This window comes from Actinoplanes sp. NPDC051343, assembly GCF_044455125.1.
GTDB lineage: Bacteria > Actinomycetota > Actinomycetes > Mycobacteriales > Micromonosporaceae > Actinoplanes.
In genome coordinates this window covers 1-111,510 of record NZ_JBITEL010000011.1, presented here as the reverse complement: position 1 = coordinate 111,510, position 111,510 = coordinate 1, and the positions used below count along the sequence as shown (strand labels likewise).

The window sequence follows — 111,510 nt, the reverse complement described above, 5'->3', positions numbered from 1 at the left end:
CTGCGCCGGAAACTGCCGTGGCGTCTGATGCGCTTCCTGGACGACGCCCACCGCCTCGGAGTCCTCCGGCAGAGCGGGGCGGTCTATCAGTTCCGCCACATCGAGCTGCAAAAGCATCTGGCCGGACGACGCATATCGAGCGCGCCGGTGCCGCGCAGGAGAAACTCGACGCCGTCAACGGCCGGCTCGCCACGGCCACCTACGACCCGGGCTTCGCAGCCGAAGCCCGGCAACTGATCACCGCACTCGGCGAACGTGACCTCGATGGCGATGTCGCCATAGCCGGCCGGTAGAAGTGGTTGGTTTCGCTGCGCACCTCGCTCGATGTTGTCAGCGCGCAACGTCGGCCGACGGTGCAGGTCGGCGGACAGGGCGTTCATGCGTTCGACTCGGTGAGAGCTGATGGGTCGCGAACTGATCGACAACCGAGGATCGAACGTCGAGTCTACGCGCACCCGGCGCCGGAAAGTCCGCAGCGAGCGCGGCGCGCGTTGGACGCGCTGCTCAGCGGACTCCCCGGCGTCGACGGGCCGTCGTCGTTATTGATGCGTGTCGGCTTAGTGTTCTAGCTGGTCATCGCGAAACTGGGGTGCGGCGGCTGGTTGTACGCCGTGTTCTGCCAGGCGACCGCCTCGCGGTACATGCGGTCCTGCATCAGCGACACGTGGGAGATGCTGGTTGCGTCCGTGGTGGAGTAGATGCGCAGGGCCTTGTTGTCGGTCGTCGGCCAGATGACCTCCTCGCGCCAGTCGCCGAGGATGTCGGCGGACAGCGACGGGGTGGACTTCGTGCCGTTGTTGGCGTGGACGCCGCTCGCCGTCAGCAAGCGGGTGTCGGCCGAGGTGCCGTACTTGTCGATGTGTGTGCCGTCGAGCAGTTCGCGCTGCGCGTCGCCGTCCCACCAGACCACGAAGTTGGTGCTGGACGGTTTGCGGCCGATGTTCTGGCCGGACGTGTTGAAGAGCCCGGACACCGCCGACGACCACGATTCGGCGCCAGGGCTACCGGCGTAGATGTCGTCGGAGACGCCGCGGCCGTTGTCGCAGCCGCAGGACGGGTTCGACCAGATGATCTGACCGGTGCGCGCGTCGGCCATCCAGGCGGCGAGGCTGCCGGTATTCTCGTCGACCTTGAACTCCTCGAGGCCGGCCCGGGACGGGATGAGATCGCCGACGTGCATGGCGTCGCCGTGGCCCTGGCCGTTGACCCACAGGCCGGCCCCGTTGTCGTCGACCGCCATCGCCCCGTAGATGATCTCGTCGCGGCCGTCGCCGTCGACGTCGGCGATGGACAGCTGGTGGTCGCCCTGGCCGGTCCACTTGGAGCCGTTGGACGAGGAGTTGCTGTCGAAGGTCCAGCGACGGGTAAGCGCGCCGTTGCGGAAGTCCCAGGCCGTGATGACCGTACGCGTGTAGTAGCCGCGGGCTTCGATGATGCTCGGGTACGACCCGTTGATGTACGCGGTTCCGGCCAGGAACCGGTCGACCCGGTTGCCGTACGAGTCGCCCCACGACGAGACCGTCCCGCGTGCCGGCACGTAGTCGGTGGTGGTGACCGCCTTGCCGGTCTGCCCGTTGAAGACGGTCAGATATTCGGGACCGGTCAGGATGTAGCCGGACGAGTTCCGGTAGTCGGCGCTCGAACTTCCGATCACCGTGCCGGTGCCGTCGCGGGTGCCGTCGGCCGTCTTCATGACGACCTCGGCCTTGCCGTCGCCGTCGTAGTCGAAGACCTGGAACTGCGTGTAGTGGGCGCCGGCCCGGATGTTGCGGCCGAGGTCGATCCGCCAGAGGCGGGTGCCGTTCAGCTTGTACGCATCGACGTACACGTCGCCGGTGTAGCCGGACTGCGAGTTGTCCTTGCTGTTGGACGGGTCCCATTTGAGGACGATCTCGTACTGGCCGTCCCCGTCGAGGTCACCGACCGATGCGTCGTTGGCCGAGTAGGTGTAGGCGACCCCGTCCGGTGTGGTCCCGCCGGGCGGGATCTGGATCGGCACGTCCATGTACGTGCTGGCCAGCGTCGTCGTGGGCGCCGACGCGGCCAGGGTGGTCACCCCGGCCGGCCGGACCGTGTAGGTGGAGCCGGCGGGTGCGCCGGCATCGGTGTAGTCGGTTCCTCCGCGGATCGGCGCCGAGTTGACCTTCGTCGTCCCGCGGTAGACGTCGAACCCGGCACCGGCCGGGTCCGAGGTCAGCAGGCGCCAGGAGAGGAAGTTGGAGTTCCCGGACCGCATGCTGATCAGGCCGCGGTCGAGATGGTCGGTGTCGGCAGCGGAGGTGTCGGCAGCGGAGGTGAGGGCAGCGGAGGTGAGGGCGGCGGACGCGGCGGGGCCGGTGGAGACCCCGACGGCCACGAGACCCCCGGCGACGAGGAGGGCGGACAGCACCACGCGGGGGAGCGGTGGTCGGTTGATACGTTTCATGCGTGGTTCCCATGCTCGGAGGACAGAAGCAGAGGCGCGCCGTGGACCGACGGTAGGCCACGCAATCGACGTGTGTCTATGTTTTCACGCGATGAACTTAACCGGATCAGCCCTGGTCCTTCGGGCACCACCAGGTCGTACGCCCGCCGACCTTGCCCTGCACCAGGCCGGCGCCGTCCCTCGGACAGCGACCACCCGCGTGCCGATGAGCGACGATCGTCAGCGTGTGCACCCCGCCGCCCGCGATCGCGGCGTCGACCGCGGCATGCGTCGCCTGGAAAAGGCGCGTCGTCTCCCGGGAGGTGATCTCGTCGACCGGCCGGCCCGGGTTGACGCGAGCCTGCCAGAGGATCTCGTCGGCCAGCAGGTTGCCGATGCCGGCGATCCGGTGCTGCTCCATCAGCCGGGCCTTGACCGGCGCGCTCCGACCCGCCACGACCGAGCGGAACTGAAGCGACGTGATCGTCGTCGCGTCCGGCCCCAGCAGCTCCACCGGCGGATCGAGCCGTACCCGGCCCAGCCGCCGCGGATCGACGAGCATCAGCCGCCCGCCGTCCTCGAAGGTCAGCGCGAACCGCGACCACCGATAGTCGCCCGGCCGGCGGCGCCCCTCCCAGTAGTCCCCGCCGTCGATCTCGCCGCCGTCCGGCGAGGCGATCACGATCTTCCCGGACATGCCCAGGTGGATGCCGAGCGTCGGCCCGTTCCCGCTCACGTCGCACCACATGCTCTTGCCGCGCCGATGGGCGGCTTCCAGCCGCCGGCCGATCAGGGCGTCGCGGATCTCTCCGGGCCGGTGCGGCCGGCAGACGTACGCGTCGGAATCGTCGACGTCCGCGATCACCCGGCCGAGCCCGGCCCGTTCGATGACCGACCGGGCCGACTCGACTTCGGGAAGCTCAGGCATGCGCGTCAGCCTAGATGCTCGTTGATCGACCGGAGCGCGTCGCCGAGCGCGTCCAACTGCGCCGGCGTCAGCGCGTCGGCGAAGTGCTGCTTGATCGCCCGCATGTGCGGCCGGGTCGCCGCGGTGAACGCGGCCGCACCGACCTCGGTCATCAGCACCTCGGCGCCCCGGTTGTCGGTCGCGCAGTCCTCCCGCGTGATCAGCCCGCGCTTCTCCATCCGTCCGAGGTGGTGCGACAGGCGGCTGCGTTCCCAGTCCATGCTCGCCGCCAGCTCGGACGACCGGAGTCGTCCCCCGGCCTCGCTGAGGGCCAGCAGCACGGCGTAGTCGCCGGGGGAGAGTTGCGAATCCTCGGCGAGCTGGGTCGCGAGGCGCCGGCGCAACTCGGTGGTGGTGTCGAGCAGGGACCGCCAGACCGCGAGCTCGCCGGAGTTCATCGAGCGCCGCTGGGCGGCCGGAACACGAGCCATGCTGTCGATCGTAGCTCGGCGATTGACGTATCAATTACCTTTGTCGCGCGCCGGAACCTGGTCGTCGTACGCGCCCGACCGCCCGGTGTGGAAGTGTTTCCGATCCGGATAGGGCCACGGGTTCACCGTGCACCCGTGCATGCCCAGGGTCTGCTGCTGCATCACCGGGGCCGGCTGACCGTGGCCCGGGCAGAGCATGTGACCCTGCCCGAGCCGATGCCCGACCTCGTGGTTGACCATGTACTGCCGGTAGGTCGCCGTCGGCGCCTTGAACGGGGGCGCACCCTTGACCCACCGCGCCACGTTCAGCACCACGTTGTCCTTGTTGCGGCACGACGTGTAGCCGTCCGCGCCACCCGCGCAGAGCGAATCGCGCGTGTCCGGCGTAGCCAGGTAGATCGTGAAGTCGTAGTCGTCGCGCGGGCCGACGCGCTGCAGACGGTACTGCCCGCCCGCCGTCCAGCTGCGGGGATCGGCCAGGGTCGTGGTGACCGTGTCGGCGAAGCCGGCCGGTGCCAGCCCTTTGATGTCCTGCTCGACCAGCACCCGGTAGCGCAGCAGCCGCCCGGAATGCCCGGCCGGCTTGCCGGTCTGGGCCGGCGCGGTAGTCCACTTCCGGTGCCCGTGCGCGGGATAAGTGATCTTGGGCGGCGCCGTCTCGGCCGGCGGGGCGTGGGTCGTCGGCGCGGGCCTTTCCGGGGCCGGGGATGCCGCGGGCGCCCCGGAACCGCAGCCGGCGAGGACCACCGCGGCAGCGACGAGCAGGTGACGGGGACGGAACGGCATGTCGATCTCCTAGCGCAGGGGGCTGCGCGTGGGATGACGATTGCCGCCGCGGCCGGGTTGCCTGCCGAGTCGAACATCTCGCACGGCTTGTCGGCGCTATGGCAACTTGCAATAATGCGTGATGCCATGAAGAAAGCCGACCGCGACGTCAACGCCCTCACCGTGCTCGGGCTGCTCATGACCGGCCCGCGGCACACGTACGAAATGCACCTGATGATCGAGCGCACCCACAAAGACTTCGTGACCGGCTTGCCGCGCAGCATCTACCACGCCGCCGAGCGTCTTCTCGCGGCCGGCCACATCCGGATAGCGGCCACGACTCGCGACGGCGGCCGCCCCGAACGCACGGTCTACGAACTCACCGACGCCGGCCGCCGGCACCTGCGCGAGTGGGTGCGCCGGCTGCTGGCCCAGCCCGACCCCAACTCGACACTGCTGGTGCCGGCCCTCAACTTCGCCGGTTGCCTCACGCCGGCCGAGGTCGCGTCGGCCCTACGGGACCGCCGCGCCTCACTCGTACGCCGTACCGAAGTCAGCCTCCCGCCCGGCCTCCCGCGGCTGCTCACCCTCGAGGTGGAGTACGAGACGAACCGCCTGTCCGCCGAGGCCACCTGGCTGGCCGGCGTGATCGAAGACCTCGACGCGGGCCGGCTCACCTGGCCCGCCGACCTGACCGAACTGGCCGACATCGAGGAGCTGATCCGAGAGAACTGACCGGTTCGGGGAGCCACCACCGTCAAGCGGGCGCGGCCTCGGCAACTGCAGCCCGGGCCTAACGCCTCCCGCACCCACCAGCAGGGAGCGCACGCAGCATGCCCACCGCCCTCCAGAACACCCGCCGGACGCCGCGATGAAACTCCTGTTCGAGGCGTCCGCCCCGGTCCGCGCCACACTCGCCCAGGTCCAGCCGCTGATCGACAGCGAGTGGGTCCTGGGCCCGATGCTGGGCGAGAGGGGCCGCGCCTACGTCGACATAGATCACCGCCCCGGCCTCGTAGGCTTCCAGGGCCACTGGTGGTACCGAGGCGAAATCACCGCAACCGAGTCGGCCGCCCACACCGCCGTGACCTACCGCGTCTACAACATCGCCGGCCGCTCGGCCTGGGCCGTCCCCCTGGCCAACCGCCTGTTCATCGGCTACGCCCGCACCGTCCGCGAAGCAGCCGCCCGACTGGCGCAAGCCATAGACGACCACCTGGCCACTTAACCTCCGTCTTTCATTAAGCCCGCTTGATGGCTCGGTGTGGTGGTCGGGCGAGGTGGCGGCGGCCGTTCTGGTGGTGGGTATGGGGTATCGCCCGGAGCACCGTCCAGGAGCAGGTGCTGGGTCCGGATGCGGTCCTCGACCCGGGCGTGGGTACGGTGGCGGACCTCCAGAAATTGAATCGGGTTGCCGGCGACCGGTGTGTCGGTGGCGAAGACCTGGTGCCGCCGGCCGTTGATGGTGTCGAACAAGGACCGCTGTGCACCCCGGGTGCGGCCGTTCCCGACGGCAGATCAGCCGGGTGCCGGCCGGGAAATCGGCCAGCAGCACGGATCGACGAGGTCGGTCAGCTCGGCAAGTTCTGCCCCGTCCCGCAGGCTGCCGTCACCGTTGAGAGCAGCAACCCAGTCGGTGGCGCCGGTGATCGCGGCCCGCACCGGCGCACCGATCGCGACGCCGACGGAGAACTGCGTGTCCAGGCCCTGTTCCCGCAGCCCGCGGATGTGGGCGAGGAACGCGTGGCTGCTGCCCGCCGAGTCACTACGGATAAGGATCGGATTGCCGTAACGGTGTGGTTCAGGGATCTGCTGCGGGGCTTGGTCGAGCACGGTGCTGTGGTCGGCGGCGGTGTTCGATCCGGCGTTACCGGCACGCAGGAGCCCGGCCAGGGCTTCAGCGGTGCCGTCCAGGAAGCACAGCAATGGGTGGAACCCGAACGTGTGTTTCCAGGTCGCCGCCGCCGATTCCTTCTCCGAGTGACAGAGCACGATCGTCGCGTCGATGTCCAGGACGAAGCCCGGCAGTACCCTGCCGAGCACGGTCGTGGCCGGCACCCGGTCACGGGTCTCGGCCAACTGCAACCACGCCAGCTTCCGGGGCGGCAGCGCGAGCAGCCCGCAACCGGGCCAACCCTGGCTCGTCGATCGTGGCCAGGACCCGCCACGCCGTCGCGTCCGAGGCCACCTGCGCGAACAGATCCGGTTGCTGGCGCAGCACGCTCATTCCAGATCAGGAGGCACTTTCGCGTTCCCGACCTCGCCACCGCTCACCCTTACTGAAGGCGCGAGGTTAAAATATGGCCGGCATCCGGAATTGGCATGATCGAGTGCTTACGGCCGGAGACAATTGCTCGGGATAATAAGGCATGCGGCAGTTGCAGTTGTTCACCGGGACGCAAGTCGCCACAATGCGTGACCGCACCAGACGCCGCAACTATTCACCCGAAGCCGAGGCATTCCGCCGGGATCACGAACGGCGTCGCGAGTTCGGTCTGAAACGGCGTCATGCCGAGCGCGAACGCCGCCTGCGCAGCGGCGAACTCGTAACGCAAAATGGTTTCCTGGTGCACCGCCACTCGGCCTCACCCATCACCGAAACGAGCGAACGCCCACCCGCCGAGGCGGTCCCGACCGCGCCGGCAGTGCAATCGGCTCATCCCGCGGCGCCCGTTGACGTCCCGAGAACTGACAAGCCCCTGCCGCTGGAGGGAGGGGTCACGCTGCCTGCAGAAGAGGTCAAGTCCGCGGCGAGCCCGGGGGAAGTGCCGGCGGACGTGGTCATCTCGGCAAGGGGTGCTTGCGGAGTGGCGGTAGACAAAGCGGAGTCTGCTCCCGGCGCCGGTCGGTCGACGAATATTCTGCCGCATGCCGGCCGAAGGTCGAGCCCGCTCGCACGCCGGAGTCGGAGGCCTGCGCGGCGAGCGAGGCCAGCTCGCCGCAAATCGACCGCGCCGCAAGCCCGGATCCGAATACCTCGGCGCGACCCGGGCAGCCCTCCCGGCCAAAGCCCCGGGTTCCGCCTGCCCCGCGGTCTGCCGGAGTTGGTTAAGCCCAAATCAGTATTTCGTTGGCATCTTCCGCGCGGTGGTCGCCGGAAGCATTTCAATGACTACCGTTGTCATCAGCCGGCGAGGCGTCAGGCCGACAATTCTCGATCGCTTCAGAGTGTGTTGTCCGCGGAGCATCTATGGCGTAGACGGCTCACGATTCACCGAGGCCGTCTGACCGCAAGGGCGGCCGAGGACATATTTCTGACGGTCCATCTTCCACCGCGTGTGGCGCCGCCGCCTGCTCAGGTCAGGCGGCCACTTCGAGTGAGGGGAGGCCTATCACGCGGTTGCGGCCCGCGTTCTTGGCCTGGTAGAGCCGCAAGTCGGCCAGCGCGAGCAGGTCGGCCCCCGAGGCCACGCCGATGCTCACCGTGACCCGCAAGCCTGCCGCGATCGTGTCCCATGGGTGGTTTTCGACCATGCGCCGGATTCGTTCCGCCGCCTCGACGGCTTCGGCGTCGTCCGCCGAGCGGAACAGCACCGCGAACTCCTCGCCGCCGTAGCGGGCCGCGATGTCGCCGTTGCGGCAGCCCGCGCGTAGCAGCGCCGCCAGTTCGCGCAGTACCTCGTCGCCGATCTGGTGCGAGTGCTGGTCGTTGACCCGTTTGAAGTGGTCCACGTCGATCAGGGCGATCGCGTGCCCGTCCTTTCCGGCGGTCAGCTCGTCGTCGAGGCGGCGGCGGTTGGCCAGGCCGGTCAGCGGGTCTTCGAGGCTGATCCGCAGCAGGCCGTCCGCGCGCAGGCGTTCCTGCTCGGCGGTTGCCTTGGCCAGCTCGGTCTCCATGCGCACGGCCGCCACCCGGGCGTTGCGCTGCGCCCTCTCCGACGCTACCTGGCAGTAGAGCTGGTGGAACCTTTTGTGGGCGGCCAGCGCGGCGCCCAGGTCGCCGCTTTTTTCGTACGCCTCGGCCAGGTGCTCGGCCGCAGTCAGCGCCGCGCTTTTGCTTTCGGCCAGTTCCAGCGCCCGCGCGAACACCGCGACCGCCTCGTCGTAGCGGGCGAGCGCGAGATGGATCTGGCCGCGGGTGTCGAGGTGGTGGGTGATCGTGTAGGTGGAGTCCAGCGCCGGGTCGAGTTCCCACGAGTCGAGCAGTCGCAGGCCCTCGTCGGCGCGCCCGGCGAAGGCGAGTTCCTCGGCCAGGTTGGCCACCGCGGCGGCCTCGTTGCGCCGGTGCCCGAGCCGGCGGCCGATGAGCATCGCGGCCCGGGATCGTTCGGCGGCGTCCATGGCGATCGCGAGGGCGGCCTCTTCGTCGCCGTTCGCGCGGGCGGCCCAGGCCAGCGCGGTCACCGCGCACGCCCCGGTGTCGAGCATGACGCCCTGGGCCAGTTCGTCGCCGACCAGCCGGGCCATCTCGGCGCCGCGCTCGCACAGTTGGACGACCAGGTCGAACTGCTGCATCACCAGGTAGACGTTGGCCACGGTGGCCAGCACCGGGATGACCGCCTCCAGGTCACCGCTCGCTTCGGCCAGGGTCAACGCGGCCGTGCTCTCTTCCAGCGCCTCGGATGTCTCACCGGTGGACAGCAGTACCCGGGCCACCTCGCTGCGGGCGCGCCCTTCGGTCGCCGGGTCGGCGCCGGCCCGGGCGAGTTCGGCGGCCTCCTGGGCGGCGGCCAGCGCGCCGGGGTATTCGTCGCGGAGGCGCCGGCACATTGCGATGATCGAGAGGGCTTCGGCGCGCGCGCCCGGATCGTCGGCCGCGGCGGTGGCCAGTTCGCGGGCGCCCTCGGGGTCGGACACCGCGAGCCGTTCCCGGGCCAGCCGGAGGAGCTGCGGGGGCGGGGCGCCCCCGGCAAGTGCTGCGTCGAAACCGCTCGACATGCGCTACTCCGGCTCGTCGGCTGATGCGACCTGACAGTGTGAATCATCGGCCGACACGCACCCGTCTTGAGCATCCGATCCTAGGTGAACGTGTCGGCGAGGAACGAGGCCGCCGCCGAGAAGGAGCGTTGGTCGGCCACTTCGTCGTACGCCACCCCCGGCGTGGCCCCGGGCCGGGCGCTGGTGTGGGTGAATCCGTGTTGCGCACCGCCGTACATGATGAGCTGCCAGTCCGCTCCGGCCGTCTCCATCTCCTCCGAGAAGTCACTCACCTGCGTGAACGGGACATGAGGGTCGGAAGCGCCGTGGCACACCAGCAGGCGGGCGGAGACGGCGCCGGGCTGGGCGGGCGCCACGGTGCTCAGGGTGCCGTGGATGCTCACGGCGGCGGCGATCGGCGAACCCTGGCGAGCCAGCGTGAGGGCGGCCAGACCGCCGAAGCAGTAGCCCACGGCGGCCAGCGGGGCATGCGGCCCGGCGTGGGAGCGCAACACGGCCAGGCCGGCCTCGGCGCGCCGGGTCAGCCGGCCGGGGTCGTCGCGCAGGGCGGTGAGCTCGGCCATGACGCGTGTACGGTCGCCGGCCACCCCGTCGCCGTACATGTCGCAGGCGTGCACCGCGTAGCCGAGCGTGGCCCACCGCCGTGCCTGCGCGCGGGCGTGGTCATCGAGGCCGGCGCCGCCGTGGATGACCAGAATGCCGGCCGGGGCGGGGGAGGGGCCGTACTGATCGGATGTCATGCCATCAGGCTACGTCGTAATGTAGGGACCATATCACTGCAAGATAACTTTCACAAGACTGGCGCGGGGTCGTTATTTTGACGGTCGTGCTCGCCCTCGTGACGGTGCTGCTCTGCCTCGGCGTCCTGCTCATCGCGGGTGCGCTGCTCTTCCTCGTCGTCCGGTTCTCCAACCAGTGGGCGCTGCTCACGCTGCGCCGGCATCCACCCACGCCGGGCTAGCGGTGTCATGTCGGCGTACTGGGGGAGCACGTCACCGCGTTCGGCGGCATCTGGAGTGACATCGCGCCGTCGGGAGGTAACGGCAGGCCCTCCCGGTGCGGCGGCGGGCCGACGTAGCGTCGGGACCATGGACCACCGCAGCGAGATCCGGGACTTCCTGACCACCCGCCGGGCCCGGATCACGCCGGAGCAGGCCGGGCTGCCGGCGTTCGGGGGCAGTCGCCGCGTGCCGGGGCTGCGCCGTGAGGAGGCGGCGATGCTGGCCGGGGTCAGCGTCGACTACTACATCCGGCTCGAGCGCGGCAACCTCTCCGGGGTCTCCGACAGCGTCCTCGAGTCGCTGGCCCGGGCCCTGCGGCTCGACGACGCCGAGCGTGACCACCTGCACGACCTGGCCCGCCAGGCCAATCGCGGCCGGCGCCCGCGCAAGGGCAGCACCGCGCAACTCCGTCCCCGCGTGCAGCAACTGCTCGACGCGATGACCGGCTCACCGTCCTATGTGCGCAACGGCCGGCTCGACGTGCTCGCCGCCAACCACCTCGGCCGGGCGGTGTTCGCCCCGCTGTGGGAGGGCGCGACCGGGCGCCCCAACCTGGCCCGCTTCCTCTTTCTCGACCCGGCGTCCCAGGATTTCTACGTCGAGTGGGAACGCATCGCGGAGGAGGCCGTCGCGCTGCTTCGGAGCGAGGCCGGCCGCAACCCGTACGATCGGCAGCTCACCGACCTGGTCGGTGAGCTTTCCACCCGGAGCAACCGATTCCGCACCTGGTGGGCCGCGCACAATGTGCTCGAGCACGTCGCCGGGCTGAAGCGCCTGCACCACCCGCTGGTCGGCGACCTCGCCCTGGCCTACGAGTCGCTCGAGCTGACCGCCGACCGCGGGTTGCGGCTCAACGCCTACAGCGCCGAGCCGGGCTCGCCCGACCAGGACGCGCTCAACCTCATCGCGAGCTGGGCCGGGACCGAAGTCAGCCCAGGAGCGTGACCGCAGAAGCGGGCGCGGAGCGTGACCGCAAAGTGAGCCCAGGAGCGTGACCACAGAAGCGGGCCCGGAGCGTGACCGCAAAGTGAGCCCAGGAGCGTGACCGCAGAAGCGGGCCCGGCAGCGTGACCGCAGGAGTCAGGCCGGGAGCGTGACCGTCGCCTCGGTCTGGCCGCGGCGGACGGTGAACGGCTCGCCGTCGGCCACGTAGTCGCCGAAGAAGCCGAGTACGGTGACCGTGCCCGCGGAACCGGTCCGCATCTCGGTCGGTGGCAGCCACCATTCGCCTTTGATCAGGTTGCTCAACGCCGCGTACGACGGCTTGCGCGAGCCATCGGCTCGCAGGAAGCCGACCGGGGCGCCCAGCCATGCACCGTCGTCGGTTAGGCCCCAGTAGTTGATCGATTGGACCGCGGGGTGGCCGACCAGCGACCGGTAGTGCCGCACCATCTCCGACGCCTGCCGCTCCTCGCCCTCGGGCGTCGACGGCCAGGACGGGATCTGGTAGTCGTTGAGGTCCGTGATCTCGGCCGGCATGAGGTGGCCGGAGAGCAGCGTGGTCTCGGTCATGTGCAGCGGCAGTCCGTAGCGGGCGAAGCGGTCGAGCATCTTCTGCATGTATTCCTCGCCGCGGTAGCCCTGGTGCATGTGGGTCTGCAAGCCGATCGCGTCGATCTGGATGCCGGCTTCGAGCACGCCCTCGATCAGGCACTCGTAGGCCGAGCTCAGGTCGAAGTCGTTGAGCACAAGCGTGGCCGCCGGGTTGGCCTCGCGGGCCTCCTCGAACGCCATCCGGACCATCTCGATGCGGCCGCGGTCCCAGGCCAGGGGCGTGATCGCGTTGTCGCCGTTGGCGAACACCGGCATGATCACGGCTTCGTTGATCGCGTCCCAGAGGTCGATCGTGCCGGCGAACCCGGTGACCAGGTCGCGGATGCGCTCGCGGATCAGGCGTTCCACCTCGTCGAGTTCCAGGCCGAGCAGCCAGTCCGGTTGCACCGTGTGCCAGAGCAGCGGGTGGCCCTTGACGGTCACGCCCTGCGCGGCGAACCACTTCGCCGCCGCCTTGAGACGTGCCTCGTCCGGTTTGCCGCGTTCCCGTTCGTAATCACCCCAGTAGAAGGGGAGTGTCGCGGTGTTGAACAGGCCGAGCCAGGCTTCCGCGAGTTCGTCCCGCCGGCCGCTCGAGGCGCCACCGAAGACACCGGCGGCCCCGACGAAGTCGAAGCCGATGTTGCCGAACGCGAAGTCGTGCCGCTGCTGGGCAACGGTGATCACTCGGTCGGTGAGCGGTCGCCGGTCGGGTCCGACCGCGGTCAGCGTGATCTCGCCGATCCGATGCTGCATGTCAGCCATGGCGTCATCCTCGCACGCTCTCGGAGAGAAACTTTTCGCTCTCAATTGCGAAAGTGTCGTAAGAAACGGCAGCATAGGTCTGCCCGCGCGGGGCGGTCAACAGGGACCGGACGCCCGCGGTAGCACAGATAGGGTGATGCGCATGCCCACCGAGGACGCCTCCCGCTCCCGCGCGACCTTGTCCGAGGTCGCCTCCCAGGCCGACGTCTCGGTGTCGACCGTCTCCAAGGTGCTCAACGGCCGGGCCGGCGTCTCGGACGAGACGCGGGCGCGCATCGAGGCACTCCTGCAGGACAAGCGCTACCAGCAGCGCAACCCGAAGCGCCAGGTCGCGCCCCTTCTCGACGTGCTCTGCTACGAGGTCGACAGCCCGTTCGGCAGCGAGGTGCTGGCCAGCATCGAGCAGTCGGCCCGGCAGCGGCGCCTCGGCATGGTGCTGACCGGGGCGACCGAGCGCAGCACGCCCTACCCGCACTGGGTCGACGACGTGCTGCGCCGTCAGCCGGTCGGGGTGGTGCTGATCGCCTGCCGCCTCTCGGCCGAGGACAAGCAGCGGCTGCGCTCGCGCAATATCCCACTGGTCGTGATCGACCCGGCCGGCACCCCGGCGCCCGACGTGCCCTCGATCGGCTCGGCCGACTGGAACGGCGGCTACCAGGCGACCCGTCATCTGATCGACCTCGGCCACACCCGCATCGGCATCATCACCGGCCCGACCGACATGCTGGCCTCGACCGCGCGCCTCTCCGGCTACCGGGCCGCGCTCGAGTCGGCCGGCCTGGGCAATGACCCGGCGCTGATCCGCCCGGGCCGCTTCCACCACGCCGACGGCCTCGAGCAGGGCCGGACCCTGCTCGCGCTGCCCGACCGGCCGACCGCGATCTTCGCTTCCAGCGACCTCTATGCGCTGGGGGTCTACGAGGCGGCCCGCTCGTTCGGCCTGACCATCCCCGGCGACCTGTCCGTGGTCGGCTATGACGACCTGCGCATCGCCCAGTGGGCCGGCCCGCCGCTGACCACCGTGCACGTTCCCCTGGTCGCCATGGCCGAGCAGGCCGTGCACCTGGTAATGCGGCTCAACGACGAGCCCGAGCTGGCGTTCAGCCGCATCGATCTCGACACGACGCTGGTCGTGCGGGGCAGCAGCGCCAAGCCCGTCTAGCGAAATATTTCTTCGCAATCACGAAACCTTGACGCGCAAGTTACGCGAGTCCTAGTGTCGTCGGCACAGGTTTCACCGGCCGCTTCGGCGGTCGTCGAAGAAGGCAGGGCTGGTCGCTCCGGCATCGGACGGCGGCGCTGTCCCGATCGGCGATCGTCGGCGGCGCGTGCACGCGTGCACGCCGCACACCACGCGACCTCATCGACCCCGGGCCCCCGCTCAAAGCGGTCGGTCCTCATCTCGCCGCGCCCGAAATAGCGCGAAATACCTCCCTGTTTGTTTCCCTCGAGAGTGGAGAGGGTTCCATGTTGTTCCGCCTGAAGCCGTTGAAGTCGCTCGCCGCCGTCGCGGCCGCCACCCTGGCCGTCACCGGCCTCGCCGCCTGCGGGGGAGGATCCAGCAGCAAGAAGGACGCGTCGAGCGCGACTTCCGGCACCGTCAACTGGTGGGGCTGGACGCCGACCGACACGGCGACCGCCAACGGGTACATCGCCGCGTTCAACAAGCAGTATCCGAACATCAAGGTCAACTACAAGCTGGTCAACATCTCGGACTGGGTCGCCGCGCTGCGCCCGGCGCTCGCCTCGGGCAAGGGCCCGGACATCTTCGACATGCAGCCCGGCGCGTACGTCACCCAGTTCAAGTCGTTCGCCGAGGACCAGACCCAGCTCGCTTCGTCCGCCCTGGGCGCCGACTGGAAGACCAAGATCGCCCCGATCGGGATCAGCGGCCTGAGCGCCGACGGCAAGCTCACCGCGATGTCGGTCGGCTCGGTCTACGCCGGCATGCTCTGGATCAACGGCGACATCTTCAAGAAGTACAACCTGCAGCCGCCGGCCAACCTCACCGAGTGGCAGCACGTCTGCTCGGTGCTCAAGCAGAACAAGGTCGGCTGCTTCGTGCAGGGCGCGGCCCAGGAGGGCTTCGACCAGGACACGCTCCAGTCGATTGCCAACTCGGTGCAGCCCGGCCTGTGGACCAAGGTCTCGCAGGGTGAGGCCAAGTGGACCGACCCGGCCATCGTGAAGACGTTCTCGATCTGGAAGCAGTTGTTCGACAGCGGCATCATGCAGTCCGGCGCGGTCGGCTACCAGCAGTACCCGGACGCCAACAACGACTTCCTGACCGGCAAGTACGGCATGGTCATGATGGGCACCTGGTACACCCAGTACGCCACCGACAAGGCGATGACCGCGGCGCTCTCGGCGGCCGGGGTCAGCGGTGCCAAGCCGTTCCCGATCATCCCGATCGCCTTCCCCGACGTGGCGGGTGCCGGCAACACCAGCGAGATGTACGGCGACGCCGACTTCGGCCTCGCCATCTCGACCAAGACGCAGGCCAAGGCGGCGGCGGAGACGTTCGTGAAGTGGATGGCCACCTCCAAAGAGGGCCAGCAGGCGATCGCGGACCAGCTCAACGACCTGCCCTCGCTGCAGGGCGTGACGCCGAACTTCGACCAGATCTCGCTGGTCGACGCGGCCACCCAGAAGGACCCGGTGCAGCAGCTGATCACCAAGGCGGGCACGATCACCGAGCCCCGTGAGGCGCTGCTCAGCTCGGACGTCCAGGACGCCATCCTTGCGGCAGCAACGAGCGTGGCGACCGGCAAGGCCAGCCCGGACGACGCGACCAAGACGCTTCAGCAGGCCGCGGAGGCGGCGGGAGTGACCTTCAAATGACGACGACGCTGACCCGGGTGCCGGCGCGGGCTTCCCGCGCCACGGCCCGGAAGGGCCCTCGCCGGCCCCCGGGTCTGCCCTGGATCCTCCCGGCACTGGTCCTCACCGTCGGGCTGATCTACTACGGCATCGGGTACACCGGGTACATCTCGACGCTCAACTGGGACGGCATCAGCCCCGGCCCGGAGAGCGTCGGAGCCCACAACTACACGCGGATCTTCCACGACCCCATCTTCTGGGAAGCGGTCCGGCACACGGTGATCTTCTTCGTGGTCACGTTCGTGATCCAGACGATCCTCGGCCTGGTGTTCGCGGTGATCCTGCACGCGAAGCTGCGGCTGGCCGCGGTCTACAAGGTGATCGTGTTCGTGCCGGTGGTGCTGGCCCCGGCAATCATGGCCCCGGTCTTCCGGCACATGTTCGCCCCGGACGGTGAGCTCAACGCGGTGCTCCACCACATCGGGCTGGGCGGCCTCGCCCAGCCGTGGATCGGGCAGACCAGCACCGCGCTCCCGGTGATCATGTTCATCACGATCTGGGAGTGGACCGGCGTCACGTTCGTCCTCTACTACGCGGCGATGACCCAGATCGACCCGCCGGTGCTCGAGGCGGCCCGGATGGACGGGGCCGGCAACTTCCGCACCCTGGTCAGCATCATCTGGCCGGAGCTGCGGGGCACCACGGTCGCGCTGGCCATGCTCGGCGCGATCGGCGCGCTCAAGACCTTCGACGTGCCCTACCTGGTGACGATCGGCGGCCCGAACTACGCCACCGAGTTCCTCGGCACCTACATCTACCGCATGACGATCCCGCTGAGCCACGTCGGCTACGGCGCCGCGCTGTCGATCATCCTGCTCGTGGTCGCGCTGGTCATGGCGCTGCTGCTCCAACTAGCGGGCCGGGAACGGAAGGGCCGCTGATGTTCGAGATCCGCACACGGTGGGGAAAGGCGCTGCTGCAACTGGGCGCCACCATCCTGATCATCCCGTACCTGTTCCCACTGATCGTGATGGTCAAGGGTGCGTTCGCCGGCGAGGGTGCGCACAACTTCGTCGCGGTGCTGCAGGTGCCCGGCTTCGGGCGGTTCTTCGTCAACAGCATCATCGTGTCGGCGGTCGTCATCGCGCTGGTCTACGTGGTCACGATGATGGCGGCGTTCGGCTTCGCCAAGCTGCACATCCGGTTCCGTGAGGTCTACTTCTGGCTGCTGCTGGCCTGCCTCACGCTGCCCGAGGTGGTGCTGCTGGCCCCGCTGTTCGCGACCGACACCAAGCTCGGCCTCTACGACACGTACTGGGCGGTCATCCTGCCGCTGGCCGCGCTCCAGGTGCCGTTCGCGGTGCTGCTGACCCGCAACTTCATCAACAGCCTGCCGGACGAACTGTTCGAGGCGGCCCGGGTCGACGGGGCCAACTCGTACCGCGGGTTCGTCCACCTGGTCATCCCGCTGACCCGGCCGATCGCCGCCGCGGTGCTCATCTTCACCCTGGTGGCCTCCTGGAACGACTACCTGATGCCGCTGGTCTTCCTGCAGTCGCCGGAACTCCAGACGATCACGCTCGTCCCGCAGTTCTTCGTCGGCGAGTTCAGCAACGACCAGACCAAGATCCTGGCGTCGGCGGTCATCACGGCGATCCCCGAGATCGTCGCCTACCTCAGCCTGCAGCGCCTCTTCGAGCGCGGCCTCTCGGCCGGCGCGATCAAGTAACAGGAAGGTGGCATCGTGCCGCTCATTCAGGTCGACCTGGCCCGGGACACGTTCGACAAGCACCACGAGGCGATCGGCAACGCCATCCACGACGCGCAGATCGCGGCCCTGGGCATCCCGGCCGACGACCGGTTCCAGATCTTCTCGCCGCGCGACGCCGGCGAGCTCAAGTTCGATCCCGGCTACAACGGCGTCGATCGCCGGAACCTGCTGGTGATCCGGGTCGTCGCGGTCCACATGTATCCGGTGGCGACCAAGAAGGCGTTCTTCCAGGCCGTGGTCGAGCGCCTGGAACCGCTGGGGATACGGCCCGAGGACGTGCTGATCTCGTTGACCGAGAACGGTTTCGAAGACTGGTACGCCGGAAAGCTCTGAGGGGAAACTCCATGCTCCACGAAGACTCCGCGCCGCTGCGCGTGCTCTACCTCGGCGGCACGGGCACGATCAGCGCGTCCTGCGTACGCCTGACGGCCGCGACCGGCATGGCCACGACCGTACTCAATCGGGGCCGTAATGAAAGCGGCCGTGAGCTGCCCGCCGAGGTGGAATCTCTGGTCGCCGACGTCGCCGACCAGGCGCAGCTAGAGGCTGCTTTGCAGGACCGCGAATTCGACGCCGTCGTCAACTTCCTCTCCTTCGACGCGGCCGACGCCCGCCGGAAGTTCGCTTTCTTCGGTCCCCGCACGGGACAGTACGTGCACATCAGCTCCGGCTCGATCTATGCCAAGCCGGTGCGGCAGGTCCCGATCGTCGAGTCGACACCGACCGGCCCCAATGCGCCGCTGCCCTACGCGACGGCGAAATGGGAGGCCGAGGAGGCGCTGAGAAATACACCGGCGACCATCGTGCGGCCCTCGCACACGTACGACGACGCCAACCCGCCGCTGCCCGGCGGCTGGACCGTCATCGACCGGATGCTCCGCGGCGAGGAGATCCCGGTGCACGGCGACGGCACCTCGCTCTGGACCCTCACCCACGCCGAGGACTTCGCCCAGGGCCTGGTCGGCCTGCTCGGCAATCCGCGGGCGATCGGCGAGACCTTCAACATCACCGGTTCCGACGTCTATACGTGGGATCAGATCTACCGCATCGTGGCCGGCGCGCTCGGCGTCGAGGCGCGGCTCGTGCACGTCGCCTCGGAGATGTTCCCGCTGGTCGCGCCGGACTGGTTCTGGTCGGGGGAGACGGTCGGCGACATCGGCCACAGCGCGGTCTTCGACACCACCAAGATCCGTACGTTCGTGCCCGGATTCGCCCCTCGGCTGACCTTCCACCGGGCCGCGAGCCGGATGGTCGCGTGGCGGCGCGACCACTCTTCGCTGTGCCAGGCCGACCCGGCGACCGACGCCGTGCTCAGCCGGATCATGTCGGCCTACCACGCCGCCCGTGAGATCTTCACCGCTGCCGCCCCGGCGGATGTCAGGCTGGGGTCATGACCTCTCTCGGCCGCACCGATCTGGACGTCTCCCCGCTCTGCGTCGGCACCAGCCCGCTGGGCAGCATGCCCGGCCTCTACGGCTATGCGGTGGGCGAGCAGCGCGCGGTCGACACGGTCAACGCGGTGCTGGACAGCGGCACGATCAACTTCATCGACACCTCGAACGGCTACGGCACCGACGGCTCGTCCGAGAAGCGGATCGGGCTGGCGCTGCGCGGGCGGGGCGGGCTGCCCCGCGGGGGAGTGCTGGCGACGAAGGTCGACCCGGATCCCGGTACCGGCGACTTCTCGGGTGCGCGCGTGCGGAAGTCGCTCGAGGAGAGCCTCGAGCGGCTGGGCGTCTCGAAGATCCAGCTGCTGCATCTGCACGACCCCGAGCGGATCACCTTCGCCGACGCGATGGCGCCCGGCGGGCCGGTCGAGACGCTGGCCGCGCTTCGAGCGGAAGGGCTCGCGGAGCATCTCGGGGTGGCGGGCGGCCCGGTCGGGCTGATGCAGCAGTACCTCGACACGGGTGTCTTCGAGGTCGTGCTGACCCACAACCGCTACACGCTGCTCGACCGGTCGGCCACCGACCTTTTCACTACCGCCCACCAGAACGGGATCGGGGTGCTCAACGCCGCGCCGTACGGCGGCGGCATGCTGGTCAAGGGCCCGGAGACCCAGCAGAAGTACGCGTACGGCGAGCGCGACGACCGCATCGCCGCCGCGGCGGTCAAGATGCGCAACGCGTGCGCCCATGCCGGGGTGCCGCTGGCCGCCGCGGCCCTGCAGTTCTCGCTCAAGGCCCCGTTCGTCGACTCCACCGTCGTCGGTATCTCCTCGCCGGCCCGCGTGGCGGAGACCCTCGAGCTGGCGAGGCTGAAGATTCCGGCATCGCTCTGGGGCGAGCTGGAAGCCTTGGTACCGTCGCCGTCGCTGTGGCTCGACCCACCGAAGGGCTCAAAATGACCACCAGGATCGGCCTCCTCGGCGGGGCCGGCATCGCCGGCGCCGCCGTCCTCCTGCCGGTGCGGCGTCGCGACGACGTCGTGGTCGCGGCGGTTGCCTCACGTTCCGCTTCCGAGGAGTACGCGTCCCGGCACCGCATTCCGCGCGCCTACGACTCGTACGAGGAGCTGCTGGCCGACCCGGAACTCGACCTGATCTACAACGCGCTGCCGCCCTCGATGCACGCCGAATGGACGATCGCGGCCCTCCAAGCGGACAAGGACGTTCTCTGCGAGAAGCCGTTCACCATGAACGCGGCCGAGGCCCGGCGGGTGATCGCCGCGGCGCGGGCCACCGGCAAGCGGGTGATCGAGGCGTTCCACGACCACTACCACCCGCTGAGCGTGTGGATCCGCGAGGCGGTGGCCGGCGGGATCATCGGCCGGGTCCAGAGCGCTTCGGCGGTCTTCGACGGCTCCAACCCGTACGTCGAAGGCACCCTGCGGCACGAGCCGCACCTGGGCGGCGGAGCCCTGATGGACCTCGGGTGCTACCCGGTGCACTGGGTGCGGTCGCTGTTCCCGGGCATGCCGGCCGTGACCTCGGCATCCGCCGACCGCAACCCGTCCGGCGCCGACATCTCGATGCGGGCCGAGCTGGTGTTCGGGGGCGACGTGACCGCGGTGGTCTCGGCCAGCATGGTCGAGGGCGTGACCCTGAAGTCGGACCTGGTCCTGATCGGCGACGCCGGCACGCTGACCGTCGACAACATCGTCTTTCCGTCGGCCGGGCACAGCATCCGCGTCGAACTCGGCGGCGTGCCCTACGTGACGACGGTGGCGGGGCGCACCACCTACGATCACCAGCTGGCCGCGGTGCTGGACGGGCTGGCGAGCGGCACCGCGCTGCCGACCGAGGGTCAGGACTCGATCGACAACATGGCGGTCATCGACGCCATCTACGAGGCGGCCGGCTTCGACCGCTCGGCCTGGTCGTAGCGCGGCTTTCGGCGAGTGAGCGAGTACGCGATCAGGCGGCCGATGTAGCCGTTGGCGGCCCACAGGGCGAACGCCCAGTGGCTGCGGTAGGCGATCGGGATGGAGATCAGGAAGACGATCGCCATCGACAGCGACCGGGTGATGCCGCGGTTGAAGGTGCCGGGCGGCACCTCGGCCGCGACGAGGTGGTCGTGGCGGATGGTCAGGATGATGGCGACGAAGGTGAGCTGTGAGGTCGCCTGGATGCCGGCGTAGAGCGTGAACGCCATCGGGAACGCGGTGTCGTCGCCGACCAGGACCCGGGTGGCGAACGGGGTCACGATGATGGTGAGCAGCCAGATCATGTTGAGCCCGGCCACCCGGCGGTGCACCCGCCGGACGTAGCGGTAGAGCCAGTGGTGGCCGAACCAGGCGTTGGCGATGACGACGAAGCTGATCAGGAACGCCAGGTAGTCGTCGAAGTGGCCCCGGAAGCTGATCCACGACTCGGTCGTCGACCTCCCCTCGGGGATGGGCAGCTCCAGCGCCAGGAGGGTGATCGCGATGGCGATCACGGCGTCGGAGAAGAAGACAAGTCGCTCGGTGGCGATCTTGTTGCCCTCTTCCTCGACCTCGGCCGGGATGGCCGGCGTCTCGGCGCTCATCGTCACTCCTTGCTGTCTGACCCGGGAACCATACCGGTCAGGTAGTGCTGGAGCACCGGCGAGAGCCAGGCCGCCAGTTCGTCCGTCGTCAATGCCACCACCGGCGGTAACTCCAGCACGTAGCGGGTCAGGGCGAGGCCCAGCATCTGGGTCGCCAGGAGCCCGGCCCGGGTCGCCGCGGTCTTCTCGTCCGGCTCGATGCGGGCGACCAGCGGCGCGACCTGGCCCGCGAAGAGCGTGCGCATCCGTTCGGCGGCGAAGTCCTGGGTGGCCGCCACCCGCAGGAGCGCGACCAGGGTGTCGTTGCGTTCCCACCGGGCGACCAGGTGGCGGGCGAGCACATCTCCCCAGGAATCGGGCCGGATCGCGGTCAGGTCGGGCAGTTCCAGCTCGAAGGAGGCCGCCGCGGCCAGCAGCTTCTCCTTGGACCCGAAGTAGCGCATGACCATCGACGGGTCGATGTCGGCCTGGGCGGCGATCGCGCGGATGGTGGCCTTCGCGTACCCGTCGGCCGCGAAGCGCTCCCGCGCGGCGACGAGGATCGCCGCCTTGGTCCGATCCGACCTTTTCACCGATGGATCTTGTGCCATGTCAACAACTGTAGGCCAACACACGTTGACGTCAACGGGCCGCCCGGCCTAGCGTCAACAGGTGTTGGCCTACAACCGTTGGCAAAGGAGATCGACATGGACACCGACGTACTGATCGTCGGAGCCGGCCCGACCGGCCTCACCCTCGCGGGCGACCTCGCGCGGGCCGGCATCCGCTACCTGCTGCTGGAACGCCGCACCGACACGGCGAACGCGACGCGGGCGTTCGCGGTCCACGCCCGTACGTTGGAGGAACTCGACGCCCGAGGCGTCGCCGACCCGCTCATCGCCACCGGGCAGCGGGTCGACGGGGTGCGATTGTTCGGCCAGGCCCAACTCGACCTGTCCGGACTGCCGACCCGCTACCCCTACGTGCTGATCACTCCGCAATATCAGACCGAGCGGGTGCTGGCCTCCCGCGCCGGCGTCACGGTCACCGCGGGCGCCGAGATCACGAAGATCACCCAGGACGCCGACGGCGTGACCGCGTTCCTCACCGACGGCCGCACGCTGCGGGCCCGCTACCTGGTCGGCAGCGACGGCGTGCACAGCGCCGTCCGCGAATCGCTCGGCCTGCCCTTCCCGGGCCGGTCGGTGGTCCGTTCGATCATGCTGGCCGACGTCCGGTTCACGACCCCGCCGCCCTCGGTCCTGACCGTCAACGCGGCCGCCGGGGCGTTCGCGTTCATCGCCCCGTTCGGCGACGGCTGGTACCGCGTCTTCGCCTGGAACGGCGACGAACGCCCCGACTCCGACCCGATCTCGCTGGACGAGATCCGGGCGACGGTCCAGCGCGTGAACGGCACCGACTTCGGCATGCACGACCCGCGCTGGATGTCCCGTTTCCACTCCGACGAGCGGCAGGCGCCCCACTATCGGGTGGGCCGGGTCTTCCTGGCCGGCGACGCCGCGCACTGCCACTCGCCGGCCGGTGGCATGGGCATGAACACCGGCATCCAGGACGCGGCCAACCTGGGCTGGAAGCTGGCGCTGGCGGTGCACGGCCACACCTCGGTGCTGGACACCTACGAGTCGGAGCGCTGGCCGGTGGGTCGCATGGTGCTACGCACCTCGGGTGCGCTGGTGCGGCTGGCGGTGGTCCGCTCGGCGATGCAGCAGAGGCTGCGGACCACGGCGGCGCGGATCGCCCTCGCGGTGCCGGGAGTCCGTCATCGCGGCGCGCTGACCATCTCGGGGATCGGCATCGGCTACGGTCCGGTCACCCGGGTGCCCGACCGCACGCTGGCCGACGGCCGGCGCCTCTACGAGGTCCTCCGGGACGGCCGCTTCGTTCTGCTGGGCTCGCCCTCGCTCGACGTGGGCGCGTGGTCCGATCGGCTCACGCCGGTTGCCGCGGCTCCCGCTGTTCTTCTCGTACGCCCGGACGGGTACGCCGCGTGGTCCGGTGCCACCTCCGACGAATCGGGCCTGCGTGCGGCCCTGATCCGGTGGTGCGGGAGCCCGGTCGGCTCAGTTGCCTCGCGCTGAGTCCCTCCGCTCTTTTGTCGCCGGGCCGGTCTCCGCGGTGCGGGTGGGCCGCCAGCGGTCGGCTAGTTCGGCCGGGCTCGGCGGCGTGGCCGGCAGGGCGCCGGTCGCGGCGTCGGCGCGCACCCCGTCCAGCAGCAGCGCCAGGTAGCGGCCCCGCAGCGCGGCCGTGCGGGCGGGGTCGCCGAGCCGGATCGCCGTGATCTGCTCGAACAGCATCGGGACGTCGGTCGCCTCGAACCCGGGGCGCAGCGCACCGGCGTCCCTGGCCCGCCGGAAGACCTCGTCGCCCAGCGCGGTGGCGCGGGCGGCCAACGCGTGCAGCTCGGCGGTCGGCGTGAAGGTGCCGGCCAGGCGCACGGTCAGGGCGTGCACGTCGGACTCGACGACGCCGCGTACGAAATCGGCGAAAGCGACCCACGGGCCGCCCGTCCCGGCCAGCGCTGCCTCGGCGACCGCGATGAACCGCCCGAGCCCCTCGGCGCAGAGCGTCTGAAGCAGCTGCTCCTTGCCCGCGTAGCGCCGATAGAGCGCCCCGACCCCGACCCCGGCCTCGGTGGCGACCGCGGACATCGGCGCCTCGGGGGTGCGGATGAACACCGTCCGGGCCGCGTCGAGGATCACGCCGTCGTTGCGCGCCGCCTCGGCCTTCCGGCCGCTCAGACCTGCCATGGCTGCCACCCTACCTTGAACGGAACGAAGTATTCCGTTAGGGTGGGAGGCGGAACGGAACAAGGCGTTCCGTTTCGAAGAGGGGGAGTCATGCTGCAGGAGGCCCACGACATGCTGCGTACGGTCATAGCCGGCCTCGACGAGAGCGCATGGACGTCGCCCACCCCGTGCGACCAGTGGAACGTCGCCCAGGTCCTGCGCCACGCGGCCGGCGACCAGCTCGCCTACACCGCGGCGCTCACCGGCCACGGCGGGCCGGCCGAAAACCCGTTCACCCCGTCCGCCGGCCCTCCCGCCGGCCCCCGCGCCTTCCTCGAGTCCGCGCTGACCAGCACGGCGGCCGCATTCGCCGCGGTCGGCCCGGAGGTCAAGGAACTACCGTCGCCGCTGCCCCTGGGCCCGCTGCCGGCCGAGATCGTCGTCGGCGCGGCCGCCCTCGACGCCGCCGTCCACGCCTGGGACATCGCCGTCGCCACCGGCCGGCCGGCCCCGCTGACCGCCGACCTGGCCGGGCGCCTCATGCCCGCCGCCACCACGATCGCCGACCCGCTCCGCGGCTTCGCCTTCGCGGCCGCCCAGCCCGCCCGGCCCGGCGACGACGCGGCCGCCCGGCTGCTGCGCTACCTCGGCCGCGACCCCCGCTGGGCCCGGTCATGAAACCGCCGGTGTTCTACTTCGTCGACGTCTTCGCCGATCGGCCCCTCACCGGCAACCCCGTCGTGATCGTGCCCGACGCCGACGACCTCACCGAGGCGCAGATGGCGGCACTGGCCCGCGAGTTCAACCAGTCCGAGACCACGTTCCTGCTGCGCCCCGGCGTCCCCGGCGCGGACCGGCGGCTCCGCTCGTTCACGCCGATCGGGGCCGAAGTGTTCGGCGCCGGCCACAACGCGCTGGGGGCCTGGCTGTGGCTGGCGGCGTCCGGCCGGCTGCCCGCCGGCCGGACCGACTTCCGCCAGCAGATCGGCAACGACCTTCTTCCCGTACGCGTAGAAGGCGCCACCGTCTCGATGGACCAGTCACCCCCGCGGTTCGGCGCCCGTGTCACCAATCGCGCCGCACTTGCCGCCGCCCTGGCGCTCGAAGCGGACGATGTCGCCGACGCCCAGGTGGTCTCGACCGGTGCCGCCCACCTCCTGGTCCCGGTCGGCACCCGGGCCGCCGTCGACCGAGCCGCGCCCGACAGCCACCGCCTGACCCCGCTGCTGTCCGGTGCCGGCGCCGAGGGCTGCTACCTCTACAGCCTGGAAGCCGACCTCCCGTACGCCCGCTTCTTCAATCCCACCATGGGCATCCCGGAGGACCCGGCCACCGGCACCGCAGCCGGCCCCCTCGCCGCACTGCTGGTCCACCGCGGCCTCCGGCCGGCCGGCACCCTGGACATCGCCCAGGGCCACCGGCTCGGCCGCCCGAGCCGCATCCAGGTCACAGTCGACGGCTCCCACGTGACGGTCAGCGGCACCGGACTCGTGGTCGCCGAGGGCACGCTGCACCTGTGACGACGGCGCGTAGTCATCGTTTCTCGGCGACCGGGCGCTCACCACGGGCGCGCTGGCCGCGGAACTGACCGACGTGCCGCCGGCCACGCTCTACCGGCACGTCGCCCGGCTCGTCGACGCCGGGGTCCTGCAGGTCGTCCACCAGGAGTCGGTGCGGGGCGCGGTCGAGCGGACGTACGTGCTGCGTGCCGCCGCCGCGCTGATCACCGCCGACCAGGTCGCGGTCATGAGCGTCGACGACATGCGGCAGGCGTTCCTGGCGTTCGTCGCCGGTCTGCTCGACGACGTCGACCGCTACCTGGCCCGCGACGACGTCGACCCGATCCGCGACCGGGCGACCTTCCGGCTGGGTGCCCTGTGCCTCGACGACGACGAGTTCGCCACCCTGCTGGCCGACGTCATGCGCGTGCTCGGGCCGGCCGCCGCCAACCCGCCCCGAGCCGGCCGCAAACGCCGGATCCTGGCCACCGTGCTGCTACCCGGAGATGAGACATGATCGCGACGAAGCTGCTCGACCTGCTGCGGGACGGCCGCTGGGCCGACATTCGGGAGATGTTCGCGCCCAACCTGCGCACCCTGGTGACGCCCGAGGCGCTGCGGGCGGCCTGGGAGTCCGAGATCAGCCGGCACGGCGCGGTCATCGACGTGGGGGCCCCGGTCAGCGAGCCGGCCGGGGCGAACGACATGACGCTCGTACGGGTGCCGGTGACCTTCGAACGCGGCGCGGTGACCGTCCTCGCCGCGGTCGCCGGCGACACCTGGCTGACCAGCCTGCAGATCGCCGCCGCCGACGCCACGCAGCCGATGCAGCCGTGGCAGCCGCCCTCGTACGCCGACCCGGCCGCGCTCCGGGAAGAAGAAGTGACCCGCGGGTCGCGGCCGCCGAACCGGCGGTCGCCGGGCTCGTCGTCCTGGCCGGCGGCGCGCAGCCGCTGCAGTGGTCCGCGGTCCGTCAGATGCGCTACCTGGCATCGCTCGACCCGGCCACGGCCGCCGCCTCCGGGCAGATCCTCGACGCGGTCACGAGGCAGGCGGAAAACGTGGACAGGCCCAGGCTGTCCGCCGCCACCCCGGCTTCCGAACTCCCGTTCGGTGTGCCCGTCCTACTGGCTCGACCTGCGGACCTACGACCCGGCGGCCGAGGCCGCGAGGCTCGACCGGCCGATGCTCATCCTGCAGGGCGGCCGCGACTACCAGGTGACGGTTGCCGACGACCTGGCCCGCTGGCAGGCCGCGCTCGCCGGCCGCGCCGACGTCACGTTCCGCGTCCACGACGCCGACGACCATCTGTTCCACCCCGGCCGGATATGAACCGGCGCAGCACGTGGACCCGGCGGTGGTCGCCGACATCGCCGGCTGGATCACCGGTTGACGGCGGCCGCCGTGCGCCTCCGGAGGGCGAGCGCGGCCGCCGCCCCGAGCAGGGCCACGACGCCGGCGAACGTGAACGCCGGCACGGCCGACGAGTCGGCCCGCGGATACAACGGCAGCCAGATCAGTGGCGCGACCGCGCCGCCCGCGAAGCGGAACGCCGACACGACCGAGACCGCGCCGCCCCGGTTGCCCGGCACCTCCGTCGCGGCCAGGCTCTGCACGGCCACGGTGGCGAGGGCCAGCAGACCACCGGCCACCGTCCAGGTCGCGGTCAGCGCGATCACCGAGCCGGTCCACGGCACCAGCGCCACGAACACGCCGCACCCGGCCAGCCCGGCCGCGGCGGCGAGCGGGGGTCCGATGCGGCCGCTGACCACACCCCAGTAGGGCGCCAGCAGGATCGCGGCCACCCCGAAACCGACCAGGATCAGCCCGAGGACGGTGCTGGAAACCGCGAGGCGGCGCTCGGCGTAGAGCGAGACCAGGAACGGCAGGCCTGCTCCCGCGGCGTAGGTGGCGAAGCCGGCCGCGGAGATGACCGCCATCCGACGGGTGATCAGCGGCCGGAAGCGCGGCGCGTCGGCCTTCGGCCGAGCTTCGCCGGGCGGTGGGACGAGGGCGAGCGCGGCCGCGACGAGCGCCGGGAGGACGTACGCCCAACGCCAGCCGACCGGAAGCGAAAGCGCCCCGACCAGCGGGGCCAGCGACTGGCCGGCGGCCTGGCTGGCGGCGAAGACACCGAGCGTGCGGGAGAGCAGCACCGGACCGGCGGCCTCGGCCAGCCCGGCGACGAGCAGGGGAGTGGTGAACGCGTTCGCGACCCCTTGCAGAATCCGCCCGGTGAAGAACAGCGCGGCCCCCGGAGCAACCGCACACAGCACGCCGGCCACGGCGTACGTCAGAAAGGCGGCGCGCGTCGTGCGCCGCCGCCCCCACCGCTCGCCGAGCGTCCCCGACACGAGCTGAACCACCGCGAACGGCACGAAGTACGTGGTGATCGCCCACCCGGCGGCACCGAGCGACAGGTGCAGGGACTGCGCCAGCTGCGGCAGCATGGGCGCGGCGACACCACCCCCGAACGGGCCGAGCAGCCCCCCGACATGCAACGCCGCCCGCCGGATCTCCACAAACTCAATCCTGCCCCGGCGCCCCGGCATAATGCGCGACGGCCAGCAGCAGCCCGAGCGCCCCGGCAAACGCCCCGCCGCCGGTGAGAATCGCCCCGGGCACGTTGTTCCCGGCCGCATGCGACAGCAGCCCGGCGACACCGCTCACGGCCAGCGAGACGACGAACAGAAGTACGATCGATGGCCGCCGCCGGAGGCGTGCGGGCTCCTCGGTGGGCAGGCGCGGCGCGCTGTTGACCATGGGTATCACCTCGAGCGGTCCAGTTCAGACCGAGCATGTATTCACGTCGCGTGAATATCCAGCGTTATTCACGGGCTGTCAAAAGATCTTATGCGACAAGGAAAGCAACGAGGCTGCTCGTTGCTAGCATGCAGGGTGTCCGGTTCGCTGAGTTCCGAGTGGGAACCATGCGAAGGTGCACATTCGATCCGCTTGAATACGCCGAGGTAATGTAATGATGCAAAGCTCAGGGCCGGTCTCCAGCGAGAATGATTTACGGGCGCCCCTACGCGCGATTGCTGCCGCCTGCACCACGGGAACCTGTCCGACCGTATACATCAGTGGCCGCCAGACGCTCGTGGTGCAAGGCTACGCCGTGTCAGCGGAACAGGCCGGTGTCGCTCTGCCTGCGGGTGAGCTTCTGGTCGAGATTCCGGTAGGCCTTCTGGCCGAGGCTCTACGGAACCTTGACTGAGTCGTCCGCTCCGCCCGGTCCGAGTCAGCGCGGATGCGGTGAACGCGTGGCCTGGATCGGCGCCGCGTTCGCCGCTTGGTCGAATTGCTCCGGCCAGAGTTTTCTCGCGTACGCCAATTCATCGCCGACATAGAATATTCGTGTATTACCTGGTCACGGAAGTTCTCTGTTGTTACGCTCGACGCGTCACGATGCGATTCCGCGGCGCATGGCGGGGTCCTTGATACGCCGCGGGACCGGTGTCCATGCAGCAAGTGTGAATGTCATGAGGTGCAGCCGATGACGGGGACCGACGAACCGGTCGGGACGGCTCTGGCGCGGATGCGGCGGGCGCGCATGCTGACCGGTGCTGCGCTTGCCGCCCGAGTCGGCATGAGCCAGCCCAAGATTTCTCGCATCGAGCGCGGCAAGGGCACCGTCGATCCGGCGGATGTCCGGAAACTGGCCCGCGCGCTCGGCGCCTCCCGGGACGAGACGAGAAGGCTGGTGGAGCGGGCCGAGCTTTCCTATGAACGACTGACCGATTGGCGGCCCGGCTCAGCCAGCCTCGCGTCCCGGCAAACCACGGTCGGTGACTGGGAGCGCGCGGCTGAGGTCATCCGGGAGTTCCAACCCGTCGCGGTTCCCGGCCTCCTTCAGTCGAGCGGCTATGCGGAAGCGGTCCTCAACGGCATCCAGCAGCTGATCATGGACGACCCCGAGCCGACGCCGGTCGTCCTCGCCGCTGTTGCCGAACGCGTTCGCCGGCAGCAACTTCTTGGGGACAGGAGGAAGTCTTTCCGCTTCGTCGTAACCGAGAGCGCGCTAAGGAACGAAGTCTGCGATCCGGCAGAAATGCTGGCGCAGATGGGCCGCCTCCGTGAGGCCACCGCGCGTCCCAACGTGGACATCGGCGTCATCCCGGACGGGGTACCGCTGGCTCTCGCACCGATGCACGGATTCATGGTGGTAGACGACTCCTTGCTCATTGTCGACGTCTTCAACACCGGCCTTCTGAGTCGGAGCCGCACGGACATCGCGAGTTACCGCCGGATCTTCGACATCTTTGCGGGGCAGGCCGGCCCACCGGAGTCGTTACTCGACAAGTACGAGAGCTATTACATCGACCGGCTGAGAGCGCGGCGCCCCGCGCTATAGCGCCTCAGACCCAGCCTCGGCGTACGGCTTCCATGCCGGCCTGGAAGCGGGTCTGGGCGCCCACCCGGCGCATGATTTCGTGCAGGTGGCGTTGGACGGTGCGGATGCTCCAGCCGAACGTGCGGGCGATCACCTCGTCGGTTGCGCCCGTTGCCAGCAGGCCCAGCAGCTGGCGGTCGGTCTCGTCGATCGTGGCGTCGTTCCGGTCGGTTCGGTTGAGGGGCATGGCCCGGTCCCACGTCGCCTCGAACAGGCCGCCGGCCAGGTCGAGCAAGGATGACGGGTGCAGGACGTAGGCTAGGCCGCGTTCGAAGTCGGCCGGTGAGCTGATGATGGCCTCGGTGCGGTCGCTGATCACGAGTTTGACCGGCACGCCGGCGCCGACCCGGGCCCGTTCGCCGCGGCGGATGCCGTCCCAGACGTTTTCCAGACGGCCGGGCAGCGCCACCGACTGCTGGTCGTAGACGACGCGGTAGCCGACCCGGCCCTGTTGCAGCGACCGGCGTTCCTCCAGGTTGGGCCCGTCGTCGCCGTGTTCGCCCGGCGGCACGAAGTAGGGCGGCTTGTCGAAGGCGCGCACCTCGTGGCGGGCCGCCCGCTGGATGCGTACGAACGCCTGGTAGATGCGGGTCGCACCTTCGACAACCTCCAGCCGTTCGTCCGGTCCGCTGCGGAACGACTCCTCCAACCCGTTCAGGTACTGCTGGAGCTGACCGAGCTCGTATTCACGCTTGGCGATCAGCACCGAGCCGGCCAGCGAGGGCGCGAGTGCGGTGTAGCGGGCGGGCCGTCCCGGCGTCCTGGTGACCAGCCCGCGTCCGATCAGGTCGGTGAGGGCCCGGATGATCCGGGCCGGCTTGAGCAGGGTACGGCGGTGCAGGACGTCCACTGTCGACATGGCCTGCGGGATCAGCGCTTCGTAGACCTGTGCCTCGGTCGCCGGTATCCCCACTGTCTCCCACATCGAACACTCTCCATGTCATGTTCATGACAGGTGTCGGGAACACCCATCGATCAGAATCTTGTCCTGAGTGACACGAATATGACAGCGTCCGTTCGCATGATCTATCGATCGAAGGGCACGCGGCGCGGCCGCGCGGGCGCGGCGGTGGCCGCTGCCGCCGCGCTGGTCGCCGGCGTCCTCGCCGGGGCCACCCCCGCCCAGGCGGCGCCGACGCGCTACACGCCCGCACCCTGCAACTCGCTCACCGCACGTCAGGTGGCCGCCGACGTGCCCTACGCCCGCTGCTTCGCGGTCAGCCCGACCGACCCGTCGACCGGTAAGAAGGCGGCCGCCCGCGCCGCCGCGGCCGGGCCGCCCGACTACGCGCTGACCCCGTCCGACATCCAGAACGCGTACCGGCTGCCGGATGCCGGAGCCGGGATGACCGTGGCCATCGTGGACGCGTTCGGCTACGACAACGCCGAGTCCGACCTGGCGGTGTTCCGCTCGTTCTACGGCCTGTCGGCGTGCACCTCGGCCGACGGCTGCTTCACCAAGATCGACGAGCGGGGTGGCACCGACTACCCGGACCAGGACGGCGGCTGGTCGATCGAGACCGCGCTCGACCTCGACGCCGTCTCGTCGGCCTGCCCCCAGTGCAAGATCCTGCTGGTGCAGGCCGACAGCAACGACGCGGTCGACCTCGCACAGGCGGTCGGTACGGCCGCCGGCCGGAAGCCCGCGGCCATCTCCAACTCGTACGGCGTGGACGGCGAGTTCCCGGGCGAGCAGACCCTCGACACGTACTACGACCACCCGGGGATCGCGGTCACCGTGTCGACCGGCGACACCGGCAACGTGCAGTCGTACCCGGCGACCAGCCCGGTGGTGACCGCGGTCGGCGGCACCGAGCTGATCAAGGACGATTCGGCCCGCGGCTGGAACGAGGTCGCCTGGGACTCGGGCGGCTCCGGCTGCTCGGTCTACGAGCCGGCGCCGGACTTCCAGCGGAGCCTGAAGTCGGGCTGCGACAGCCGGGTCACCGCCGACATCTCGGCCGACGCGGCGACCCCGCTCGGCGTCTACAACACGCTCGGCCAGACCGGCTGGGCCCCGTGGGGCGGCACCTCGCTCGCCTCGCCCCTGACCGCGGCGATGTACGCGCTGGCCGGCGCGCCCACTCCCGGTACCTACCCGTCGACCTACCCCTACCTGAACGCCGGCTCGCTCTACGACGTCACGCAGGGCGCGAACAGCGACTGCGGCAACGTCCTCTGCCAGGCCGGCCCGGGCTGGGACGGCCCGACCGGACTCGGGACCCCGGTCGGGCTGTCCGCCCTCACGCTGGGCGACTCCGGCGCGGTCGATGGCAAGGTCACCAGCGGGGGCAGCGGGCTCGGCGGAGCAGCCGTGGTCGCGACCGGTGCCAAGGGTGACAGGTTCACCGCCACCACCGGCAGTGATGGCACCTACGACCTGCGCGCCCCGGTCGGCAGCTACGACCTCACGGTGTCCAAGTTCGGCTACCGCACGGGTCAGGCCACCGGTGTCACGATCGCCAAGGGCACCCCGGCCACCCAGAACTTCGACCTGCAGGCGCTGCCGACCCGCACGATCTCCGGGCACGTCACCGACGGCTCGGGCCACGGCTGGCCGATGCGGTCCAAGATCACCGTCGACGGGTACCCGGGCGGCGCGATCTATTCGGACGCGTTCACCGGGCACTACTCGGTGTCGTTGCCGATCGACCAGACCTACGAACTGCACGTCGCCTCGGCCGACCTGCCGGGCTACGTCGGGCAGGACCTCAGCGTGCCGCTGAGCGCCGACACCCGGCGCGACATCGCGCTGGCCGCCGACACCACCGCGTGCGACGCACCCGGCTACGCCTTCCAGGAGGAGGGCCGCACCCAGGCGTTCACCGGCTGGACCGGCGCCACGCCCAAGGACGGCTGGACCGTCACCGACGCGGCCGGCAACGGCCAGACCTGGCGCTTCGAGGACATGGGCGGCTACGGACCGCCGCCCGGTGGGGACGCCGACTTCGCCGACGTCGACTCCGACAAGTACGGCGAGGGCGGCAAGCAGGACACGTCGCTCGTCTCCCCGGTCGTCGACCTGAGCGGCCGCACCGACCCGGAGATCGGCTTCGACAGCACCTACATCGGGTTCCCCGACCAGACCGGCTACGTCGACCTCAGCCTGGACGGCGGCACCACCTGGTCGACCGTGCGGAGCCTGGACGGCGGCGTGGTCCAGCACCTCGACATCAAGATCCCGCAGGCCGCCGGGCACGACCAGGCGCGGGTGCGGTTCCGCTTCGTCGGCGACTGGGGCCGGCGCTGGGAGATCGACAACGTGGTCGTCGGCGCCCGCTACTGCGGCGCCCAGCCGGGCGGCCTGGTCGCCGGGCACGTCACCGACGCCAACACCGGCGGCAACCTCAGCGGCGCCACGGTCGCGGCCGACGACGACCCGGCCACGCTCGGGGCGACCGACGCCGACGGCTACTACTGGCTCTACAGCAGCCACCTCGGCAAGACCGCGTTCACCGTCACCGACGGCCGCTACGCCGCCGGCCACCCGACCGTGAACGTGCCCGCCGACTCGGTGCGCGAGGCCGACGTGGCCCTCGACGCCGGGCACGTGACCGTCTCCCCGTCCGCGCTCACGGCCAAGATGACCCTGGGCGCCTCGACCTCGCAGACGGTCACGTTCGGCAACGACGGCAAGGTGCCGCTCCACGTGCACCTGGGCGAGTCGGACGCCGGCGCCACCCCGGCCGTGGGCAAGGGCGCCCCGGCGATGCGGGTCAAGTCGTCGACCAGCATCGCGTCGATGCCTTCCGGAAAGGCCGCGTCTCCGGAGATGACCGCCCAGCCGAGCATCTCCCCGTGGACCGACATCGCCGGCTACGCACTGCCGGTGATGGACAACACGACGGCCGCCCACAACGGCACCGTCTACGTCGCGGGCGGCAACGACGGCGTGAACAAGCTGCAGGTCGCCGGCTACTACGACGCCGCGGCCGGCGGCTGGCACCGGCTGCCCGACCTGCCGGAGGCGCTCAGCGCGGCCGCGGGCGCCTTCATCGACGACACGTTCTACGTCGTCGGGGGCTGGAACGAGCAGGGTGACACCTCGGTCCGCGCGTACGCCCTCAAGGACGGAGCCACCGCCTGGCGCAAGGTGGCCGATCTCCCGTCCGGCGTCGCCGCCGCGGGAACCGCGGTGGTCGCCGGCAAGCTCTATGTGGTCGGCGGCTGCACCACCGGCGCCTGCCTGCCGGTCTCGGCCGGCGCCTACTCCTACGACCCGGGCGCCGACAAGTGGACCCGCGAACCCGACTATCCGGCCGCGGTCGGCTACCTCGCCTGCGGCTCGGCCGCCTCCGCGGTCATCTGCGCCGGTGGCAACTCCGGCGGCGGGTCACTCACCAGGACGTACGCGTACGTCCCCGGCAGCGGCTCGTGGAAGGCCCGGGCCGACCTGCCGGCCGACACGTGGGGTGCCGCGGCGGCCTCGGCGAACGGCCGGTTCGAGGTCATCGGCGGTGCCGTCGGCGGCGGCTCGGCGATCACCAACCAGGGCTGGGAGTACGACCCGGCCACCGACTCGTGGGCGGCCCTGCCGAACGCGAACAACGCCACCTACCGGGGCGGCGCGGCGTGCGGCATCTTCCAGGTCGGCGGCTCGACCGGCGGCTTCAACCCGACGTCGGCGGCGGCGCTGCTGCCCGGCTACGGCGACTGCGGCGGCGACGTGCCGTGGCTGTCGGAGAGCGCGACCGACCTGACGGTGGCACCGGGCGGGACGGTCAAGGTGCGGGTCGGCATCGACTCGTCCCAGGTCTCGCAGCCGGGCGTCTACGCGGGCCTGGTCACGGTGAGCACGGACACGCCGTACCCGACGGCCGCGCCGGTCTCGGTCTCGATGACCGCCACGCCGCCCGCGGCGTGGGGCAAGATCGAGGGCACGGTCGCGTCGGCCGGCAAGCCCCTCGCCGGAGCGACGGTCGCGGTCTGCACGATGTACGACACCAGGACCGGCGCCTGCGGCCCGACCACGTTCACGCTGAAGACGGACGCGGACGGGCACTACCAGCTGTGGCTCAACAAGGGCTACAACCCGCTGGAGGTGATCGCGGCCAAGGACGGCTACACGCCGCTCGTGAAGATCGTGAAGATCCAGAAGGGCGAGACCGTGACCACGGACTTCGCGCTCGCGGGTAACGCCTCCTTCTCGACCGCCAAGGTCAACCAGTACCTGGCCGGCGCGTTGAAGAAGCGCTGACCTTCCCTCCGGTCCGGCACGGGCCAGTTCTGCCCCTTGCGGGCCCGTGCCGGGCCACCCCTTTTTCTCCCGAGCCGCGGTCCGCGGCGTGGCGGGACGGCGAGGCCCGGCCGGTAGGTTTGTCGAATGGGCGAGCACAAGGCGCGGGATTGACCGGCCAGCGGATCGCCACGACGCCGTCCGGGATCGCGTACGCGGTGAGCGGGTCCGGGCCGCCGCTGGTCTACGTGTCGGGGTGGCTGAGCCACCTGGAGATGAGCTGGGCGCTACCGGCCGAGCGGTCCTTCTACGAGGCGCTCGCCGACGGGCGCACGCTGATCCGGTACGACAAGCCGGGCTGCGGGCTGTCGGTGGGCGCGCCCGGGCCGCACACGATGGCCCGCGAGTTGGCGGCCCTGCGCGACGTCGTCGTCGCGGCCGGGCTGGAGCGGTTCGACCTGATGGGCATCTCGCTCGGCGCCGCGGTGGCGGCCGCGTGGGCGGCGTCGGCACCGGTGAGCCGCCTGATCCTCTACGGCGGCTGGGCGCACGGGCCGAGCGTCGCCGAACCGCCGATCCAGCATCACGTGCTCGGGCTGGTCCGGGAGCACTGGGGGCTCGCCTCCGACCTGCTGGCCGGCATTTTCACGCCCGATGCCGACGCGCCGACCAGGGCCGCGTTCGCCCTCTATCAGCAGGAGTCGGCGAGTGCGGAGACGGCTTGCGCGATGCTGGCACTCGCGTACGAAATAGACATCGAACATCTGCTGCCGCGCATCGCGGCACCCACGCTGGTGTTGCACCGGGATCGCGATCGGGCCGTTCCGCTCGCCGAGGGCCGGCGCCTCGCCGACGGCATTCCGGGAGCCACGTGGTCGGTGATCCCCGGCCGTTCGCACCTGCCGTACATCGGCGACCGCGAATCGCTGACCCGGCCGATCCGGCGCTTTCTCGGACTGTCCGCGCGGCATCGCGGTGCCGCACCGACGCTGACCGCGCGGCAGCGTGAGGTGGCCGCGCTGATCGCCCAGGGGTGCACCAACCGCGAGATCGCCGCGCGGCTCGGCATCGCCGAGAAGTCGGCCGAGGCGCACGTCGAGCGCATCCGTTATCGAATGGATTTCCGGTCGCGGTCGCAGATCGCCGCCTGGTACGTGGCGTCCGCAGGCTGAGGTATTTTCCCGCCTGTTTCCCGGGCCGCGGCTCGTCACGATGGGCTCATGAGGCTCCTACTGCTCGGGTATTCCGCCCTGGCCTACACCGCATTTCTTCTGAGCACGGCCTGGGCGTTCCTGTTCCTGGCCGGTCATGGCATCGACGGCCCGGCGACAAATGATGCCTGGCGGTCGCTGGCGATCGACGGGGCGCTGCTGCTCGCCTTCGCGCTGCACCACTCGGTGATGGCCCGCGCCGGCCTCAAACGGTTTCTGCCGAAACTGGCCGAGCGCAGCACGTACGTGCTGGTCGCCAGCCTGTTGCTGATGGCGATCTTCCAGTGGTGGCAGCCGGTCCCGGCGTCGGTCTGGCACACCGGCCGCCCCTGGTCGCTGCTGATCTGGACGATCTACGGGCTCGGCTGGCTCATCCTCGTCGGCTCGACCTACATGATCGACCACGCCGACTTCTTCGGCCTCAAACGGGCCTGGCGCCACGCACGCCGGGAGGCCTACTCGCCGCCGGCGTTCCGCGAGCGTTTCTTGTACGCGTGGTTGCGTCACCCGATGATGCTCGGCCTGATCATCACGTTCTGGGCGACGCCGAAAATGAGCGCGGGGCACCTGTTCTTCGCCGTGAGCTCGACGGCGTACATCGCGGTGGGGATCCGCTTCGAGGAGCGCGACCTGCGCACCGAGCTGGGCCCGGCCTACGACGACTACGCGGCCCGGGTGCCGGCCATGCTGCCGCTCAAGCGCCGCCCGGTCCCGACTGCGGAACGGCCGGCGCTTCGGAGGGGGAGCGCCGGCCGTCGCCGGGTCAGGCGGTGAAGATCAGTGAGACGTTCTGGCCGCCGAAGCCGAACGAGTTGCAGACGGCGGCCCGCAGGTCGTGCTTGCGGGGTTCGCCCGCGACCACGTCGAGCGTGACCTCGGGTGCCTTCTGCTCGAGGTTGAGCGTGGGCGGGATGACGCCGTTGGCCACCGTGAGCACGGTCAGGATGCTCTCGACCGCGCCCGCCGCGCCGACCAGGTGGCCGATGCTCGACTTGGGAGCGGTCAGGATGACGTTCTCGCCGAGCGCCTTCTGGATCGCCACGGCCTCGCCGACGTCGCCGACCACGGTCGAGGTGGCGTGGCAGTTGACGTGGTCGATGTCGCCCGGGGTGAGGCCGGCGTCGGCGACCGCCCGCTGGATCGCCCGGATCTGGCCCGCGCCGGACGGGTCGGGCCCGGTGATGTGGTAGGCGTCCGACGTCACCGCGAAGCCGGCCACCCGCCCGAGCACCCGGGCACCGCGGGCGGCGGCGAAACCGGCCCGCTCCAGCACGAGGATCCCCGCGCCCTCGCCGAGCACGAACCCGTCCCGGTCGACGTCGAACGGCCGGGACGCCCGCTCCGGGTCGTCGTTGCGTTTGGAGAGCGTGCGGGCCTGGGCGAACCCGGCCACCGTCAGCGGTGCGATGGCCGCCTCGGCGCCGCCCGCCACCACCACGTCGGCCTCGCCGGCGCGGATCAGCCGGACCGCCATGCTGATCGCCTCGGCGCCCGAGGCACACGCCGAGACCGTGGTGTAGACGCCGGCCTTCGCGCCCAGCTCGAGGCTGACCCAGGCGGCCGGCCCGTTGGGCATCATCATGGGCACGACCAGCGGCGACACCCGGCCGGGGCCGCGTTCCTCGATCACGTCGTCCTGGTCGAGCAGGGTGTTGAGGCCGCCGATGCCGGTGCCGACGACGGCGGCCAGGCGTTCGGGGTCGACCTCGGGGGATCCGGCGTCGGCCCACGCCTGCTTGGCCGCGACCACGGCGGCCTGCTCGGCGCGGTCCATGCGCCGGGCCTGCACCCGGGTCAGCTGCGTCTCGGGGTCGACCGCCATCGGTGCGCCGATCAGGGTCGGCAGATCGGCGGCGTGCGCGAACCCGGCGAGCCGATCGTCGATGCGGCGCACCCCCGAGCGTCCGGCGAGCACGCCCTGCCACAGCGACTCGACGTCCGGGCCGAGCGGGGTGATCGCACCCATGCCGGTGATGACGATGTCTTCGTAGCTTGTCACCCAGTCTTTGTATCGCATACAAATATGTCGTGTCCACCGATGAGCCGGCCCGCGCCCGCGGGCGCCGCACCCGCGCCCGCATCCTCGACCAGGCAGCGGAACTGTTCGCCGGCCAGGACTACGCCGCGGTGAGTGTGGCCGAGATCGCCCGTTCGGCCGGCGCCCACCCGCATCAGGTCACCTACTATTTCGGTTCCAAGGACGCATTGTTCGTCCAGGCGGCGTTCCTCCTTCTCCTGCGCGAAGCCCGCGACCTCGAACCGATCGGCCTCCGGCAGCGCACGCCGGCCGCCTTCCGCGAGGCGGTCGCCCGCACCACGCTCACGCTGCCCGCGCTGCCGGTCGTCGTCCGCGCGATGTCGATCAGTCGCCTCCGGCCTGAGCTGCAGAAACTCGCCCAGCACCGCCTCGCGATCCTGTTCCGGCAGGCCGAGCACTACCTGGCCGGCGTGCTCGAGCGCCACGACTGGACCCTCGACCGGCCGATCGAGGTCGAGGTCCGCACGTTCTGGAGCGCGGTGCTGGGCGCCCGCCTGATCTCCGAGTCGGGCTACGGCGGCCACCCCTCGGACATCGACGTGGCGGGCGTCCTGACGGTCCACTCCAAAGCAGCCGCCTGAGCCCGCTACGGTTCCGGGTCTCTGCTCAGGCGCCCGACCCGGCCTGAGTCCTCGCCCCTGCCGGGCCAGGAGGCGACCGCTGACCGGGGCAGGACCATTCAGCACGGTGCGTTCGTAACGTGACCGCCGGCGTCCGTCGCCGGACCAACGATCGGGCTGATCGGCGGCGTCGCGGTGAGGCGATGTGTACGGCGGGCATCAGGTGTTGCTGCCCCGCCGCGCTCAGCCGGCCATCCTCGACGCCGCGCGGCTCGGGCAAGCCGCGACGCCACCCCGGAACGCTGAGGAATTGCCCGGAACTAATCGCGAGCGGCCGACGACCTTTGGACGACCGCTGAATCGAACGGAAGGTACTTCCCCCGATGAACCGCTCGCTGCTCGGCCGGATCGGCGTCGTGACCGCCGGTGCCGCCGCCCTCGTGCTCGCGATCGCCGGTCCGGCGTCGGCGCACGTGACCGTCAACCCGAACACGGCCGCCCAGGGTTCCTACTCCAAGGTGTCGTTCCGGGTGCCGACCGAGAGCGACACCGCCTCGACCACGAAACTTCAGGTCACCCTGCCCACCGATACCCCGATCGCCTCGGTCTCGACCAAGCCGGTGGTCGGCTGGACCGTGGCGACGGTGAAGTCGAAGCTGGCGACGCCGATCAAGTCGGACGACGGTGACATCACCGAGGCGGTCACCCAGATCACCTGGACCGCGTCCAAGGGCGCCGAGATCAAGCCCGGTCAGTTCCAGGAGTTCGACGTGTCGCTCGGCCCGCTGCCGACCACCGCCAATCAGATCATTTTCAAGGCGTTGCAGACCTATTCGGACGGCAACGTCGTCCGCTGGATCGATGAGCCGGCGACCGACGGCAGCGAGCCCGAACACCCCGCGCCCGTCCTCAAGCTGACGGCCGCGAACGCACCGGCCGCGGCGCCCGCCACGACTACGGTCGCGCAGACGTCGGCGGCCGCGCCGGCCAAGAGCAGCAACTCCGGCCTCGGCTGGGGCATCGCCGCGCTCGTCGTCGCGGTCCTCGCTCTGCTTCTCGGCTTCGCCGCCTTCCGGCGGGCGGGTTCCGGTTCCGGTCCGGCCGCCTGACGCGGCCTCCGAGCCCGTACGGGCGTGAGCAGCGCACCTGCTGCTCGCGCCCGTTTCAGATCATCGTGAGCACGGCCAGCCCCATGCTGACGCCCATGATCCCGTGGCAGAGCGCCGGCCAGTGCGTGTCGCACCGCGGTGTTTCCGGCGTTCCAGTTCCCGTTCGCAGGGCGCCGAGGCGCAGACCGCTGAGCAGCCAGCACAGCCCGGCCACCACCAGGTAGCCGCCGATGGCCCCGGCCGCCGGTGAGCTTTCCTTCATGCCCGGCATATCCATCTTCGTGGCGGGCATCGCGCTGCTCATCCAGACCATTGCCGCGGCCGCCGACGCGAAGTAGACCGGCACCACCCACCGCTTGCCCGCCCGCGACGCCTGGCCCGCGAACCAGCCGGTCGACCCGGCGAAGACGACCAGCCAGGCCGACGTGGGCACGACCCGGCCGAACGGCCACAGCATGGCGACCATGGCCAGGCCCATGACGGCGTGCAGGGACTCGGCGATGCGGTGCTCGTGCGTCAGGTGCGGCCGCAGGGCCCGGCCGACGTGGAACGCCGTGCCGGTGGCCAAGGCCAGCGTGAGCAGCCATCGGAGCGGTTCGGGTACGACCATCGAGAGCGACCTCCCGCCTCGGGAGCCCTCACGCTAGTGGCCCGATTCGGCGGCCGTTAAGGGTGAATCATCAGCTTTCACCCTCCTTGCGCGGGGGCGGTGGCCCGGTGGGCGAAGGCGGCCGCCTCCTGCCGGATCGACTTGCGCATCAGGCCGCCGAACAGGGCCGACAGCAGTCCGGCGCCCGGCCCGGCGGTCTCGAGCACCAGGGTGTTGCGGGTGCCGGTGCCGGACGGCTCGAGCAGGTGCCGGCCGGTCAGGCGGGTGCCCATGCGCCGAGTTTCCCAGGTGAACTCGCGCATCGGCTCGAGGCGGGTGACGGTCCAGACGGCGGCGGTCTGGCCGGGCTGCTTGACCCGGGCGGTGCTGCCGACGCGGATGGGTCCGTCGTCGAGCCGGTCGAGCTTCTGCACGGTCGGCATGAACGCCGGCCAGTCGTCGACGTCGGTGGTCAGGCGCCAGATCAGCTCGACCGGCGCGTCGATGAGGGTGCTTTCCTCGTAGTGCATGCGGCCACTGTACCATTTGGTACATGCCCGATTCCCGCGCCGATCTGCTCGCCCGCATCATGGACTTCGCCCAGCGTGAAGGTCTGGCCGACCGCAGCCTGCGCGAGATCGCCACCGGCGCCGGCACCAGCCACCGCATGCTGCTCTACCACTTCGGTTCCCGCGAGGGCCTGCTCGCCGCGGTGGTCGGTGCCATGGAGGCCCAGCAGCGGGCCGCGATGTCCGCCCTGGCCGAGACGGCGGCCGGCCCGGCCGAGCTGATGAACGGGATCTGGCAGCAGGTCTCCAGCCCCGAGGTGCGCCCGTTCGTCCGCCTGTTCTTCGAGGTGTTCGCCCTGGCCACCCGGGGCGAACCCGGCACCGCCGAGGTCCTGCCCGGCCTGACCTCGTCGTGGCTCGCCGACGCCACCGCGGTCGCCGAGCGCCTGGGCATCGAGCCCGATCCGGCCGCACTGCGCCTGGGTGTGGCCGTCTCCCGGGGCCTGCTGCTCGACCTCCTGGCGGGCGCCACCCTCGAGGAGACCACCGCGGCCCACGACCTCTTCGTCCAACTGGCCCACGACCACACCCCCTCCTGACCGTCTCAAACCCCCGGGGCGAGCAGGCGGTGGCGGGCGGTCGCGAGCTCTTCGCGTACGCGGGAAACCGTGAGCGAAGGCTCCTGCCCGGTGGTGTCGATGGCGTGCGAATCGCGAGGGAAGGCGCCGTGCAGCCCGGTGATCGGGCCCGGGTCGCGCAGGTGCGACACCGTCCGGGCGTTCGCACGGTCCAGCGTCGCCTCCAGGGACGGCAGCAGCACGAGGTAGTCGACGCGCAGGCCGGTCAAGCCGTGGAAGTGGGGCAGGAACCACGTGCCGATGATGCCTTCGACGATCACGTCGTAGCCGCCCTCGGCGAAGGCGGCGGCGCTGCGTACGACGGCCGTGAGGACCACCGCGTTCTGGGTTTCCGCTTCCGGCAGGTAGGGCCGGACGAAGCCGGTGCCGATCGATCGGAAGTAGTGGTCGGTCTCGAGGTGGACGGTGGGTCGCGGAGCGGAGGAGGCCAGCAAGCGGGCCACGGTGGTCTTTCCGGCCGCGGGCGGGCCGCCGAGGATCAGTACGTCGCCTGTCACGACCGCGAAGGTAGCCAGACAATTTTCGGAACAACAGTCTTGTCTTTGCCGGGCGGCGGGACGTTCCTAAGGACTGAAAGTTGACCGCCCAGGAGTGCACCGCAGGCCAGGCGCCTTGGCCGGTGCCATCCGGGCCGGGACTCTGAGCAGCATGAAGCGACGCCTGTGTGCCCTCGCCGCTGCTACTTTCGCCGTCGTCGCCCTCGGCGGCTGCGGCCTGCTCGACGCCGATGCCCGGCGGCCGGTCGCCGCCGACGCGGCCGGTCCGGATCCGAGCGGGTCCGCGGTCAGTGGACTGGGCAACGCCGACAAGACCGCCGAAAAAGCCGACCACCTTCCCGATCCCTGCGCCCTGCTGAGCCGTTCCGAGGTGGCCGGCCTGACCGGGCGCGCCATCACCGAAGTCGACGGGGACGACGCGAAACCGGACGACACCGACCGCTACTGCCAGTGGCAGCAGGACGGCGGCCAGCTGGCGCTGTTCCTGTCCAGGACGACCGTGGACGGGTTCGAGGCCGCCGTGTCCCAGGCCCAGCCGGTCGACGGGGTGGAGGGCTACGACGCGTTCGACCTGGCCGGGCACCTCTACGTACGGGACGACGACGTGCAGGTCGACGTCTACTCGCACGGCGGCACCGATGACCAGAACCTGGCCGAGGAGATCACCGTGATGAAGGCGGTGCTGCCCAGACTGGAGCATTGAATCGATCAGTATCGATAGCTACAGTATGCCAATGTTCACGTTAACAGGCATGTTGGCGGCCCTACTGGCCGTCCCGGCCCCGTTGGCGGCCGCCACGATCACGGTCGCCGCCGACGGCTCCGGCAACTACACGACGATCCAGGCCGCGGTCGCGGCGGCGGGCAGCGGCACGGTCATCAGCGTCAAGGCCGGCACCTATCGCGGCCAGGTCAGCATCCCGCCCGGCAGATCCGGCATCACCATCCAGGGCGCGACCGGCACCGCCACCGACGTGGTGATCACCGGGAACACGCCGCAGTCGACGGCCGGGGCGCAGGGCAGCGCGACCCTGCTCAACCTGGCCAAGGACACGACGATCAAGAACCTGACGGTCCAGAACACGTACGGCGAGGGCAGCCAGGCCCTGGCCGTCTACGCCGGCGCCGACCGGCAGGTCTACCGCAACGTCCGGATGCTCGGCTTCCAGGACACGTTCCTGTCCTGGGGCGGCACCGGCAGCAGCCAGGTCCGGCAGTACGTCTACAAGAGCCACATCGAGGGCGCGGTCGACTTCATCTACGGCAACGGCGATCTCGTCATCGACAGCACGTCGATCGTGTCGCTGAACCGCAACAGCAGCAACAACGGCTACCTCACGGCCGCGGCGACGAACGCCTCCAACAAGTACGGCATCCTGATCACCCGATCCACGCTGACCAGCAGCGCCGCCGCCCAGACGGTGGCGCTCGGCCGCTGCTGGCACGCCGGCAACGCGGCCGACGCGATCGGCCAGGTGCTGGTCCGCGATTCGAGCCTCGGCGGGCACATCCGGCAGGCCGGCGCCTGGCAGGACATGAGCGGCTTCTCGTGGAAGACGTGCCGGTTCACCGAGTACAACAACTCGGGCTCCGGCAAGACCCAGGGCACGTCCGACCGGCCGCAGATGAGCGCGAGCACGGCCGCCGACTACACCTCCCAGAAATATCTCGCCGGGAGTGACGGCTGGAATCCGGTGCAGCCCTAGATGTGAACGCTAACAGCTACCACCGCGCCACCCAGGGGCGGCCCGTTTCCGATCGAGACGGTGCCGCCGTGGGCGGCGACGATGGCTCGGACGATCGACAACCCCAGCCCCGCCCCGGACTCGGTACGCGCCGTGTCGCCCCGCGCGAAGCGCTCGAACGCCGCCGAAAGCATCGCCGAGGAAAATCCGAGCCCGTCGTCGGCCCATTCCACGAGGACGTCGCCGTGCGCGACACGTACCGCGGCCGAGACATGCGCCGCGCGAGCGGCCGCACTGTTGGCCGCCAGATTGGCGAACACCTGCCGCAGCCGGCTCGGATCGGCATCGATCACGACCGGATCGCCGGTGACCGAAATATCCAGCCCGAGCGCCGGCCCCAGCGAGGCGGCCTCCGACAACGTCAGATCGAGCAGATCCACCGGCTGCCGATTCAACGCCAGCGTGCCCTCCCGGTCCCGCGCCAGCATCAACAGGTCGTCGGCCAGCCGGGTGAGCCGCTCGGCCTGCGTCTTGGCCGCCCGCAACGACTGCTCCAGCTCGTCGGAGTCGTCGAGAGCCCCGAGCGCCAGCTCGATCTCGCCCCGCAGCACCGCCAGCGGCGTCCGCAGCTCATGACTGGCGTCGTCGACGAAGGCCCGCTCCCGCGCGAACGCCACCTGCAGCCGGCCCAGCATCTGATTGAGCGTCGCCGCCAGCCGCGCGATCTCGTCGTCGCCCCCCACGACCGGCAGCCGCCGCTCGGCGTCCAGCGACGAGATCGCCGCCGCCTCCCGGCTCAACAGGCCGACCGGCCGCAACGTCGCCCGGACGATCACCCAGCCGGCCGCCGCCAGCCCGGCTATCAGCAGCGGCGCGGCCAGCGCGAGCACCACCAGCTGGCGGCCGCCGGCGTTGTCGACCACGTCCGACCGGGCCGCCACCGCCAGCACGTAGCGATGCGTCGGGCCGGCCAGGATCTGCACGTCGGCCGCCGTGAAGTGGACGCCGGCCGGCAGCTCGGCCGAGATGGTCTGCTGCCGGGTGATCGCCTGCACCTGCTGCGGGGTCAGCAGCCGCCGGTCGCGGAAGCTGCGCGACCCGGTGACCAGCGCGCCGTCCGCCGTGTAGAGCTGGGCGAGCGGGTCGTCGGCCACCGCCCGCAGGTCGCGACCGCCGACCGCCGCCGACAGGTCGTCGTAGCGCCCCGACAGGTCGTTGGCGAGCGCGCCGTCGAGCTGCCGGTCGAGCGCCTCGTGCAGCACCAGCAGGCACACGAGCAGGACCAGCGCGGTGCCGACCGAGAAGAGCAGCACCAGCCGCGTCCGCACCGAGCGCGGCACCACGCGAACCATCCCGAACCCCGATTCTCATCGTGATGTCATCCGACGCGAGCGAAGCTGATCTCCACCGAAGCGAAACAGAAGCGGAGGAGGCCCGCATGCCGGTAACGCTGATCGTCGTCCCGGCCCTGCTCCTCGCGCTGGCCGGGGCCGGCGCCGACCTGTTCATTCTGATCGCCCGCCGGAACCGCGCCGCGCATTCCTGGCGGACCGTCGACACCCTGCTGCAGCGCCGGCACGCGCTGATCGGGATGCTGCTGGACGACGCACGCTCGCCCGAGGCGGTTCCGGTGCGGGTCGCGCGCCGGGCCGCGATCAGCGCCGGGGTACTCACCGATCCGGCCGGCACCTGCCGGGCCGAGGAGCATCTGATGACCACCCTCTCCCGACTGATCGACGTCGCGGGGCGGGACCCGGGCCTGCGCGCCGACGCCCGCACGCGCGCCCCGCTCGACCGGCTGCGCGCGCTCGACGGGCCGTTGCGGGCGGCCGTCGACGACTTCAACGGCCAGGTCGCCGGCTATCGCCGGATCGCATCGAGGTTCCCCGGGCCGTTGCTCACGTCCGCTTTCGACTTGCGCCCGCTTTCCGCGTACGCGGTGAGCGAGCCCGACCCCGCACCCCGCCGGACCCTTCTCGGCCCCGCGGGTGAACCGGCCTGACGGCCGGTTCTTAGGGTGAGTGTCATGCGACTTCTCGTGGTCGAGGACGACCCGGCGATGTCGGCCATGCTCAGCCGGGGCCTGCGCCGGGCCGGCTATGCCGTCGACACCGCCGCCACCGGCACCGACGCGGTCTGGACGATCGCCGAGACCGACTACGACGCGATCGTGCTCGACGCGATGATCCCGCCGCCGGACGGCTTCGAGGTGCTCCGCCAGATCCGCGAGAAGGGCCGCTGGGCGCCGGTGCTGATGCTGACCGCGCGCGACGCCGTCACCGACCGGGTACGCGGCCTCGACGCGGGCGCCGACGACTACCTGACCAAGCCGTTCGCCTTCGACGAACTGCTGGCCCGGGTGCGGGCACTGACCCGGCGGGAGACCGCCGAGCGGCCGTCCTCGCTGCAGGTCGGCGACCTCGTGCTCAACCCGGCCACCCGCGAGGTCCACCGCGGCGACACCCCGATCTCGCTGTCGGCCAAGGAGTTCGCGCTGCTGCACGAGCTGATGCGCCGGCACGGCGAGACGCTCAGCCGCACCTACCTGATCGACCACGTGTGGGACTTCGCGTACGACGGCGGCTCCAACGTGGTCGACGTCTACATCCGCTACCTGCGCGACAAGGTGGACCGGCCGTTCGGGCGCGGCACGATCCAGACGGTGCGCGGGGCGGGCTATCGGCTCGACCCGTCGTCCTGAGGCCGGGCCAGCCACGAGGAGAGCCAGTCGAACGACGGCGCCTCCATCGCCCGCCACGTCGACTGATTGTGGCCGCCGCCGTTCACGTACGCCGTGGTGACCGACATCGGTGCCCGCGCCGTCCGAGCCAGGGCCTGGGTCCCGCGCAGCGCGTTCTTGTCGGTCCGGGCACAGGTCAGATAGAGCGCGACCGCCGGGATCGGCAGGTGCGTCAGCCGCCACATCTCGTTGTAGCTGGTGTGCTCGGTGCCGTTGCCGACCCGGATGCCCGGATCGGCGTACCCGGAAAGGCTGGCCGCGGCCGCATATTCGGTCGGGTGCCGCAGCAGCAGGTCCGAGGCGCAGTAGGCCCCGGCCGAGTAGCCGGTCAGCCCCCAGCTGCCGTTGAGCCGCAGATGCGCCCGCGCATATCGGGGCACGTCCACGGTCAGGAACGTTTCGGTCTGCGGCCCGCCGACCAGGTTGGTGCACTCGGTGTCGAGCCGCGGGTTCGGCGTCTGGTAGGGGAACAGCACGATCGTCGGCGCCATCCGGCCCGCACCGATCTCGGTGTTGAGCACCTGCGTCACCCCCAGCTTCTTGATCCACTGCAGGGGCGATCCGGGATAGCCGTGCAGCGCCTCGATCACCGGGTAGCGGGTGCCGGTGTCGTTGCGGTAGCGCGGCGGCAGGTAGGCGTAGACCGGCATGCTGAGGTGGCTGACCGGCCCGGCCACGGTAAAGCTGACAACCTGCCCGTCGTCGGTCTGGGCGATCGGGGCGCCGGCCGCGTCGGCGGTCGACCCGAGCAGGCTGGCCCACGTCGGGTACTCGTCGATCTGCCGGTTCACCCAGACCAGCCCGGTCGCCGCGGTCGCGGCCACGCAGGCGACGACGGCCATCGAGCGGTTGAGCCAGCGCAGGCGCCCGTTCGAGTACGACCAGAGAACGCCGAGCCCGGCCGCGGTCAACAGGGTCAGGACGCCCGCCACGATTTCAAGCGCGAGGCTGTCGGGGGCCATGGTTCACCGCCTTCGAACTCGGTTTCGGTTTCACCCGGTGCGGGCGTTTCGGCTCGGGCGGGACGTAGGTCGGCTCCGCCGCGGAGGCGGCGAGCGGCGGCGGGGTCTCGGCGGCGGCCCAGTGCAGGGCCGCTTTGAGCGGCCCGGGTTTGGTGGGCACGCCGGGGAAGTACGCGGTCTGAATGCCGGCCGGAAGCACGCCCGGGGGGAGTGCGACGGCATGCGGCTGGGACCTGGGCGACGCTCCGGCGTGCGCCGGTGCGGAAACCCCGACGAACGCCAGCACCGGGAACCGTCCCCGCCCCACCGTCACGACCCGCCGGGCCAACGCCCCGTCGGCCGCCGACGTCACCAGCGCCCACCGGTGCGACGTCACCCGCAGATCCCGCCCGAGTGACCCCGGCAGAACCTCAGCCAGCGCCGCCGCCGGCGTCGCAGCGGTCGTCGTCACGTTCACCAGCACCGTCGGCCCGGTCAGAGCCGGCAACGCCCACGGTCGTGCCCCGAGCACCAGCACCGCCGAGTAGCGCCACGACGGGTGCGCCACATAGTCCGCCGGAACGGTCACGGTCGGCGCCGCGGCCAGATGCCACGACGTCCACCCCGACGGCCGCCAGGGGAACGACAGCAGGGACGGCTGGGCGGCCAGCCACGCGTCCAGCCGGCCCGCCGCCGTGTGATAGGAGGCCGGCGGAGGGTCGGAGGTGGTGAGCAGGGCCGCCCACGACGGATAGAACTCCTGGGAACGGTTGACGGCCAGGCCCACGGTGAAGACCAGGAGAGCCTCGGTCAGCAGCACGCCCAGAGGGCGGGCGAGGAAACGCCACCGGCCCCAGCGCCGCCAGACGAGCACGGTCCCGGCGAGCATCCCCGCGGTCAGAACGGCCGCCAGCACGGTGAGGCGCACACTCGTCAACGGCACCCGAGCAGGCTGTCAAGACGACCATGAGAGCAGGGTGAGACGCCTCTTCATAGTTCTCTCATGGCGGTTGCCCTAGGTTGCCGTTCATGTCAGAGCTCCACTGGCGGTCGAGGCCGCCCCTGTCGCGCACCGCGGTGGCGCGGATCGTCCAGTTCGTCGGCCTGTTCGACGTGCTGACCACCGTTCTGCCGCCGCGGCACGGGCGGATCGCCGATCTGAGCGAGTTCGTGCCGACCACCGGCATGCTCTCGGCGCGGGCGGCGACCGCCGTGGCCGGGGTCCTGCTGCTCTACGTCGGGGCCGGGTTGCGCCGGGGCAAGCACCGCGCGTGGCTGCTGGCCGTCGGCGCGTCCGCCGCCGGAACTCTGCTGCACGTCATCAAGGGCCTCGACCTCGATGCCGCGGCCGTCTCGGCGGCCCTCCTGGTGCTGCTCATCGTCGTGCGGAGCGAATTTCGCGCCCGGCCCGACCGCCGCAAGCGCTGGCGCGCACCCGCCGCACTGCTCGGGTTCGGCGGCGCCGGCTTCCTGCTGGGCTTCGCCGAGATCGCCGTCCGGGAGAACCGCCTGGTCGGCGCCCCCGGCGTCCGGGAGTGGGCCGAGCAGGCGCTGTTCGGCCTGGTCGGGGTGCCGGGCCCGCTGAAGTTCGTCTCGCCGATCGGGGCCGAGGCGGTCACCCTGACCACCGGCGCGTTCGGGCTGCTGGCCGCGGTCGCGGCGGTGATTCTCCTGCTGCGTCCGGGTGCACCCCGTCCGGCGCGCACCGACACCGACGAGACGAGACTGCGCGAGCTTCTGGCCCGGCACGGCAGGAACGATTCGCTCGGCTATTTCGCCCTCCGTGAGGACAAGTCGCTGATCTGGGCGTCCAACGGCACCGCGGCCGTCGCCTACCGGGTGATCAACGGCGTGAGCCTGGCCTCCGGCGACCCGATCGGCCCCGAGTCGGCCTGGCCCGACGTCGTCACGGCGTGGCTGGGCGAGTGCACCGCCTACGGCTGGACACCCGCGGTGCTGGGCTGCGGCAAGACGGGCGGCCGCGCGTTCCGTAAGCACGGGCTCGACGTGATCGAGATGGGTGACGAGGCGATCCTCGACGTGCCGGCGTTCTCGCTGCAGGGCCGCCCGATGCGCGGCGTACGGCAGGCGGTCAACCGCATGCAGCGGGCCGGCTACACCTGCGAGGTCACCCGCCAGGCGGACATGACACCCGCGGCACTGGCCGAGGCGATCCGGGCGGCGACCGACTTCCGCGACGGCTCGGTCGAGCGCGGCTTCTCGATGGCGCTGTCCCGGTTCGGGGATCCGCGCGACGGCGACTGCGTGCTGGTGGTGTGCCGCGACGAGGAGAAGCGGATCCGCGGCGTGCTGCAGTTCGTGCCGTGGGGCGCCGACGGCTGGTCGCTGGACCTCATGCGCTCCGACCGGACGGCCGAGAACGGCCTCACCGAGATGATGGTGGTCGCGGCGGCGGAGGCGGCTCCGGCCCTGGGCGTACGCCGTATGTCGCTGAACTTCGCCGTCCTGCGTTCGGTGTTCGCCCGGGCCGAGGAACTGGGTGCCGGTCCGGTGCTGCGGCTGTGGCACCGGCTGCTGATGTGGGCGTCCAAGCTGTGGCAGATCGAGTCGCTCTACCGGGCGAACGCTAAGTATCAGCCCGAGTGGGTGCCGCGCTACCTGTGCTTCCCGACCGCGCGCGACCTGCCCCGGATCGCGGTCGCCGCGCTGACCGCCGAAGCCTTCCTGCCGACCATAGGTCGCACGCAGGAGAAGACCGCCGCGCCCGAGAGGACACACGCGCTGGTGGGCTGATCCGTCACTCGGCTCACCAGTTGTGCATGGTCCCGTCCTCGAGGCGGGCGACGGGAAGGGAGGCCGCCCGGTAGGGATACCGGGCGGCCTCGTCCTCGTCGATGTCCACGCCCAGCCCGGGCTCCTCGGACGGATGCAGGTAGCCGCCCTCGTAGCGGTAGCCGTGCGGGAAGACGGCATCGGTCTCCGGCGCGTGCGCCATGTACTCCTGCAGTCCGAAGTTGGGGATGGCCAGGTCGAGGTGCAGGGCGGCCGACATGCTGACCGGCGACAGGTCGGTGGCGCCGTGCGAGCCGGTGCGTACGTGGTGCAGGGCGGCCAGGTCGAAGATGCGCCGCAAGTGGGTGAGGCCGCCCGCGTGCACGACGGTCGCCCGCACATAGTCGATGAGCTGCTCGCGAATCAGCTGCTCACAGTCCCAGATCGAGTTGAACACCTCGCCGACCGCGATCGGCGTGGTCGTGTGCTGCCGGATCAGCCGGAACCCGTCCTGCAGTTCGGCCGGGACCGGATCCTCCAGCCACGTCAGCGCGTACGGCTCGAGCGCGCGGCCCAGCCGCGCGGCCTCGATCGGGGTCAGCCGGTGGTGAACGTCGTGCAGAAGCCGCAGCGCCGGGCCGAATTCCGCCCGGACCGCGGCGAAGACCGACGGGATGTGGTGGAGGTAGGCGGGTGTCGACCAGACCGCCTCGGCCGGGATGGCCGAGGACGCGGGTTCGTAGATCGGCGCCGCCGAAACACCGTATGTATCGGATATCTCCGAAGCGGGTACGGCGGCCTGGATGCGGACGGCCCGGTAACCGCGCGCCACGAAACCGGCCACCGACTCGAGCAACTCCGGGACGGTAGCGCCGTTCGCGTGGCCGTAGACGGTGACCCCGTCCCGCGATCGCCCACCGAGCAACTGATAGACCGGCAGGCCGGCGACCTTGCCCTTGATGTCCCAGAGCGCGGTGTCCACCGCGGCGATCGCGCTCATCGTGACCGGGCCGCGCCGCCAGTAGGCGCCGCGATAGAGGTACTGCCAGGTGTCCTCGATGCGCGCCGGGTCACGCCCGATCAACGCCGGGAGCACGTGCTCGTTCAGGTAGGCGGCGACGGCGAGCTCGCGGCCGTTGAGCGTGGCGTCGCCGACCCCGGTCAGTCCCTCGTCGGTCTCGATCTTGAGCGTGACGAAGTTCCGGCCGGGGCACGTGACGATGACCCGCGCCGAGGAGATCCTCAATCGACGTCCTCCTTGACCCGGGCCACCAGCTGGGTCGGGTTGACGAACCGCAGGGCGATCACCAGGAGGACCAGCATCATCGCGGTGTACATGACGGCCATCGCGTCGACCGACTGCTGAGCGCGGATGCCGGCCGCCGACATCGTGTAGTAGAGCGCCACGACCAGCGTCTGCGAGTCGGGCCCGGCGGTCAGGAACGTCAGCTCGAACATGCCGACCGTGCGTACCAGCACCAGGATCGACGCGGCCAGGATGCCCGGCACCAGTAGCGGCGCCAGGATGCGCAGGAAGACCTGCCAGGTGCGGGCGCCGCACATCCGGGCCGCGCGCTCGATCGCCGGGTCGACCTGCTCGATGAACGGCGTCATCGTCAGGATCACGAACGGTATCGACGGCACCAGGTTGGCCAGCACGACGCCGCTCATATGCCCGGCGAAGCCGTACTTGTAGAGCACGGTGGCCAGCGGGATGCCGTAGGTGATCGGTGGCATCAGGATCGGCAGGAGGAAGAGCAGATAGAGGACGCGCCGGCCCGGGAAGGTCCGGCGCGCCAGGACGTACGACGCGGGGACCCCCACAAGCACCGAGATCACGACCACGAGCAGCGACACCTCGATGGTCACGATCAGCACCTGGAGCAGCGTGAACTCGTGCCAGGCCTGGCCGTACCACTGCGTGGTCCAGCTCTGCGGCAGCCACGTGTCGAACCAGCGGCTGCCGAACGAGCTCACCAGGACCGAGCCGATCAGCCCGGCCAGGTTGACGAAGAAGAAGATGACGACGCCCCAGACGATCCAGGCGCCGGGGGAGCCCACGATCTTGCGGCTTCTCATCCCTTTCCTCCCGTCGATCCGGTGTAGAACAGCGAGCGCACGCCCAGCACGGCCGCGACGACCAGGAGCTCGACGATGCCCATGACGACCGCGATGGCGCTGGCCAGCGCGTAGTCGTAGACCTCGTAGGCGGCGTGGTAGGCGGCGATCGAGATGACCCGGGTGCTTCCGGCCGGGTCGCCGACCAGCACCGCCGACGGGAAGACGCTGAACGCGAGGACGAAAGTCAGGCAGAACGTCGTGGCCAGGCCCGGTGCGAGCAGCGGCAGCGTGATCCGCAGGAACCGCTGCCCCCAGCCCGCCCCGAGCGTCGCCGCCGCCCGCTCCAGCGTCGGGTCGATGCCCGACAGGTAGGAGAGAATCAGCAGGAACGCGAACGGGAAGCCGGTGATGACCAGCGAGAAGAACACACCCCAGTAGTTGTTGGTCAGCCGGAGCGGATGATCGGTCAGCCCGATGCCCATGAGCACCCGGTTGAACCACCCGGTCGGCCCGAGGAAGTTGAGCAGGCCCTCGGCCGTCAGCACGGTCCCGAGCGTGATCGGAACAACCAGGACCGTCGTCAGGATCCGCTTGCCGCGGAACCTTCCCCGCATCCGGTACGCGATGGGAACCGAGGCCGCCACGTTGAGGAGCGCGGCCGGCAGGGACAGTTTCAGCGTCGTCCAGATGGTGTCGCGCTGATAGGCGTCGCTGAAGAAGTCGCGATAGGCCCCGAGGGTGCCGCCGTGCGACGGCTGGAACGACAGCCCGACCCCATAGGCGAACGGGTAGACGAACAGCATCAGCACGGCCAGCAGCGCCGGCGCGAGAAGCAGCAGCTGCCGATCGATGCCGCGCTCGGCCAGCCGGTGCCGCAGCGCGAGCCTCGTCGACGGCTTTTCCGCGGCGGCCGTCATGGCCGGAACACCAGGACGCGGGCCGGGTCGGCGGTGACCGTGATCTTGTCGCCGGGGGAGGGCCGCTCGGCGGCCCGCAGATGCAGGGCGACGCCCGATTCGGTGCGGGCCTCGACGGCCAGTTCGCGGCCCTGATATTCGACCACGTCGACGGTCGCGGGCACGCCGTCCTCGCCCGGGAGCAGGTCTTCGGGACGGATCGCGGCGATCACCTCGTCGCCGACTCCGACGCTGCCCACCGGCGTACCCCGCAAGCGGAAACCGGATCCCTCGAGGGTGACCGACGCCTCGGTCGCCTCGGCGACCGTCATCGGCAGCAGGTTGCGGTAGCCCATGAAGTCCGCGACGTGCCGGTTGGCCGGACGCGTGTGCAGCTCCTCCGGCGTGCCGACCTGCTGCACCCGGCCGTCGCGCAGCACCACCAGACGGTCGGCCATCGACAGCGCCTCCTCCTGGTCGTGGGTGACGTAGACGGTGGTCAGACCCAGCGACTGGTGGAGGCGGCGGATCTCGGTGCGCATCTCCAGGCGCAGCTTGGCATCAAGATTGGACAGCGGTTCATCCATCAGCACCAGCGAGGGTTCGAGCACGACCGCGCGGGCGATCGCGACCCGCTGCTGCTGGCCGCCGGACAGCTGGCCGGGCAGTTTGCGGGCGTGCTCCTCCAGCTTCACCAGCCGGATCGCCTCGTCGGTTCGTCGCTTCACCTCGGCCCGCGGCACCCGGCGCATCTGCAGGCCGAACGAGATGTTCCTACGCACCGACAGGTGCGGGAACAGCGCGTAGCTCTGGAAGACCATGCCGAAGCCGCGCCGCTCGGGCGGCAGCGTGTCGAGGCGTTGCTCGTCCTGCCAGATGCTGCCCTCGGACAACGGCAGCAGGCCGGCCAGGCAGTTCAGCGCGGTCGACTTGCCGCAACCGGACGGACCGAGCAGGGCGATGAACTCACCCCGCTCGATCGTCAGGCTCAGACCCGTCAGCGCGTCCTTGCCGCCGAAGCGACGCGAGACGCCATCGAGCCTCAGCTGCTGAAATTCGGTCACTTCTTCACCTTGGCGCCGCCGATTTCCCGGTCCCACTTGTCGAAGGCGGCCACCAGCGACTTCGCGTCCAGCGGCACCTCGAGCGGGTTGCCGGCGATGAGCTGCTCGTATTCCGGGCGGCCGTAGTCCTTGATGGCCTGCTGGCTCTCGGCCGGCGCCATCGCGATCGTCACGTCCTTGACCGCCGGGCCGGGGTAGAAGTAGCCCTTGTCGTACGCCTTGGCCTGCTGCTGCGGGGTCAGCATGTCCTTGAGCAGGTTGAGGATCGCGGCCTGCTGGTTGATGTCGACACCCTTCGGGATGACCGCGTAGTGCGCGTCGGTCACCCAGTGGAAGCCTTCCAGGGTGCCGATCGCGGCCTCCTTGGGCACCGTGCCGAGCACCCGGGGGTTGATGTCCCACCCGGTCGTGCTGGCGATGATCTTCGCCGAGCCGTTGGCCAGGTTCTTCATGGTGTCCGAAGTGGTCGACGGGTAGAGCGTGACGTACTTGTTGAGCTCGGCCAGGTAGGCCCAGGTCTTCGCCCAGCCGTTGACCGGGTCCTTCGGGTCCTGATCCTTCAGCAGATAGGGCAGGCCCATCAGCAGCGTCCGGCCGGGGCCCGAGTTGGAGGGGCGGGCGTACTGGAAACCGCCCGGGTTGGCCTTGGCCCAGGCCAGCAGCGCGTCGGCGGTCTTCGGCGGGGCCGGCACCTTGGCCGGCAGGAACTCGATCAGCGGCCCACTCGGGTAATAGGTGACCGTCACCCCGAAGTCGCCGGCCAGCTTCTGCATCGCGGCCGCGCCCTCCAGGTAGTTGCTCATGCCCGGCAGGCGGCTCTGATAGGTCGGCAGCAGCGGGGTCCACAGGTTCTGGTCGATGCCGGCGGCCAGGCCGTCGACCCCGGTCAGGACCAGCGAGATGTCGACCCGGTTCGCGTTCTGCTGCGCCTTGATCTTGCCGACCAGTTCCGGGGCGGTCGCCTTGGAGTACGTCACCTTGGCGATCTGATCCTTGTTCTGCCCCGAGAACTGATCGATCATGCCCTGCGTCAGCTGCAGATTGCCGGCCACGTCGAGGATGTTGAGAGTGACCGCCTTGCCGGGCTTGTCGGGCACCGGGCCGTCGGTCTTGCTGCCGCCGCCTCCACCGGGCTTGTCGGGGGCGCCGCAGGCGGCGGTTCCGGCTCCGGTAAGGACGACTGCGGCGGTGGTGAGGAGAGTCCTTCGTTTCATTGCTGCCTTCTCTCTGGCGGGGTGGCGAGCCAGGTTTGGCTTTACATCGGTGGGCTGTCTCGCTTCCGGTGCGGGGCTTCGGCGGTCCGTTTCGCGCTGGTGGGACCGGTTGAGCCGCGCACCATCAGCTGGACGGGCAGCTCGCGACGGGCCGCGCCGGCGCGGTCCGGTTGTTCCAGAAGTTGCAGGAGCAGGTCGACGGCGGCCCGGCCGGCCTGCTCCTTGGGAAGGGCGACGGTGGTCAGGGACGGGTGGACCATCTCGGCCAGGGCGATGTCGTCGAAGCCGAGCAGGCTGATGTCGGCCGGCACGGCCACGCCGCGGGCGGCGAACCGGTGCAGCAGGCCGAGGGCGACCAGGTCGTTGTAGGCGATCACCGCGGTGACATCGGCCGCCAGCACCTGGTCGGCGGCGGCCACCCCACCCGGGAACTGTGGCATCACGTTGCCGATCTCGACCAGGTCGACGTGTCCCTGTGCGACGACGGCGCGCAGCGCCCGGACCCGCTCACGATTCGCCCAGCTGCTCCGCGGGCCGGCGACGTACGCGATCCGGCGGTGACCCAACGCGGTCAGGTGGCTGACCGCCTGGCGCATGGCGTCGGTGAAGGCCGGCGTGACCGAAGGCACCCGGCCGACGCGGCGGTTGATCAGCACGACCGGGGTCTCGCCGAGGATCGTGCGCAACTCGTCCTCGGCCATCCGCGGCGAGCAGAGGATCAGGCCGTCGACCTGCTTGGACAGTTTGCTCACCAGCCCGGCCTCGGCGGTGGCGTCCTCGTCGGTGTCGACCAGGAAGACCGCGTAATCGGCCTCGTGGGCCCGCGCCTGCACGCCCTTGACGATGCTGGGGAAGAACGGGTTGGCCAGGTCGGGGACGAGCAGGCCGAGGTTTCCCGTACGCCCGGTGATCAGCCCCCGGGCGGCCCGGTTGGGCTGGTAGCCGAGCGCGGCGGCGGTCTGCCGCACCCGTTCCCGAGTCGCCAGGTTGACCATCTCGGGATTCGACAGCGCCCGCGTGACGGTCGACGCGGACACGCCGGCGGCGCGCGCCACATCTTTGATCGTCACTGCCATGCGGGCCAGTTTGAAATCCATTTCCAACCCGTGTCAATACATCGATCATGATCTTTTGTGAGCAGCCGGCTCAGACGCTGCAAACGATTGCAGGAATCTCGTCACCCGGACTGCGTCGGCCGGTCGGCTGATGACGACCCGCCAGGTGCCGCCGATAGTGGCCGCATGGGGTGGGACGAATTCGAGGCCGAGTTCGCGCGGGGCAACGGACTCTTCCTCGGCGGCAAGCGCGCCAAGATGATGGGGGTCGTCTTCGAGCACGAGGAGGACCCTTTGTTCGCCAACTTCTTCCGTGGCTCCCGGCGCGGCCACTACCTGCTGGTCAGCGGCGAGGCCAGCTACTGCCTCAGGCTCGGCGTGTTCGGCGTACGGGCGAACTGGATCGTCGATCACCGTGACCTGGTCACCGAGGCCTGGCATCGCCGGGGAACCGTGCGCGGTTACGTGCTGGACGAGGTGGTCCTCCAGCACCGCGGCGGCACCGAGTCCTTCCGCGTCGGCGGCGGCGATCCGCGGGGAATTCCGCACGTCTGGTTCCCCGGCGCCGACGGCGATCCGCGCGGGCCGGCCGGGACCCACCGGCAGATCGCGCGGCACCACCGCCTCCGCGCCCTCACCACGGCGATCGAGCGGTCCGGCGGCAACCCGGCCCTCTACCGGCACGCCCTCGACATCGACGTCTCCTGATGCTGAAGATCATGCTGTGCGGCGCCGCGGACACCGAGCGCCTGCGTGAGGAGTTCACCCGGACGGTGCTGGCCTTCGGCGGCGAACCGTGGCACTTCGTGTCCGGGCACATCCTGCACCTGAACAACGCCCAGTCGAGCTGGCAGGAGAACTCGGCGTACACGGTGGAGCGGGCCGACCTGTGCGTCTTCGCCATCGTCGAGCGATACGGCGAGATCACGTGGAAGACTGAGCTGCGCCGGGCGTTGGCCGCGGGCAAACCGTTCCTGGTCCTCTGCCTCAACGAGACCCGCCAGAAATACCTGACGTTGCGCACCGCGATCAGCGACCGGTCAGCGATCACCGACCCTAACGAGCGCGAGCTGGTCGACCTCCTGTCCGAGTTGGAGTCCGAGCAGCTCCAGATGACGATCGCGTCCTTCGGCTACGGCACTTTCGGCGAGGAGCTTCGCCACCAGCTGACGGCCTTGTTCACGCTCCTCCTCAACCAGCAGGAGAAACGGAACCGGCGTGCGGCGGCGGCCCGGCTGCTGCACCTTCCGGCCCGTCTCGGGATGGCGGATCTGGTCGCCCTGACCGAGCTGGCCCTCGACGAAACCGAGGAGAAGACAAGTCGCAAGCGGGCAATCCGAGCCTTGGCGGACCGGCGTGCCGCCGGCGAGGACACGGTCCGCGCCCTGCTGGCGAGCACCGAGCAGGGCGTGCAGCGCCTGACCGTCCAGCTCCTGCCCGACCTGATGGCCGACGACGAGGCCGACCGCGACTTCTTCGACCACTGCGTAGAGATCGCCAACCACTCGGACGACGTCGGCCTGCTACGCCGCCTGATCCCGGTCCTCACACAGATGGACATAGCCGCCGCCCTCCAGTCCTTCGAGTCACTCGACGTCACCGAGATCGGCACCCGCCGCCGCCTGGCCGACGCCCTGGAGGCAGCAGAGGACGAAATCCGCCAGGCCGGCTTGACCGCCGAGGCAGCAGCAGTATTGGACCGCTGCCTGACCCCCACTTCCGAAAGAGGCTGGCTGGCCCGCTGCCGCGAACTCCGCGACCGCCTGCGCCCACCAGACCCCACTTGAGGCCGCGGCGCGCCGAGCCGGCCTTCCGAGTTGGGCCGGCGTGCGGTTCGTGGCATAGGGGACGCCCGTGCCGACCCATATGAGGCCGACCTAACGCGGATCGCGGTTGTAGAGCCTGCGCGCCCAGCCGTAGCCGAACGCGGTCAGCACCACACACCAGGCGAGCGCCAGCCAGCCGTTATGGCCGACGCCGGTGCCGAGCAGGAGTCCGCGCAGCGTTTCCATCATGGGCGTGAACGGCTGGTATTCCGCGAACCAGCGCAGTCCGCCCGGCATCGAGGCGGTGGGCACGAAGCCGCTTCCCAGGAACGGGAAGAGCAGAAGCAGAAGTGGCCAGTTGCTGGCCGTCTCGACCGTCTTGGCGGCCAGCCCGCTGGTCACCGCCAGCCAGGTGATGGCGATGGTGACCGCCAGCAGGAGGCCGGCTGCGGCGAGCCACTCCAGCGGCGTTGCGGTGGGACGGAAGCCGATCGCCAGCGCGACCAAGAGGAGGACGAGCACGCCGAACATCGTCTGCAGCACGTTCGCGGTGACGTGACCGGTCAGCACCGACGGTCGGAAGATCGCCATGGTCTTGAAACGCGCGATGATGCCCTCTTTGATGTCCATCGCGATCGTGACCGCGGTGCCCGCCGCGCTGCTGGCGATGCTGAGCAGCAGGATGCCGGGCGTCACGTAGTCGGCGTACTGCGCGCGGCCGCCGCCCGCGGTCAGACCGGCGCCGAGCGTGCCGCCCAGCACGAAGACGAAGAGCATCAGGAAGATGACCGGCATCCCGATCAGCATCATCGTCATCGACGGGTAGCGCCGCATCCGCCGCAGGTTGCGTCGCAGCATGGTGCGGGTGTCGCGGACCGCGTACGCCGTCGTGGTCATCGTGGGACCTCCTGAGGTCGGCCGGTAAGGGTCAGGAAGACGTCGTCGAGGTCGGGGGAGTGCAGGCTGACCTGAGCGGGCGTCACGTCGCCGAGCCGGTTCAGCAGGTCGCGCAGCGCGGTCGGCGTGGCCTCGCCGGGAACTCGCAGGGCCAGTGCGGAGATCTCCGCCGTGGCCGACGGCAGGAGGGCCGCCGCGTCGTCGAGGTCGGCGGGCGAGGCGAACCTCAACTCGACGTGACCACCGGGCACGAGGCGTTTGAGCTCCTCGGGCGTACCCGAGGCGACGAGCCGCCCGTGGTCGAGCAGGGCGACCCGGTCGGCCAGCTGGTCGGCCTCCTCAAGGTATTGGGTGGTCAGGAACAGGGTCACGCCACCCTGCACGAGGTCGCGGATCATCTCCCAGACCGCCCGGCGGCTGCGTGGGTCGAGACCGGTCGTCGGCTCGTCGAGGAAGACCACCTTCGGTGAAGCGACTAGCGTCATCGCCAGGTCCAGCCGCCGCCGCATGCCCCCCGACCAGGTCATCACCGGCTTGCGCGCGGCCTCGGCGAGGTCGAACCGTTCGATCAGCTCGGTGGTCCGCTTGCGGCCGGCCGCCGGAGAAAGGTGACGCAGGTCGGCCATCAGGCGCAGGTTTTCCTCGCCGGTGAACAGCCCGTCGACCGCCACGAACTGGCCGGTCAGCGCGATGGCGTCGCGCACCGCGTCGGGCTCCCCGACGACGTCGTGCCCGGCCACCCGCGCCTGGCCGGAATCGGCGCGGATCAAGGTCGACAGGATGTGGACCGCTGTGGTCTTCCCTGCGCCGTTCGGCCCGAGCAGGGCGAACACCGTCCCGGCCGGCACGGTCAGGTCCAGGCCGTCGAGAACGACCTTCTTGCCGTACGCCTTGGTCAGCCCGACCGTCTCGACCGCGTTCATCCCGCCCTCCGGACGACGATGTTGCCGACGTGCGTGCGGGCCCGGATCGTCACGGAGTTTTCCCCGTCGGCCGGCGCCCCGCCGACCAGCAGCTCGTTGCGCACCTTGCCCGCCACCGTGTTGAGGTCGAGCCAGGCCGCGCTGCCCTCGCGTACGCCCACCTCGAGCGAACCGGCCGCCGTTGTCATCGTCACCGTCCCGCGGACCACTTCGCCGATCTCGATCCGGCCGTTGGCGTTACGAGCCACCACGTCGCCGAGCGCCCGGTCGATGGTGACAACACCGTTGGCTCCGTTGACCTCGATCTCTCCGGAGGCCTCGCCGATGCGGCTGCCGCCGTTGCCGTTGCTGACTTTGACCGGCCCGTCCACGCGCCCGATGTCGACGCCGCCGTTGGTGGCCACGACCTCGGCCGACCCGGCTTCCCCGACGCTGACGTCACCGCTCGAGCAGCGCAGGTGGACAGTCTCCGCCTTCGCGATGCGGACATCGCCGTACGCCGCCTTGAAGCGCACCTCGCCCAGCGGCCCCTCGGTGACAATTTCTCCCATGGCCGTCTCGCCGGTGAGGCCTGAACCCTCGGGCATGCGCAAATGGACGTCCACCGCGCCGGTGCGGGTGAGCAGCGAGCCCAGCCTCGGCGCGCGAGCGGTGAGGATGCCGTCGGCGAACTCGATCTTCGTTTGCTCGGCGACCCGTACGTCGGCCTTGCGGCCGGGGTCGACCGGCGTCACCTCGACCTCGACGTCGGACCGAGGCTCGGCGACAACCCGGACGTTGGCGATCACCATGCTGAACTGGAGGCGGGCGGTGATCGGCCCGGGGCTGTCGAATGTGGGCATCGTGCTCCTCCTGCTCGGTGCGGTCGTCATCGGGCCCAGCCCTGGAAGTTGTCGCCGCCGCCGTGTGTGCGGCCGATGGTCGCGCGGTTGCCGGGGAGCGCCGCGGTCGCCGCACGCAGCAGCCACGAGTTGACCGACACGTGCTCGCGGGCCGCGGCCTCTTCGACCCGGGCCTTGATCTCCTCGGGCAGGCGCAGGTTGATCCGCGAGGTGGCGCCCTTCTCGTCGACGACCGGTTCCGGCTCGGGTTCGGGCTGCGCCGGGGCGGCGGGCGGCGGCAGGGTCACGACGAAGTCGGGGTCGCGCCCGTTGAGCCGGACCCAGACCGACCCGGGCGCCATCTCGCGGGTGATCTCCGCACCGGCCGCGGCGAGCGCCTCCATCAACGTCAGCCGGATCGCCGACTCGAGCGGCGCGGTGAGGCGCTCGGCCAGCGCCCGCGCTTCATCGCCGCCGGCCTCGGCGGCCGCTGCGAGCTCTCGTCTCACTAGCTCGACGTAGGGCATCAGATCCATGGCGCCATATTGGCATCATGATGGCGCCATCGCAAGCCGAATTGGCTCCAAGAATTTTGAGATTCGGGTGTCACAGGTCCGGGGCCGCCGGTGTCCTGATGCCCGAGCGACAACGACGAGCGGAAAAAAGTAATGGCTGGGCACCCGCATACCGATGGCCGTGTCCCCGGCATGAGCGACGACTCGTTCGTGACGCACCGGGGGCTGCTCTTCACGGTGGCCTACGAGATGCTCGGGTCGGCGGCCGATGCCGAAGACGTCGTCCAGGAGACCTGGCTGCGGTGGTCCGGGCTCCGCGACGGCGCTCGCGCCGAGGTGCGCGACCCGCGCACCTATCTCGTACGCATCGTGACCCGCCAGGCCCTCAACCGACTGCGCACAGTGGCCCGGCGCCGCGAGGACTACATCGGGCCGTGGCTGCCCGAGCCCCTGCTGACCAGCCCCGACGTGGCTGATGACGTCGAGTTGGCCGAGAACGTCTCGATGGCGATGCTGACCGTGCTCGAGACGCTGCTGCCGGCCGAGCGGGCGGTCTTCGTGCTGCGCGAGGTGTTCGACGTGCCCTATGAGGAGATCGCCGACGCGGTGGGCAAGTCGGAGCCGGCGGTGCGGCAGATCGCTCACCGGGCCCGGCGGCACGTGGCGGCCCGGCGACCGCGCACGCAGGTGAGCCGGGCCGAGCAGCGTGCGGTCGTCGACCGGTTCCTGGCCGCGCTGTCGACGGGCGATGTCCAAGGGCTGATGGATGTACTCGCGCCCGACGTCGTGCTGGTCTCCGACGGCGGTGGCCTGGCCGGCGCGGCCCGCAAGCCGATCACCGGTGCCGAGCGTCTGGTCCGGTTCCTGACGTCGCGGGGCGCCCGAGACGTCGTCGGCGCCCCCGCCTGGCTCAACGGGGCTCCGGGCTTCCTGCTCCTGGGCGACGACGACGTGGTGGTCGCCGCGGTCGGCCTGGCCGTCGAGCACGGCCAGATCCAACGGATGTACGCGGTCGCCAACCCCGGCAAGCTGGAAGGCGTCGCCACCGAGGCCGCGCTCACCCGCGCACCGCGGGCCCGGGGGAGCGGTCAGCGGGCGGCAGTAAAGGGCCTGCCCGGCGGAGAAATGTCGGCCAATGTCGATTAAGTCGAGAGTGCTAGCGTCACCGCATGGCGCGGGCGACGGCGTGGATCGGCGGCAGCACCGGGTCCGGGAAATCGACCGTCACGCGCATCCTGGCCGCTCGCCACGGGCTGCGGCTGTTCCCGATCGACGCCTTTTGGTACTCGCATGTGCGGCGCCAAGGCGAGCACGCGCAGCGCCTTGGCGAGCCGGACGAGGAGCCGACGCCCGACGAACAATGGCTCGGCATGACCCCGGCCGAGCAGGCGGCCGACTTCGAGGCGCTGACCCGCAAGAGGTGGCCGTTCGTCGTCGCCGACCTCGACGCCCTGCCTTCCCGCCCGCCGGTGATCGTCGAGGGCCCTCAGGTGCTGCCCGACCTGATCCCGGCCGGCGACCGTGCGTTCTTCCTGGTCGGCACGCCGGAGTGGCAACGGTCGGTCCTTTTCCAGCGGCCGCTCCCGGCGACCGCCGAGCCGGCCCGCGCGCTGGAGAACCGGATCGAGAAGGACCGGCTGTTCGGCGAGCGGGTCGTCGCCCTGGCCCGGGCGCGAGGGTTCCCGGTCATCCCGGTCGACGGCACCCGCACGCCGGAGGAGATCGCCGGGGAGATCCGTGGCCTGCCCGAGCCGGGCCCGGGTGTCGCCGCGGCCCGGCGCTGGGAGAACCGGATCGTCGCCGACAACATCCGGAGCTGGATGGCCTCGCCGCACCGGACGCCCGATCTGCCTCAGACGTGGCCGTTCGTCTGCGAGTGCGGTCGCCCGACGTGCACGGTGACGGTTGCCCGGTCCATACCCGAGTTCGAGGCGACCCCGCGCGTCCTCGCGCATGGGCATTGAGCCGGCGTCGACGAGAGAGGCGACCGCGGGTCCTCGCGCATGGGCATTGAGCCGGCGCCGACGAGACGGGAGTGCTCGCCTGGGCACGATCTGTTAGAAAAGAGCGGGTCAACTCCCCGCCGCGATGGGGCTCTCTGAATGATCAGCGACGTGTCCATTGACCGGGCGGAGGTCGCCGGCTTACCACCGGACCGGCTTTCCGCGCGGCTGCTGGCGTACGCCCTGATCGAGCAAACGCAGGTGGCGCCCCGTCCGGAGCTGCTCGACCGGCTGATCGACGAGGCCGAGATGGCGGGCTGGGGCGACGTGCTGGTGACCCTCCTGCACTGCCGCCTGCTGTTCCGCAGCATCCAGGGTGACGACCTCGCGGCGATTCGTGAGGCCTCGGACGCCATGATCGGCGCGGCTCAGGCGACCGCCGACGACATTCTGATCGGTCTGGCGCTCTCCGCGCGGGCCCTGTTCCTGATGGACGCACACTCCGACGAACCGGGCGAAGCCTCGACCGATCTGGTCGCCCGCGCGGTCGCGATGCTCGACGACGCGTTCTTCTCCGAGGACGGCGGCCTCGGCGTACGCGCGGTCGATCTGCAGGCGGCCTATGTCGAGTGTGGCCAGGTGTTTCACCGCCTCGACCTCTGGGAGCTCGAGGAGGAGATGTACGCGCGGGCCGCTGCCTCGCTCGACCTGCCGGTCCCGGCCAAGGTCGCCGGCGTGCGCACGATGACCCGACGCGTTCTCGTGGTCAACCGGCTCGAGGGCGCGACGGCCCTGACCTGCGCGCTTCTCGAGGTCGGCGACCGGGACCGGGCCCGTGGGGTGGCCGCCGACGCGAGCCGGCCGACGACGGCCGAGCGGGCCGACCTGCCCGGCCTGTGGGCGATGGAGATGCTCGCGCTCGAACGCCTCCTCGACGTGATCGCTAACGTCGCCGACCTGCCGGGCGGCCCGACCGCGGTCAGCCAGGAGCACTTCGCCGGCCTGGCCGCCAGCACGTGGCCCGGCTACCGTGCCTGCCTTCTGCTGGCCGCCGCGGTCGGTCACCACGACCGCGACGAGTTCGCCGAGGCGGCCGCCCTGGCCGAGCAGGCGCTGAGCCTGCTCGACGACTACAAGCCGAGCATCCGTACGCTCGCGATGAGCCTGGCCGCGGCCCACTCGCAGGACGTGGCGGCGCTGCGCTGGGCACATCACCTGGCCGAGCTGCGCTGGAACACCCGGCTCGCGGTGCTCGGCGCGGTCCGCACCCGCCTCGCGGCCGCCCGCATGCTGCGGCAGGGCGAGCAGCTCAACCGACAGGCGTACGCCGATGCCCTCACCGGTGTCGCCAACCGTCACGCCGAGATGCGGCATCTGGCCCGGCTGCGGCGACGCGAGCCCCGGGAACGGCTGGCGGTGGTGCTGGTCGACGTCGACCACTTCAAGGCGGTCAACGACACCTTCGGCCACGGCGTCGGCGATGACGTGCTCCGGGTGATCGGCACGATTCTGCAGGGCGCTATTCGCGCCACCGATCTTGCCGTACGCCTCGGCGGCGACGAGTTCATGCTCCTGGTCGACCTTCCGCCGGGCCACGACGTGCCACCGATCGCCGCCGATGTGATCACCGCGGTCAATCTGTACGCGTGGGAGGAGATCGCCTCCGGCCTGCGGGTGGGGGTCAGTGCGGGCCAGGCGGCCGGCCCGGCGCGCGAGGTCGACGCCCTGATGCGCGCGGCCGACAACAACCTCTACCGCGCGAAGGCAGCCGGCCGCGGCCGGGCGGTCACGGCCGGCACGCTCTGACGCGGCGGCCTGGACAGGCCGCCCGGGCAAGCCGACGGGGACGAGCCGGGGACAAAGCCGACGGGGCAAGCCAACAGCGCTCAGGGTTCTTGTGGCGATCAATATCGAAAGATATCGTTCGACCTTGTCGGTGTGTGTTCACTCGTGGTGGGGGCGTCGATGGGTCGTTGGTTGCGGGCGTTGGTCGTCCTTCTGCTCGGACTCCTGGTGGCACCGCTCCCGGCGGCCGCCTCATCACCACCACCGGTCAAGAAAGCACACGCCGTCACCTTCGACGGCTACTCGTTCCTGGTCGACGGGAAGCGGACCTACCTGTGGTCAGGGGAGTTCCACTACTTCCGGTTGCCGAGCCCCAGCCTCTGGCTCGACATCTTCCAGAAGATGAAGGCGGCCGGCTTCAACGCCACCTCGCTCTACTTCGACTGGGGCTATCACTCGCCGGCCCCGGGGGTCTACGACTTCAGCGGCGTCCGCGACGTAGATTTGCTGCTCGACATGGCGCAACAGGCCGGCCTCTACGTCATCGCCCGCCCGGCGCCGTACATCAACGCCGAGGTCGACGGCGGCGGACTGCCCGGCTGGCTGACCACCAAGGACGAGCAGAACCGCAGCGACGATCCCAAATTCCTTTCGTACGCCGATGAATGGCTCACCCGGATCGACCGGATCCTGGCCCGTCACCAGCTGACCAACGGCACCGGCTCGGTAATCGCCTATCAGGTCGAGAACGAGTACTACAACGGCAACACCGCCGGCCGCCAGTACATGCAGCACCTCGAGGACAAGGCCCGCGCCGACGGCATCACCGTGCCGCTGACCGGTAACAACAACGGCACGTTCAACGACGGGGTCGGTAAGCTCGACATCGACGGTCCCGACTCGTACCCCCAGGGTTTCGACTGCTCCAATCCGACGGTGTGGCGCGGCGTGCCGGATCTCAGCTACGACCATCCGGCGGGCCGGCCGCTCTATACGCCGGAATTCCAGGGCGGCGCGTTCGATCCGTGGGGCGGGCCGGGTTACGACAAGTGCGCGCAGTTGATCAATGACCAGTTCGCGAATGTGTTCTACAAGAACAACATCGCGGTGGGTGCGACCGCGCAGAGCTTCTACATGACCTACGGCGGCACCAACTGGGGCTGGCTGGGCGAACCGCAGAACTACACGTCCTACGACTACGGCGCGGCCATTCGCGAGACCCGCCAGCTGGATCCCAAGTACTACCAGGACAAGCTCATCGGCTATCTGACCCAGTCGATGCCGGATCTGACGAAGACCGACCGCATCGCGACGACCCCGCCGGACGACGCGGCGATCGTCGACAATGCACGGCGCAACCCGGACACCGGCGCCCAGTTCCACGTTTTGCGGCACAACGACTCGACGTCGACCGCTGTCGACCGGACGCACATCGCGATCGACTTCAATGCGCGAGCCACCACGTCCTACACCTACGACGACGCCGATCCGGCCCTGCAATACACCGGCGCGTGGTCGCACGTGGCCAATCAGAGCTATACCGGCAGCGACTACCAGAACACCGAGTCGTTCTCGAACGTCGCGGGTGATTCGCTGACCGTTCCGTTCAGCGGCACCGCCATCCGCTGGATGGGATCGAAGACCAACAACCACGGGTACGCCGATGTCTACGTCGACGGCGTCAAGCAGGCCACCGTGGACTGTTCCGGGGGCGCCGCGCAGGCCGTTCTCTTCCAGGCGAAAGGTCTCGCCGACGGGCCGCACACCCTGAAGATCGTCGTGACCGGCACGCACGCGTCGGGATCGACCGACAATTTCGTCCCGGTCGACGCGATCGATCTGCCGCCGGCCGTCGCGACCGCCGAGCCGGTCTATCCGACCGTGCCGCAGAAGCCGGGCACCGCGATCACCCTGAACGGCCGCGATTCCAAGCTGATCGTGGCCGACGCCAAGCTCGGCCGGACCCAGCTGCAGTACTCGACGTCGGAACTGCTGACCCAGGCCGCGATCGGGCCGGACGATGTGGCCGTTCTCTACGGCGACCCGGGCACCGACGGCGAGACCGTTCTGCACTTCGCCGCGAAGCCCACGGTCCAGGGAACGGTCGAGCAGACGTGGGACCCGGCGACCGGTGATCTGCGGCTCAACTACACGCACAGCGGGCTGACCAGGGTGACGATCGCCGAACCGGGGGAAAGGCCGCTGCTGCTCCTGCTCGCCGACAAGCCGACCGCCGAGACGTTCTGGCGCCAGGACACCGCGAACGGCCCGGTGCTGGTGCGCGGCACCCATCTGCTGCGAACGGCGACCAGCCTGGCGGGCGGCCGCGTGCTCGAATTGACCGGCGACAACGGCTCCGATCCGAACATCGAGGTGTTCAGCTCGGCTGCCACGGTTCTGTGGAACGGCGCAGTGGTCCGGGCGAACCGGATCCCGACCGCCGCGCCGATTTCCCTGCCCGCCCTGACCAACTGGAAACACCAGGCCGAATCGCCGGAGGCGCAGCCCGGATTCGACGACTCGACCTGGCCGGTCGCCGACAAGACGACCACGTTCAGCGTCACCGGGCCGGGCTCGCTTCCGGTCCTCTACGCCGACGACTACGGATTCCACACCGGTAGCACCTGGTATCGAGGCCGGTTCCCGACGAGTGCCGGCGTCACCGGGGTACATCTCAGCTCGGATTCCGGCGGCGGCGCCCAGGCGTTCTCGGCCTGGCTCAACGGTGTGTTCCTGGGCAGCTCGACCAATGGCAGCGGCAATTTCCCGTTCCCGGCCGGCGCGTTGAAGACCAGCGGCGACAACGTCGTCTCGGTGCTGACCGTCAACATGGGCCACGAGGAGGACTACAACTCGAGCAACGGCAACAAAGCGGCACGCGGCCTGACCGGTGCCTCGCTGATCGGCGCGCCGACCGCGCCGATCACCTGGCGGCTTCAGGGCGTACGCGGGGGCGAGAACCTGATCGACCCGGTGCGCGGGCCGCTGGCGACCGGTGGGCTGTTCGGTGAACGGGCGGGATGGCAGCTGCCCGGATTCGACGACCGTCGCTGGAATGCGGTCACGCTGCCCGACCGCGACACCACGCCCGGCGTTTCCTGGTATCGCACGACCGCCGATCTGCGCCTCCCGAAAGGACAGGACACGTCGCTCGGGCTGACCGTCGCCGACGACCCGTCGCACCGCTACCGGGCCGAGCTGTACGTGAACGGCTGGATGGTCGGCAACTACGTCAACTACCTCGGCCCGCAGCACAGTTTCCCGATTCCGAACGGCATTCTGCGCACCGACGGACGCAACACGATCGCCGTTGCGGTCTGGAACCTGGACGGCTCGACCGGTGGTCTCGGTCAGGTGTCGCTGACGAACTACGGCAGCTATGCCTCGTCTTTGAGGGTCGCCGATGTGGCCAGTCCGGGCTATGACGCGCGGAAGTACGCCATGCCGCCCGCTCCCGAGGTCACCGCGAATCTCCAGGTGCCGTCCAGCGTCCAGCCCGGCACCCCGTTCACGGCGACCACGGTGGTGAACGGCCCGCGCGGACTCTCGCACGTGTCCGCGACGCTGACCGCGCCGGCCGGATGGACCGTGGTCCGCAAGTCGCCGCTCACCTGGCAGGTAACCCCGCCGACGGGAGCCCAGCCGCCGACCGCTGCCCTGAAGACGACGGTCACCTACATGCTGCACGGCCGCCGGGGGACGGCCACCGACGAACGGATCGTCGGTGACTATGCGCCACCACCGGCCGGCCCGGTCGCGGTGAGTGACCTGCCGTTCCTGAGCGCCACCAACGGCTGGGGCCCGGTCGAGCGCGACACCAGCAACGGCGAGCAGGCGGGCGGCGACGGCAAGCCGATCACGATCGCCGGTCAGGTCTACGCCCGGGGCCTCGGCACCAACTCGGTCAGCGACGTGCAGGTCTACCTGGGCGGCAAATGCACCCGCCTGACCGCGAACGTCGGCGTCGACGACGAGCAGAACGGTGCCGGCACGGTGACCTTCCAGGTGCTCGCCGACGGCCGGTCCCTGGTCACGACGCCCGTCCTGCGCGGCGGTGACAAGGCCACCGCGATCGACGTGGACGTCACCGGCGCCCAGGCCCTCGAACTCGTCGTCGGCGACGGCGGTGACGGGAACGGCAACGACCACGGCGACTGGGCGGTGCCTACGCTGACGTGTAGTTGAGGCCGCGCCGCCCGATCTCGTTCAACTGCGCCGGCTGGAAGCGGTCCGGCCAGTCCTTCTCGTAGTGTTCGGCCGGGAAGTCGCTGGGGCTCGCGCCGCTGAGGAACGCCTCGCGCACGTTCACGGCGTACGCCTCGTTGCGCGGGCACCACGGCGCCGCCGGGATGTACATGACGTTGCCCCAGCCCTTCTGGTCCTGGACCGGGGCGACGCTGTGGATCATGTCGCAGTGCCACCAGACCGAGTCGCCGGCTTTGACGTCGGGAATCCCGGTCAGCGCGGCGATGAGGTCGGGGTGCCACTTGTTGCCGGCCGGGAAGACCTGATTGACCGTGACGCCGCACATGTCGTCGTCGGGCACGTCGTCGAGCAGCGGCCGCAGCATCAGGTAGGCCATCGCCTCGGGGATCGGCACGGTGTGCAGCACGCCCTGGTCGTGGTCCATGTCGGAGAGCGCAGTCCAGCCCTGGAAGGTACGGAAGACCGAGCACATGGTCGAACCCGGGTATTGCGGGCCGGCCGTGCGGTAGGCGGCGTCCCACGGGTCGTACTGCTCGACCGAGCCGTCGAACAGGTGCCGGAACGCTTTCTGATAGGCCGCGGTCATCCAGAGGTCGAGGGTGCCCGGGTCGAGGTGCGTGCCGAGCCCGGCCGAATCGGCACCCTCGGGCCGCCGGCGGATGCGGTCGGGGTAGAGCGAGTCGCGATCCGGGTCGAACCAGGTCTGACCTTCCGAATCGTATTTCCATTGGGAGTTGAGAAAGGACTGGACGTCGGCCATGCGGACGCTCTGCCGGGCCTCCATCTGGGCCGCTGACCAGTAGATCGGGTAGATCTCGGGCTTGGAGCCGACGCTGCCGAAGAAGTCGTCGCCCGGGCCGCGGTAGTTCTCGAAGAAGTGGTTGCCTTCGACGTAGTCGACGATCTGCCGGTCCCAGCGCAAGGCCTGGTCGCGCTCGAAGTGGCCGCGGACGACCAGGCAGCCGCGCTTCTTGAGCAGTGCGAGCTGTTCCTCGGGCACGGTTCCGGCGGCGATGTCGGCGTACGAGATGACCGGCCAGACGGTCTGACCGTCGGCTTTCGCCGCCGCGATGTCGTCGGCGGCGGCGCGCACGCGCCGCTCGACGACCGCGAAGACCTCGTCGACCGAACGCCCGGAGGCGGCGATGCGGGCCCGCAGCGCCGCCTTGATCTCGCGGATCGCGGCCGGCAGGTCGGCCGGCGTTTCCTCCCAGTGCGGCAGCATGCTCACTCCTTCTAGTAAGGTGCCCTTACTCAGGCATCGTAGGGCCCGTCGTTCCTTCTAGGCAAGCCTCCTGACTAGAATCGGCACGTGGAGACCAACCCGGTTCGCTCGCTGACCGACGAGCAGGTCCTGCGCGCCCTCATGCAGCACCGCCGCCTCACCCGGGCCGAACTGGCCGCCGAGATCGGCATCTCCAAGCCGACCGCCGGCGAGAGCGTCCGGCGGCTCACCGAGCGCGGCCTCGTCGCCGACACCGGCGAACGCACACCGGGCGGCCGGGGGATGGGCCGCGTCGGCCAGTACTACGCGCTCGCCGACCCCGGATCCGCGCTGGTCGTCGGCATCGCGCCGACCGGCGTCACCGCCGAGCTCATCGATGCCTACGGCGACACCCTCGCCCGCGCCGCCCGGTCCATCACCCGGCCGGCCCAGCCGGCCGCGGTGGTCAGGGCGCTGCATCTGGTTGCGGCTTCTTTCGGTACGCCGCCCGCCGTGACGCCCTCACCGGGCACAGCGTCCCCAGGGCCGTCCGTGCGACGGCCGCGGCTCGCCGTGATCAGTGCCGCCGATCCGGTCGATCGCGAGTCGGGCCGCCTGGTGCAGTTGCCGGACGCCCCGTTCCTGGTCGGCTCCCTCGACCCGGTCGCGGTCCTGGCTTCTTCGGTGGACGGACCGATCGTGGTCGACAACGACGTCAACTGGGCGGCCCGCGCCGAGTCCGCTTCGGCCGACTTCGCCTACCTGTTCCTCGGCGAGGGCCTCGGCTGCGCAATCGTCAGCGACGGTTCCGTTCAGCGCGGCCGCTTCGGCCTGGCCGGCGAGATCGCCCACATCCTGACGACGGGCGTCGACGGCCGCGCGACCCCGTTCATCGAGGTCTTCGGCCGCCTGGGCCTCCGGCGGCCCGATTCGAGCGCGATCGACGTCCCTCGACTCCTCGCCGCCCGCGCCGACGACCGGTCGATGATCGGCAAGGCGGTCGCCGGCGTGGTGGCCGCCATCGTGGCCCTGACCGACCCCGCGGAGATCGTCCTCGGCGGCGCCTGGGGCCCGGCCCTGCTGCTCGAGATCGTGGCGGCGGTCGCCGGCACCCCACGCCCCGTACCGCTTCGCGCGACCGAGGTGGCCGAGCCGTCCCTGACCGCCGCCCGCCAGGACGCCCTCGACCGCCTGCGTGCCCTGATCGCCGACGCGCGCTGACGAGTCGGCGCCTGCACCGCAGCGATTCGACGCCCGAGCCGCCCGGCGTCTCGTGCTGACGACTGTTGAGTACGCCGACTCACGTGAGCGGCGGCCACCCGTCAATAGGTTGAGCCCATGACATCGACCATCGAGCTCGACCGTCCGATCGCGACCCGCCCCCGTCGTCGCCGCCGATGGCCCCTGGTGCTCGCCGCCGGGGCCGGCGCCGTCCTGACCACCGCCGCGACCGGCGCCGCCTACGTCGTGAGCCACGCCGGCAACCGGCCGCTGCCCGCGGGCGTGCACACGGTCGAGGTCTACACCGTCGACGACGCGATCAGCACTGTGGTCGCCCCGAAGGACCGGCCCGGCGTGGTCGGCCGGTTCCTCGGCATGTGCGACGCCGACACCTACTACGTCGAGGCCGGGGGCACCGGGCTGTGCCTGGTCCTCAACGGCTCCCTCGGCAGCGTCCGGGCCACCGGCACGGCGCAGGGCGCCCGGCTCGACGCCGGCCAGGCGGCCGAGGTCCGCGACATCGTGCGGCAGGACGAGCGCGGCGCCGAGGAGCCCGACACCCGGGTCGTCCTCAAGTACGACGACGGCTGGGCCGGCCTGGTCAAGGTCGCCGACCTCGAGGCCGGCGGCCCGGTCACCGGCACCGTGATCAGGTAGCGCTACGCCCGGCGGGCGAACACGATCGCGGCCGGCCCGATGAGGAGAACGTCCCCAGGTCGAGCCGGGTCGTGGGAGGTTGTCGGCCGGCCGGCCGGGACTACGAAAGCGCTGCGACCGGCCCCGGCGTCCGCTCCGGCTCAGCCGCCGAGCCGGAGGGTGGTCGGCGCGGGCGGGCCGTACCGGGCGTCGAGCACCTGGATGGCCGCCCCGGCCGCGATCGCGTCGGTGCCGAGGCTGGTCAGGGAGACCTCCGCGGTCAGCCAGTCGGCGCGCGGTACCTCGGTGCGGACCGCCTGCTCGATCACCCGCCGATAGACCTCGCCGTGCTCGAGCAAGTCGGCGCCGGCCAGCACGATGTGGCCGAGGTCGAGGGTCTGCAGCAGGTTGACGACGCCGGTGGCCAGCACGGCCGCGGCGGCCGACGGCGTCGCCGCGCGGTCGTGGACGACTTCCAGACACCCGCTCCGGCCGCAGACGCAGGGCGGCCCGCCCGCCTGGATGACCGCATGGCCGAACTCGCCCGCGTTGGTGTGTGCTCCCCGGTGGGCCGCGCCCGAGAGCCACAGTCCGGCGCCGACGCCGGACTCGACCATGATCAGGGCCGCGTCGCGGAATTCCGCGCCGCGGCGCCAGGCTTCGGCGGTTACGCCGGCGGTGACGTCCTTGTCGACGATGACCGGGAGATCAAGCACCTGCGTCGCTTGCGCCTTCAGGGGTACGTCGTGCCAGTGCCGCAATCGGTGAGCGTCCCGCACGATGCCTTCGGCGTGGTCGAGCGGGCCGATCATGCCGATGCCGACGCCGTCCAGGTCTCGGCCGCCGCGCAGCGAAGCGACGCCGGACACCAGCCGCTCCAGCAGCTGGGCCGGCGTGAAGTCGGCCGGCAGGGGAGTGCTGGACGTGGCATGGATCGTGCCGGCCAGGTCGGTGAGGGCCAGCCGCAGTGCCCGCCGAGTGACGTGGGCGCCGATCGCCCAGTGGCTCTCGGGGACGAGCCGGTAGACCGCGGCCGGTTTGCCGAGCGCCGGGCGGCGTACGCCGGACGCAGCGATCACGCCCTCGTCGACCAGCCGGGCGAGCACCTTGGAAACGGCCTGCGGGGTGAGACCGGTCCGCTCGGCGACCGTGCCGCGCTCGATCGCCGGCATCGTGCGGGCCAGCGCGATGACCAGCGACTCGTGGTAGTCGCGCAGGAAGCCCAAGTGCACGACGTCACACTACTACTAAAGCAACAGCGTTGCTAAAGTCCGGTCAGTGGACGACCTCACCTCCCGCCGCCGCTGGTCGGCGCTGCTCGCACTGGCCCTCGGGGCGGTCGCGATCGGCCTGACCGAGTTCGTGCCGGCCGGCCTCCTGCCCCAGATCGCGCACGACGTACTGCGGTCGCAGTACGCCACCAGCACCTCGGACGCGGTCGCCCACGCCGGCTGGATGATCACCGCGTACGCCCTGGGGGTGGTCGTCGGCGCACCGTTGATCGCCGCCCTCACCGCCCGGATGCCGCGAAAGCGGCTTGTTCTCGGCCTTCTGGTGCTGTTCGTGCTCGGGACCGTGGCCTCGGCAGTCGCGCCGACCTTCGGGCTCGTGCTGGTCGCGCGGTTCGCGGCCGGCCTGCCGCACGGCGCCTATTTCGGCGCCGCCGGTCTCCTGGCCGCCTCGCTGATGGGCCCGGGCAGCGAGGGGCGCGGGTTCGCGGCCGTGCTCAGCGGCCTGACCGCGGCCAACGTGGCCGGCGTCCCGCTGATCACCCTGCTCGGGCAGCGGTCCGGCTGGCGGATCGCCTACCTGGTCATCGCCGCGGTCTTCCTGCTCGCGCTGCTGGCCGTGCTCGCCACCGTGCCCGACACGCCCGCCGCCGGCGGATCACCGGCGGCCGAACTCCGCTCCCTGCGCCGCCCCCAGGTGTGGCTGGTCGCCGCCACGGCCGCGGTCGGCTTCGGCGGCTTCTTCGCGGTCGACAGCTACATCGCCCCGGTGACCACCTCAGTGACCGGGCTCTCGTCCGGAACCGTGTCGTGGGTCCTGGTCGCGGTCGGCCTCGGGATGACCGTCGGCAACGCGCTCGGCGGCTGGTACGCCGACCGCGATCTGCGCCGCGCCATGCTCCTCGGCTTCGCCGGCATGATCGTCGCGATCCTCTTCTTCGGCCTGGCCGCGGGCTCGCCGGTCGGCCTCTTCGCGGGCGCCTTCCTGCTCGGGGCCACGAGCCTGTTCCTCGGCCCGGCCCTGCAGGCCCGGCTGATCGCGGTGGCGCCGGGCGCCCAGCTGATGGGCGCCGCGGTCAACCAGTCGGCCATGAACATCGCCAACAGCCTCGGCGCGGCCCTCGGCAGCGTGGTGATCGCGGCCGGGCTGGGCTACCGGGCTCCGTCGTGGATCGGCGCTTTCCTCGGCGTGGCCGGCCTGGCCCTGGCGGCGACCAGCTTCGCGCTCGACCGCAGCCCGTCCCGTCTAGGGTGGCAGCGTGGCTGACGACATGAAACGTGCGGTGGCGACCCTGCTGGCCACGTTCGACGACCGGCAGCGCGCCGAGGGCACCCGGCCGTTCGCGGCCGACGCCGATCGGCGCTGGATCGAATACCGCCCGGAGCCGCGCCCCGGCCTGCTCCTGGCCGGCCTCGGCACGGATGCCCGCAAGGCGGTGTTCCGGCTGCTCGCGACCGGTCTGAGCCCGGCCGCGTTCGCCCAGACGATGGCGATCATCGGCCTGGAGGAGGTGCTCGATCGGCGCGAGGGCTACGTCGTCGGCCGGCACAGCGAGGACTACCGGGTGCTGGTGTTCGGCACGCCCGGCGACGACCGCTGGGGCTGGCGTTTCGAGGGTCACCACCTGTCGGTGACGATGACCGTGGCCGACGGGGTGGTCTCGCCGGCTCCGGTCTTCCTGGGCGCCAACCCGTCGCGGGTCGACCTGGCCGGGCGCCCGGTGCTGCGCCCGCTCGGCGTCGAGGAGGACCTGGGCCGTGAGCTGCTGCTGAGCATGGCCCCGGCGACGCGCCGGCGGGCGGTCGTGAGCCTACAGGCCCCGGGGGACATCCGTACGGGCGTACAACCGCGGGCGGCCGCCGTTTCGCCGCTCGGGGTGCCCCGCCAGGACCTCCGCGCGGGCGAGCGGGCCCTGCTCGACCAACTCGCCGCGGCCTATCTGGGCCGGCTGCCGGACGCGCTGGCCGAGCGGCTGCAGACCGACGACCTGCACTTCGCCTGGGAGGGGCCACCGGAGCCGGGGCGGCGCTGCTACTACCGGGTGCAGGGTCCCGACCTGCTGATCGAGTTCGATCAGACCGCCGACGGCGACGGGCACGCGCACACCGTGCTGCGGCGCCCGCACGGCGACTTCGGCGGCGACGTCCTCGCCGCGCACCATGCCGAGGCGCCGCACCCGAACCGGCGTTAGGTTGGGGACATGGAATACCGGACGCTCGGGCGCAGCGGATGCGCCGTCTCGGCCCTTTGTCTTGGCACCATGACCTTCGGCAACGAGTCCGACGAGAAGGTTTCGCACGCCCAGCTCGACATGTTCGTCGAGGCCGGCGGCACGTTCGTCGACACCGCCGACGTCTATTCGGCCGGCGAATCGGAGCGGATCATCGGCCGCTGGCTGGCGTCCCGCCCGGCCTCGGCCACCGAGCCGATCGTGCTCGCCACCAAGGGCCGCTTCCCGATGGCCTCCGACCCCAACGGCGCCGGCCTGTCGGCCCGGCACCTGACCCGGGCGCTCGACGCCTCGCTGTCCCGGCTCGGCGTCGACGTCGTCGACCTCTACCAGGCCCACGCGTGGGATGCGCACACCCCGCTCGAGGAGACGCTGCGCACGATGGACGGTTTCGTCCGGGCCGGCAAGATCCGCTACTACGGCTTCTCCAACTTCACCGGCTGGCAGCTGACCAAGGCGGTGCTGCTGGCGCAGTCGCTCGGGCTGGCCGGCCCGGTGAGCCTGCAGCCGCAATACAGCCTGCTGGTGCGCGAGATCGAGCACGAGATCGTGCCGGCCTCGCTCGACGCGGGCCTGGGCCTGCTGCCGTGGAGCCCGCTGGGCGGCGGCTGGCTGAGCGGCAAATACCGGCGCGACGAGCGCCCGACCGGCGCCACCCGCCTGGGCGAAGACCCGCAGCGCGGGATGGAAGCCTGGGACCGGCGCGGCACCGAACGCACGTGGGACGTCATCGACGCCGTCCAGGGTGTCGCCGAGGCCCGCGGCGTGTCGATGGCCGAGGTGGCGCTGTCCTGGGTGACCGACCGCCCCGGCGTCACCTCGACGATCCTCGGCGCCCGCACGACCGACCAGCTGCAGGCCAACCTGCGCGCCGCCGGCCTGCACCTGAGCGCCGACGAGACGACCGTCCTCGACGAGGCGAGCGACCCGCGGGCGGCCGACTACCCGTACGGCCCGCTGGGCATCGACCAGCGCAGCCGCACGATCTGACCGGGCCTACTCGATTCCAGGCCCGGGTGCCCACTTCGACCGTCCAGCGGAGGGCCAGCGGCATCAGGTCGGCGATGCCGGCATTGCGCAGGCCGTCCGGCGTCGGAAGGATGACCCGGATGCGGGGGTGGTAGTCGAACAGGATCTGGCGGTGGCAGTGGATATCGGGTCGGGCGTGGGCTGGCGGACGCGTCGAAGGCCACCGGTTTCGCGGTCGTCGTCGTCACCTATCTGGTCGCCGGCGGGCTGGCCTGGGCGGTCGCGAAGGGACTCGGCGGGCACCATCCGCTGACCGTGGCGCTCTGGGCCGACGTCGCCGCGACCCTGGTCGTCTTCCTGGCGTCGATGGCGGTCGGCAACTCCAGTCTCTACGACCCGTACTGGAGCGTCGCCCCGCCCGTCGTCGTGCTCGCCTGGACCACCGGGGGCGCCCGTCAGATCATGGTCGACGTCCTCGTGCTGGCCTGGGCGGTCCGGTTGACCGCCAACTGGGCGCGCGGCTGGCGCGGGCTCGGCCACGAGGACTGGCGTTACGTGCAGATCCGGGAGCAGAACCGGGCGCCGTGGTGGCTCGTCAGCCTGACCGGCATCCAGCTGATGCCGACGCTGACCGTCTTCGCCGGCCTGCTCGCGGTATGGCCGGCCGTCAACCACAGTAAACTGAACGTCATCGATGCGGTGGCCGCCGGGGTCACCGTCGCGGCCATCGCCATCGAAGCGGTCGCCGACATTCAGCTGCACCGCTTCACCGCCGACCCCGCCAACCGGGGGAAGATTGCCGACCGCGGGCTCTGGAGCCGGTCGCGGCACCCCAACTACCTGGGCGAGATCGTCTTCTGGTGGGGACTGTGGTTGTTCGGGCTGGCCGCGGCGCCGTCCTGGTGGTGGACGGTCGCCGGGCCGATCCTCATGGTGCTGCTGTTCGCGTTCGTGAGCGTGCCGATGATGGACCGGCGGTCGCTGGCCCGGCGCCCCGCCTACGCCGAGCACATGCGCCGGGTGCCGGCACTGCTGCCAAGGTTCACAGGGTCCCGTTGAGGTGCGCCGCGGCGGCGATCGTCGCGGCGTACTGCACGCCGACCAGCCGGCGGATCTCGATCGGTTCCAGCTCGGCGGTCTGCTCGTCCTCGCGCACCCACGTCGCGTACGTCTGCTCCACCTCGCCCAGAGCGGCCCGGACGTGCGCCCGCACATTGCCCACCGCCGCTTCGCCGCGCAGCGCGCGAAGCAGGATCCCGCAGTAACGCAGCCGCCACTCGTGCACGTTGAGCGCCAGCGAGCTGGCCTCGGCCACGGTGGCCGGCCGGGCCGAATCGGGGCGGCGGCTGCGGGCCAGGCGCGCCGGGCCGACCTCGTCGAGCACCCGGGCGAAGAAGCGGCTGGCCCGCCAGAACGGGGAATTCGGCGCCAGGAGGTGCCGTTCCACGGCCCCTAACGTACGCGTGAGCAGCTCGGCAATTTCCACCATGGCCGAGGCGTTGGCCGCCAGAGCCTCGGCGTAGGTGACGCCCGACGGGTCGGTGTGGGCCGCCCGCGGGTCGCGCCAGTACGGCAGCTCGCTGACCAGCATCAGCGCGCCCCAGCGGTTGGCGTACCAGGTCGTGCTGCCGCCGCCGTAGAGCCACGGCTCGCCCCGCGCCCGCGTCTGCTCGTAGACCTTGGCCAGCGCCGTCGCCTCGTAGATCGCGTCGTCGAGCAGCACCAGGTCGGGCGCCTCCGGTTCGCCGCGGTGCAGCGGGATGCCGAGGTGGGCCGGCACCTCCTGCAGCACCGGGTGCAGCGCCGGCTCGGGCCGGCTGAGCCAGTAGTACGCCCCGCCCAGCTCGCTGTTGTGCAGCGACGCCACGAACTGCGGCCGATGCTCGTCGATCAGCCGCATCAGCGCCTGCGTCTCCGGGATGGGGTCGTCGAAGTACGCGTCCTCGTGGTTGATCGGGAACGTCCACTCGACCTGATCGTTTCCGGCCGGGCGGTAGAAGTGCCGGGCATAGTGCGCGCGGGTGAACGGTCCGCGCAGCCAGCCCTCGTTGAGCCGCAGCCCGTCCGGGTCGGCGCAGTCGACGATCCGCCAGCGGTGGCCGAGGCGGGCACGGAGATCGGCGTCGGAGCACAACCGCTCGGCGAGGTGCAGTGCGGTCAGCCCACCGATGGGCTCGTTGGGGTGGGGGAGCCCGAAGGCGAGGGCCTCCGGGGCCGAACCGGGCTCCTCGCCCGGGCGGCGGTGGACGGTGAGGCACCAGAGCGGGTCGCCCTGTTGCGAACTGCCGCATCGTCGCAGGCGGGCGATGTCGGGGTAGCGGTCGGCGATCCCGCGGAGACCGGCGTGCAGTTCGTCGACCCCAGCGAACGCGTCGTACGACGGCACGGTGGACAACTCGTCGAGCAGCCATCGCGGGAGCCGGTCCGTGCCGGTGCGGGAATCGATCATCCCGCCATCCTCACTCCGAGTGGCCGCACGGTGCCAGACCCGAACCGGCCCTCGCGGGCCGGTCGGATCCGTTGCCGCACCTAGAAGCCGGGGAAAACCTTCCGAAGATCGTCGAGGGAAAGAGGCCCGTCGATCTCCACGCCGGCCGGCGTGTGCTCCGGGGCGAGCCGGCCCGTGATCAGTCGCAGCCACGCCTCGGCCGGCAGCCGAAGGGTGCCGTCGGGCGCGGCGGGCGTGCCGCTGAGCGCGACCTTCTCGCCGAGTTCGAGGCCGAACTCCCGCGACGGGTCGCTGGTCACGACCGCCAGGGAGGCCGACCGGCCACCGAGGGCGTCCGGCTTGGCGATCCAGCCCAGCAGCCCCGCCATGGCGTCGAACAGCAGCGGCACCGCATCGGCCGGGACCGTGGTGGCCGGGTCGGCACCCACCTTGGCGTCCCAAGTGTGCAGGGAGAACTCGTTGAGCCGCATCCGGCCGGCCTCGCCCACACTGATCGGCGCGGGCAGGAAGCCGAGGTCGACCCGCAGGTCGCGGCGCTCGTCGGCGGTCAGCGACTCGTACAGCGCGACCAGCTCACCGTTGGCGGCGATGAAGGCGTCCCGGTGGGCGACCGGGCCCATCGCGTCCCAGCGTGCCCAGACGCCCTGGTTGAATCCGTCCGGCGGGGAGCCGGCCTTGGTGCGGGCCCGCTCCACGGCGGCCTGGTTGATCTCCGCCCCGCTGCCCAGGTGGCTGAGCACCTGCGAAACGTTCCACTCGGAGGCGCCGGACGGCGCGGTGAGTTCTTCATCGGTCAAAGCCGCGGCGTACGCGGCGAGATCGTCGTATCCGCTGCGAAGCGCGGCGATCACCTGGTCGGCAAGGCTGGTCATGGTCGGAGTCTAGGAGCGGTCAGGGCAGCGGGTACGTCTCCGGGTAGTTCACGGTGCAAACGAGTGCGTCCCGCTGCGCGTGATCCCCGGTCAGCGGCGAGGCATTGTGCAGGTAGTCCGCGTCGCGGAAGACGATCAGATCACCCGGCGCGAGCGTGACCTGGAGCACAACCTTCGACGGGTCGTCCACGTCGTGGAGCGTCGTCTCGGCGCCCTCGCCGTACTTGTCGGCCACGTAGACGATCACGTACTCCTCGTCATCGTGGTGGGGGCCGGAGACGACCGTGGTGCGGGTGCGCATGAAGTTGACGCCGAAGGTGCCCTCCTTCTGGCGCCGGTGCGGCGGGATCAGCGCGATCATCGCGCGGACCCAGGTCTCCATCGGGACCTCGTCGAGCAGCCGCGCGCGGTTGGGCGTACGGGATCCAGCGAAGCCGCTGCGGTTGATGATGTCTATCCGGTCGTGCTCACGCACGTGCAGGTGATCGCCGTCCCAGGCGTAGCGGATCACGTCGCGGGCCCGGTCGCGATCCTGGTGCACCGCGGGGTGGTCGCTCTGCAGAACCTTCTCGGTGAAGTAGTTCTGCACGATGTGCCGCCGGATCTCGAGGTCGAGCCCGAGATCGGTGTCGCTGACGACCGCGTAACCGCGCTCGGTCAGCTCCTGCTGGACGCGCGCGAGCGCCGTACCCTGCTGGTCGGTGATCATGGGGCCTCGGCTATTCAGTCGAGCTCGCGGATCCGCGAGCGAACCAGGTCGTGTGATTTCTGTACTGACAACGACCGGCGCAGCAATTCGTCGAAGTAGCGCCGGTACTGCTGGAGGCTCTCGGTGGTCTCGAGCAGCCGGTAGCCCGCGTGCGTTTCGATGTGCACTACGTCCCGATCGAGGGAATCGGCGAACTCGAAATAGGTGTACATGCAGGTAGCGGTAAAAGGCGGTGAGTTATCGAACGGCAGGACCCGGAACTCCACGTTGTCGCGCTCGAAGGCGCCGTCGACGGCTTTCAGCTGCTCGTGGAGAATCTGTTTGTCGCCGACGACCTGCCGCAGGGCGCTCTCGTGGCAGACCACGACCAGGTCGAGTGGGGGCCGTCCCTCGGGCTTGCCGAGCAGTTCCTGGCGGCGCTTGCGCAGGCGGACCAGTTCGTCGACCTCGTCGTCGCCGCGCCACGGTTCCAGCGAGCGGTAGAGGGCGCGCACGTACGCCTCAGTCTGCAGCAGCGCCGGGAAGAAGGGCATCGTGTACGCCCGCTCGACCGACGCCTCCGACTCGTACGCCACGTGGACGTCGAGCCCGCTGGTGAAGCCGCCCGGCGTGAACTCGTAGTCGCTCCACCAGCCTTGTCGCCGGGCCTGGGTCACCCAGCGCATCATCCGTGAGCCGAGGGCTTCGTCCACGCCGTACGCCCGGATCAGGTCGCGGACGTCCCGGGCCTGCGGGCTTCCCTGGGCGGTCTCCAGACGCGACAGCTTGGACGTGGAGATGAGCAGTGCCTGCGCAATTTCTTCCAGGCTGCGGCCATCCTGGCTGCGAAGCCGCTTGAGCTCCTCGGCCAGCCGCCGGCGGGGAACGATCGGGCCCGTCATGCCGGGCATATGCGGGTACCTCCGATGTGTCGTAGTTCAACCTGTGGGATCGCGTTGCTGCAAGCGCTGTCTTTGGGAATCCCATTCTGACAGACTCCAAAGTACGGGTTGCACGGGCCTCCGGCTGCGGCAACAGCTCGAGGTCCGACCCGCCAAGGTGAAAAGGGAGGTGATCCCTGAGCACAGCGGTGCCCGCGCGTCGAGGCGCGGGCATCAGCGGACGTCACCGCCCGCAGGGGCCGACCCACGTCTGTATCGGACTCGTGCGTCCGCCCCCGGGACTGAGTGGGGGAGGGAATTCTCATGCAGGTCCTGTCGAGTTTCTCGGTCATGATCAAACTGGTTCTCGTCTGCGTCGTCATCGGCTTCGTCCTAGGCATCGTCACCGCGGTGGCGGTACTCCCGGACGCCGCCGGAGCACGGCCCGCGCCGCTGCCGGCAAGCAGCAGCAGCCCGGCTCCGAAGCCGTAGCGAGAAATGCCGTCCACCCGCGGCATAGGGTGGACGGCATGACTACGTGGCTGATCACCGGATGCTCCACCGGCCTGGGCCGGTCCCTCGCGGCCGCCGTGCTGGCCAAGGGCGACAACGCCGTGGTCACCGCCCGCGACGCGGCCCGGGTCGCCGATCTCGCGGCCACCTCGCCGTCGCACGCGCTGGCTCTCGACCTCGACGTCACCGACCCGGTGCAGACGCGGGCCGCGGTCGACGCGGCCACCGAGCGGTTCGGGGCCGTCGACGTGCTCGTCAACAACGCCGGCTACGGCTACCGGGCCGCGGTCGAGGAAGGCGACCCGAAGGACGTCGAGCGTCTGTTCGCGACCAACTTCTTCGGCGCGGTCGACCTGATCAAGCTGGTGCTCCCGGGCATGCGCGAGCGCCGCCGCGGCGCCATCGTCAACATCTCGTCGATCGGCGCGCGCATCTCGCCGCCCGGCTCCGGCTACTACGCGGCGGTCAAGGCGGCCCTGGAAGGCATGACCGCCTCGCTCCGCAAGGAGGTGGCCCCGCTCGGCATCACCGCCATGGCCGTCGAACCGGGCGGGTTCCGCACCGACTTCGCCGGCCGTTCCCTCGCCGGGTCGGCCGTGTCCATCGCCGACTACGACGAGACCGTCGGCCCGCGCCGCAAGGACAACGACCGGGTGCACGGCACGCAACCCGGCGACCCGGAGAAGGCGGCCGCCGCCATCATCGAGGCCGTCGGCTCGCCCGACGCCCCGGGCCTGCTGCTCCTGGGCAACGACGCGCTGAGCGGGTTCGAGCAGGTGCTCGACGCCCAGCGGGCCGAGCTGGAGAAGTGGCGGACGCTGAGCGCCGGCACCGACCTCCAAGCCTGATCGAGGGACAGCGTGTGGCCGCCCGGATCGTGGGGCCCGTCGTGCCGCCGTCACGCGGCCGATTCGAGCAGGTGGCGGCGGCAGGCCCGGGCGGCCGCGGTCAGCCGGTGCTCACGGTGCTGGATCAAACCGATCGGCGGATGCGCGGGCGCCGGCTCCAGCCGGCAGATCTGAATCGGCGGCCCGTCCCGCTCGGCGGCCGATTGCGCCAACAGGGCGACACCGAGACCGGCTGACACCAGTTCACGGATGCTCGCCGGGCTGGACGTCTCGAAAAGGACCTGCGGCGTGAAACCCGCCGCTTTCGCGGCATCGTCGAGAATGGCCCGGAGACCACTCTCGGCGGCGAGACACACGAACGCTTTTTCCCGTACGCCCGAAAGCCCGGTAATCGGACGCGTACCGGGCGGCAGCACCAGCACCACCGATTCGGTCGCCAATTGCCCGGCCGCGAAGCGGGCCGGAAGGTCGTCGTGAATCGGGCCGAGCACGAGATCGACCTCGCCGCTGTCGAGCCGGCCGAGCAGCGTGGCGATCAGGCCGGACCGCAATGTCAATCCGACGCCGGGATAGCGGCCGTGAAACCCGGCCAGGGCGGCCGAAAGGTCGAACGGCCCGAGCACCGACGTGGCTCCGATCGCGACCCGGCCGCGCAGCACATCCGACAGTTCGGCGATCTCGCCGCGGGCGCTGTCGAGTTCGGACAGGGCGGCGCGGGCATGCTCCAGGAACCGGGCGCCGGCGGCGGTGAGCGTGACCCGCCGGGTCGTACGGCTGAACAGCGTGACGCCGAGCTCCGACTCGAGGGCCCGGATCTGCGCCGAGACCGCGGACTGGGCCACGTGCAACTGCTGGGCCGCCCGGGTGAAGCCGCCGCAGCGCGCCACGGCCTCGAAGTACGTCAGTTGCCGCAGCTCCATGCGACTTATCGTGGTCCGAGATGAATGCCAGCGCAAACGGCTGTTGGACTGATGGCCGGGGTAGCGGAACGCTCGGCGGTATGAAGACGCAACAGTTGGGTGGCCTGACCACGTCGGCGGTCGGGCTGGGCTGCATGGGGTTCTCACAGGCCTACGGGCCGGCCGACGACGAGCTCTCCGAGGCGGCGATCCGGGCAGCTCTCGACGCCGGCATCACCCTGGTCGACACCGCGATGAGCTACGGCAACGGGCACAACGAGCGTCTGATCGGGCGCGCGCTGCGCGGGCGCCGCGACGAGGTCGTGCTGGCCACCAAGTTCGGCATCGTCCGCGGCGACGCCGGGACCCGTCTCGACGGCCGGCCGTCACACGTGCGGGGCTATTGCGAGGCGTCCCTCGGGCGGCTCGGCACAGACGTGATCGACCTGTACTACCTGCATCGTCCGGACCCCTCGGTGCCGATCGCCGACACGATCGCGGCGATGGCCGCGCTGGTCGAGGAGGGGAAGGTCCGCCACCTGGGCGTCTCCGAGGTCTCACCCGAGCAGTTGAAGTCGGCGGCCGCCGTCCACCCGATCGCGGCGGTCCAGACCGAATGGTCGCTGTCGTGGCGCGAGCCCGAGGACGATGTGATTCCCGCGGCGCGAGAACTCGGCATCGGTGTGGTCGCCTACAGTCCGCTGGGCCGGGGCCTGCTGACCGGCGCGCTGCCGGCGGGCACGTTCGGTGCGGGAGACTTCCGGGCGGGCGATTCCCGCTTCGCCGGCGACAACCTCGACCACAACCTAGCCCTGGTCGCCGAACTCCGGCGGCTGGCCGCCGCCCAAGGCGTGACCGTCGGCCAGTTGGCGCTGGCCTGGCTGATCGCCCAGGGCCCCGACGTGGTGCCGATCCCCGGTTCGCGCAACGCCGCCCGGGTACTCCAGAACGCCGCAGCCGGCGACCTGACCCTAGGCCGCGACGACCTGGCCGCCCTGGAACGAGTCGCCCCGCGCGCCGCGTGGCAGGGCGACCGGCGTTCCTTCGCCGCCTACCGCACGGGCCGCTGAGCCCGCTGCGCTGAGCGCAGGCCGCGAGGCGTGGGTCGCCGAGCGTAGGCCGCTGGGTGGTGGGCCGGTGGGCGTAGGGCGCGGGGAGTGGATCGGCGAGCGTAGGCCGCGGGGCCCGGGTCGCTGAGCGTAGGCCGGTGGGTGTGGGCCGGTGGGTGTGGGTCGCTGGCTCAGGCCGCTCGGCGTGGGTCGCCGGGTGTGGGTCGCCGGGTGTGGGTCGCCGGGTGTGGGTCGGCGGGCTTCGGTCGGCGGGCTTCGGTCGGCGGGCGACGGTCGCTGGGGTGCAGGCCCTCGGCGTGGGTCGTTGGGTGTGGGTCGCCGGGCGTGGGTCGCCGGGCGTGGGTCGCTAGGCGTCGGTCGGCGGGCGTGGGTCGGTGGGCGTAGGCCGGTGGGCGTGCGGTCGCCGGGTGTGGGTCGGTGGGTGTGGGTTGCTGGGCGTTGGCCGCTGGGTGTGGGTTGCTGGGCGTTGGCCGCTGGGCGTGCGTGGCTGGGCGTTGGCCGCTGGCGTGCGTGGCTGGGCGTCGGACGGTGGGTTAGGGCCGCGGGCGTGGGCTGCTGCGTTGTCGGGCTGCCGACGACTTGGTGCCCGGTGGCTGGCCGGAGTGCATGCTGTGCGCATGCCTGACGGCATCAAGGAGGTCTCCGCCGCCACCTACGCGGCCACCGCCGATCACTTCGATGATGCGGCGCTGTCGTTCTGGGACCGGTTCGGCCGGGAGACCGTCGCCCGGATCGGGCTGCGTCCGGGCGACCGCGTCCTCGACGCCTGCTGTGGCACCGGCGCCTCGGCGCTGCCCGCCGCGCACGCCGTCGGTGCCACCGGGCGGGTCGTCGGTCTCGACCTCTCCGAACCGGCGCTCGCCCTTGCGCGGGCCAAGGCGGACGCCGCCGGCCTGACCAACACCGAGTTCCGCAGCGCGGACGTCGAGCACACCGGTCTGCCGTCGGAGTCGTTCGACGCGGTGGTCTGCGTCTTCGGGGTGTTCTTCCTGCCCGACATCGCCGCCGCGATCGCCGAACTGTGGCGGCTCGTGCGCCCGGGCGGCACCCTGGCGATCACCATCTGGGGACCGGATTTCCTCGAACCGGCGACCACCGCGTTCTGGGCCGCGGTCGGCACCGACCGCCCGGACCTGGTGGGCGCCTTCCACCCGTGGACCCGCGTCACCGACCCGGCAGCGCTGGAACGGCTGCTCGCCCAGGCCGGCGTGGCCGGCGTGGCCGGCGTGGCCGGCGTGGCCGGCGTGGCCGGCGTGGCCGGCGTGGCCGGCGTGGCCGGCGTGGCCGGCGTGGCCGGCGAGGCCGGCGTGGCCGCCCAAGCCGTCGGGGCGGAGCCGGGCGTCGGGGCCGACCCGGCCGTCGGGGCGGAACCTGGCGTCGAGGCGAAGCCGACCGTCGAGGCGGAGTCGGGCACGCACCCGCTGGCGCGGCCTGACGACTGGTGGACGATCGTGCTGGGCACCGGCTATCGGGCGACCGTCGAGCAGCTCGACCTGGCCGCCGCGCGGCGGGTGCGGACCGCGAACGTCACCTGGCTGCGCCAGCACGATATCCGGGAGCTGCAGGCCAACGTCATCTATGCCCGGGCACGCCGTCAGGCGACGACCTGATTGCGTCCGCGGTGTTTTGCGGCGTACAGGTGCTCGTCGGCGCTGGAAAGCGCCTCCGCAACCGTTCCGCCGGGTTTGACCGATGCCAGGCCTAGGCTCATCGTGACCTTGAGCCCGGGCGCAACCTCGTCCCAAGGGTAGTCCGCGACCTGCAGCCGCAGCACCTCGCAGCGGGCCCGTGCCTCCGACGGCTCGATGCCGGTCAGCGCGATCAGGAACTCCTCGCCGCCGAACCGGGCGACCAGGTCGCCGTCGCGGACGTGTGACCGGAGCAGTGCGGCGATCCGGCGCAGGACCTCGTCGCCGACCAGGTGGCCGAAGCGGTCGTTCACGCCCTTGAACAGGTCTACGTCGGCCAGCGCCACGCACAATCGGGTGTTGTCCAGGGCGAGGCGGGGGAGGCTCTGCTCGATCAGACGCCGGTTGGGCAGGCCGGTCAGGGCGTCCTCGGTTGCCTGTCGCTCGAGTTCGACGCTGCGTAGCCGGTGCAGCTGCGCCTCCACCCGGGCGTTGTCGAGTTCGAAGCTGTGCACCGCCATCCGGGCCCGGGCCGCCGCCACGTCGTTGTGCTGCTCTCTGTCGAGCTGGTGAAAGGATCGGTAGTGCTGCAGCGCCTCCCGGTAGGAGCCGACCTGCTCGTACGCGTCGGACAGCTCGCGGTGGACCTCGGTGACCATGGTCTTCTCGCCGGCCGCGACCGCCCGGTCGAGCGCGTCGAGCAGCCCCCGGATCGCCGATGCGTGCTCGCCGCGCATGAACCGCACGCGGGCCTGGTGCTGCAGTGTCGCCGACTCCATCGACTTGTAACCGTGCCGCTGGGAGATCCGCTGCGCCTCGTCGATCAGTGCCATCGCAGTTTCGTGGGCGCCGGCCAGCGCGTGCAGCATGCCGTAGTTGTCGAGGCTGATCGCCTGCCGGAACGGATTCTCGGCCGCCCGGGCCAGCGCCAACGCCTCGGCCACATGGCCGAGCGCGTCTCTCAGCGTGCGTTCGGCGCCGTCGGCGTCTCCCGCCGACCGTTTCAGCCGCACCTGATGTACGGCGTTGTCGCCCACGTTGTTGAGGACGCAGAAGCGGGCCTCGTCGTCCATGCCCTCGACCATGGTCAGCGCCCGCATCAAGTATTCGGTGCTGAGGTCGTAGTCGCCCATGCTGCCGTGCACCACGCCGGTGCGGTTGTGCACCCAGTAGAGCAGCCCCTCGTCGCCCAGCCGGTGCGCGATGTCCCGGCCGCGTTGGAGCGCCTCCAGGGCCTCGTCGAACATGCCGAGGTCGGTCAGCGGGATCGCTTCGGCGGTCAGCACCTGGCAGATCGCCCGCTCGTCGCCGGTGCCCTCCAGCGCCAGGATCGCGTCGCGGCAGGCGGTCACCGCCGCTTCCTGCTCACCGAGCCGCATCAGCTGGTTGGCCAGCGAGCGCAGCGCATCGGCCCGGGTGGTCACGTCACCGATCGACTCGGCCAGCGCGGCCGCCTGGCGGGCCAGGTCGGTGCCGGCCCGGTAGTCGCCGGTCGTGCGCATCTTCTCGGCCTGCTCGAGCAGCATGGTGACCCGGTCCGCCGCGGTCATCGGGGTCGTCGCCACGCTGCTACCGGTCATGAGCGCCTCGATCGGCGCCGGCATCCGGGAATCAAGCAAAACGTCGATCCAAGTACACGAGAGTGTTCATCTCGTACCTGATCGTTACGGCATGCCGCACTTCCTGAACGCGATCGCCGCGAGTCCCTGGGTGCTGGCCATCGTGTTCCTGGTCGCCGGGCTCGACGCGATCCTGCCCTTCATGCCGAGCGAGTCGACGGTCGTCGCCTGCGGCGTCGCCGCCGCGAACACCGGCCGGCCGCTCCTCTCCCTCTTGATCGTCGTTTCGGCTTGCGGGGCGTACGCGGGGGACCAGCTCTCGTTCCGCATCGGCCGCGGCCTGCCCGAGCGGGTGAGGCGGCCGCGCACCATGCGCCGGCTGCTGCACAGCCGCGGCGGTCTGCTGATCGTGTTCGCCCGTTACCTGCCCGGCGCCCGGTCGGCGACCGCGCTCGCGGCGGGCCTGGTCGGCTACTCCGCGGTGCGGTTCCACTGGTACACCGCCGTCGGGGTGCTGCTCTGGGCGACGGAGGCGGCCCTGCTCGGCTACGTTGGCGGCTCGCTCTTCGAAGACCGCCCGTTCCTCGGGCTGCTGCTCGGGCTGGGCGGAGCTCTGGTGATCACCGCGGTGGCCTACGCGGTGGGCCGCTCCACTGAGGAAGTATCGTCCTGACGGCCGGTGTACGCCGTGGCCTCTCCCCGGCATGATCTCTACCTGTGCGCGAGACGACCCGGGTAGCGATCATCGGCGCCGGCCCGGCCGGCCTGACCCTGGCCCTGTTGTTGCGGCGCAACGGAATCGACTGCGTGGTGCTCGAGCGCCGCGCACGGTCGTACGTGGAGCAGCGCCAGCGCGCCGGGGTCCTCGACCACCACGCGACCCGCATCTTCGATCAGGCCGGCCTGGCCGACGAGATCCTGACCGGCGCGCCCGCCGAGACGTTGCTGGAGCTCCGGTACGACGGCTCGCCGCACTTCCTGGACGTACCCTCGCTGGCCGGTGGCCGTCCCAGCCGCAGCCTTCCGCAGCAGTTGCTGGTCCGGCGCCTGCTGGCCGCGGTCGGCGACGTCCGCTTCGAGGCGCGGGAGGTGGCCCTGCACGACCTGACGTCGTCGCGGCCCCGGGTCACCTACACCGACGCGGACGGCGGCTCGCACGAGATCGCCTGCTCCTACATCGCCGGCTGCGACGGCTTCCACGGGGTGAGCCGCCGCAGCATCCCGTCCGCGGCTGTGACGACCTACGAGTTCGACCACGGCATCGGCTGGTTGACGTTGCTCGCCGACGCCCCGCCGCCGCGCTACCCGCTGATGGCGATCAGTTCGCACGGCTACGCCGCGCAGTTCGCCCGCGGCCCTGCGGCCAGTCGCTTCTACCTGCAGTTCTTCGCCGACGACCCGTTGGCCTGGCCCTCCTCGTACGTCTGGGACCAGTTGCGTCTGCGCCTCGGCGACCCGTCGCTGCCGACCGGCACGATCACCGACCGCGAGGTCGTCGAGATGCGCAGCTTCGTCACCGAGCCGATGGCGTACGGCCGCCTCCACCTGGCCGGCGACGCCGCCCACATCATCACTCCGATGGGCGCCAAGGGCATGAACCTGGCCCTCTCCGACGCCGCGACCCTGGCCGCGGCCCTGATCGACGGCTCCCCGGGCGCGCTCGAGGCCTATTCCTCCTCCTGCCTCGCCCGCACGTGGGACGCCCAGGAGTTCTCCCGCTGGTTCACCGAGATGGTGCACGACGCCGGCATCGCCGACCCGTTCCGCCGCAAACTGGCGAGGGCCCGCTTCGAGCGCCTCTTCCGCTCACCGCCCGCCGCGGCCGCCTTCGCCGACCTCATGTCGGGGACGGACTACTAGTCTCTGGCGGCATGGCACATGCGGTGGTCATTCCGGGCGGCGCCTTCGGCCCCGCTGCCGGCTTGCTCCTGTACGCGGGCACGGTAGCCGGACGCCGAGGCGCTTCCGTGCACTGGCACTGGTGGTCCCGGCCGCCGGTCGACCCGATCGAGGCCTGGATCTCCGACGAGATCTCGCCCCTGCTCGCCGCCGCCCCGCTGCTGATTGGCAAGTCCCTCGGCTCGAACGCCGCCGGCCTGGCCGCCGACCACCGCCTCCCGGCGGTCTGGCTGACCCCGCTCCTCACCGACGAGTTCGTGGTGGACGGCCTCTCCCGAGCCACCGCACCCTGCCTGCTGATCGGCGGCGCCAGCGACCCGTCGTGGGACAGCGCCCGGGCCGCCCGGCTGTCCCCGCATGTGCTGGAGATCCCGGCGGCCAACCACGGCCTCCAGGTACCCGGCCCGGTCAGCGACTCGATTGCCGTCCTGGCCCGCGTGGTAGCGGCGATCGACGACTTCCTCGCCGACATCGGCTGGCCGTGATCGCGGCTTCGGCATCGGATTCCCCCCACTCGCGCCCGCGCCCCCGGGCCAGTTGACGCTTCCGCTTGCACCTGCCAATAATAGTTGGCATGAGCCCGGAAGTGTCGTGGGAGGCGAGCGGGGACCGGCTGGTCGAGGTCCTGGCCACGCTGGCCAGTCCGCATCGGCTGCGCGTGCTCGCGGCGCTGACCGGCGGCCGTGCCTACGTCTCGCAGCTCGCCCGCGATCTCGGCATCAGCCGCGCGCTGCTGCAGGTGCACCTCAAGAAGCTGGAGAAGGCCGGGCTGGTCAGCGCGCATCTGGAGCTGTCCGAGGACGGCAAAGCCCTCAAGTACTACGAGATCACCCCGTTCTCTCTGCACCTCACGCCCGACGTGGTGGCGGTCGCCGTCACGACCCTGAGCAACGCCGGTGACGGCGAAGCCGTACCGAAAGGAAACAGTTAGATGGACGCCGGCTCGGTCTTTCTCATCGTCGTCGGGGCTGTGATCATCGCGGGCGTCTGGTACGCGGGCGTCCGCCGGCGGGTCGCCGTGTCGGCCGAAACGCAGCGGCAGTACGCCGAGCAAGCCGCCGAGACACAGCGCCTGCTCACCGAAATGAGCGCGCAGCTGGCGGATCTGAACCGCCGCACCGCGGACATGCAACGCATTCTCAAGGACGCCGAATGACCGCCTTCGGCCTGAGCCCGCCGGTCACCCTGCTCAACGTTCCGAACGTCATCACCGCCGTGCGGACGGCCGCCTCGGTCGGGCTCGCCGTGGCGGCGCTGAGCCACCGCAGTGCTCACCTGCTCGTCGCCGCGTACCTGATCTACTGGGTCGGTGACATCCTCGACGGGATCACCGCCCGCGCTCTCGGGCAGGAGACCCGCACCGGCGCGGTCTTCGACATCGTCGCCGACCGTGCCTGCACGTCCGCCTGTGCGGCCGCGCTGATCGTGCTGCGGCCCGTGACCGCTCTGCCGGTCGCGGTGTTCCTCGTCCAGTTCATGGTGATCGACCAGCTGCTGAGCCTGATGTTCCTGCGCTGGCCGCTGCTGAGCCCGAACTACTTCGCCACCGTCGACCGGCGCATCTACCGGTGGAACTGGTCCCCGCCGGCGAAGGCGCTGAACACCGCCGCGGTGGTCCTCCTGGCGATTTTCGCGCCGGCGGCGGTGGCCGTCGCGTTCGCCGTCGGCGTCGCCGCGGTGAAGGTCGCCTCGCTGGTCTACGCCGCCAGGTTGCCGGCCGGCCCGCCGCGCACCCGGCCATGATCACCGTCCTGTCGGCCGCGGCCGTCGGGCTCCTGTCGGCGTTCCTCCCGTTCACTCCCGCCGAGCCGTACCTGATCGCGGCCGTGGCAACGACCGGCGCGTCACCCGTGGCGCTCGGCGTGGCCGCCGCCGCCGGGCAGACCACCGGCAAGGTCCTGATCTTCCTCGGCGCACGAGGCGCAATCCGTTCCGGCTGGTTGCAACGCCGCCTCGCCCGCCGCCCGCCCGGTCCGCCCGTTGCGTCTCATCCGTCCGCCGCGCCCCATCCGCACGCCGCGTCGCACCTGCCTGCTGGGTCGGGCTTGCCTGCGGGGTCGGGCTTGCCTGCTGGGCCGGGCTTGCCTGCGGGGTCGGGCTTGCCTGCTGGGCGGGGCTTGCCCGCTGCGCCGCAGCCGCTCGGCCGGGTGGGCGCGATGCTCGCGCCTTTGAAGGCGGTCGGTGCCCGGCTCGTCGAGGTGCTTGATCGGCCGGGTCAAGCGACCGGGGTGCTGCTGGTCAGCGCCGTCACCGGGTTTCCGCCGCTGCTGGCGGCCAGCGTCTACCTGGGCCGCACGCCGATGCGCCTGGCCACCTTCGCGGTGACCTGCCTGCTCGGGCGGGCGATCCGCTTCACCGTCGTTGCGCTGGCTCCGCAGCTCGCCGGGTTCTGAGCGGCGCCGGCCTCAGCCGCGCGGGCCCAGGAGCAGCTTGGTGGCATGGACCGCCGCCTCGGTGAGGTCGCTGATGTCGGCGTCGTCCTCGACCGTGGTGGCGATCAGCTCGCGGAGGCCGCCGAGCAGGACGGTGGCCGTCTGCGGGGTCGGGGGCAGGACGCCGGACGCCCGCAGCTCGGGGGTGTCGGTCAGGCGCTGGATCAGGATGACGAAGGCGTCCATGGTCTCGCGCTGGATGCGGCGGGCGCTCGTGCCGAGGGCCGGGACCTCGCGGATCCAGGCCAGGGTGATCGGCGGGTCGGCCTGGACGGCGGCGATCCAGGCCTCGATGGCCTGGCGGATCTGGGTTTCCCACGGCGCGTGCGCGTCGACCGCCCGGTCGATGCGGGCGATCGTCTTCTCGTTCGACTCGTGCAGCAGCGCCATCAGGCACTCCTGGCGGTCGGCGAAGTGGGCGTAGAACGTGCGGCGGGAGGTGCGGGCCTCGCGGACGATGTCGGCCACCGTCGTCTCGGCGTAGCCGCCGCGGCGGATCGCGGCGGCCATCCCGTCGAGCAGGCGGCGGCGGAACCCGGCGGCCAGATCCGTAGTCGTCATCCAGCACAGATTAGTACTTGTGCGCGTTCGGTACGCGCGCGTACCGTGCAAACGGTACGAGGACGTACCACGGTGGGGAGTAGTGGATGACCGCGATCCTGCCCGATGGCCCGTCGGGGCCCCGCCTGCTGCAGGCGCTGCCCTTCGCCCTCAACCGCAACCGGGCCATGCACCGGGCCCGCGAGCGCTACGGGACGGCGTTCACCGTCGCCACGCTCAACATGGGTCGCATGGTGATGCTCGCGGACCCGGCCGAGATCAAGCAGATGTTCCTGCTCTCGCCCGAGGACGCCGACACCCCCGACGTCAACCTCGGCTCGGTGCTCGGCCCGGGCTCGCTGTTCGCCATCACGGGCGAGGACCACAAAACCCAGCGGCGCCTGCTCACGCCGCCGTTTCACGGCCGGCGGCTCCGCGCGTACGAGAAACTGATCGAGCAGGCGGCCGAGCGTGAGATGGCCTCCTGGCCGACCGGCCGGCCGTTCCCGGTGATGCCGTCGACCATGCGCATCACGCTGAACGCCATTCTCGGGACGGTTTTCGGTGCCGAAGGCGCCGAACTCGACGAGTTGCGCGCGCTGCTCCCGTCGATGGTCCGGCTCGGCTCGATCCTGGCCGTGCTGCCGATCTCGCGTCGTTTCCTGGGCGAGCGTGGCCCGTGGGCGCGGTTCCGGCGCCACCGGGCCCGCTACGACGCCATCATCGACCGCCTGATCGACCAGGCCCGGTCCGGCCTCGACGAGCGCGACGACGTGCTGGCCATGCTGCTGCAGTCGCGCTACGACGACGGTACGGAGATGAGCCGCGCCCAGATCGCCGACCAGTTGCTCACGCTGCTGTCGGCCGGTCACGAGACCACGGCGACCACCCTGGCCTGGACCGTCGAACGCATCCGGCGGCATCCGGCGCTGCTGGCACGTTTGCAGGCCGGCGACGACGCGCTCCGGGAGGCGACGCTGATCGAGGTCCAGCGCACCCGCCCGGTCGTCGAGATGACGTCCCGGCAGGTGCGCGCGCCGTTCGTCGAGATCGGCCGCTGGCGCATCCCGAAGGGCATGGTGGTGACCGCGTCGATCGCGCTGCTGCACGACGCGGACGAGCTGTTCCCGAACGCGGCGGCCTTCGACCCGGACCGTTTCGTGGGTGCGCGCCCCGACACGTACGGCTGGATCCCGTTCGGGGGCGGGGTGCGGCGCTGCATCGGTGCCGCCTTCGCGACGATGGAGATGAACGTCGTCCTGCGCACGATGCTGCGCGACTTCACCCTCGAACCGACCGCCGAGCCGGGGGAGAAGCCGCACAACCGGGGCATCGCGATCGCGCCGGCCAAGGGCGGCCTGGCCGTGGTTCATCGGCGGGGTCAGCGAAGCTGAGCGAGCTCGGCGTGGCCGAAGATTCATCCCCGGCGCATACCCTGCGGCTGGAAGTTTTGCGGCGTCCGGACGGTTGGATGATCTACAGCGACGCGGGAGGTACGGATGCGACTGCTCATGTTGGGGCCGCCGGGGAGTGGTAAGGGTACGCACGGGGTGCGGCTCGCCGAGGAGTACGGGATCGTGCACATCTCGTCGGGGGACGTGCTGCGTAAGGCGATCGCGGACGACACGCCGCTGGGCCGGAAGCTGGCCGGCTATGTGGCGCGCGGCGATCTGGTGCCCGACGACGTGCTGTTCGAGCTTCTGATCCCGATCATGGAGCAGGCGGTGACGGAGACCGGCGGGTTCATCGCCGACGGCTTCCCGCGGACGCTGAAGCAGGCCGAGCGGGCCTACCGGGAGATCGGCATCGACCGGCACCTCAAGCTGGACGCGGTGGTGTCGCTCGACGTGCCCGACGACGTGCTCGTGCGGCGGATGCTCGATCGGGCGCAGCAGCAGGGCCGGGCCGACGACACGGTGGAGGTGATCCAGCACCGGCTCGCCGTCTACTGCGCCGAGACCTATCCGCTGATCGACTACTTCCGGCAGCGGGGCGTCCTGGTCCCAGTCGACGGCAATCAGCCACCCGACGAGGTCTACGCGCACATCAAGGACGCGCTGGGTCAGCGGGTCACGAAGTAGTAGATGGCCAGCAGCAGCGCGAGGACGCCGGCGAAGCTGCCGGCGGCGTGCTCGACGGCCAGGAACGGATTGGTGCCGCCGGCCCAGTCGAGGATGCCGGCGGCGACACCGATCACCAGGCCGAAGAGGAGCATGAGCGCCAGCCAGAGCATCCGGGTCGTGGTGTTCACCGGACTCACCCCAATCTTGTTCGGATCGAACACCGGGGTGATGACATTGTCGCCTTACCGTGCAAAAAGGGCAATAGGGGCGGCCCCCGCGACCGGCGCTCCCGGGTGTGGCCGCGGGGGCCGGTCGGTCAGCCCGTGACCGAGAATGAGTTGGTTACGAAGTCCTTGCCGCCGGAGGACGAGGTGATCTCGTAACCGAATTGGACGTTGCCGATCGTGACGTCGCCGAACCAGCCCTTCGAGCGCAGCCATTGGACGATCGCGCGGATGTCGACCGTGCCCGAGGCGGTGTTGCCGGTGCGGACGAACGAGAAGACCTGGTTCGATCCGTTGGAGCCGCGGTAGATCGCCCACGGGTGGCCGCCGACCGAGGCCGAGGTCTGCTGGCTGCCGATCGGGCCGACCGCGCCGTACCTGTTCATCCAGAGCATGATCTCGTACGCGTTGTCGGACGACCAGATGTCGTACGCGGTCTCGAACGCCACCCCGCTCGTCGGTACCGTCACGTTGAAGCTGCTCGTGGTGGTGCCGAGCGCGCTGACCTTCTTGCCGATGTAGCGCGTGGCGTTCGGGTACGACTTCACGCCGCCGGTGTTCGGGTGGTTGGCCGAGACACCCCAGTTGCTGTACGAGTTGGCCCAGATCGACTGCGGCCCGGCGCCGGAACCCCAGACGTCGTTGTAGAGCGTGTAGCCGCCGTTGGACCAGGTAGCCCACGGGTCGGACGATCCCCAGGTGGCGGCCTGGGCGGGCCCGGCGATGAAGACGGCGGGAACCGCCAGGAGAAGTGCCACGACGAGCCGGAGCGGGCGGACCATATTGACCTCCTTCTCGGGGGAGCGCGCCGCTTATGTTAGTCGGTACGACAAACTAATTCAAACGGTTACGACCGGAAGGTCAGCGAGGTGACCCGGGAACCGGCGTCCATGACCAGATAGACGTCGTGGACGCCGCCGGCCTCCGCGGCGTCGAGCGACGGCCCGGCATACGGGTCGTCGAGCCGCAGCGTGACCGGCGGGCCGTCGCCGTCCACGTCCACCGAACGCACCCCGGTCAGGTCGATGCCGGACAGGCAGCACCACGCCCCGTCCTCCGCGGCGCGCACGGCTTCCCCGCGTACGGAATCGGGTGCCGCAACCACCGAGATGCCGGAGTATTCGTCGTGATCGATCGCCGGGATCGGACGCGCGAGCGCCCGCCGCGGGCCGATCCGGGTGCCGCGGACGGGCAGCGTGCCGGTGAGGCGGATGTCGCTCGACGAGCGGCCGATCATGATCTTGTGGCGGGCGGTCTCGATGACGAACCGGTCCGAGGTGATGTCCCAGAAGCGCAGGTCGTCGACCGCCAGCTCGAAGGTGACCAGGCGCGCCTCGCCGGCGCGCAGCGTCACCTTCTCGAAGCCGCGCAGCTGCCGCAGCGGCTGCTTGACCCGGGACAGCTGCTGGTGGGTGTACAGCTGGACGACCTCACTGCCCGTGCGCCGGCCGGTGTTGGTGACCCAGACGGTGACGGTGACCGTGTCGCCCGGTGCGGCGGACGGGTGGGAGATGTCGAGCGTGGAGTAGTCGAAGCTCGTGTACGACAGCCCGTGCCCGAACGGGTAGAGCGGCGTGCCGCGGTAGTACAGGTAGGTCGCGTCGTTGGTGATGATGTCGTAGTCGAGCAGGTCGGGCAGTTCGGTGGCGCTGCGGTACCAGGTCTGGGTCAGCCGCCCGCCGGGGTCGGCCGCGCCGGTCAGCACGTCGGTCAGCGCGTGCCCGAGTTCCTGGCCGGCGTGCGACGTCCAGAGGACCGCCGGGAGGTGTTCGTCGGCCCACCCGACCGCGTAGGGATAGCTGCTGACCAGCACCAGCGCGACGTTGCGGTTGGCCGCGTAGACCTCCCGGATCAGGCGTTCGGTGGCCGCCGGCAGCTTGAGATCGGACCGGTCCTCGGTCTCGCGCCCGTTGATCAGCGGGTGGTTGCCGGTCACCACGATCACCGCGTCGGCCGAGGCGGCCAGGTCGGCGGCGTCGGCTGCCCCGTCGACCAGCGTCTCCACGGTGAAGCGGGCCGCGCGCGGACCGAGATCCAGTTGTGCGGTCACCGCGCCGAGGTCGGGGTTGCCGGGGGAGCTGTGCGTGCGCAGCGCGACCGTGCCGTCCGGACGCTCGGTCAGCTCGAACATCTCGGAAACGACCCACTGTGACGGCCCGGTGGACGTCGCGGTCACCGCGCCCTCGGACGAGCACAGGAACATTCCGTTCACCGTCGAGCGCAGCGTCACGACGCCGTTTCCCCAGTCGAAGACGTCGAAGCCGGCGCGCTCGCCGGTCAGGTGCAGGCCGTCGGCGTCGGCGGCCAGGTAGCGGTCGCCGAGCCGCAGCGCGATCCGGTCCACGCCTTCGGCGTGCACGACCCGGTCACGGCCGAAGACCTCGGCGATTCCCTCGCGCATGGTTACCGCGTAGGGGAGGGAGCCGCTGTACCAGTCGGTGAAGTTGGTGTCCGCGTGCGTGCCGACCACCGCGATCGTGTGCTGCCGCTGCGGGTCGAGCGGGAGCAGGCAGCATTCCGACTTGAGCAGCACGACCGATTCGCGCGCGGCCTCGCGGGCCAGTTCCTGGTGCCCGGGGGAATTGATGACGTCGCTGGTGACGTGGTCGTACGGACTGGACGGGTCGAATTCGCCGAGCCGCACGCGTACGCCAATCGCGCGCCGAATGGCGCTGTCGACGTCCTCCTCATCGATGAGGCCGCGTCGCAGGGCCTCGGTGATGCGCTCGATCGTCACCTCGGATCGGTCGTCGAGGTCGGTGAAACTGTCGATGCCGGCCCGCAGGGCGGCGGCGTGACTTTCGGCGTGATCGGCGAAATACGCCTGCTGCATCGGGTCGGCGAGATTGCTCGGGGCATAGGCGTCGGACACCACGAACAGGTCGGGATCGAGGGTCCGCAGTTCGTCGGCGATGTAGGGCGAGACGTGCGCCGGGCGTCCGTTCACCAGGTTGTAGGACGCCATGACCGCGACCGCGGCGCCGTTCTCGATCGGGGTCCGGAACGCGGGCAGCTCGTACTCGTGCAGCACCCGCGGGCCGAGATTGCTCGACGTGGTGCATCGGTCGGTCTCGTTGTTGTAGCCGAGGAAATGCTTGAGCGTCGGCGCGGTTCGCAGCACCCGCTCGTGGTCGCCGGCCAGGCCCTTCGCGTACGCGCTTGCGGCCCGGCCGGTCAGCAGCGGGTCCTCGGCGTACCCCTCCTCGTTGCGGCCCCAGCGGGGGTCGCGCAGCAGGTTGACCACCGGGGCCCAGACGTTGAGACCGCAGCGCGACGGGTCCTTCTGGTGCAGGCCGCGCACCTCGTCGCCGGTCGCCGCGCCGACCCGGCGGATCAGGTCGAGGTTCCAGGTCGTGGCGAGGCCGATGGCCTGCGGGAAGACGGTGGCCTCGCCGAGCCATGCGAGCCCGTGCAGAGCCTCGGTGCCGGTGGTGAAGGCGGCGATGCCGAGGCGGTCGATCGCGGGCTGGTGCTGATGCAGCATCGCGATCTTCTCGGGGAGGGTGAGGCGGCCCAGCAGGTCCGCGACGCGCTCGGTGACTGGCACGCCGGGATCGCGGAATCTCATGTCGTTCACAGCGGTCACTTCCGTCGGGGCGGTTGTCGAAGCGCTTCAACGACCGTCCCGTCATAGCCGGGCGTCATCGGTGGAGATTCGGCCAGGCTGATCGAAGCGCTTCGATTGGCGATTGACGACGTGTCTACCTCAGCGCATCGAGGGGAGTCAAGGTCTTAGGGTCGAGGGCGTGCCCATGCATCGCCTGCCTTCCGACAGCCACGTCCATAGCGAATGGTCCTGGGACACACCGGTCGGTGACATGGAACGGACATGCGCGCGGGCCGTTTCCCTCGGGCTGCCGGCGGTGGCCTTCACCGAGCACCTCGACCACGCGGCACTCCGCATCGAGCTCGCAGGCCCCTACGCCTCCGACCACCTCACGGCGCTGGCCGGCCCGGACGGGATTCTGGTGCCGCCGGCCTTCGACGCGGTCGGCTATTTTGCGGCGATCGAGCGCTGCCGGGCCCGCTTCCCCGGTTTGCGCATCCTGAGCGGCGTGGAAATGGGCGAGCCGCATCGACACCGGTCACAGTGCGAGCGGGTGCTGGCGGCCGGCGAGTTCGACCGGGTGCTCGGCTCCCTGCACACCCTGCCGGACCGGGGCGCATTCGCCGAGCCGTGGGGCCTCTACCCGCACCGGGACGCCGCCGGAGTGGTCCGCGAATATCTGGCCGGCGTGGCCGAGATGATGTCGACGAGCGGCATGTTCTCGGTGCTCGCCCACATCGACTATCCGGTCCGCTCCTGGCCGCATGGCCCCTTCGAGCCCGCCGACTTCGAGGAGGAGTTCCGCTACGCGCTGCGCCGGACCGCTTCGTCGGGCCGGGCGCTCGAGATCAACACGCGGTTGCCGCTGGACGCCACGATCCTCCGCTGGTGGCACGAGGAGGGCGGTGACGCGGTCACCTTCGGCAGCGACGCCCACCGGCCCGAAGACCTCGCACACGGCTTCGCCGAGGCCGCGGCGATGGCCGAGGCACACGGCTTCCGTCCGGGCCGTTTCCCGTACGACCTGTGGGGCCGTGAAGGGTTCCGGGCGGTGTGAGACTGGATGGATGGAAGCCGATGTGTGGTACCGGCGGTTGGCGATCGCGATCTCCGACGAGCTGGACCTGCGCGACCGCGAGACCCGCGACGTCCGCGATCTCCTGTGCGTAACGAGTCGCGAGTCCGGTCGCGTGTGGGGCCCGGTCGTGGCGCCGGAGGACGACGCGGCGCGGTGGCGGGCGGCGAGCGAGACGGTGATCGCCGCCATCGGGTCGGTGCAGGAGCGTGCGGCCGAGGTGCGGCGGCGGTACCAACCACCACGGACGCTCGGGAAACGGCTCTGGTGGCGGCTTCGGCGGAGTCGGCTGCGCCGGGCCTACGAGGACCAGAGATCAGCTCTGGAGGACGAGGCCCGCCGGGCCTATCGCGCCTATCGGGACGCGGCCGGCGACCTCACCGACTACGTCGAGGCGCGCGATCGGGAAGAGGAGGAAGCGCGGCGCGAACGGGAGGCGCGGCTGCGCGCCGAGCGGTTGGCGGCGGTGCAGGATGCCGTCGGTGGCGCTGGTTGGGCGTACCGGCTCACCAAGGAGGACCACCACCGTCAGATGCTGATCTGGATCTCGGCCGTGGAACGTCTTCCCGGCGAGGAGCACGGTGACGCGCGGCGGAACATGACCGCTCGGCAGATGCAGCGAGCCGTCGAGGAGGAACGCGCCCGCGACCCGTACGTGTGGATCGCCTGGAGAGAAAAGACCCGCAAGGCGCTGGCGGAGTGGAACCAGGGCCAGACCGAGGTGCAGACGTGGCAGAGGCTGACCGGGGTGGTGCTCGAGACGTACGTGTTCCGTCCGGGAGAACTCGAGGAGATGCGCGCCCGGCGGCCCGATCGGGGCTACGGCCCGTCGAGCACCTACTGGGGGCCGTGAAGCATCTACGGTAGCCGCATGGATGACGAGACATCCGCGCTGTTGCGTCTCGCGGCGCAGCTCAGGCGGGCCGCCGTGGACCTCGACCGGGCCGACGTCGTGGCCAAGGTCGACGAGGTGATCGCCCTTGTCGCGGACGGGAAGCTCGAGGAAGCGGGTGGCGGCGGCCGGGCCGGCGCGGTTATCCGGTTCCTGGACGGGCTCGGCTTCTGATCAGGTCAGGGGGTCGGCAGGACGCCCTCGTCGATCGCGTCGAGGACGCGGGAGGCGCCGCCCGCGGCGGCCGCGCTGACGTCGAGGGCCGAGGCCACGATGCGGGTGCCGCCGGCGTCGGCCGCCACCGAGCGGGCCACCAGTTCGCGTGAGGCGTCCGGGATCAGCCACGGTGCCAGGACGGTGAAGTAGCCGCCGAGTGTCACCACCGACGGGTTGAGCAGGTTGGCGACCAGCGAGATGGCGTGGCCCAGGTGCTGCCCGGTGACCGAGAGCGCCTGCAGGACCCGCTGATCGGCGGCCTTGGCCAGGCGGTGGATCTCGTCGACGTGCGGGCCGAACTCGGTGCCCTCGGCGTCGGGCAGGGCCTGTTTGATGATCGCGCCGAGTCCGGCCAGCGCCTCGAGGCAGCCGCGCCGGCCGCACGCGCACGCGGGACCGTCGGCGACCAGCGGCAGGTGGCCGAACTCGCCCGCGAAGCCGCGGGCGCCGCGCAGCAGCCGATTGTCGGCGACGATGCCGGCCCCGATGCCGGCGCCGCCGGTCAGCGCCACCAGGTTGGCCACGCCGTGACCGCCGAAGCGCTGCTCGGCCATCACGGCCAGGTTGGCGTCGTTGTCGACCAGCAGGGGATAGGCCGGGTCGTTGAGCGCGCTCAGCAGCGACTTGCGCAGGTCGACCCCTTCCCACCCGATGTTCGGCGCCAGCGAGACCACGCCGTCCGGGTCGACCAGGCCGGGGACGCCGACGGTCAGGCCGAGGACGCGGCGTTGCTCGCGGGCCATCTTGCCGACCGCCCGTTTGGCCAGGGCGGCCAGCGACGCGATGGCCTGGCCGGGGCTCGACGTCGTGCCGGTGAACGAGCGGCGCCAGGACAGCAGGCGTTCGCCGGCCAGGTCGAGGGCGACCGCGGTCAGGTAGTCGGCGTTGACCTCGAGGCCGATCGCCGCGTACGGCGAGCCGTCGAGCACGAGCATCGTCGCCGGGCGGCCGATGCGGTTCTCGGTCATGCCGACCTCGCGCACCAGGCGGCGTTCGATGAGGTCGGTGACGAGGCTGGAGACGGTGGCTTTGTTGAGCCCGGTGCCGGCCGCGATGTCGGCCCGGGAGCAGGGTGCGTTGAGCCGCAGGTGCCGCAGCACGACCGCGAGGTTCGTCGCGCGGACGTCGGCGAAGTCCGCCGGTTGCGGCCCGCTGTGCTTGGTGATCACCCGTGAACTCCCGACCGGTTAAAAGAGCCTTAATGATGCCGCATGCCGGGGGCTTGTGGACCGGAGTGCCCGCCGTTACTTTGTTTGTTTATCGACCCAACTAACATTCGTCAATGGAGTTAGGCATGGATAGACGGCGATTCCTCGAACTGACCGGCCTCGGCGCCGTCGCGGCGACGAGCGGCGGGCTGCTGGCCGCGTGCGGTGACGCCAAGAGCGGCGGCGGGCCGGGCACCACCGGTCAGAGCCAGCTGCAGAAGGTCCTGCCCGCGTACGTCCCGTCGGCCGCCGTCCGGCCCGACATCCCCAGCGTCCAGGGTGCGAACGGCTTCTTCTCCGAGCCGGCCTTCCTCGCGTACCCGTCGAGCCCGGTCACGACCGTGACCGCAACGCCGGGCAAGGGTGGCACCTACACCGCGAAAACCCCCCTCTGGGGGGCGATTCCGTCGTCGACCGGGAACAGCTACTACGACGCGGTCAACGGGGCGCTCGGCGCGACGGTCAAGATGCAACCGGCCGACGGCGTCAACTACGACAAGGTCCTGCCGACGCTGTTCGCGGGCGACAAGCTGCCGGACTGGCTGATGATCCCGAGCTGGAACATGACCAACCTGGGCTTCTCGGGCGCGGTCACCAAGTTCGCCGACCTCGGGCCGTACCTCTCGGGCGACGCCGTCAAGGCGTACCCCAACCTCGCCGCCATCCCCAGCAGCGCCTGGCAGTGCTGCATCTGGAACGGCAAGCTCTACGGCCTGCCGAGCTACTACAGCGGGGCCAACCCGGGCGGCGCGTTCTACTACCGCAAGGACGTCTTCGACCGGCTGGGCGTCAGCGCCGACTCGATCCGGACGCCGGCCGACCTCGAGGCGGTCGCCAAGCAGATCACCGACCCCAAGGCCGGCCGCTGGGCGTTCGGCGACCTCTTCGACTACCTCGGCCAGATCTTCAAGTTCCCCGGTGAGCCCAACAAGTGGGCCCTCGACGCCGCGGGCAAGCTCATCCACCGGTACGAGATGCCGCAGTACCTCGACGCACTGAGCTGGTTCCAGAAGCAGGCCAAGGCCGGTTACGTGCATCCCGACGCGCTCGCCGGCAAGAGCGATCAGGGCAAGCAGCGCTTCTGGAGCGGCAAGGAGCTGATCACCGCCGACGGCACGGGCGCGTGGAAAGGCGACGACGCGCAGTCGGGCAAGGCGGCCAACCCCTCGTACGACCGGCAGGCGTTGAAGCCGATGTCGGTCGACGGCAAGCCGCAGATCGACATGACGCCGAGCGCCAACATGTACTCCTTCCTCAACGGCAAGCTGAGCGCCGACCAGATCAAGGAATGCCTGGCGATCGCCAACTACCTGGCGGCGCCGTTCGGGTCGACCGAATACCTGACCGTGAACTTCGGCAAGCAGGGCGTCGACTACACGATCAAGGACGGCAACCCCCAGCTGACCGAGAGGGGCAGCAAGGAGGCGGCCACGACCTATCAGTTCCTGGTCACGCCGCTGACCCCGACCACGGTCATCGGTGGCCAGACCCAGGTGGCGAAGGACTACGCGGCCTGGGAGGGCGAGATGGTGAAGTACGCCGTGAAGCCGGTCTTCTACGGCATGAACATCACCGAGCCGGCCCAGTTCGCGAAGCTCAACCAGCCGATGGTCGACGTGTCGAAGGACGTCCGCTACGGCCGCAAGCCGATCTCCGCGTTCCAGGACGCGCTGAAGACGTGGAAGGCCCAGGGCGGGGACCAGTTGCGCGCCTTCTACGAGGACATCCGCAACAAGTACGGCACCGGGCAGTGACCGCTCTTCGAGAGGCGCCGGTTCCGACGACTTCCGAAGCGAAAGCTGAACCGAAGCGCCGCTTCCGCCGCGACCGCGCCCTTCTCCTGATGACGGTGCCGGCCGTGGTGCTGCTGCTCGTCTTCAACTACGCGCCGATGTTCGGCACCGCGACCGCCTTCCAGTCCTACAGCATCTACGCGGGCTTCCTGCACAGCCCGTGGGTCGGCCTGGAGACGTTCCGGTCGCTGTTCGCCGATCCGCTGTTCTGGTCGGCGTTCCGCAACACGCTCGTGCTCAGCCTCGTTCAGCTGGTGCTGTTCTTCCCGGTGCCGATCGGCCTGGCCCTACTGCTCAACTCGATCATGAGCACCCGGGTCCGGACGATCGTCCAGTCGGTGGTCTATCTGCCGCATTTCTTCTCGTGGGTGCTCGCCGTGACCGTCTTCCAGGAGATGCTCGGCGGGGCCGGGGCGCTGAACACGTTCCTGCGGCGGCACGGGATGGGCACCTGGGACATCATGACCGATCCGGGCACCTTCAAGTTCCTGGTCACCGCGCAGGTGGTCTGGAAGGAGGCGGGCTGGGGCATCATCGTCTTCCTGGCCGCGCTGGCCGCGATCGATCAGAACCTCTACGAGGCGTCGGCGGTCGACGGGGCCGGCCGCTGGCGCCGCCTCTGGCACGTCACGCTGCCCGGCATCCGCGGCATCGTCGTGCTGCTGCTCGTGCTCCGGCTCGGCAACACCCTCACGGTCGGCTTCGAGCAGATGCTGATCCAGCGGGACGCGGTCGGCCGCGACGCCGCCGAGGTGCTTGATACGTACGCCTACTACTACGGCGTCGTCAACGCGAACTTCGCCCTGGGCGCCGCCGCCTCGCTGTTCAAGGGCGTGCTGTCGCTGGTGCTGATCCTGGCCGCCAACAAGGTCGCTCATCTGGTGGGCGAGGACGGACTCTACCGAAAATGACTGCTGCTGCTTGGGAAGAGCCGCCGGGCAGAGCGGGCCAGGCCGGCAAGAGCGCGATCCTGCTCATCACGGTCGCGGTGGTGATCGTGCCGCTGTGGATGGTCGCCATCACCAGCTTCTCGACCCAGGGCTCGGTCAACGACGCGGGCGGCCTCGTGCTCGTGCCGCACGGCCTGACCACCGCGGCCTACGAGCAGATCTTCACCAACACCCTGATCATGCATTCGCTGCTGGTCAGCCTCGGGGTCACGATCGTCGGCACGGCGGTCTCGCTCGTCGTCACGACACTCGCGGCCTACGGCCTCTCGCGCCCCGGTTCGTACGCCCATAGGCCGATCCTGATGCTGCTGATCGTCACGATGTTCTTCAGCGGCGGATTGATCCCGACCTTTCTCGTGGTCACCGCGCTCGGCGGTTTCGACAACTACTGGTCGATGATCCTGCCCGGTGCGGTTTCGGTCTTCAACATCCTGGTGATGCGCGGCTTCTTCGCCGGAACCGCCCAGGAACTCATCGACGCGGCGGCCATCGACGGCGCCTCGGAGTGGCGTACTTTGTGGTCGGTCGTCCTGCCGACCTCGCGGGCGGTGACCGCGGTGATCGCGCTGTTCTACGCGGTCGGTTACTGGAACACGTTCTTCAATGCGTTGCTCTACCTGCCGGACACCGGCAAATGGCCGCTGCAGATGGTGATCTACACGTTCACCCTGCAGGGCGGCGCCATGCCCGGAACCGGAATCACGAACACCGGCCAGTACTACGGCAACCAGCAGATCACCCCGCTCGCCATCCAGATGGCGGTCGTGACGCTGACGCTGATCCCGATCCTGCTCGTCTATCCGTTCGTGCAGCGGCATTTCGCCAAGGGCATGCTCCTCGGAGCGATCAAGGGATGATCTTCTTCGGCGGCGACTACAACCCCGACCAGTGGCCCGAATCGGTCTGGCCGTCGGACATCTCGTTGATGAAGTCGGCCGGGGTCAACCTGGTGACGGTCGGGGTCTTCAGCTGGTCGCGGCTGCAGCCGTCCGCCTCCTCGTTCGAGTTCGAGTGGCTCGACCGGGTGCTCGCGCTGCTCAGGGAGGCGGGGATCGGCGTCTGCCTGGCCACGCCGACCGCGTCGCCGCCGCCCTGGTTCACGCGATCACATCCGGACGCGATGCCTGTCAACCGGGACGGGGTGCGGCTCACCCACGGATCCCGGGACACATACTGCGTGAGCTCACCCGCGTACCGGCAGGCGAGCGTGCGAATCGCCCGCGAGCTGGCCACCCGCTACGCCGGAAACCCGGCGATAAAGCTCTGGCACGTCCACAACGAGTACGGCACGACCTGCTTCTGCGATCGGTGCGCCGCCGGCTTCCGGATCTGGCTGCGCTTCCGGTACGGCGATCCGGCCGCGCTCAACGACGCATGGGGCACGTCCTTCTGGTCGCAGCGCTACGGGTCGTTCGAGGAGGTGCTGCCGCCGCGCGCCACGCAGTATCTGTCGAACCCGGCCCACGAACTGGACTATCGGCGGTTCTTCTCGGACGCGCTGCTCGAACACTATCTGGCCCAACGGTCGGTGCTGCCCGGTCTGGTCACGACCAACTTCGTGCTCGGCGAATGGGTACCGGTCGACCACGCGCGATGGGCACGATCGGTCGACCTGGTGGCGGTCGACGATTACCCCGCATCGATCGACGACCATATGGCGTCGCGCGCTTTCACGGCCGACATGGCCCGCGGGTGGGCCCGGGCGGCCGGGCACGCCGACGGGCGATGGCTGGTGATGGAGCACGAACCGGGCGCAGTGCGGGCCCGCGCTCTCCGGCCCGGCACGTCGGCTGCGATCGCAGAGGCCTATCTCTCCCGCGGTGCCACCGGAGTCATGTATTTCCAGTGGCGGGCCGGGCGCAGCGGGGCCGAGCAGTGGCACCCGGCGATGGTTCCGTTGCTGGACGAACTCGCACCGCTCGGCCGGTCGCTCGCGACGCGTTCCCCGGCGACCGTCACCGCGTCGACCGCGCTGATCTACGACGAGGAATGCCTGTGGGCGTGGCAGTCGCCGCACCTCCCGGCCCGGCTGGACTATCGCGCCGTGACCCAGCGGTGGCACAGTTGCCTGTACCGCCCGGTCGACGTGGTGCCCGTGACGGCGTCGCTCGACGGATATTCGCTCGTGGTCGTGCCCGCTCTCTATCTGATGTCGGCGGAGACCCACGCCGCGCTGCGGGCCTTCGTCGCGGCCGGGGGCACGCTGGTCATCGGTGCCGGTTCGGGGCTGGTCGACGAGTGCCTGCGGACCACACCCGGATCCCTGGACGACCTGACCGGGACACGGGGCGACTTCTGGTCCATGCTGCTCTCAGCCACCGACGGTGAACCGGCCGTGACGACACACGCGTACGGCGCCGGCGTGGTCCGCTCCGTGGCAACGGACCTCGACGTGAGCGAACATGCCAAGACGCTTTTCGGAGAGCCACCATGATGGATGCCTGGATCTGCCCGTCCTCGGGGACGCTGATCGTGAGGTTCGACATCGAGCACGACCGGCCGGTCTTACTGGGCCTCGCGCCCGGACCGGCCTCGCCGGCGATCGGCGGGCTCGATTTCATCGAGCCGGGCACGGTGGTCGCGCTACGGGTGATCTGCGACGGCGCCATGACGTACGCGTCGGGCCGGCTCCGGCTCGACATGGCGACCTGGGCGATCCTGCTCCTCGGCACCTCGGACGACCGTCAGGCGCTGGACGACCGCCTCTGCGACCTCGCGGTCGAGCTGGCCCGGCCGGGCGGTTACGACGAGCTCCGCTTCAGCGCGTCCGACCTGCGTGCCGTGCCATGATCACGGTCTGAACGCGGTTCGCCGCCCCGGGACGGCCCGTGGCGGCCTTGACCGTCGACTCGGCGCCCTCCGCGACCAGGATGGCGACGTCTCGCTCCCGTCCGTCGGCCCGTCGCAGGATCGCGGGCGCGAGAACGGCTCGCCGGCCCGCACCCCGCCCTCGGCCGCCCCGCGATCAGCTTGTCCACGATGCGTCGCCGCCTACGCGAACAAGCCCGCTGGGCCCGGCCCTGTCCGACCGCCAAAAGCGATCCCGACCAGATCGCCGCCCTACCAGCCGGATCGGTCGTCCTGGCCCGGGGATCACCCAGCAATGGCTCCAGGAGAACCCGCGCCTCCAGCTGATCCGAGGCGACGGATCTGGGCGGCCATAAAACCTCACATCCCCAACACCGCTCCCGGGACCATGGCCGACCGGACCCGCAAAGCGCACGCCTTCTTCCAACACCGCGACAACGCCCAGACGGCTTTGTTCGTGAGTTCCCCGGCACCAGATGTCGCTGAGTTGCCGCTTACGCAAGGTGACGATTGCGAGAGGCGAGATGCACCTTGTCCGCGGCAGAGGCACGTGTCAATCCGACAATGGGCGCATGGGAACAGAAGCTGGCGTCCTCCTGGCCGCGGGGCCCGCCAGATCCGATGTTCGTTGTCTACGGACAATGAGCACTCGCGGCGAGACCGCCCAGTGCTCGTTGAGCACACAATCGGGCGAATGGGCACTTCGGTGATGCCGGAACCGGGCGCCGATCAGATCGCGGGCCGTGATCGATCGGCCGATCCAGACAGACGGGAAGAACACTAGCGTTTACGCGCATGGGTGAGTGGTCAGCTACAAGCGGTGATCGGGTCCGATTCGGTGAGATCTCGTCACGGGCATACGAACATCCAGCCGACGCCGCAGCCTTGGGCGCGCTGCGGAAACTGCGCGGCCTCGACACAGCCGTTAAGAGATTCCAGAACCTGTTCCCCGAGCGAATCATTCGGATGGAGCACCTCGGGGCGGCCGTGCGCACCAGCGATCGACAGTTCGGGCGGCTACACGCGATGGTTCGTGACGCCGCCGGAGTGCTTGACCTGCCTCGAGTGCCGGAGTTGTACATCAAGCAGTCCCCCGAGCTCAACGCCTACACGATGGGCATGGCTGAGCCGTTTGTCGTGCTGCATACGGCGCTCGTCGACCTCCTGGATCCCGAAGAGCTGCGGTTTGTTGTCGGCCACGAGGTCGGCCACGCGATGAGCGGCCATTGCACCTACCACACCATCGCCCGTCACCTCGTTGTGCTTGGCGCGATGGCAGCGTCCGTGCCGCTCGGCGGGATCGGCGTGCAGATGCTTCTGGCCGCTCTGGGCGAATGGTCGCGCAAGTCGGAGCTGTCCAGCGACCGCGCGGGCCTGCTCGTCGGACAGGACCGCGAGGCTGCGCTGCGAGCCCTCATGAAGCTCGCCGGCGGCTCCCACCTGCACGAGATGGATGTTGCCGAGTTCATGTTGCAGGCGGCGGAATACGCACGGGTCGGCGACGTGCGCGACACCGTGGCGCGGGTGATGCTGGCCCGCGAAGCAACCCACCCGCTTGTTGTGGTGCGGGTTGCGGAGCTCGACGGGTGGGCGCGCGGAGAGCAATACGCGGCGGCGCTCACCGGAAACTACCCTTTACGCGAGGACGACCGCGCGGCATCGCTGACGCAGGATGTGCGAGCGTCCGCCGCCGGCTACGGCCGCCACCTCAGGAACGCCACCGCGCCGATGCTGACCCGCGGCGCGGCGTTCGGCCAGCGGATAGTCGGTCGCAGTCAGGACAAGCCCGCAGCGATCGAGGCGCCCGCACCGGCATGGCAGACGGCGCCGGTCTGGGAGGAGGCGCCCGCATGGCTGACGGCACCGCCGGTCGAGCCGCCGCCCGACACGCCCTCGTGGCCACCCACGCCGCCGGTAGGCTGAGGCACAACAGCCATCCATCATCGAGGTCACGCTCATCGGTATGAGCCCGCACCCCGCGCTTCAGGCTGTCGCGCACACCGCGTGACCGGTCGCGGCGGGTTCGCCGTACACGGACGGCGGCAGATGTGCGCGTTGCGTTACGCAGCCGCGAGTCAAAGCCGCGCTCGGGGAGCGCCACGCTCCCACCAATCATGCGGCGCCCGCTCCTTGATCATCACCGCGACCATCTCCGCAGGACCGAGATTGCAGAACTTCCACAGCTCCTTGGCCGCCCTCGAATACTGAAACAAAAATCGATCGACCTCGAAGGAGTCAAGCTCACCGGCACGGTACCGATCGACAGCCTCACCCGCCCGAGCGACAAGTGCTCCAGTTCGGCCTCGTGATACTCGGCGACGACCGAACGAGCCGCGCGCCGCTCCGCCCTGTCCGACACGACAACGAGACTACCCAGAGGCGAGGACACGCAGACCCCGCGCCGGGATGCGTCGCCCGGATCGCGGCAAATGACTGCGTTGGCGACCGCCGAGCCGCCTCTACGACGAACGGCGCAGCGAAAATCACGGAGTCAGACCGGGCTCCGGTCGGCGACTTCAGATGCCGCGTTGCATCGGCCGTGGAGCCACCGCGTAAGAGCTCCTAACGCGATCTCCACCGGCTCATTTGATCAAGCGGCGCCAGCAGATCATGGCGCAGGCGAGGCTGACGAGACTGTCGTGGATGTCGAGCCGACGTTCCCAGCGAATGGCGATCCGACGAAACTGGTGCAGCAGGGCGAAGGTCTGCTCGACGACGTAGCGCAGCTTGCCCAGGCCTTTGATGTTGGGCGTCTTCGGCTTGGCAATGATCGGTTCGGTGCCACGCTCGCGGCAGGCTTGGCGGAAGGCTTCGCTGCTGTAGCCCTTGTCGGCCAGCAGGACATCGAAACGGCGCCGGGCCGGCCGGGGCGGCCGGCGATCGGCGGGTAGCAGTCGAGCAGGTCGAGAGCGCGGCTGATGTCAGGGACGTTCGCGCCGCTGGTCAGCACGTAGATCGGAGTGCCGTTGCCGTCGCAGATCAGGTGGTGCTTGAGCCGGGCTTCCCACGGTTGACCGGCGACGGACCGGTTCCGGCGCCCCTTTTTCGCGTCGATGTGACTACCGTCCATCGCCGCTCTCGACCAGTCGATCCGGTTCGCCGCGTTCAGCTTGACGAGCAATATCTGGTGCACCTGGTCGAAGACTCCTGCCTCGGTCCAGCGCTCGAGGCGCCGCCAACAGGTCATCCCGGAGCCGAAACCGAGTTCCTGCGGCAGGTCTTCCCAACCGATCCCGGTGTGCAACACGAACAGGATGCCCTGCAGGCAGGAACGGTCCGGGATCGGCCTCGGCCCCGGCGCCTTCTCCGGCCACGGCGGCAGCACCGGCTCGATCAACGCCCGCAACTCGCCATCAACATCCCACGGCCTGGCCACGACTAGTACTCCAGCCGTAGATCGTGATGGTTATGGATGTTGGTGCTGGTAGTGGCTGATTTTGGCTCGGTATTGATGCCGTCGGCGCCAGGTTGAC

General features: G+C 70.5%; 108 protein-coding genes and 4 pseudogenes (1 of these 112 only partly in view). 65 read left to right on the top strand and 47 right to left on the bottom strand.

Annotation, left to right across the window (positions count from 1 at the left end; translation table 11 throughout):
* Positions 1-237, top strand: the 3' portion of a protein-coding gene (locus ACIA5C_RS32680; RefSeq protein WP_396061866.1) for an NACHT domain-containing protein. The gene continues 2,217 nt to the left of window position 1, outside the view; 237 of the gene's 2,454 nt are visible here — the last part of the coding sequence; the start codon falls outside the window, past its left edge; it ends in the stop codon at positions 235-237.
* A gap of 328 nt (positions 238-565) precedes the next feature.
* Here ACIA5C_RS32680 and ACIA5C_RS32675 read toward each other — a convergent pair whose 3' ends face one another.
* From ACIA5C_RS32675 to ACIA5C_RS32660, 4 genes are all read right to left on the bottom strand, one after another.
* A complete protein-coding gene (locus tag ACIA5C_RS32675) occupies positions 566-2,425 on the bottom strand; it encodes a rhamnogalacturonan lyase (RefSeq protein ID WP_396061864.1) in 1,860 nt (619 codons plus the stop codon).
* 106 nt (positions 2,426-2,531) lie between these two features.
* Positions 2,532-3,332: an Fpg/Nei family DNA glycosylase gene (locus tag ACIA5C_RS32670; RefSeq protein WP_396061862.1), complete on the bottom strand. Its 801-nt coding sequence runs from the start codon at positions 3,330-3,332 to the stop codon at positions 2,532-2,534.
* Between the two features lie 5 nt (positions 3,333-3,337).
* On the bottom strand, positions 3,338-3,802 hold the full coding sequence (locus tag ACIA5C_RS32665) for a MarR family winged helix-turn-helix transcriptional regulator (protein WP_396061860.1): 465 nt from the start codon (positions 3,800-3,802) through the stop codon (positions 3,338-3,340).
* A 30-nt stretch (positions 3,803-3,832) separates the two neighbouring features.
* On the bottom strand, positions 3,833-4,588 hold the full coding sequence (locus ACIA5C_RS32660) for a DUF3152 domain-containing protein (RefSeq protein ID WP_396061858.1): 756 nt from the start codon (positions 4,586-4,588) through the stop codon (positions 3,833-3,835).
* A gap of 114 nt (positions 4,589-4,702) precedes the next feature.
* On the opposite strand from ACIA5C_RS32660, the gene ACIA5C_RS32655 reads away from it, so the two are divergent.
* Positions 4,703-5,302: a helix-turn-helix transcriptional regulator gene (locus ACIA5C_RS32655; protein ID WP_396061856.1), complete on the top strand. Its 600-nt coding sequence runs from the start codon at positions 4,703-4,705 to the stop codon at positions 5,300-5,302.
* 136 nt (positions 5,303-5,438) lie between these two features.
* Positions 5,439-5,795 carry a hypothetical protein gene (locus tag ACIA5C_RS32650; protein WP_396061854.1) on the top strand — a complete coding sequence of 119 codons (357 nt, stop codon included), beginning with the start codon at positions 5,439-5,441 and terminating at the stop codon, positions 5,793-5,795.
* A gap of 122 nt (positions 5,796-5,917) precedes the next feature.
* Here the strand turns inward: ACIA5C_RS32650 and ACIA5C_RS32645 are convergent.
* From ACIA5C_RS32645 to ACIA5C_RS32630, 4 genes and pseudogenes are all read right to left on the bottom strand, one after another.
* A pseudogene (locus tag ACIA5C_RS32645) lies at positions 5,918-6,794 on the bottom strand (transposase); the annotation flags it as partial.
* 214 nt (positions 6,795-7,008) lie between these two features.
* Entirely contained in the window at positions 7,009-7,146 is a 138-nt protein-coding gene (locus ACIA5C_RS32640) for a hypothetical protein (protein ID WP_396061852.1), read from the bottom strand.
* A 721-nt stretch (positions 7,147-7,867) separates the two neighbouring features.
* Complete coding sequence (locus ACIA5C_RS32635; RefSeq protein ID WP_396061850.1) at positions 7,868-9,445, bottom strand: diguanylate cyclase; 1,578 nt, start codon at positions 9,443-9,445, stop codon at positions 7,868-7,870.
* Positions 9,446-9,525: 80 nt separating this feature from the next.
* Positions 9,526-10,185 (bottom strand): dienelactone hydrolase family protein, encoded by a 660-nt coding sequence (locus ACIA5C_RS32630; RefSeq protein WP_396061847.1) that lies wholly within the window; start codon positions 10,183-10,185, stop codon positions 9,526-9,528.
* 86 nt (positions 10,186-10,271) lie between these two features.
* Between ACIA5C_RS32630 and ACIA5C_RS32625 the strand changes: the two genes are divergently transcribed.
* Together ACIA5C_RS32625 and ACIA5C_RS32620 are read left to right on the top strand one after the other, a co-directional pair.
* Positions 10,272-10,406, top strand: coding sequence for a hypothetical protein (locus ACIA5C_RS32625; RefSeq protein WP_396061845.1), 135 nt, complete (start codon positions 10,272-10,274; stop codon positions 10,404-10,406).
* 127 nt (positions 10,407-10,533) lie between these two features.
* Positions 10,534-11,391 carry a helix-turn-helix transcriptional regulator gene (locus tag ACIA5C_RS32620; RefSeq protein WP_396061843.1) on the top strand — a complete coding sequence of 286 codons (858 nt, stop codon included), beginning with the start codon at positions 10,534-10,536 and terminating at the stop codon, positions 11,389-11,391.
* 135 nt (positions 11,392-11,526) lie between these two features.
* Here ACIA5C_RS32620 and ACIA5C_RS32615 read toward each other — a convergent pair whose 3' ends face one another.
* A complete protein-coding gene (locus ACIA5C_RS32615) occupies positions 11,527-12,744 on the bottom strand; it encodes an endo-1,4-beta-xylanase (RefSeq protein WP_396061841.1) in 1,218 nt (405 codons plus the stop codon).
* Positions 12,745-12,886: 142 nt separating this feature from the next.
* On the opposite strand from ACIA5C_RS32615, the gene ACIA5C_RS32610 reads away from it, so the two are divergent.
* The 8 genes from ACIA5C_RS32610 to ACIA5C_RS32575 all read left to right on the top strand — a co-directional run bounded on the left by ACIA5C_RS32610 (position 12,887) and on the right by ACIA5C_RS32575 (position 20,659).
* Positions 12,887-13,906 (top strand): LacI family DNA-binding transcriptional regulator, encoded by a 1,020-nt coding sequence (locus ACIA5C_RS32610; RefSeq protein ID WP_396061839.1) that lies wholly within the window; start codon positions 12,887-12,889, stop codon positions 13,904-13,906.
* 305 nt (positions 13,907-14,211) lie between these two features.
* Positions 14,212-15,585: an extracellular solute-binding protein gene (locus ACIA5C_RS32605; protein WP_396061837.1), complete on the top strand. Its 1,374-nt coding sequence runs from the start codon at positions 14,212-14,214 to the stop codon at positions 15,583-15,585.
* Positions 15,582-16,505, top strand: coding sequence for a carbohydrate ABC transporter permease (locus ACIA5C_RS32600; RefSeq protein WP_396061835.1), 924 nt, complete (start codon positions 15,582-15,584; stop codon positions 16,503-16,505). The genes ACIA5C_RS32605 and ACIA5C_RS32600 overlap by 4 nt, the downstream gene beginning before the upstream one ends.
* A complete protein-coding gene (locus ACIA5C_RS32595) occupies positions 16,505-17,293 on the top strand; it encodes a carbohydrate ABC transporter permease (RefSeq protein WP_396061833.1) in 789 nt (262 codons plus the stop codon). The genes ACIA5C_RS32600 and ACIA5C_RS32595 overlap by 1 nt, the downstream gene beginning before the upstream one ends.
* Positions 17,294-17,308: 15 nt before the next feature.
* Positions 17,309-17,668: a tautomerase family protein gene (locus ACIA5C_RS32590; RefSeq protein ID WP_396061831.1), complete on the top strand. Its 360-nt coding sequence runs from the start codon at positions 17,309-17,311 to the stop codon at positions 17,666-17,668.
* 11 nt (positions 17,669-17,679) lie between these two features.
* The gene (locus ACIA5C_RS32585; RefSeq protein WP_396061829.1) at positions 17,680-18,729 is read left to right on the top strand and encodes an NAD-dependent epimerase/dehydratase family protein; all 1,050 of its coding nucleotides are present in this window, start codon (positions 17,680-17,682) and stop codon (positions 18,727-18,729) included.
* Positions 18,726-19,682: an aldo/keto reductase gene (locus tag ACIA5C_RS32580; protein ID WP_396061827.1), complete on the top strand. Its 957-nt coding sequence runs from the start codon at positions 18,726-18,728 to the stop codon at positions 19,680-19,682. Before ACIA5C_RS32585 ends, ACIA5C_RS32580 begins: the two co-directional genes overlap by 4 nt.
* Positions 19,679-20,659 (top strand): Gfo/Idh/MocA family protein, encoded by a 981-nt coding sequence (locus tag ACIA5C_RS32575; protein ID WP_396061825.1) that lies wholly within the window; start codon positions 19,679-19,681, stop codon positions 20,657-20,659. The genes ACIA5C_RS32580 and ACIA5C_RS32575 overlap by 4 nt, the downstream gene beginning before the upstream one ends.
* Here ACIA5C_RS32575 and ACIA5C_RS32570 read toward each other — a convergent pair.
* Both ACIA5C_RS32570 and ACIA5C_RS32565 read right to left on the bottom strand, forming a co-directional pair.
* Positions 20,620-21,303, bottom strand: coding sequence for a TMEM175 family protein (locus ACIA5C_RS32570; protein ID WP_396061823.1), 684 nt, complete (start codon positions 21,301-21,303; stop codon positions 20,620-20,622). The genes ACIA5C_RS32575 and ACIA5C_RS32570 overlap by 40 nt on opposite strands.
* Positions 21,304-21,305: 2 nt before the next feature.
* Positions 21,306-21,875, bottom strand: a complete 570-nt coding sequence (locus ACIA5C_RS32565) for a TetR family transcriptional regulator (protein WP_396061821.1) — start codon at positions 21,873-21,875, stop codon at positions 21,306-21,308.
* Between the two features lie 114 nt (positions 21,876-21,989).
* Between ACIA5C_RS32565 and ACIA5C_RS32560 the strand changes: the two genes are divergently transcribed.
* Complete coding sequence (locus ACIA5C_RS32560; protein ID WP_396061819.1) at positions 21,990-23,381, top strand: FAD-dependent monooxygenase; 1,392 nt, start codon at positions 21,990-21,992, stop codon at positions 23,379-23,381.
* Here the strand turns inward: ACIA5C_RS32560 and ACIA5C_RS32555 are convergent.
* On the bottom strand, positions 23,364-24,050 hold the full coding sequence (locus ACIA5C_RS32555) for a TetR/AcrR family transcriptional regulator (RefSeq protein ID WP_396061817.1): 687 nt from the start codon (positions 24,048-24,050) through the stop codon (positions 23,364-23,366). The genes ACIA5C_RS32560 and ACIA5C_RS32555 overlap by 18 nt on opposite strands.
* A gap of 90 nt (positions 24,051-24,140) precedes the next feature.
* Here ACIA5C_RS32555 and ACIA5C_RS32550 point away from each other — a divergent pair, with 90 nt between their 5' ends.
* The 4 genes and pseudogenes from ACIA5C_RS32550 (at position 24,141) to ACIA5C_RS32535 (ending at position 26,860) form a co-directional block, all read left to right on the top strand.
* Positions 24,141-24,707, top strand: coding sequence for a TIGR03086 family metal-binding protein (locus tag ACIA5C_RS32550; protein WP_396061815.1), 567 nt, complete (start codon positions 24,141-24,143; stop codon positions 24,705-24,707).
* On the top strand, positions 24,704-25,549 hold the full coding sequence (locus ACIA5C_RS32545) for a PhzF family phenazine biosynthesis protein (protein ID WP_396061813.1): 846 nt from the start codon (positions 24,704-24,706) through the stop codon (positions 25,547-25,549). The genes ACIA5C_RS32550 and ACIA5C_RS32545 overlap by 4 nt, the downstream gene beginning before the upstream one ends.
* A gap of 34 nt (positions 25,550-25,583) precedes the next feature.
* Positions 25,584-26,045: pseudogene (locus tag ACIA5C_RS32540) on the top strand (helix-turn-helix domain-containing protein); the annotation flags it as partial.
* Entirely contained in the window at positions 26,042-26,860 is an 819-nt protein-coding gene (locus tag ACIA5C_RS32535) for a hypothetical protein (RefSeq protein WP_396061811.1), read from the top strand. The pseudogene ACIA5C_RS32540 and the gene ACIA5C_RS32535, both read left to right, overlap by 4 nt.
* A gap of 50 nt (positions 26,861-26,910) precedes the next feature.
* On the opposite strand, the gene ACIA5C_RS32530 is transcribed toward ACIA5C_RS32535, so the two are convergent.
* Positions 26,911-28,050 carry an MFS transporter gene (locus tag ACIA5C_RS32530; protein ID WP_396061809.1) on the bottom strand — a complete coding sequence of 380 codons (1,140 nt, stop codon included), beginning with the start codon at positions 28,048-28,050 and terminating at the stop codon, positions 26,911-26,913.
* A 4-nt stretch (positions 28,051-28,054) separates the two neighbouring features.
* Positions 28,055-28,291, bottom strand: coding sequence for a hypothetical protein (locus ACIA5C_RS32525; protein ID WP_396061807.1), 237 nt, complete (start codon positions 28,289-28,291; stop codon positions 28,055-28,057).
* A gap of 733 nt (positions 28,292-29,024) precedes the next feature.
* Between ACIA5C_RS32525 and ACIA5C_RS32520 the strand changes: the two genes are divergently transcribed.
* The gene (locus ACIA5C_RS32520) at positions 29,025-29,882 is read left to right on the top strand and encodes a helix-turn-helix domain-containing protein (RefSeq protein ID WP_396061805.1); all 858 of its coding nucleotides are present in this window, start codon (positions 29,025-29,027) and stop codon (positions 29,880-29,882) included.
* Between the two features lie 4 nt (positions 29,883-29,886).
* Here ACIA5C_RS32520 and ACIA5C_RS32515 read toward each other — a convergent pair whose 3' ends face one another.
* On the bottom strand, positions 29,887-30,846 hold the full coding sequence (locus tag ACIA5C_RS32515) for a helix-turn-helix domain-containing protein (RefSeq protein ID WP_396061803.1): 960 nt from the start codon (positions 30,844-30,846) through the stop codon (positions 29,887-29,889).
* 96 nt (positions 30,847-30,942) lie between these two features.
* On the opposite strand from ACIA5C_RS32515, the gene ACIA5C_RS32510 reads away from it, so the two are divergent.
* From ACIA5C_RS32510 to ACIA5C_RS32500, 3 genes are all read left to right on the top strand, one after another.
* On the top strand, positions 30,943-35,118 hold the full coding sequence (locus ACIA5C_RS32510; protein ID WP_396061801.1) for a carboxypeptidase regulatory-like domain-containing protein: 4,176 nt from the start codon (positions 30,943-30,945) through the stop codon (positions 35,116-35,118).
* A 149-nt stretch (positions 35,119-35,267) separates the two neighbouring features.
* On the top strand, positions 35,268-36,269 hold the full coding sequence (locus ACIA5C_RS32505; protein WP_396061799.1) for an alpha/beta fold hydrolase: 1,002 nt from the start codon (positions 35,268-35,270) through the stop codon (positions 36,267-36,269).
* Positions 36,270-36,317: 48 nt separating this feature from the next.
* A complete protein-coding gene (locus ACIA5C_RS32500; RefSeq protein ID WP_396061797.1) occupies positions 36,318-37,082 on the top strand; it encodes a methyltransferase family protein in 765 nt (254 codons plus the stop codon).
* Here the strand turns inward: ACIA5C_RS32500 and ACIA5C_RS32495 are convergent.
* Entirely contained in the window at positions 37,072-38,307 is a 1,236-nt protein-coding gene (locus ACIA5C_RS32495; protein WP_396061795.1) for a beta-ketoacyl-[acyl-carrier-protein] synthase family protein, read from the bottom strand. The two genes, ACIA5C_RS32500 and ACIA5C_RS32495, sit on opposite strands and share 11 nt — an antisense overlap.
* Positions 38,308-38,336: 29 nt before the next feature.
* On the opposite strand from ACIA5C_RS32495, the gene ACIA5C_RS32490 reads away from it, so the two are divergent.
* Together ACIA5C_RS32490 and ACIA5C_RS32485 are read left to right on the top strand one after the other, a co-directional pair.
* Complete coding sequence (locus ACIA5C_RS32490; RefSeq protein WP_396061793.1) at positions 38,337-38,927, top strand: TetR/AcrR family transcriptional regulator C-terminal domain-containing protein; 591 nt, start codon at positions 38,337-38,339, stop codon at positions 38,925-38,927.
* 362 nt (positions 38,928-39,289) lie between these two features.
* Complete coding sequence (locus ACIA5C_RS32485; protein ID WP_396061791.1) at positions 39,290-40,015, top strand: YcnI family protein; 726 nt, start codon at positions 39,290-39,292, stop codon at positions 40,013-40,015.
* 55 nt (positions 40,016-40,070) lie between these two features.
* On the opposite strand, the gene ACIA5C_RS32480 is transcribed toward ACIA5C_RS32485, so the two are convergent.
* The gene (locus tag ACIA5C_RS32480; protein ID WP_396061789.1) at positions 40,071-40,625 is read right to left on the bottom strand and encodes a DUF5134 domain-containing protein; all 555 of its coding nucleotides are present in this window, start codon (positions 40,623-40,625) and stop codon (positions 40,071-40,073) included.
* Positions 40,626-40,702: 77 nt separating this feature from the next.
* Entirely contained in the window at positions 40,703-41,134 is a 432-nt protein-coding gene (locus ACIA5C_RS32475; RefSeq protein ID WP_396061787.1) for an SRPBCC family protein, read from the bottom strand.
* Positions 41,135-41,157: 23 nt separating this feature from the next.
* Between ACIA5C_RS32475 and ACIA5C_RS32470 the strand changes: the two genes are divergently transcribed.
* The gene (locus ACIA5C_RS32470) at positions 41,158-41,712 is read left to right on the top strand and encodes a TetR family transcriptional regulator (protein WP_396061785.1); all 555 of its coding nucleotides are present in this window, start codon (positions 41,158-41,160) and stop codon (positions 41,710-41,712) included.
* Between the two features lie 5 nt (positions 41,713-41,717).
* Here ACIA5C_RS32470 and ACIA5C_RS32465 read toward each other — a convergent pair whose 3' ends face one another.
* Positions 41,718-42,248, bottom strand: a complete 531-nt coding sequence (locus ACIA5C_RS32465; protein WP_396061783.1) for an AAA family ATPase — start codon at positions 42,246-42,248, stop codon at positions 41,718-41,720.
* 151 nt (positions 42,249-42,399) lie between these two features.
* Here ACIA5C_RS32465 and ACIA5C_RS32460 point away from each other — a divergent pair, with 151 nt between their 5' ends.
* Positions 42,400-42,951: a DUF3558 family protein gene (locus ACIA5C_RS32460; RefSeq protein ID WP_396061781.1), complete on the top strand. Its 552-nt coding sequence runs from the start codon at positions 42,400-42,402 to the stop codon at positions 42,949-42,951.
* A gap of 49 nt (positions 42,952-43,000) precedes the next feature.
* A complete protein-coding gene (locus tag ACIA5C_RS32455) occupies positions 43,001-43,954 on the top strand; it encodes a pectinesterase family protein (RefSeq protein ID WP_396061779.1) in 954 nt (317 codons plus the stop codon).
* Here ACIA5C_RS32455 and ACIA5C_RS32450 read toward each other — a convergent pair.
* Positions 43,951-45,285, bottom strand: coding sequence for a sensor histidine kinase (locus tag ACIA5C_RS32450; protein WP_396061776.1), 1,335 nt, complete (start codon positions 45,283-45,285; stop codon positions 43,951-43,953). The two genes, ACIA5C_RS32455 and ACIA5C_RS32450, sit on opposite strands and share 4 nt — an antisense overlap.
* Before the next feature lie 86 nt (positions 45,286-45,371).
* Between ACIA5C_RS32450 and ACIA5C_RS32445 the strand changes: the two genes are divergently transcribed.
* Positions 45,372-45,935, top strand: a complete 564-nt coding sequence (locus ACIA5C_RS32445; RefSeq protein WP_396061773.1) for a LemA family protein — start codon at positions 45,372-45,374, stop codon at positions 45,933-45,935.
* 24 nt (positions 45,936-45,959) lie between these two features.
* Complete coding sequence (locus ACIA5C_RS32440; RefSeq protein WP_396061769.1) at positions 45,960-46,634, top strand: response regulator transcription factor; 675 nt, start codon at positions 45,960-45,962, stop codon at positions 46,632-46,634.
* Here the strand turns inward: ACIA5C_RS32440 and ACIA5C_RS32435 are convergent.
* Positions 46,610-47,635 (bottom strand): alpha/beta hydrolase, encoded by a 1,026-nt coding sequence (locus ACIA5C_RS32435; RefSeq protein WP_396061766.1) that lies wholly within the window; start codon positions 47,633-47,635, stop codon positions 46,610-46,612. The two genes, ACIA5C_RS32440 and ACIA5C_RS32435, sit on opposite strands and share 25 nt — an antisense overlap.
* Positions 47,610-48,557, bottom strand: a complete 948-nt coding sequence (locus tag ACIA5C_RS32430) for a hypothetical protein (RefSeq protein ID WP_396061763.1) — start codon at positions 48,555-48,557, stop codon at positions 47,610-47,612. The genes ACIA5C_RS32435 and ACIA5C_RS32430 overlap by 26 nt, the downstream gene beginning before the upstream one ends.
* An 86-nt stretch (positions 48,558-48,643) precedes the next feature.
* On the opposite strand from ACIA5C_RS32430, the gene ACIA5C_RS32425 reads away from it, so the two are divergent.
* Complete coding sequence (locus ACIA5C_RS32425) at positions 48,644-50,368, top strand: phosphatidylglycerol lysyltransferase domain-containing protein (RefSeq protein WP_396061761.1); 1,725 nt, start codon at positions 48,644-48,646, stop codon at positions 50,366-50,368.
* Between the two features lie 13 nt (positions 50,369-50,381).
* Here ACIA5C_RS32425 and manD read toward each other — a convergent pair whose 3' ends face one another.
* The 6 genes from manD to ACIA5C_RS32395 are packed head-to-tail and all read right to left on the bottom strand — an operon-like array spanning position 50,382 to position 56,658.
* The gene (manD, locus tag ACIA5C_RS32420; protein WP_396061758.1) at positions 50,382-51,593 is read right to left on the bottom strand and encodes a D-mannonate dehydratase ManD; all 1,212 of its coding nucleotides are present in this window, start codon (positions 51,591-51,593) and stop codon (positions 50,382-50,384) included.
* On the bottom strand, positions 51,590-52,426 hold the full coding sequence (locus tag ACIA5C_RS32415) for an ABC transporter permease (RefSeq protein WP_396061755.1): 837 nt from the start codon (positions 52,424-52,426) through the stop codon (positions 51,590-51,592). The genes manD and ACIA5C_RS32415 overlap by 4 nt, the downstream gene beginning before the upstream one ends.
* Positions 52,423-53,325 (bottom strand): ABC transporter permease, encoded by a 903-nt coding sequence (locus ACIA5C_RS32410; RefSeq protein WP_396061752.1) that lies wholly within the window; start codon positions 53,323-53,325, stop codon positions 52,423-52,425. Before ACIA5C_RS32410 ends, ACIA5C_RS32415 begins: the two co-directional genes overlap by 4 nt.
* Positions 53,322-54,368, bottom strand: coding sequence for an ABC transporter ATP-binding protein (locus ACIA5C_RS32405; RefSeq protein WP_396061748.1), 1,047 nt, complete (start codon positions 54,366-54,368; stop codon positions 53,322-53,324). The genes ACIA5C_RS32410 and ACIA5C_RS32405 overlap by 4 nt, the downstream gene beginning before the upstream one ends.
* A complete protein-coding gene (locus ACIA5C_RS32400) occupies positions 54,365-55,582 on the bottom strand; it encodes an extracellular solute-binding protein (protein ID WP_396061745.1) in 1,218 nt (405 codons plus the stop codon). Before ACIA5C_RS32400 ends, ACIA5C_RS32405 begins: the two co-directional genes overlap by 4 nt.
* Positions 55,583-55,623: 41 nt before the next feature.
* On the bottom strand, positions 55,624-56,658 hold the full coding sequence (locus tag ACIA5C_RS32395; RefSeq protein WP_396061743.1) for a LacI family DNA-binding transcriptional regulator: 1,035 nt from the start codon (positions 56,656-56,658) through the stop codon (positions 55,624-55,626).
* 165 nt (positions 56,659-56,823) lie between these two features.
* Here ACIA5C_RS32395 and ACIA5C_RS32390 point away from each other — a divergent pair, with 165 nt between their 5' ends.
* Both ACIA5C_RS32390 and ACIA5C_RS32385 read left to right on the top strand, forming a co-directional pair.
* Complete coding sequence (locus ACIA5C_RS32390) at positions 56,824-57,345, top strand: hypothetical protein (protein WP_396061740.1); 522 nt, start codon at positions 56,824-56,826, stop codon at positions 57,343-57,345.
* Positions 57,345-58,424, top strand: a complete 1,080-nt coding sequence (locus tag ACIA5C_RS32385) for a hypothetical protein (RefSeq protein WP_396061737.1) — start codon at positions 57,345-57,347, stop codon at positions 58,422-58,424. The genes ACIA5C_RS32390 and ACIA5C_RS32385 overlap by 1 nt, the downstream gene beginning before the upstream one ends.
* A gap of 90 nt (positions 58,425-58,514) precedes the next feature.
* Here ACIA5C_RS32385 and ACIA5C_RS32380 read toward each other — a convergent pair whose 3' ends face one another.
* The 4 genes from ACIA5C_RS32380 to ACIA5C_RS32365 are packed head-to-tail and all read right to left on the bottom strand — an operon-like array spanning position 58,515 to position 61,580.
* The gene (locus tag ACIA5C_RS32380; RefSeq protein WP_396061734.1) at positions 58,515-59,300 is read right to left on the bottom strand and encodes an ABC transporter permease; all 786 of its coding nucleotides are present in this window, start codon (positions 59,298-59,300) and stop codon (positions 58,515-58,517) included.
* Positions 59,297-60,223 carry an ATP-binding cassette domain-containing protein gene (locus tag ACIA5C_RS32375; RefSeq protein WP_396061731.1) on the bottom strand — a complete coding sequence of 309 codons (927 nt, stop codon included), beginning with the start codon at positions 60,221-60,223 and terminating at the stop codon, positions 59,297-59,299. The genes ACIA5C_RS32380 and ACIA5C_RS32375 overlap by 4 nt, the downstream gene beginning before the upstream one ends.
* Complete coding sequence (locus tag ACIA5C_RS32370) at positions 60,220-61,065, bottom strand: DUF4097 family beta strand repeat-containing protein (RefSeq protein ID WP_396061728.1); 846 nt, start codon at positions 61,063-61,065, stop codon at positions 60,220-60,222. The genes ACIA5C_RS32375 and ACIA5C_RS32370 overlap by 4 nt, the downstream gene beginning before the upstream one ends.
* Positions 61,066-61,091: 26 nt before the next feature.
* Positions 61,092-61,580 (bottom strand): toxin-antitoxin system HicB family antitoxin, encoded by a 489-nt coding sequence (locus ACIA5C_RS32365; protein ID WP_396061725.1) that lies wholly within the window; start codon positions 61,578-61,580, stop codon positions 61,092-61,094.
* Between the two features lie 171 nt (positions 61,581-61,751).
* Between ACIA5C_RS32365 and ACIA5C_RS32360 the strand changes: the two genes are divergently transcribed.
* The 4 genes from ACIA5C_RS32360 to ACIA5C_RS32345 all read left to right on the top strand — a co-directional run bounded on the left by ACIA5C_RS32360 (position 61,752) and on the right by ACIA5C_RS32345 (position 69,472).
* Positions 61,752-62,705, top strand: coding sequence for an RNA polymerase sigma-70 factor (locus ACIA5C_RS32360; protein ID WP_396061722.1), 954 nt, complete (start codon positions 61,752-61,754; stop codon positions 62,703-62,705).
* Positions 62,706-62,728: 23 nt separating this feature from the next.
* A complete protein-coding gene (locus ACIA5C_RS32355; RefSeq protein WP_396061718.1) occupies positions 62,729-63,523 on the top strand; it encodes a hypothetical protein in 795 nt (264 codons plus the stop codon).
* A gap of 150 nt (positions 63,524-63,673) precedes the next feature.
* Positions 63,674-65,308 carry a GGDEF domain-containing protein gene (locus ACIA5C_RS32350; RefSeq protein ID WP_396061715.1) on the top strand — a complete coding sequence of 545 codons (1,635 nt, stop codon included), beginning with the start codon at positions 63,674-63,676 and terminating at the stop codon, positions 65,306-65,308.
* A 159-nt stretch (positions 65,309-65,467) separates the two neighbouring features.
* Positions 65,468-69,472, top strand: a complete 4,005-nt coding sequence (locus ACIA5C_RS32345) for a beta-galactosidase (RefSeq protein WP_396061712.1) — start codon at positions 65,468-65,470, stop codon at positions 69,470-69,472.
* Here the strand turns inward: ACIA5C_RS32345 and ACIA5C_RS32340 are convergent.
* Positions 69,453-70,718 carry a YbiU family protein gene (locus ACIA5C_RS32340; protein WP_396061709.1) on the bottom strand — a complete coding sequence of 422 codons (1,266 nt, stop codon included), beginning with the start codon at positions 70,716-70,718 and terminating at the stop codon, positions 69,453-69,455. The two genes, ACIA5C_RS32345 and ACIA5C_RS32340, sit on opposite strands and share 20 nt — an antisense overlap.
* Before the next feature lie 87 nt (positions 70,719-70,805).
* Here ACIA5C_RS32340 and ACIA5C_RS32335 point away from each other — a divergent pair, with 87 nt between their 5' ends.
* Together ACIA5C_RS32335 and ACIA5C_RS32330 are read left to right on the top strand one after the other, a co-directional pair.
* Entirely contained in the window at positions 70,806-71,918 is a 1,113-nt protein-coding gene (locus ACIA5C_RS32335) for an ROK family protein (RefSeq protein ID WP_396061706.1), read from the top strand.
* 117 nt (positions 71,919-72,035) lie between these two features.
* Positions 72,036-72,575 (top strand): hypothetical protein, encoded by a 540-nt coding sequence (locus tag ACIA5C_RS32330; protein WP_396061703.1) that lies wholly within the window; start codon positions 72,036-72,038, stop codon positions 72,573-72,575.
* Between the two features lie 140 nt (positions 72,576-72,715).
* Here ACIA5C_RS32330 and ACIA5C_RS32325 read toward each other — a convergent pair whose 3' ends face one another.
* Positions 72,716-73,786: an ROK family protein gene (locus ACIA5C_RS32325; RefSeq protein WP_396061700.1), complete on the bottom strand. Its 1,071-nt coding sequence runs from the start codon at positions 73,784-73,786 to the stop codon at positions 72,716-72,718.
* 46 nt (positions 73,787-73,832) lie between these two features.
* On the opposite strand from ACIA5C_RS32325, the gene ACIA5C_RS32320 reads away from it, so the two are divergent.
* From ACIA5C_RS32320 to ACIA5C_RS32305, 4 genes are all read left to right on the top strand, one after another.
* A complete protein-coding gene (locus tag ACIA5C_RS32320; protein ID WP_396061696.1) occupies positions 73,833-75,050 on the top strand; it encodes an MFS transporter in 1,218 nt (405 codons plus the stop codon).
* Between the two features lie 4 nt (positions 75,051-75,054).
* Entirely contained in the window at positions 75,055-75,975 is a 921-nt protein-coding gene (locus ACIA5C_RS32315; RefSeq protein WP_396062278.1) for a DUF3500 domain-containing protein, read from the top strand.
* 9 nt (positions 75,976-75,984) lie between these two features.
* Positions 75,985-77,004 carry an aldo/keto reductase gene (locus ACIA5C_RS32310; protein ID WP_396061693.1) on the top strand — a complete coding sequence of 340 codons (1,020 nt, stop codon included), beginning with the start codon at positions 75,985-75,987 and terminating at the stop codon, positions 77,002-77,004.
* 294 nt (positions 77,005-77,298) lie between these two features.
* On the top strand, positions 77,299-78,042 hold the full coding sequence (locus tag ACIA5C_RS32305) for a DUF1295 domain-containing protein (RefSeq protein ID WP_396061690.1): 744 nt from the start codon (positions 77,299-77,301) through the stop codon (positions 78,040-78,042).
* Here ACIA5C_RS32305 and ACIA5C_RS32300 read toward each other — a convergent pair.
* From ACIA5C_RS32300 to ACIA5C_RS32285, 4 genes are all read right to left on the bottom strand, one after another.
* Positions 78,026-79,432, bottom strand: coding sequence for a M14 family zinc carboxypeptidase (locus ACIA5C_RS32300; protein ID WP_396061687.1), 1,407 nt, complete (start codon positions 79,430-79,432; stop codon positions 78,026-78,028). The genes ACIA5C_RS32305 and ACIA5C_RS32300 overlap by 17 nt on opposite strands.
* 80 nt (positions 79,433-79,512) lie before the next feature.
* On the bottom strand, positions 79,513-80,304 hold the full coding sequence (locus ACIA5C_RS32295) for a maleylpyruvate isomerase family mycothiol-dependent enzyme (protein WP_396061684.1): 792 nt from the start codon (positions 80,302-80,304) through the stop codon (positions 79,513-79,515).
* Between the two features lie 19 nt (positions 80,305-80,323).
* A complete protein-coding gene (locus ACIA5C_RS32290; protein WP_396061681.1) occupies positions 80,324-81,013 on the bottom strand; it encodes a 2OG-Fe dioxygenase family protein in 690 nt (229 codons plus the stop codon).
* 14 nt (positions 81,014-81,027) lie between these two features.
* Positions 81,028-81,903 carry a helix-turn-helix domain-containing protein gene (locus ACIA5C_RS32285; protein ID WP_396061678.1) on the bottom strand — a complete coding sequence of 292 codons (876 nt, stop codon included), beginning with the start codon at positions 81,901-81,903 and terminating at the stop codon, positions 81,028-81,030.
* Positions 81,904-82,197: 294 nt separating this feature from the next.
* On the opposite strand from ACIA5C_RS32285, the gene ACIA5C_RS32280 reads away from it, so the two are divergent.
* Positions 82,198-82,365, top strand: coding sequence for a hypothetical protein (locus ACIA5C_RS32280; RefSeq protein WP_396061675.1), 168 nt, complete (start codon positions 82,198-82,200; stop codon positions 82,363-82,365).
* Between the two features lie 38 nt (positions 82,366-82,403).
* Positions 82,404-83,234: an oxidoreductase gene (locus ACIA5C_RS32275; protein WP_396061672.1), complete on the top strand. Its 831-nt coding sequence runs from the start codon at positions 82,404-82,406 to the stop codon at positions 83,232-83,234.
* A 50-nt stretch (positions 83,235-83,284) separates the two neighbouring features.
* Here ACIA5C_RS32275 and ACIA5C_RS32270 read toward each other — a convergent pair whose 3' ends face one another.
* Positions 83,285-84,154, bottom strand: a complete 870-nt coding sequence (locus ACIA5C_RS32270; protein ID WP_396061669.1) for a LysR family transcriptional regulator — start codon at positions 84,152-84,154, stop codon at positions 83,285-83,287.
* 80 nt (positions 84,155-84,234) lie between these two features.
* On the opposite strand from ACIA5C_RS32270, the gene ACIA5C_RS32265 reads away from it, so the two are divergent.
* Both ACIA5C_RS32265 and ACIA5C_RS32260 read left to right on the top strand, forming a co-directional pair.
* Entirely contained in the window at positions 84,235-85,203 is a 969-nt protein-coding gene (locus ACIA5C_RS32265; RefSeq protein ID WP_396061666.1) for an aldo/keto reductase, read from the top strand.
* 617 nt (positions 85,204-85,820) lie between these two features.
* The gene (locus ACIA5C_RS32260; RefSeq protein ID WP_396061663.1) at positions 85,821-86,813 is read left to right on the top strand and encodes a class I SAM-dependent methyltransferase; all 993 of its coding nucleotides are present in this window, start codon (positions 85,821-85,823) and stop codon (positions 86,811-86,813) included.
* Here ACIA5C_RS32260 and ACIA5C_RS32255 read toward each other — a convergent pair.
* Positions 86,798-88,435 carry a diguanylate cyclase gene (locus tag ACIA5C_RS32255; protein WP_396061660.1) on the bottom strand — a complete coding sequence of 546 codons (1,638 nt, stop codon included), beginning with the start codon at positions 88,433-88,435 and terminating at the stop codon, positions 86,798-86,800. The two genes, ACIA5C_RS32260 and ACIA5C_RS32255, sit on opposite strands and share 16 nt — an antisense overlap.
* Positions 88,436-88,502: 67 nt before the next feature.
* Between ACIA5C_RS32255 and ACIA5C_RS32250 the strand changes: the two genes are divergently transcribed.
* The 7 genes from ACIA5C_RS32250 to ACIA5C_RS32220 all read left to right on the top strand — a co-directional run bounded on the left by ACIA5C_RS32250 (position 88,503) and on the right by ACIA5C_RS32220 (position 92,682).
* Positions 88,503-89,063 (top strand): DedA family protein, encoded by a 561-nt coding sequence (locus ACIA5C_RS32250; RefSeq protein WP_396061657.1) that lies wholly within the window; start codon positions 88,503-88,505, stop codon positions 89,061-89,063.
* A 44-nt stretch (positions 89,064-89,107) separates the two neighbouring features.
* Positions 89,108-90,250, top strand: coding sequence for a 4-hydroxybenzoate 3-monooxygenase (locus tag ACIA5C_RS32245; RefSeq protein WP_396061655.1), 1,143 nt, complete (start codon positions 89,108-89,110; stop codon positions 90,248-90,250).
* An 11-nt stretch (positions 90,251-90,261) separates the two neighbouring features.
* Complete coding sequence (locus ACIA5C_RS32240) at positions 90,262-90,774, top strand: alpha/beta hydrolase (RefSeq protein WP_396061652.1); 513 nt, start codon at positions 90,262-90,264, stop codon at positions 90,772-90,774.
* 89 nt (positions 90,775-90,863) lie between these two features.
* Positions 90,864-91,220 (top strand): ArsR/SmtB family transcription factor, encoded by a 357-nt coding sequence (locus ACIA5C_RS32235; RefSeq protein ID WP_396061649.1) that lies wholly within the window; start codon positions 90,864-90,866, stop codon positions 91,218-91,220.
* Positions 91,221-91,445 carry a hypothetical protein gene (locus ACIA5C_RS32230; RefSeq protein ID WP_396061646.1) on the top strand — a complete coding sequence of 75 codons (225 nt, stop codon included), beginning with the start codon at positions 91,221-91,223 and terminating at the stop codon, positions 91,443-91,445.
* Positions 91,442-92,032 (top strand): CDP-alcohol phosphatidyltransferase family protein, encoded by a 591-nt coding sequence (locus tag ACIA5C_RS32225; RefSeq protein WP_396061643.1) that lies wholly within the window; start codon positions 91,442-91,444, stop codon positions 92,030-92,032. The genes ACIA5C_RS32230 and ACIA5C_RS32225 overlap by 4 nt, the downstream gene beginning before the upstream one ends.
* Positions 92,029-92,682, top strand: a complete 654-nt coding sequence (locus ACIA5C_RS32220) for a hypothetical protein (protein ID WP_396061640.1) — start codon at positions 92,029-92,031, stop codon at positions 92,680-92,682. Before ACIA5C_RS32225 ends, ACIA5C_RS32220 begins: the two co-directional genes overlap by 4 nt.
* Before the next feature lie 12 nt (positions 92,683-92,694).
* Here the strand turns inward: ACIA5C_RS32220 and ACIA5C_RS32215 are convergent, their stop codons facing one another.
* Entirely contained in the window at positions 92,695-93,282 is a 588-nt protein-coding gene (locus ACIA5C_RS32215; protein WP_396061638.1) for a TetR/AcrR family transcriptional regulator, read from the bottom strand.
* An 86-nt stretch (positions 93,283-93,368) separates the two neighbouring features.
* Here ACIA5C_RS32215 and ACIA5C_RS32210 point away from each other — a divergent pair, with 86 nt between their 5' ends.
* Together ACIA5C_RS32210 and ACIA5C_RS32205 are read left to right on the top strand one after the other, a co-directional pair.
* A complete protein-coding gene (locus tag ACIA5C_RS32210; RefSeq protein ID WP_396061635.1) occupies positions 93,369-94,655 on the top strand; it encodes a cytochrome P450 in 1,287 nt (428 codons plus the stop codon).
* Between the two features lie 105 nt (positions 94,656-94,760).
* Entirely contained in the window at positions 94,761-95,342 is a 582-nt protein-coding gene (locus ACIA5C_RS32205; protein ID WP_396061632.1) for an adenylate kinase, read from the top strand.
* Here ACIA5C_RS32205 and ACIA5C_RS32200 read toward each other — a convergent pair.
* From ACIA5C_RS32200 to ACIA5C_RS32190, 3 genes are all read right to left on the bottom strand, one after another.
* A complete protein-coding gene (locus ACIA5C_RS32200) occupies positions 95,324-95,512 on the bottom strand; it encodes a hypothetical protein (protein WP_396061630.1) in 189 nt (62 codons plus the stop codon). The genes ACIA5C_RS32205 and ACIA5C_RS32200 overlap by 19 nt on opposite strands.
* A gap of 128 nt (positions 95,513-95,640) precedes the next feature.
* Positions 95,641-96,330, bottom strand: coding sequence for a hypothetical protein (locus ACIA5C_RS32195; protein ID WP_396061627.1), 690 nt, complete (start codon positions 96,328-96,330; stop codon positions 95,641-95,643).
* A 65-nt stretch (positions 96,331-96,395) separates the two neighbouring features.
* Complete coding sequence (locus ACIA5C_RS32190) at positions 96,396-99,116, bottom strand: glycoside hydrolase family 3 C-terminal domain-containing protein (protein WP_396062277.1); 2,721 nt, start codon at positions 99,114-99,116, stop codon at positions 96,396-96,398.
* Positions 99,117-99,300: 184 nt separating this feature from the next.
* On the opposite strand from ACIA5C_RS32190, the gene ACIA5C_RS32185 reads away from it, so the two are divergent.
* From ACIA5C_RS32185 to ACIA5C_RS32175, 3 genes are read left to right on the top strand one after another with little or no spacing between them, the layout of a single operon-like run.
* The gene (locus ACIA5C_RS32185) at positions 99,301-100,152 is read left to right on the top strand and encodes a PHP domain-containing protein (RefSeq protein ID WP_396062275.1); all 852 of its coding nucleotides are present in this window, start codon (positions 99,301-99,303) and stop codon (positions 100,150-100,152) included.
* 10 nt (positions 100,153-100,162) lie between these two features.
* Entirely contained in the window at positions 100,163-101,023 is an 861-nt protein-coding gene (locus tag ACIA5C_RS32180; protein ID WP_396061624.1) for a hypothetical protein, read from the top strand.
* Between the two features lie 18 nt (positions 101,024-101,041).
* Positions 101,042-101,236, top strand: coding sequence for a hypothetical protein (locus ACIA5C_RS32175; protein ID WP_396061621.1), 195 nt, complete (start codon positions 101,042-101,044; stop codon positions 101,234-101,236).
* Between the two features lie 5 nt (positions 101,237-101,241).
* On the opposite strand, the gene ACIA5C_RS32170 is transcribed toward ACIA5C_RS32175, so the two are convergent.
* The gene (locus ACIA5C_RS32170; RefSeq protein WP_396061618.1) at positions 101,242-102,447 is read right to left on the bottom strand and encodes an ROK family protein; all 1,206 of its coding nucleotides are present in this window, start codon (positions 102,445-102,447) and stop codon (positions 101,242-101,244) included.
* A gap of 125 nt (positions 102,448-102,572) precedes the next feature.
* On the opposite strand from ACIA5C_RS32170, the gene ACIA5C_RS32165 reads away from it, so the two are divergent.
* From ACIA5C_RS32165 to ACIA5C_RS32135, 7 genes and pseudogenes are all read left to right on the top strand, one after another.
* Positions 102,573-104,240, top strand: a complete 1,668-nt coding sequence (locus ACIA5C_RS32165) for a hypothetical protein (protein WP_396061615.1) — start codon at positions 102,573-102,575, stop codon at positions 104,238-104,240.
* Positions 104,241-104,329: 89 nt separating this feature from the next.
* Positions 104,330-105,190 (top strand): ABC transporter permease, encoded by an 861-nt coding sequence (locus ACIA5C_RS32160; RefSeq protein WP_396061612.1) that lies wholly within the window; start codon positions 104,330-104,332, stop codon positions 105,188-105,190.
* A complete protein-coding gene (locus tag ACIA5C_RS32155) occupies positions 105,187-106,086 on the top strand; it encodes a carbohydrate ABC transporter permease (protein ID WP_396061609.1) in 900 nt (299 codons plus the stop codon). The genes ACIA5C_RS32160 and ACIA5C_RS32155 overlap by 4 nt, the downstream gene beginning before the upstream one ends.
* Positions 106,083-107,663, top strand: a complete 1,581-nt coding sequence (locus ACIA5C_RS32150; RefSeq protein WP_396061607.1) for a beta-galactosidase — start codon at positions 106,083-106,085, stop codon at positions 107,661-107,663. The genes ACIA5C_RS32155 and ACIA5C_RS32150 overlap by 4 nt, the downstream gene beginning before the upstream one ends.
* On the top strand, positions 107,660-108,019 hold the full coding sequence (locus ACIA5C_RS32145; RefSeq protein ID WP_396061604.1) for a hypothetical protein: 360 nt from the start codon (positions 107,660-107,662) through the stop codon (positions 108,017-108,019). Before ACIA5C_RS32150 ends, ACIA5C_RS32145 begins: the two co-directional genes overlap by 4 nt.
* Before the next feature lie 69 nt (positions 108,020-108,088).
* Positions 108,089-108,482 (top strand): annotated as a pseudogene (locus tag ACIA5C_RS32140) (hypothetical protein); the annotation flags it as partial.
* 350 nt (positions 108,483-108,832) lie between these two features.
* Positions 108,833-109,960: a M48 family metallopeptidase gene (locus tag ACIA5C_RS32135; RefSeq protein WP_396061601.1), complete on the top strand. Its 1,128-nt coding sequence runs from the start codon at positions 108,833-108,835 to the stop codon at positions 109,958-109,960.
* Between the two features lie 659 nt (positions 109,961-110,619).
* Here the strand turns inward: ACIA5C_RS32135 and ACIA5C_RS32130 are convergent.
* Together ACIA5C_RS32130 and ACIA5C_RS32125 are read right to left on the bottom strand one after the other, a co-directional pair.
* Positions 110,620-110,874, bottom strand: coding sequence for a transposase (locus ACIA5C_RS32130; protein WP_396062273.1), 255 nt, complete (start codon positions 110,872-110,874; stop codon positions 110,620-110,622).
* Between the two features lie 98 nt (positions 110,875-110,972).
* A pseudogene (locus ACIA5C_RS32125) lies at positions 110,973-111,362 on the bottom strand (transposase); the annotation flags it as partial.
* Positions 111,363-111,510: the final 148 nt, after the last annotated feature.

Coding starts and splice junctions, on each gene's coding strand:
- ACIA5C_RS32675 (WP_396061864.1), bottom strand. CDS start 2,425: ATGAAACGTATCAACCGACCACCGCTCCCCCGCGTGGTGCTGTCCGCC.
- ACIA5C_RS32670 (WP_396061862.1), bottom strand. CDS start 3,332: ATGCCTGAGCTTCCCGAAGTCGAGTCGGCCCGGTCGGTCATCGAACGG.
- ACIA5C_RS32665 (WP_396061860.1), bottom strand. CDS start 3,802: ATGGCTCGTGTTCCGGCCGCCCAGCGGCGCTCGATGAACTCCGGCGAG.
- ACIA5C_RS32660 (WP_396061858.1), bottom strand. CDS start 4,588: ATGCCGTTCCGTCCCCGTCACCTGCTCGTCGCTGCCGCGGTGGTCCTC.
- ACIA5C_RS32655 (WP_396061856.1), top strand. CDS start 4,703: ATGCGTGATGCCATGAAGAAAGCCGACCGCGACGTCAACGCCCTCACC.
- ACIA5C_RS32650 (WP_396061854.1), top strand. CDS start 5,439: ATGAAACTCCTGTTCGAGGCGTCCGCCCCGGTCCGCGCCACACTCGCC.
- ACIA5C_RS32635 (WP_396061850.1), bottom strand. CDS start 9,445: ATGTCGAGCGGTTTCGACGCAGCACTTGCCGGGGGCGCCCCGCCCCCG.
- ACIA5C_RS32630 (WP_396061847.1), bottom strand. CDS start 10,185: ATGACATCCGATCAGTACGGCCCCTCCCCCGCCCCGGCCGGCATTCTG.
- ACIA5C_RS32620 (WP_396061843.1), top strand. CDS start 10,534: ATGGACCACCGCAGCGAGATCCGGGACTTCCTGACCACCCGCCGGGCC.
- ACIA5C_RS32615 (WP_396061841.1), bottom strand. CDS start 12,744: ATGGCTGACATGCAGCATCGGATCGGCGAGATCACGCTGACCGCGGTC.
- ACIA5C_RS32610 (WP_396061839.1), top strand. CDS start 12,887: ATGCCCACCGAGGACGCCTCCCGCTCCCGCGCGACCTTGTCCGAGGTC.
- ACIA5C_RS32605 (WP_396061837.1), top strand. CDS start 14,212: ATGTTGTTCCGCCTGAAGCCGTTGAAGTCGCTCGCCGCCGTCGCGGCC.
- ACIA5C_RS32600 (WP_396061835.1), top strand. CDS start 15,582: ATGACGACGACGCTGACCCGGGTGCCGGCGCGGGCTTCCCGCGCCACG.
- ACIA5C_RS32595 (WP_396061833.1), top strand. CDS start 16,505: ATGTTCGAGATCCGCACACGGTGGGGAAAGGCGCTGCTGCAACTGGGC.
- ACIA5C_RS32585 (WP_396061829.1), top strand. CDS start 17,680: ATGCTCCACGAAGACTCCGCGCCGCTGCGCGTGCTCTACCTCGGCGGC.
- ACIA5C_RS32580 (WP_396061827.1), top strand. CDS start 18,726: ATGACCTCTCTCGGCCGCACCGATCTGGACGTCTCCCCGCTCTGCGTC.
- ACIA5C_RS32575 (WP_396061825.1), top strand. CDS start 19,679: ATGACCACCAGGATCGGCCTCCTCGGCGGGGCCGGCATCGCCGGCGCC.
- ACIA5C_RS32570 (WP_396061823.1), bottom strand. CDS start 21,303: ATGAGCGCCGAGACGCCGGCCATCCCGGCCGAGGTCGAGGAAGAGGGC.
- ACIA5C_RS32560 (WP_396061819.1), top strand. CDS start 21,990: ATGGACACCGACGTACTGATCGTCGGAGCCGGCCCGACCGGCCTCACC.
- ACIA5C_RS32555 (WP_396061817.1), bottom strand. CDS start 24,050: ATGGCAGGTCTGAGCGGCCGGAAGGCCGAGGCGGCGCGCAACGACGGC.
- ACIA5C_RS32550 (WP_396061815.1), top strand. CDS start 24,141: ATGCTGCAGGAGGCCCACGACATGCTGCGTACGGTCATAGCCGGCCTC.
- ACIA5C_RS32545 (WP_396061813.1), top strand. CDS start 24,704: ATGAAACCGCCGGTGTTCTACTTCGTCGACGTCTTCGCCGATCGGCCC.
- ACIA5C_RS32535 (WP_396061811.1), top strand. CDS start 26,042: ATGATCGCGACGAAGCTGCTCGACCTGCTGCGGGACGGCCGCTGGGCC.
- ACIA5C_RS32525 (WP_396061807.1), bottom strand. CDS start 28,291: ATGGTCAACAGCGCGCCGCGCCTGCCCACCGAGGAGCCCGCACGCCTC.
- ACIA5C_RS32520 (WP_396061805.1), top strand. CDS start 29,025: ATGACGGGGACCGACGAACCGGTCGGGACGGCTCTGGCGCGGATGCGG.
- ACIA5C_RS32515 (WP_396061803.1), bottom strand. CDS start 30,846: ATGTGGGAGACAGTGGGGATACCGGCGACCGAGGCACAGGTCTACGAA.
- ACIA5C_RS32510 (WP_396061801.1), top strand. CDS start 30,943: ATGATCTATCGATCGAAGGGCACGCGGCGCGGCCGCGCGGGCGCGGCG.
- ACIA5C_RS32500 (WP_396061797.1), top strand. CDS start 36,318: ATGAGGCTCCTACTGCTCGGGTATTCCGCCCTGGCCTACACCGCATTT.
- ACIA5C_RS32485 (WP_396061791.1), top strand. CDS start 39,290: ATGAACCGCTCGCTGCTCGGCCGGATCGGCGTCGTGACCGCCGGTGCC.
- ACIA5C_RS32480 (WP_396061789.1), bottom strand. CDS start 40,625: ATGGTCGTACCCGAACCGCTCCGATGGCTGCTCACGCTGGCCTTGGCC.
- ACIA5C_RS32475 (WP_396061787.1), bottom strand. CDS start 41,134: ATGCACTACGAGGAAAGCACCCTCATCGACGCGCCGGTCGAGCTGATC.
- ACIA5C_RS32470 (WP_396061785.1), top strand. CDS start 41,158: ATGCCCGATTCCCGCGCCGATCTGCTCGCCCGCATCATGGACTTCGCC.
- ACIA5C_RS32460 (WP_396061781.1), top strand. CDS start 42,400: ATGAAGCGACGCCTGTGTGCCCTCGCCGCTGCTACTTTCGCCGTCGTC.
- ACIA5C_RS32455 (WP_396061779.1), top strand. CDS start 43,001: ATGTTGGCGGCCCTACTGGCCGTCCCGGCCCCGTTGGCGGCCGCCACG.
- ACIA5C_RS32450 (WP_396061776.1), bottom strand. CDS start 45,285: ATGGTTCGCGTGGTGCCGCGCTCGGTGCGGACGCGGCTGGTGCTGCTC.
- ACIA5C_RS32445 (WP_396061773.1), top strand. CDS start 45,372: ATGCCGGTAACGCTGATCGTCGTCCCGGCCCTGCTCCTCGCGCTGGCC.
- ACIA5C_RS32440 (WP_396061769.1), top strand. CDS start 45,960: ATGCGACTTCTCGTGGTCGAGGACGACCCGGCGATGTCGGCCATGCTC.
- ACIA5C_RS32435 (WP_396061766.1), bottom strand. CDS start 47,635: ATGGCCCCCGACAGCCTCGCGCTTGAAATCGTGGCGGGCGTCCTGACC.
- ACIA5C_RS32425 (WP_396061761.1), top strand. CDS start 48,644: ATGTCAGAGCTCCACTGGCGGTCGAGGCCGCCCCTGTCGCGCACCGCG.
- ACIA5C_RS32415 (WP_396061755.1), bottom strand. CDS start 52,426: ATGAGAAGCCGCAAGATCGTGGGCTCCCCCGGCGCCTGGATCGTCTGG.
- ACIA5C_RS32410 (WP_396061752.1), bottom strand. CDS start 53,325: ATGACGGCCGCCGCGGAAAAGCCGTCGACGAGGCTCGCGCTGCGGCAC.
- ACIA5C_RS32400 (WP_396061745.1), bottom strand. CDS start 55,582: ATGAAACGAAGGACTCTCCTCACCACCGCCGCAGTCGTCCTTACCGGA.
- ACIA5C_RS32395 (WP_396061743.1), bottom strand. CDS start 56,658: ATGGCAGTGACGATCAAAGATGTGGCGCGCGCCGCCGGCGTGTCCGCG.
- ACIA5C_RS32390 (WP_396061740.1), top strand. CDS start 56,824: ATGGGGTGGGACGAATTCGAGGCCGAGTTCGCGCGGGGCAACGGACTC.
- ACIA5C_RS32385 (WP_396061737.1), top strand. CDS start 57,345: ATGCTGAAGATCATGCTGTGCGGCGCCGCGGACACCGAGCGCCTGCGT.
- ACIA5C_RS32380 (WP_396061734.1), bottom strand. CDS start 59,300: ATGACCACGACGGCGTACGCGGTCCGCGACACCCGCACCATGCTGCGA.
- ACIA5C_RS32375 (WP_396061731.1), bottom strand. CDS start 60,223: ATGAACGCGGTCGAGACGGTCGGGCTGACCAAGGCGTACGGCAAGAAG.
- ACIA5C_RS32370 (WP_396061728.1), bottom strand. CDS start 61,065: ATGCCCACATTCGACAGCCCCGGGCCGATCACCGCCCGCCTCCAGTTC.
- ACIA5C_RS32365 (WP_396061725.1), bottom strand. CDS start 61,580: ATGGATCTGATGCCCTACGTCGAGCTAGTGAGACGAGAGCTCGCAGCG.
- ACIA5C_RS32360 (WP_396061722.1), top strand. CDS start 61,752: ATGAGCGACGACTCGTTCGTGACGCACCGGGGGCTGCTCTTCACGGTG.
- ACIA5C_RS32355 (WP_396061718.1), top strand. CDS start 62,729: ATGGCGCGGGCGACGGCGTGGATCGGCGGCAGCACCGGGTCCGGGAAA.
- ACIA5C_RS32345 (WP_396061712.1), top strand. CDS start 65,468: ATGGGTCGTTGGTTGCGGGCGTTGGTCGTCCTTCTGCTCGGACTCCTG.
- ACIA5C_RS32340 (WP_396061709.1), bottom strand. CDS start 70,718: ATGCTGCCGCACTGGGAGGAAACGCCGGCCGACCTGCCGGCCGCGATC.
- ACIA5C_RS32330 (WP_396061703.1), top strand. CDS start 72,036: ATGACATCGACCATCGAGCTCGACCGTCCGATCGCGACCCGCCCCCGT.
- ACIA5C_RS32315 (WP_396062278.1), top strand. CDS start 75,055: ATGAAACGTGCGGTGGCGACCCTGCTGGCCACGTTCGACGACCGGCAG.
- ACIA5C_RS32310 (WP_396061693.1), top strand. CDS start 75,985: ATGGAATACCGGACGCTCGGGCGCAGCGGATGCGCCGTCTCGGCCCTT.
- ACIA5C_RS32300 (WP_396061687.1), bottom strand. CDS start 79,432: ATGATCGATTCCCGCACCGGCACGGACCGGCTCCCGCGATGGCTGCTC.
- ACIA5C_RS32295 (WP_396061684.1), bottom strand. CDS start 80,304: ATGACCAGCCTTGCCGACCAGGTGATCGCCGCGCTTCGCAGCGGATAC.
- ACIA5C_RS32290 (WP_396061681.1), bottom strand. CDS start 81,013: ATGATCACCGACCAGCAGGGTACGGCGCTCGCGCGCGTCCAGCAGGAG.
- ACIA5C_RS32285 (WP_396061678.1), bottom strand. CDS start 81,903: ATGCCCGGCATGACGGGCCCGATCGTTCCCCGCCGGCGGCTGGCCGAG.
- ACIA5C_RS32280 (WP_396061675.1), top strand. CDS start 82,198: ATGCAGGTCCTGTCGAGTTTCTCGGTCATGATCAAACTGGTTCTCGTC.
- ACIA5C_RS32275 (WP_396061672.1), top strand. CDS start 82,404: ATGACTACGTGGCTGATCACCGGATGCTCCACCGGCCTGGGCCGGTCC.
- ACIA5C_RS32270 (WP_396061669.1), bottom strand. CDS start 84,154: ATGGAGCTGCGGCAACTGACGTACTTCGAGGCCGTGGCGCGCTGCGGC.
- ACIA5C_RS32265 (WP_396061666.1), top strand. CDS start 84,235: ATGAAGACGCAACAGTTGGGTGGCCTGACCACGTCGGCGGTCGGGCTG.
- ACIA5C_RS32260 (WP_396061663.1), top strand. CDS start 85,821: ATGCCTGACGGCATCAAGGAGGTCTCCGCCGCCACCTACGCGGCCACC.
- ACIA5C_RS32255 (WP_396061660.1), bottom strand. CDS start 88,435: ATGCCGGCGCCGATCGAGGCGCTCATGACCGGTAGCAGCGTGGCGACG.
- ACIA5C_RS32250 (WP_396061657.1), top strand. CDS start 88,503: ATGCCGCACTTCCTGAACGCGATCGCCGCGAGTCCCTGGGTGCTGGCC.
- ACIA5C_RS32240 (WP_396061652.1), top strand. CDS start 90,262: ATGGCACATGCGGTGGTCATTCCGGGCGGCGCCTTCGGCCCCGCTGCC.
- ACIA5C_RS32235 (WP_396061649.1), top strand. CDS start 90,864: ATGAGCCCGGAAGTGTCGTGGGAGGCGAGCGGGGACCGGCTGGTCGAG.
- ACIA5C_RS32230 (WP_396061646.1), top strand. CDS start 91,221: ATGGACGCCGGCTCGGTCTTTCTCATCGTCGTCGGGGCTGTGATCATC.
- ACIA5C_RS32225 (WP_396061643.1), top strand. CDS start 91,442: ATGACCGCCTTCGGCCTGAGCCCGCCGGTCACCCTGCTCAACGTTCCG.
- ACIA5C_RS32220 (WP_396061640.1), top strand. CDS start 92,029: ATGATCACCGTCCTGTCGGCCGCGGCCGTCGGGCTCCTGTCGGCGTTC.
- ACIA5C_RS32215 (WP_396061638.1), bottom strand. CDS start 93,282: ATGACGACTACGGATCTGGCCGCCGGGTTCCGCCGCCGCCTGCTCGAC.
- ACIA5C_RS32210 (WP_396061635.1), top strand. CDS start 93,369: ATGACCGCGATCCTGCCCGATGGCCCGTCGGGGCCCCGCCTGCTGCAG.
- ACIA5C_RS32205 (WP_396061632.1), top strand. CDS start 94,761: ATGCGACTGCTCATGTTGGGGCCGCCGGGGAGTGGTAAGGGTACGCAC.
- ACIA5C_RS32195 (WP_396061627.1), bottom strand. CDS start 96,330: ATGGTCCGCCCGCTCCGGCTCGTCGTGGCACTTCTCCTGGCGGTTCCC.
- ACIA5C_RS32190 (WP_396062277.1), bottom strand. CDS start 99,116: ATGAGATTCCGCGATCCCGGCGTGCCAGTCACCGAGCGCGTCGCGGAC.
- ACIA5C_RS32185 (WP_396062275.1), top strand. CDS start 99,301: ATGCATCGCCTGCCTTCCGACAGCCACGTCCATAGCGAATGGTCCTGG.
- ACIA5C_RS32180 (WP_396061624.1), top strand. CDS start 100,163: ATGGAAGCCGATGTGTGGTACCGGCGGTTGGCGATCGCGATCTCCGAC.
- ACIA5C_RS32175 (WP_396061621.1), top strand. CDS start 101,042: ATGGATGACGAGACATCCGCGCTGTTGCGTCTCGCGGCGCAGCTCAGG.
- ACIA5C_RS32165 (WP_396061615.1), top strand. CDS start 102,573: ATGGATAGACGGCGATTCCTCGAACTGACCGGCCTCGGCGCCGTCGCG.
- ACIA5C_RS32160 (WP_396061612.1), top strand. CDS start 104,330: ATGACGGTGCCGGCCGTGGTGCTGCTGCTCGTCTTCAACTACGCGCCG.
- ACIA5C_RS32155 (WP_396061609.1), top strand. CDS start 105,187: ATGACTGCTGCTGCTTGGGAAGAGCCGCCGGGCAGAGCGGGCCAGGCC.
- ACIA5C_RS32150 (WP_396061607.1), top strand. CDS start 106,083: ATGATCTTCTTCGGCGGCGACTACAACCCCGACCAGTGGCCCGAATCG.
- ACIA5C_RS32145 (WP_396061604.1), top strand. CDS start 107,660: ATGATGGATGCCTGGATCTGCCCGTCCTCGGGGACGCTGATCGTGAGG.
- ACIA5C_RS32135 (WP_396061601.1), top strand. CDS start 108,833: ATGGGTGAGTGGTCAGCTACAAGCGGTGATCGGGTCCGATTCGGTGAG.